Origin of the sequence: Paenibacillus sp. P32E, from assembly GCF_001909085.1 — a bacterium.
GTDB classification, from domain to species: Bacteria; Bacillota; Bacilli; order Paenibacillales; family Paenibacillaceae; genus Paenibacillus_AQ; species Paenibacillus_AQ helianthi.
In genome coordinates this window covers 1-115,343 of the sequence record NZ_LVYY01000077.1, presented here as the reverse complement: position 1 = coordinate 115,343, position 115,343 = coordinate 1, and the positions used below count along the sequence as shown (strand labels likewise).

96 protein-coding genes, 10 tRNA genes, 1 rRNA gene, 1 other RNA gene and 1 riboswitch (1 of these 109 running past the window's edge) are annotated in these 115,343 nt (G+C 49.2%); of the genes, 23 read left to right on the top strand and 85 right to left on the bottom strand.

Annotation, left to right across the window (positions count from 1 at the left end; translation table 11 throughout):
- From iolD to iolC, 3 genes are all read right to left on the bottom strand, one after another.
- On the bottom strand, positions 1-1,433 hold the 5' portion of the coding sequence (gene iolD, locus A3848_RS30535) for a 3D-(3,5/4)-trihydroxycyclohexane-1,2-dione acylhydrolase (decyclizing) (protein WP_074088786.1). Its footprint begins 523 nt before the window's first position; the window shows 1,433 of its 1,956 coding nt (coding positions 1-1,433); its start codon is at positions 1,431-1,433; its stop codon lies off the left edge, out of view.
- 24 nt (positions 1,434-1,457) lie between these two features.
- Positions 1,458-2,918 carry a CoA-acylating methylmalonate-semialdehyde dehydrogenase gene (locus A3848_RS30530; protein WP_074088785.1) on the bottom strand — a complete coding sequence of 487 codons (1,461 nt, stop codon included), beginning with the start codon at positions 2,916-2,918 and terminating at the stop codon, positions 1,458-1,460.
- Positions 2,919-3,123: 205 nt separating this feature from the next.
- Positions 3,124-4,134 carry a 5-dehydro-2-deoxygluconokinase gene (gene iolC / locus A3848_RS30525; RefSeq protein ID WP_074088784.1) on the bottom strand — a complete coding sequence of 337 codons (1,011 nt, stop codon included), beginning with the start codon at positions 4,132-4,134 and terminating at the stop codon, positions 3,124-3,126.
- Between the two features lie 396 nt (positions 4,135-4,530).
- Here iolC and A3848_RS32580 point away from each other — a divergent pair, with 396 nt between their 5' ends.
- A complete protein-coding gene (locus tag A3848_RS32580) occupies positions 4,531-4,701 on the top strand; it encodes a hypothetical protein (protein ID WP_178382114.1) in 171 nt (56 codons plus the stop codon).
- Between the two features lie 418 nt (positions 4,702-5,119).
- Here the strand turns inward: A3848_RS32580 and A3848_RS30515 are convergent, their stop codons facing one another.
- The 5 genes from A3848_RS30515 to A3848_RS30495 form a co-directional block, all read right to left on the bottom strand.
- On the bottom strand, positions 5,120-6,130 hold the full coding sequence (locus tag A3848_RS30515) for a LacI family DNA-binding transcriptional regulator (protein WP_074088782.1): 1,011 nt from the start codon (positions 6,128-6,130) through the stop codon (positions 5,120-5,122).
- 326 nt (positions 6,131-6,456) lie between these two features.
- Entirely contained in the window at positions 6,457-7,281 is an 825-nt protein-coding gene (gene iolB / locus A3848_RS30510; protein WP_074088781.1) for a 5-deoxy-glucuronate isomerase, read from the bottom strand.
- A gap of 38 nt (positions 7,282-7,319) precedes the next feature.
- Positions 7,320-8,369, bottom strand: a complete 1,050-nt coding sequence (gene iolG / locus A3848_RS30505; RefSeq protein ID WP_074088780.1) for an inositol 2-dehydrogenase — start codon at positions 8,367-8,369, stop codon at positions 7,320-7,322.
- Positions 8,370-8,547: 178 nt separating this feature from the next.
- Positions 8,548-9,663 (bottom strand): glycoside hydrolase family 88/105 protein, encoded by a 1,116-nt coding sequence (locus A3848_RS30500; protein WP_074088779.1) that lies wholly within the window; start codon positions 9,661-9,663, stop codon positions 8,548-8,550.
- A gap of 40 nt (positions 9,664-9,703) precedes the next feature.
- A complete protein-coding gene (locus A3848_RS30495) occupies positions 9,704-12,844 on the bottom strand; it encodes an alpha-mannosidase (RefSeq protein WP_074088778.1) in 3,141 nt (1,046 codons plus the stop codon).
- A gap of 159 nt (positions 12,845-13,003) precedes the next feature.
- Between A3848_RS30495 and A3848_RS30490 the strand changes: the two genes are divergently transcribed.
- The gene (locus A3848_RS30490) at positions 13,004-13,915 is read left to right on the top strand and encodes a helix-turn-helix transcriptional regulator (protein WP_074088777.1); all 912 of its coding nucleotides are present in this window, start codon (positions 13,004-13,006) and stop codon (positions 13,913-13,915) included.
- Positions 13,916-13,979: 64 nt separating this feature from the next.
- Here A3848_RS30490 and A3848_RS30485 read toward each other — a convergent pair.
- Positions 13,980-14,063, bottom strand: a tRNA-Leu gene (locus tag A3848_RS30485).
- A gap of 208 nt (positions 14,064-14,271) precedes the next feature.
- Between A3848_RS30485 and A3848_RS30480 the strand changes: the two genes are divergently transcribed.
- Positions 14,272-14,940 (top strand): ion channel, encoded by a 669-nt coding sequence (locus A3848_RS30480; protein ID WP_074088776.1) that lies wholly within the window; start codon positions 14,272-14,274, stop codon positions 14,938-14,940.
- 172 nt (positions 14,941-15,112) lie between these two features.
- Complete coding sequence (locus A3848_RS30475) at positions 15,113-16,903, top strand: helix-turn-helix transcriptional regulator (protein ID WP_074088775.1); 1,791 nt, start codon at positions 15,113-15,115, stop codon at positions 16,901-16,903.
- A 69-nt stretch (positions 16,904-16,972) separates the two neighbouring features.
- Here the strand turns inward: A3848_RS30475 and A3848_RS30470 are convergent, their stop codons facing one another.
- Positions 16,973-17,887: an AraC family transcriptional regulator gene (locus A3848_RS30470; protein ID WP_074088774.1), complete on the bottom strand. Its 915-nt coding sequence runs from the start codon at positions 17,885-17,887 to the stop codon at positions 16,973-16,975.
- Between the two features lie 206 nt (positions 17,888-18,093).
- On the opposite strand from A3848_RS30470, the gene A3848_RS30465 reads away from it, so the two are divergent.
- Entirely contained in the window at positions 18,094-18,495 is a 402-nt protein-coding gene (locus A3848_RS30465; RefSeq protein WP_074088773.1) for a hypothetical protein, read from the top strand.
- Positions 18,496-18,578: 83 nt separating this feature from the next.
- Here the strand turns inward: A3848_RS30465 and A3848_RS30460 are convergent, their stop codons facing one another.
- On the bottom strand, positions 18,579-19,226 hold the full coding sequence (locus A3848_RS30460; RefSeq protein WP_074088772.1) for an NAD(P)H-dependent oxidoreductase: 648 nt from the start codon (positions 19,224-19,226) through the stop codon (positions 18,579-18,581).
- Between the two features lie 175 nt (positions 19,227-19,401).
- Here A3848_RS30460 and A3848_RS30455 point away from each other — a divergent pair, with 175 nt between their 5' ends.
- Positions 19,402-19,734: a winged helix-turn-helix transcriptional regulator gene (locus tag A3848_RS30455; RefSeq protein ID WP_074088771.1), complete on the top strand. Its 333-nt coding sequence runs from the start codon at positions 19,402-19,404 to the stop codon at positions 19,732-19,734.
- 175 nt (positions 19,735-19,909) lie between these two features.
- Here A3848_RS30455 and A3848_RS30450 read toward each other — a convergent pair whose 3' ends face one another.
- The 4 genes from A3848_RS30450 to A3848_RS30435 form a co-directional block, all read right to left on the bottom strand.
- The gene (locus tag A3848_RS30450) at positions 19,910-20,542 is read right to left on the bottom strand and encodes a guanylate kinase (protein ID WP_074088882.1); all 633 of its coding nucleotides are present in this window, start codon (positions 20,540-20,542) and stop codon (positions 19,910-19,912) included.
- Between the two features lie 209 nt (positions 20,543-20,751).
- Complete coding sequence (locus A3848_RS30445) at positions 20,752-23,538, bottom strand: glycoside hydrolase family 3 C-terminal domain-containing protein (RefSeq protein WP_074088770.1); 2,787 nt, start codon at positions 23,536-23,538, stop codon at positions 20,752-20,754.
- 423 nt (positions 23,539-23,961) lie between these two features.
- A complete protein-coding gene (locus A3848_RS30440) occupies positions 23,962-24,150 on the bottom strand; it encodes a hypothetical protein (RefSeq protein ID WP_074088769.1) in 189 nt (62 codons plus the stop codon).
- A 119-nt stretch (positions 24,151-24,269) separates the two neighbouring features.
- The gene (locus A3848_RS30435) at positions 24,270-24,491 is read right to left on the bottom strand and encodes a hypothetical protein (protein WP_074088768.1); all 222 of its coding nucleotides are present in this window, start codon (positions 24,489-24,491) and stop codon (positions 24,270-24,272) included.
- Between the two features lie 510 nt (positions 24,492-25,001).
- Between A3848_RS30435 and A3848_RS30425 the strand changes: the two genes are divergently transcribed.
- Together A3848_RS30425 and A3848_RS30420 are read left to right on the top strand one after the other, a co-directional pair.
- Positions 25,002-26,336 (top strand): putative DNA modification/repair radical SAM protein, encoded by a 1,335-nt coding sequence (locus A3848_RS30425; RefSeq protein ID WP_256702604.1) that lies wholly within the window; start codon positions 25,002-25,004, stop codon positions 26,334-26,336.
- Positions 26,336-27,169 carry a TIGR03915 family putative DNA repair protein gene (locus A3848_RS30420; RefSeq protein ID WP_074088765.1) on the top strand — a complete coding sequence of 278 codons (834 nt, stop codon included), beginning with the start codon at positions 26,336-26,338 and terminating at the stop codon, positions 27,167-27,169. Before A3848_RS30425 ends, A3848_RS30420 begins: the two co-directional genes overlap by 1 nt.
- Positions 27,170-27,477: 308 nt before the next feature.
- Here the strand turns inward: A3848_RS30420 and A3848_RS30415 are convergent, their stop codons facing one another.
- The 5 genes from A3848_RS30415 to A3848_RS30390 form a co-directional block, all read right to left on the bottom strand.
- On the bottom strand, positions 27,478-29,862 hold the full coding sequence (locus tag A3848_RS30415) for a phosphoketolase family protein (RefSeq protein ID WP_074088764.1): 2,385 nt from the start codon (positions 29,860-29,862) through the stop codon (positions 27,478-27,480).
- A 266-nt stretch (positions 29,863-30,128) separates the two neighbouring features.
- Positions 30,129-30,851, bottom strand: coding sequence for a GntR family transcriptional regulator (locus A3848_RS30410; protein ID WP_074088763.1), 723 nt, complete (start codon positions 30,849-30,851; stop codon positions 30,129-30,131).
- 490 nt (positions 30,852-31,341) lie between these two features.
- Complete coding sequence (locus tag A3848_RS30400) at positions 31,342-32,103, bottom strand: SDR family oxidoreductase (protein WP_074088761.1); 762 nt, start codon at positions 32,101-32,103, stop codon at positions 31,342-31,344.
- A gap of 15 nt (positions 32,104-32,118) precedes the next feature.
- The gene (locus tag A3848_RS30395) at positions 32,119-32,493 is read right to left on the bottom strand and encodes a MerR family transcriptional regulator (RefSeq protein ID WP_074088760.1); all 375 of its coding nucleotides are present in this window, start codon (positions 32,491-32,493) and stop codon (positions 32,119-32,121) included.
- Between the two features lie 182 nt (positions 32,494-32,675).
- Positions 32,676-32,945 (bottom strand): DUF6809 family protein, encoded by a 270-nt coding sequence (locus A3848_RS30390; protein WP_074088759.1) that lies wholly within the window; start codon positions 32,943-32,945, stop codon positions 32,676-32,678.
- Between the two features lie 303 nt (positions 32,946-33,248).
- On the opposite strand from A3848_RS30390, the gene A3848_RS30385 reads away from it, so the two are divergent.
- The 3 genes from A3848_RS30385 (at position 33,249) to A3848_RS30375 (ending at position 36,260) form a co-directional block, all read left to right on the top strand.
- Positions 33,249-34,400 (top strand): glycosyltransferase family 2 protein, encoded by a 1,152-nt coding sequence (locus tag A3848_RS30385; RefSeq protein ID WP_074088758.1) that lies wholly within the window; start codon positions 33,249-33,251, stop codon positions 34,398-34,400.
- A gap of 328 nt (positions 34,401-34,728) precedes the next feature.
- The gene (locus tag A3848_RS30380) at positions 34,729-35,313 is read left to right on the top strand and encodes an RNA polymerase sigma factor (RefSeq protein ID WP_074088757.1); all 585 of its coding nucleotides are present in this window, start codon (positions 34,729-34,731) and stop codon (positions 35,311-35,313) included.
- Positions 35,274-36,260: a hypothetical protein gene (locus tag A3848_RS30375; protein WP_074088756.1), complete on the top strand. Its 987-nt coding sequence runs from the start codon at positions 35,274-35,276 to the stop codon at positions 36,258-36,260. Before A3848_RS30380 ends, A3848_RS30375 begins: the two co-directional genes overlap by 40 nt.
- A gap of 115 nt (positions 36,261-36,375) precedes the next feature.
- Here the strand turns inward: A3848_RS30375 and pflB are convergent, their stop codons facing one another.
- Entirely contained in the window at positions 36,376-38,604 is a 2,229-nt protein-coding gene (pflB, locus tag A3848_RS30370) for a formate C-acetyltransferase (protein WP_074088755.1), read from the bottom strand.
- 219 nt (positions 38,605-38,823) lie between these two features.
- Here pflB and adhE point away from each other — a divergent pair, with 219 nt between their 5' ends.
- Positions 38,824-41,451 (top strand): bifunctional acetaldehyde-CoA/alcohol dehydrogenase, encoded by a 2,628-nt coding sequence (gene adhE / locus A3848_RS30365; RefSeq protein ID WP_074088754.1) that lies wholly within the window; start codon positions 38,824-38,826, stop codon positions 41,449-41,451.
- 126 nt (positions 41,452-41,577) lie between these two features.
- Here the strand turns inward: adhE and A3848_RS30360 are convergent, their stop codons facing one another.
- Together A3848_RS30360 and A3848_RS30355 are read right to left on the bottom strand one after the other, a co-directional pair.
- Entirely contained in the window at positions 41,578-43,377 is a 1,800-nt protein-coding gene (locus tag A3848_RS30360) for a helix-turn-helix transcriptional regulator (protein ID WP_074088753.1), read from the bottom strand.
- Positions 43,378-43,495: 118 nt separating this feature from the next.
- A complete protein-coding gene (locus A3848_RS30355) occupies positions 43,496-44,074 on the bottom strand; it encodes a sensor domain-containing protein (protein ID WP_074088752.1) in 579 nt (192 codons plus the stop codon).
- A 356-nt stretch (positions 44,075-44,430) separates the two neighbouring features.
- Between A3848_RS30355 and A3848_RS30350 the strand changes: the two genes are divergently transcribed.
- The gene (locus A3848_RS30350; RefSeq protein WP_074088751.1) at positions 44,431-45,792 is read left to right on the top strand and encodes an erythromycin esterase family protein; all 1,362 of its coding nucleotides are present in this window, start codon (positions 44,431-44,433) and stop codon (positions 45,790-45,792) included.
- A 120-nt stretch (positions 45,793-45,912) separates the two neighbouring features.
- Here A3848_RS30350 and A3848_RS30345 read toward each other — a convergent pair whose 3' ends face one another.
- The 4 genes from A3848_RS30345 to A3848_RS30330 all read right to left on the bottom strand — a co-directional run bounded on the left by A3848_RS30345 (position 45,913) and on the right by A3848_RS30330 (position 48,573).
- Positions 45,913-46,656: a MerR family transcriptional regulator gene (locus tag A3848_RS30345; RefSeq protein ID WP_074088881.1), complete on the bottom strand. Its 744-nt coding sequence runs from the start codon at positions 46,654-46,656 to the stop codon at positions 45,913-45,915.
- Between the two features lie 11 nt (positions 46,657-46,667).
- On the bottom strand, positions 46,668-47,402 hold the full coding sequence (locus tag A3848_RS30340; RefSeq protein WP_074088750.1) for an ABC transporter permease: 735 nt from the start codon (positions 47,400-47,402) through the stop codon (positions 46,668-46,670).
- Positions 47,399-48,118 carry an ABC transporter ATP-binding protein gene (locus tag A3848_RS30335; protein ID WP_074088749.1) on the bottom strand — a complete coding sequence of 240 codons (720 nt, stop codon included), beginning with the start codon at positions 48,116-48,118 and terminating at the stop codon, positions 47,399-47,401. Before A3848_RS30335 ends, A3848_RS30340 begins: the two co-directional genes overlap by 4 nt.
- Positions 48,119-48,219: 101 nt before the next feature.
- The gene (locus tag A3848_RS30330) at positions 48,220-48,573 is read right to left on the bottom strand and encodes a nitrous oxide-stimulated promoter family protein (protein WP_074088748.1); all 354 of its coding nucleotides are present in this window, start codon (positions 48,571-48,573) and stop codon (positions 48,220-48,222) included.
- Positions 48,574-48,864: 291 nt separating this feature from the next.
- Between A3848_RS30330 and A3848_RS30325 the strand changes: the two genes are divergently transcribed.
- The gene (locus A3848_RS30325) at positions 48,865-49,758 is read left to right on the top strand and encodes a GNAT family N-acetyltransferase (RefSeq protein WP_074088747.1); all 894 of its coding nucleotides are present in this window, start codon (positions 48,865-48,867) and stop codon (positions 49,756-49,758) included.
- 589 nt (positions 49,759-50,347) lie between these two features.
- Here A3848_RS30325 and A3848_RS30320 read toward each other — a convergent pair.
- The gene (locus tag A3848_RS30320; RefSeq protein ID WP_256702599.1) at positions 50,348-52,909 is read right to left on the bottom strand and encodes a fibronectin type III domain-containing protein; all 2,562 of its coding nucleotides are present in this window, start codon (positions 52,907-52,909) and stop codon (positions 50,348-50,350) included.
- A 416-nt stretch (positions 52,910-53,325) separates the two neighbouring features.
- Here A3848_RS30320 and A3848_RS30310 point away from each other — a divergent pair, with 416 nt between their 5' ends.
- On the top strand, positions 53,326-55,707 hold the full coding sequence (locus A3848_RS30310) for a glycoside hydrolase family 94 protein (protein WP_074088746.1): 2,382 nt from the start codon (positions 53,326-53,328) through the stop codon (positions 55,705-55,707).
- A gap of 218 nt (positions 55,708-55,925) precedes the next feature.
- Here A3848_RS30310 and A3848_RS30305 read toward each other — a convergent pair whose 3' ends face one another.
- The 4 genes from A3848_RS30305 to A3848_RS32575 form a co-directional block, all read right to left on the bottom strand.
- A complete protein-coding gene (locus tag A3848_RS30305) occupies positions 55,926-56,489 on the bottom strand; it encodes an RBBP9/YdeN family alpha/beta hydrolase (protein WP_074088745.1) in 564 nt (187 codons plus the stop codon).
- 604 nt (positions 56,490-57,093) lie between these two features.
- Entirely contained in the window at positions 57,094-57,672 is a 579-nt protein-coding gene (locus tag A3848_RS30300; protein ID WP_074088744.1) for an ATPase, read from the bottom strand.
- On the bottom strand, positions 57,665-57,862 hold the full coding sequence (locus A3848_RS30295) for a hypothetical protein (protein WP_038693014.1): 198 nt from the start codon (positions 57,860-57,862) through the stop codon (positions 57,665-57,667). The genes A3848_RS30300 and A3848_RS30295 overlap by 8 nt, the downstream gene beginning before the upstream one ends.
- Positions 57,863-57,946: 84 nt before the next feature.
- The gene (locus tag A3848_RS32575) at positions 57,947-58,183 is read right to left on the bottom strand and encodes a hypothetical protein (RefSeq protein ID WP_178382112.1); all 237 of its coding nucleotides are present in this window, start codon (positions 58,181-58,183) and stop codon (positions 57,947-57,949) included.
- A 234-nt stretch (positions 58,184-58,417) separates the two neighbouring features.
- On the opposite strand from A3848_RS32575, the gene A3848_RS30290 reads away from it, so the two are divergent.
- Positions 58,418-60,862, top strand: coding sequence for a TOTE conflict system archaeo-eukaryotic primase domain-containing protein (locus A3848_RS30290; protein WP_074088743.1), 2,445 nt, complete (start codon positions 58,418-58,420; stop codon positions 60,860-60,862).
- A 158-nt stretch (positions 60,863-61,020) separates the two neighbouring features.
- Here the strand turns inward: A3848_RS30290 and A3848_RS30285 are convergent, their stop codons facing one another.
- From A3848_RS30285 to A3848_RS30275, 3 genes are all read right to left on the bottom strand, one after another.
- On the bottom strand, positions 61,021-61,707 hold the full coding sequence (locus tag A3848_RS30285) for a hypothetical protein (protein WP_178382111.1): 687 nt from the start codon (positions 61,705-61,707) through the stop codon (positions 61,021-61,023).
- A 347-nt stretch (positions 61,708-62,054) separates the two neighbouring features.
- Positions 62,055-62,912 carry an AraC family transcriptional regulator gene (locus A3848_RS30280; protein WP_074088741.1) on the bottom strand — a complete coding sequence of 286 codons (858 nt, stop codon included), beginning with the start codon at positions 62,910-62,912 and terminating at the stop codon, positions 62,055-62,057.
- A gap of 14 nt (positions 62,913-62,926) precedes the next feature.
- The gene (locus A3848_RS30275; protein WP_074088740.1) at positions 62,927-63,427 is read right to left on the bottom strand and encodes a GyrI-like domain-containing protein; all 501 of its coding nucleotides are present in this window, start codon (positions 63,425-63,427) and stop codon (positions 62,927-62,929) included.
- 566 nt (positions 63,428-63,993) lie between these two features.
- On the opposite strand from A3848_RS30275, the gene A3848_RS30270 reads away from it, so the two are divergent.
- Positions 63,994-64,257: an AbrB/MazE/SpoVT family DNA-binding domain-containing protein gene (locus A3848_RS30270; RefSeq protein WP_074088739.1), complete on the top strand. Its 264-nt coding sequence runs from the start codon at positions 63,994-63,996 to the stop codon at positions 64,255-64,257.
- Positions 64,254-64,688, top strand: coding sequence for a type II toxin-antitoxin system death-on-curing family toxin (locus A3848_RS30265; RefSeq protein ID WP_074088738.1), 435 nt, complete (start codon positions 64,254-64,256; stop codon positions 64,686-64,688). Before A3848_RS30270 ends, A3848_RS30265 begins: the two co-directional genes overlap by 4 nt.
- Positions 64,689-64,785: 97 nt before the next feature.
- On the opposite strand, the gene A3848_RS30260 is transcribed toward A3848_RS30265, so the two are convergent.
- The 11 genes from A3848_RS30260 to A3848_RS30210 form a co-directional block, all read right to left on the bottom strand.
- Positions 64,786-65,748, bottom strand: a complete 963-nt coding sequence (locus A3848_RS30260) for an amidohydrolase family protein (RefSeq protein ID WP_218619026.1) — start codon at positions 65,746-65,748, stop codon at positions 64,786-64,788.
- Positions 65,749-65,969: 221 nt separating this feature from the next.
- Positions 65,970-66,334: a transfer-messenger RNA gene (ssrA, locus tag A3848_RS30255) on the bottom strand.
- 194 nt (positions 66,335-66,528) lie between these two features.
- On the bottom strand, positions 66,529-67,008 hold the full coding sequence (gene smpB / locus A3848_RS30250) for an SsrA-binding protein SmpB (RefSeq protein WP_074088737.1): 480 nt from the start codon (positions 67,006-67,008) through the stop codon (positions 66,529-66,531).
- A 254-nt stretch (positions 67,009-67,262) separates the two neighbouring features.
- Positions 67,263-70,139: a ribonuclease R gene (rnr, locus tag A3848_RS30245; protein WP_083612473.1), complete on the bottom strand. Its 2,877-nt coding sequence runs from the start codon at positions 70,137-70,139 to the stop codon at positions 67,263-67,265.
- A 341-nt stretch (positions 70,140-70,480) separates the two neighbouring features.
- Positions 70,481-70,714, bottom strand: coding sequence for a preprotein translocase subunit SecG (secG, locus tag A3848_RS30240; protein ID WP_074088735.1), 234 nt, complete (start codon positions 70,712-70,714; stop codon positions 70,481-70,483).
- A 174-nt stretch (positions 70,715-70,888) separates the two neighbouring features.
- The gene (gene eno, locus A3848_RS30235) at positions 70,889-72,175 is read right to left on the bottom strand and encodes a phosphopyruvate hydratase (RefSeq protein ID WP_036726271.1); all 1,287 of its coding nucleotides are present in this window, start codon (positions 72,173-72,175) and stop codon (positions 70,889-70,891) included.
- 66 nt (positions 72,176-72,241) lie between these two features.
- Positions 72,242-73,786 (bottom strand): 2,3-bisphosphoglycerate-independent phosphoglycerate mutase, encoded by a 1,545-nt coding sequence (gene gpmI, locus A3848_RS30230; protein WP_074088734.1) that lies wholly within the window; start codon positions 73,784-73,786, stop codon positions 72,242-72,244.
- Between the two features lie 2 nt (positions 73,787-73,788).
- On the bottom strand, positions 73,789-74,544 hold the full coding sequence (gene tpiA, locus A3848_RS30225; protein WP_074088733.1) for a triose-phosphate isomerase: 756 nt from the start codon (positions 74,542-74,544) through the stop codon (positions 73,789-73,791).
- Positions 74,545-74,577: 33 nt separating this feature from the next.
- Positions 74,578-75,759 (bottom strand): phosphoglycerate kinase, encoded by a 1,182-nt coding sequence (locus tag A3848_RS30220; RefSeq protein WP_074088732.1) that lies wholly within the window; start codon positions 75,757-75,759, stop codon positions 74,578-74,580.
- Between the two features lie 112 nt (positions 75,760-75,871).
- Positions 75,872-76,882, bottom strand: a complete 1,011-nt coding sequence (gap, locus tag A3848_RS30215) for a type I glyceraldehyde-3-phosphate dehydrogenase (RefSeq protein WP_074088731.1) — start codon at positions 76,880-76,882, stop codon at positions 75,872-75,874.
- Positions 76,883-76,998: 116 nt separating this feature from the next.
- Positions 76,999-78,051: a sugar-binding transcriptional regulator gene (locus tag A3848_RS30210; protein ID WP_074088730.1), complete on the bottom strand. Its 1,053-nt coding sequence runs from the start codon at positions 78,049-78,051 to the stop codon at positions 76,999-77,001.
- Positions 78,052-78,382: 331 nt separating this feature from the next.
- Between A3848_RS30210 and A3848_RS30205 the strand changes: the two genes are divergently transcribed.
- Positions 78,383-78,457, top strand: a tRNA-Arg gene (locus A3848_RS30205).
- Between the two features lie 192 nt (positions 78,458-78,649).
- Positions 78,650-79,246, top strand: coding sequence for an ATP-dependent Clp endopeptidase proteolytic subunit ClpP (gene clpP, locus A3848_RS30200; RefSeq protein WP_074088729.1), 597 nt, complete (start codon positions 78,650-78,652; stop codon positions 79,244-79,246).
- Between the two features lie 78 nt (positions 79,247-79,324).
- Here the strand turns inward: clpP and A3848_RS30195 are convergent, their stop codons facing one another.
- The 23 genes from A3848_RS30195 to A3848_RS30085 form a co-directional block, all read right to left on the bottom strand.
- Complete coding sequence (locus A3848_RS30195) at positions 79,325-79,963, bottom strand: GDSL-type esterase/lipase family protein (RefSeq protein ID WP_074088728.1); 639 nt, start codon at positions 79,961-79,963, stop codon at positions 79,325-79,327.
- Between the two features lie 132 nt (positions 79,964-80,095).
- Positions 80,096-81,196 carry a PdaC/SigV domain-containing protein gene (locus A3848_RS30190; protein WP_074088727.1) on the bottom strand — a complete coding sequence of 367 codons (1,101 nt, stop codon included), beginning with the start codon at positions 81,194-81,196 and terminating at the stop codon, positions 80,096-80,098.
- Between the two features lie 286 nt (positions 81,197-81,482).
- A complete protein-coding gene (locus A3848_RS30185) occupies positions 81,483-82,241 on the bottom strand; it encodes an SIMPL domain-containing protein (RefSeq protein ID WP_074088726.1) in 759 nt (252 codons plus the stop codon).
- A gap of 226 nt (positions 82,242-82,467) precedes the next feature.
- Positions 82,468-82,737, bottom strand: a complete 270-nt coding sequence (locus A3848_RS30180) for an HPr family phosphocarrier protein (protein ID WP_019914358.1) — start codon at positions 82,735-82,737, stop codon at positions 82,468-82,470.
- 97 nt (positions 82,738-82,834) lie between these two features.
- Positions 82,835-83,764, bottom strand: coding sequence for a DNA-binding protein WhiA (whiA, locus tag A3848_RS30175; RefSeq protein WP_074088725.1), 930 nt, complete (start codon positions 83,762-83,764; stop codon positions 82,835-82,837).
- Positions 83,765-83,799: 35 nt separating this feature from the next.
- Positions 83,800-84,735: a gluconeogenesis factor YvcK family protein gene (locus A3848_RS30170; RefSeq protein WP_167374670.1), complete on the bottom strand. Its 936-nt coding sequence runs from the start codon at positions 84,733-84,735 to the stop codon at positions 83,800-83,802.
- Positions 84,736-84,791: 56 nt separating this feature from the next.
- Positions 84,792-85,691: an RNase adapter RapZ gene (gene rapZ, locus A3848_RS30165; RefSeq protein WP_074088723.1), complete on the bottom strand. Its 900-nt coding sequence runs from the start codon at positions 85,689-85,691 to the stop codon at positions 84,792-84,794.
- 46 nt (positions 85,692-85,737) lie between these two features.
- Positions 85,738-86,688 carry an ROK family glucokinase gene (locus A3848_RS30160; RefSeq protein ID WP_074088722.1) on the bottom strand — a complete coding sequence of 317 codons (951 nt, stop codon included), beginning with the start codon at positions 86,686-86,688 and terminating at the stop codon, positions 85,738-85,740.
- Positions 86,689-86,945: 257 nt separating this feature from the next.
- Entirely contained in the window at positions 86,946-88,217 is a 1,272-nt protein-coding gene (locus tag A3848_RS30155) for a DUF438 domain-containing protein (RefSeq protein ID WP_074088721.1), read from the bottom strand.
- A 42-nt stretch (positions 88,218-88,259) separates the two neighbouring features.
- Positions 88,260-88,487 carry a DUF1858 domain-containing protein gene (locus A3848_RS30150; RefSeq protein WP_074088720.1) on the bottom strand — a complete coding sequence of 76 codons (228 nt, stop codon included), beginning with the start codon at positions 88,485-88,487 and terminating at the stop codon, positions 88,260-88,262.
- A gap of 262 nt (positions 88,488-88,749) precedes the next feature.
- Positions 88,750-90,444 (bottom strand): phosphomethylpyrimidine synthase ThiC, encoded by a 1,695-nt coding sequence (thiC, locus tag A3848_RS30145; RefSeq protein WP_074088719.1) that lies wholly within the window; start codon positions 90,442-90,444, stop codon positions 88,750-88,752.
- A gap of 115 nt (positions 90,445-90,559) precedes the next feature.
- Positions 90,560-90,666: riboswitch (TPP riboswitch) on the bottom strand.
- 74 nt (positions 90,667-90,740) lie between these two features.
- Positions 90,741-91,694 (bottom strand): thioredoxin-disulfide reductase, encoded by a 954-nt coding sequence (gene trxB / locus A3848_RS30140; RefSeq protein WP_074088718.1) that lies wholly within the window; start codon positions 91,692-91,694, stop codon positions 90,741-90,743.
- A gap of 19 nt (positions 91,695-91,713) precedes the next feature.
- A complete protein-coding gene (locus A3848_RS30135; protein WP_074088717.1) occupies positions 91,714-93,447 on the bottom strand; it encodes a tetratricopeptide repeat protein in 1,734 nt (577 codons plus the stop codon).
- Positions 93,448-93,712: 265 nt separating this feature from the next.
- Positions 93,713-94,663, bottom strand: a complete 951-nt coding sequence (locus A3848_RS30130) for a ribose-phosphate diphosphokinase (RefSeq protein WP_062523658.1) — start codon at positions 94,661-94,663, stop codon at positions 93,713-93,715.
- Positions 94,664-94,686: 23 nt separating this feature from the next.
- Positions 94,687-95,514, bottom strand: coding sequence for a histidinol-phosphatase HisJ (gene hisJ, locus A3848_RS30125; RefSeq protein ID WP_074088716.1), 828 nt, complete (start codon positions 95,512-95,514; stop codon positions 94,687-94,689).
- Between the two features lie 15 nt (positions 95,515-95,529).
- On the bottom strand, positions 95,530-96,258 hold the full coding sequence (gene hisIE, locus A3848_RS30120; protein ID WP_074088715.1) for a bifunctional phosphoribosyl-AMP cyclohydrolase/phosphoribosyl-ATP diphosphatase HisIE: 729 nt from the start codon (positions 96,256-96,258) through the stop codon (positions 95,530-95,532).
- On the bottom strand, positions 96,255-97,013 hold the full coding sequence (hisF, locus tag A3848_RS30115) for an imidazole glycerol phosphate synthase subunit HisF (protein WP_074088714.1): 759 nt from the start codon (positions 97,011-97,013) through the stop codon (positions 96,255-96,257). Before hisF ends, hisIE begins: the two co-directional genes overlap by 4 nt.
- Before the next feature lie 398 nt (positions 97,014-97,411).
- Positions 97,412-98,149, bottom strand: a complete 738-nt coding sequence (gene hisA / locus A3848_RS30110) for a 1-(5-phosphoribosyl)-5-[(5-phosphoribosylamino)methylideneamino]imidazole-4-carboxamide isomerase (protein WP_074088713.1) — start codon at positions 98,147-98,149, stop codon at positions 97,412-97,414.
- 74 nt (positions 98,150-98,223) lie between these two features.
- The gene (gene hisH, locus A3848_RS30105) at positions 98,224-98,847 is read right to left on the bottom strand and encodes an imidazole glycerol phosphate synthase subunit HisH (protein ID WP_074088712.1); all 624 of its coding nucleotides are present in this window, start codon (positions 98,845-98,847) and stop codon (positions 98,224-98,226) included.
- A 1-nt stretch (position 98,848) separates the two neighbouring features.
- Complete coding sequence (gene hisB, locus A3848_RS30100) at positions 98,849-99,460, bottom strand: imidazoleglycerol-phosphate dehydratase HisB (protein WP_074088711.1); 612 nt, start codon at positions 99,458-99,460, stop codon at positions 98,849-98,851.
- Positions 99,450-100,757 carry a histidinol dehydrogenase gene (gene hisD / locus A3848_RS30095; RefSeq protein ID WP_074088710.1) on the bottom strand — a complete coding sequence of 436 codons (1,308 nt, stop codon included), beginning with the start codon at positions 100,755-100,757 and terminating at the stop codon, positions 99,450-99,452. Before hisD ends, hisB begins: the two co-directional genes overlap by 11 nt.
- Positions 100,758-100,780: 23 nt before the next feature.
- Positions 100,781-101,437, bottom strand: coding sequence for an ATP phosphoribosyltransferase (gene hisG / locus A3848_RS30090; protein WP_074088709.1), 657 nt, complete (start codon positions 101,435-101,437; stop codon positions 100,781-100,783).
- Positions 101,438-101,490: 53 nt separating this feature from the next.
- The gene (locus A3848_RS30085; protein WP_074088708.1) at positions 101,491-102,708 is read right to left on the bottom strand and encodes an ATP phosphoribosyltransferase regulatory subunit; all 1,218 of its coding nucleotides are present in this window, start codon (positions 102,706-102,708) and stop codon (positions 101,491-101,493) included.
- Positions 102,709-103,056: 348 nt separating this feature from the next.
- Here A3848_RS30085 and gnd point away from each other — a divergent pair, with 348 nt between their 5' ends.
- From gnd to gntK, 3 genes are all read left to right on the top strand, one after another.
- On the top strand, positions 103,057-103,959 hold the full coding sequence (gene gnd, locus A3848_RS30080) for a phosphogluconate dehydrogenase (NAD(+)-dependent, decarboxylating) (RefSeq protein WP_074088707.1): 903 nt from the start codon (positions 103,057-103,059) through the stop codon (positions 103,957-103,959).
- 134 nt (positions 103,960-104,093) lie between these two features.
- Positions 104,094-104,765 carry a GntR family transcriptional regulator gene (locus A3848_RS30075; protein WP_074088706.1) on the top strand — a complete coding sequence of 224 codons (672 nt, stop codon included), beginning with the start codon at positions 104,094-104,096 and terminating at the stop codon, positions 104,763-104,765.
- A gap of 64 nt (positions 104,766-104,829) precedes the next feature.
- Positions 104,830-106,359: a gluconokinase gene (gene gntK, locus A3848_RS30070; protein WP_074088878.1), complete on the top strand. Its 1,530-nt coding sequence runs from the start codon at positions 104,830-104,832 to the stop codon at positions 106,357-106,359.
- Between the two features lie 104 nt (positions 106,360-106,463).
- Here gntK and A3848_RS30065 read toward each other — a convergent pair whose 3' ends face one another.
- The 16 genes from A3848_RS30065 to A3848_RS29985 form a co-directional block, all read right to left on the bottom strand.
- Positions 106,464-107,615, bottom strand: coding sequence for an acyltransferase (locus A3848_RS30065; protein WP_074088705.1), 1,152 nt, complete (start codon positions 107,613-107,615; stop codon positions 106,464-106,466).
- 221 nt (positions 107,616-107,836) lie between these two features.
- On the bottom strand, positions 107,837-108,352 hold the full coding sequence (locus tag A3848_RS30060) for an acyltransferase (protein WP_074088704.1): 516 nt from the start codon (positions 108,350-108,352) through the stop codon (positions 107,837-107,839).
- Positions 108,349-109,002, bottom strand: coding sequence for a pyrophosphatase PpaX (gene ppaX / locus A3848_RS30055; RefSeq protein WP_074088703.1), 654 nt, complete (start codon positions 109,000-109,002; stop codon positions 108,349-108,351). The genes A3848_RS30060 and ppaX overlap by 4 nt, the downstream gene beginning before the upstream one ends.
- 9 nt (positions 109,003-109,011) lie before the next feature.
- Entirely contained in the window at positions 109,012-110,043 is a 1,032-nt protein-coding gene (gene lgt / locus A3848_RS30050) for a prolipoprotein diacylglyceryl transferase (RefSeq protein WP_074088702.1), read from the bottom strand.
- Positions 110,044-110,055: 12 nt separating this feature from the next.
- Positions 110,056-110,994 carry an HPr(Ser) kinase/phosphatase gene (gene hprK / locus A3848_RS30045; RefSeq protein ID WP_074088701.1) on the bottom strand — a complete coding sequence of 313 codons (939 nt, stop codon included), beginning with the start codon at positions 110,992-110,994 and terminating at the stop codon, positions 110,056-110,058.
- A 331-nt stretch (positions 110,995-111,325) separates the two neighbouring features.
- The gene (locus A3848_RS30040) at positions 111,326-112,447 is read right to left on the bottom strand and encodes an ABC transporter ATP-binding protein (protein ID WP_074088700.1); all 1,122 of its coding nucleotides are present in this window, start codon (positions 112,445-112,447) and stop codon (positions 111,326-111,328) included.
- Positions 112,448-112,556: 109 nt separating this feature from the next.
- Positions 112,557-113,651 carry a PucR family transcriptional regulator gene (locus A3848_RS30035; RefSeq protein ID WP_074088699.1) on the bottom strand — a complete coding sequence of 365 codons (1,095 nt, stop codon included), beginning with the start codon at positions 113,649-113,651 and terminating at the stop codon, positions 112,557-112,559.
- A gap of 611 nt (positions 113,652-114,262) precedes the next feature.
- Positions 114,263-114,335, bottom strand: a tRNA-Lys gene (locus A3848_RS30025).
- A 7-nt stretch (positions 114,336-114,342) separates the two neighbouring features.
- Positions 114,343-114,428, bottom strand: a tRNA-Tyr gene (locus tag A3848_RS30020).
- Between the two features lie 6 nt (positions 114,429-114,434).
- Positions 114,435-114,510 (bottom strand) — tRNA-Phe (locus A3848_RS30015).
- A gap of 27 nt (positions 114,511-114,537) precedes the next feature.
- Positions 114,538-114,615, bottom strand: a tRNA-Asp gene (locus A3848_RS30010).
- A gap of 15 nt (positions 114,616-114,630) precedes the next feature.
- Positions 114,631-114,706 (bottom strand) — tRNA-Thr (locus A3848_RS30005).
- A 32-nt stretch (positions 114,707-114,738) separates the two neighbouring features.
- Positions 114,739-114,814: transfer RNA gene (locus tag A3848_RS30000), tRNA-Val, on the bottom strand.
- Positions 114,815-114,823: 9 nt separating this feature from the next.
- Positions 114,824-114,900, bottom strand: a tRNA-Met gene (locus tag A3848_RS29995).
- A 26-nt stretch (positions 114,901-114,926) separates the two neighbouring features.
- Positions 114,927-115,018: transfer RNA gene (locus tag A3848_RS29990), tRNA-Ser, on the bottom strand.
- 79 nt (positions 115,019-115,097) lie between these two features.
- Positions 115,098-115,343 (bottom strand): 23S ribosomal RNA (locus A3848_RS29985); the annotation flags it as partial.

The following is a 115,343-nucleotide window of genomic DNA, read 5'->3' as shown; positions in this document are numbered from 1 at the left end:
TACCCCATACAAGAGAATCCATACTCCATATGATAAGTATCCGGGACAGCAGCATTCCACATGCGCTGCATATCGCCCGGCAGACTGCCTGCGGCTCCAATGACGATAGCATCTTTGGGAATACTCTCATTGATGATCGCAAGCACCCGTGTTTGCGTCAGTGAAGTCTTCAGCTTCGCTGCATACTCCGGGAGCAGCTCATCCAGATGTCCGGCAATCTCGGGTACGAAGAGGCTTTCCAGACTGTTTTCATCCTCATTCCCGGTATACTCTATGCCTGCCAGACGTTTTCTTTCTGCTTCCCATGCCTCCTTAGCAGACACGATTTCATCCGTATAAGCGGAACGATAGCCGCGCTCCTCCAAGGCTGCAGACAATGCAGTCAGACCTTCGGCTGCATCACAGACCACAGCGAGTGCATCCAGCTTGGCAGCATGATAAGGGGAAGCGTTAAGCGTCAGAAACTCTACCCCGGGATGTGTGAATAAGCTTTTTGAGCCTGTGGTGAAATCTGTAAAACGGGTTCCTACGCCGATCACCAGATCAGCTGTTGCAGCCAGGGCATTGGCACCGCCGTTGCCGGTAACGCCTATACCGCCCAGATTGTATGCGTAGCCGCTTTCTACAGCACTTTTACCGGCCTGTGTTTCACCGAACGGGACCGCGAATTTTTCTGCAAAATCACGCAATTCCGGTCCGGCGTCCGCATATCGTACCCCGCCCCCGCAGACCAGGAGAGGTCTTTGTTTACTTGCAATCAGATCTGCCGCCGCAGCGACCTCTTCCGGATGAGGAAGGCGGGGAATGATCCGGTGAATGCGCTTGCGGAAGAAATCAAGCGGGTAGTCCCAAGCCTCGGCCTGCACATCCTGCGGAAGCGCAATCGTAACTGCTCCGGTATCAGCCTGATCCGTCAGCACACGCATTGCATTCAGCAGTGCCGTCATCAGCTGCTCCGGCCGGCAGATCCGGTCCCAATATTTGCTCACGGCCTTGAAGGCATCGTTGACCGTGATCGACAGATTATGAGTATGTTCCATCTGCTGCAGCACCGGATCGGGTTGCCGGGTAGCAAATGTATCGCCAGGCAGCAGCAGGACGGGAATCTGATTAGCCGTCGCAGTGGCTGCAGCCGTCAGCATATTAGCTGAGCCAGGTCCCACAGAAGCGGTACAGGCCATGATCCGCCGTCTGCGGCTCTGCTTGGCAAATGCGGTTGCCGCATGAACCATCCCCTGCTCGTTTCTCCCCTGGTACACGGTCAGCCCACCCGGTGCTTCCTGCAGCGCCTGCCCCAGGCCTAATACATTGCCATGACCGAAGACGGTGAATATCCCATGTATGAAGCGCTCCGGCCCGCTGCCAAAATCCACATATTGCTGGTCCAGAAATTTCACCAGTGCCTGCGCTGTTGTTAATCTGATTCGTTCCACATGTATCCCCTCCTCTCGTACCATTTACTGCCAGCGGGCAGTGACGACTTTTTTGCGTGTATAGAATTCAACCCCGTCGCTTCCGTTCGCATGAAGGTCACCATAGAAGGAATCCTTCCAGCCGGAGAAGGGGAAGAAAGCCATCGGTGCCGGTACCCCGACATTGACACCAAGCATGCCTGACTCGATATGTTCCCGGAAATAGCGCACTTTCCCGCCGTCATTCGTAAAAATACAAGCTCCGTTGGCAAATCGTGACGCGTTAGCGATCTCAACCGCCTCCACCACATCCTTGACACGAATCACCGACAATACAGGCGCGAAGATTTCCTCCTGCCAGATTTTCATGTCCCGGGTCACCCCGTCAAACACCGTGGGTCCGATAAAATAACCCTTCTCCTGCACAGCGGCGTCCTCCCGGCCGTCCCTGAGCAGCTTCGCACCCTCCGCCACGCCTTGTTCAATATAAGAGACGGTTCTCTCTTTATGGCCCTGACGGATAACCGGCCCCAGAAACGTGCCGTCATCCATTCCATCGCCTATCTTCATCAAGTCACATTCTCGCAGCAGGATGGAGATCAGCTCATCCGCCACCTCTTCCTGCACCGTTACCACGGAGCAAGCCATACAGCGTTCTCCGGCAGAGCCGAAGGCTGCATTAACAATCTGGTTAGCCGAAGCCTCAAGATTCGCATCCGCCAGTACGATGGAATGGTTCTTTGCACCTGCTAGCGCCTGCACTCTTTTCAAATGCGCAGTGCCCTTCTTGAATACATATTCCGCCACCGGCTGCGAGCCCACAAAGGAAATCGCTTTGACATCGGGATGCTCCAGCAATCCGTTCACGACATCATGCGCACCGTTAACCAGGTTGAATACGCCCTTTGGCAGACCAGCTTCCTCCAGCAGCTCTGCAAGACGCGCTGCCAGCAGCGGTGTGCGTTCAGAAGGCTTCAGTACAAAGGTATTGCCACAGGCAATAGCGAGCGGGAACATCCAGCAGGGCACCATCATCGGGAAATTAAAAGGCGTAATGCCGCCAACCACACCGATGGGATAGCGGTACATCCCGGACTCGATTCCTGTTGCAATATCCGGCAGCTGCCGGCCCATCATTAGTGTCGGCACACCGGTGGCGAACTCCACACACTCGATGCCGCGCTGCACCTCGCCGTACGCTTCTTTGAAGCTTTTTCCATTCTCCAGAGTGATTGTCTTCGCCAGTTCATCCCAATGGTCTACTAAAAGCTGCTGGTATTTGAACAATATTCGCGCTCTGCGCGGCACCGGTGTTTTGGACCATCCTTCAAAAGCCGTCTTCGCCGCAGCCACAGCCCGGTCCAGGTCATCTCTCCCAGACAGCGGAACTCTCGCTAATTCTTCACCTGAAGCCGGATTATACACCGTCTCCGTCTGCTTCGTATCCGCCTCTACCCATTGCCCGTCAATATAATTATTCAGCACTTTCGCGGTTTGCTGTTCCATCCTGCTCCACTCCTTCGACTCTAGTAATCTGTTCCTGCTATATGGAGTGAACTTAAGAATCTTGCATGCTGTATTGGAGGAATCCTTGGACCACAAGAGCAAGAGTTAATTCAATCAGCTTTCCATCATTCTTAAGTTCAGCTTATCTAGTAGGTTTGCTTCGAGATGATGCTCTAAATTGGTGTTCTCCGCCTCTACAGCCTTCTTAATCCAAGCCTGAACCCACTTCTTCATTAGTGCTTAAGAACGCTTCCAATTCGTCCAGGGTTGGCATGGCGTCCGAGCAGCTGTGGCGGGAGATGACGATGGAGGCGGAAGCACTGCCCCGGCGCATGGCCTCGCTGACAGTGTCTCCCCGCATCAGACTGTGGATGAAGGCCGAGGCATAGGAATCTCCGGCTCCAAAAGTCTTCAATACCTTGGCGGGAAAAATACCGCTCCGGTGCTTTTTCCCGTCTGCCGTGTAGGAGATAGAGCCGCTCCCGCCGTGTTTGATGACCACCAGCTTCGCCCGGTGCGAGAACCAGCGGCTGGCCGTTGCTTCATCGTCTGCGCCTTTCTCGTTATAGAGGTTCTCCATACTGTCGAATTCCTCACGGGTACCGATGATGCAGTCGCATTTCTCTGCAGCCAGGTTATAATAGACAGCCGTTTCTGCGGCAGATTTCCATGTGTAAGGGCGGTAATCCAGATCAAAAAATGTAGTGACATTATGCTTACGGGCAAATTCCAGCGCCAGAAATACAGCCTCGCGGGAGGGGCTTTGTGCCAGTGCGGTACCTGAGATCAGCAGCGCTTTGGACTTCTGGATGTACTCTTCCGAAATCTCCTCCGTAGTCAGCAGCAAATCTGCTACATGGTCCCGGTACATGAGAATGCTGCATTCTTGCGGGCTTTTGATTTCTGTAAAAGCAAGCCCGGTCACCGCACCGGTCCGGTCAACCGTCACCTGACTGTCGTCAATACCGTTGTTCTGCAGATAGGTGCGGATAAACCGGCCCATCTGATCATCGGCAATCTTGCCGATGAAGCCTGTGCGCATGCCCAGCCGCGCCGTGCCAATTACAATATTGGCGGGGGAGCCGCCGACATATTTGGTGAATGTCAGCGTCTCTTCCATAGGTCTTCCGGTTTCATTGGCATTAAGATCAATACATAGCCGGCCGACGGCGATTAAATCCAGCGGCCGGGCGGGATCGAACTGTAAACCGTTCATAGTGGCGCCTCCTTGAAAAAGCTTTCAGTGGAAAGAACACTTAGGAAGAATAGTCTGAGATGGATTGAATGAAATTGAATGAGACTGAATGAGATTGATTGAGATTGATTGAGATTGATTGAGGCTGAGTGAGACTGAGTGAGATTCATGAGACTCATGAGATTAAGTGAAATTGGTGAAATCGAATTAAATGAATCGATTTAAATGAATTAAATAAAATGAAATGAAATGAAATGAAAAAGTATTCGAGACAATCTCTGCTTATTTTGAAAACAACAATCATCGGGGGAAGGGTAAGCGCTTAACCTAATTTTCTACTTAAGTATAGTTGAGAAGTCTTGGTTTGGCAATCCCAAATTTGAAGCGTTTCCATAATTCCGGCCCATTCGGCGGTAAATGAATAGAACCAAGGACAGATATTGGATCATGACCACAGCCGAACACGCTATACACGCTCAAGTGGAAAAAGTGAACTTAAATCTTCCCATCCCCTATCTCCGCAAGCATCAGTTGGAAAAAGTAGAGTTAATCCGACCGATTCGCACCCTTAAAGCGCATTTTGCTTGAATTAAGTTTCCTTTTTCCAACTATTCCTTCTACAGATAGCTTTTTAGCCCATTTAGGTTTACTAATTCCACTTCACTTCGCCGGGATTCCGATGGCCCTCTTCCTATTCCCATTCCCATTCCCATTCCCACCCCCACTCTACTCCTTCTTCCATCCCCTATCCCCGCATTGCCCTTGCCCTTGCCCTTGCCCTTGCCCTTGCCACTCCCCCTCCCGCCTAAGGATTCCGCATTCCTTAAAAGTTCAATAGCATCAGCTACCTTGAGCACACTTCGCAAAACTGGCTTCGAAACCATAACTTATGCAACAACAAAAAGCCTGTCCACCGCTGGGTAGCGGAGAACAAGCCTGCATAATGATGAGCGCCCTGGCTTCGGGCGCAGCTTGGTTTCGGGCGCAGCTTGGCTTCCTTTACTTCTTAATGCGGCACCGGACCCGTGGAATGACGGACAACCAGCTCCGGCATCAGCATGATTTTGCGCTTGGGACTATCCGGATTATCGATAGCCTGGTTCAGCAGGATCATAGCCTGCTCTGTCATCTCACGCAGGGGCTGGGCAATGCTGGTCAAGGAAGGATGGCAAATCTCAGCCAGCATGGTATTGTCAAAGCCCACTACGGACAGATCGCGGGGAATAGACAACCCTAAGCCGCGCGCCTCCTTCAGTACCCCGATAGCGAGCAGATCGTTGCAGGCAAACACCGCTGTCGGACGCTCCTTCTCTGCCTGGCCCAGCATCGCCGCAGCCGCTTTCCGGCCATTCTCCAGTGTGGCCGAAGTATGTGTAATATTCGCCGGATTATCAAAGGGGACTCCCGCAGCCTTCAGCGCATCCAGGAAGCCTTCGGCGCGCAGCTTGCTTCCCGGCAGATTGTCGGAGATGATGCCGAGCTTGCGGTGTCCCAGGGACAGCAAATATTCCGTTGCCTGATAGCCGCCCTTATAGTCATCTACCGTGACAGAGTTGCTCTCCATCATACGGATATCCGCCGAGAATAGCACGAGCGGCACATGATCGGCCAGCAGACGGCGGATCATGTCGGGATTCCCGACATGAGAGGCGATAATCAGGCCATCGACCCGTTTGCGCAAAAGCAGCGAGATATACCTTGCCGCCTTCTCATCGTCCCGGTCCGTACTACAGACGATCAAGTCGCTTCCCTGCCCCTGGGCGTAATCCTCAATACCGCGGGCTGCTTCGGCAAAAAAAGGATTGGCAATATCGGGAATCATCAGCCCGATCGTTCCTGTCCGGCGGCTCGTCAGTGCAGAAGCCACCATGCTGGGCTGGTAATTCAGCTCTTCCATAATACTGCTGACCTTCTGCCGCGTCTTGTCGCTGATCCTCCCGCTCTTATTCAGCACCTTGGACACTGTAGCGATAGAAACTCCTGCTTCACGTGCCACATCATATATCGTAGGTTTCATCGTTAATAGGCCCGCCTTTACCTTCTTGCAATCTTATACGTTTGATTATAGGGAACTCGCCAGACGGTGTCTATTATGCAGTGCCGTACTAGTCAGTTGCAGCCGGTATCTCGCCCGGTTCTGCGCTTTGACCACTTACCCAGTGGAACCAGCTTTGCCGTCCTTTTATAGGCTTATGCTTCCGAAGCAGCAATACTGCGAATCGAATCAGGTATCCGTCCTCGGCGGGGAATAAAAGAATGATGGCGTGACACATACCCTTCCTTATACCAGCACCAAAGAGGGCCCTCCGCCCTGCGGAAGCCCCTCTTTGGCCAGCCCATTGATTATTCCCGTTTGTCCGGCTGCTGCGCCGCGAACAACCACTCATGATCCGGATCATTGTGGAAGACCCAGGTACGGACGGGGCCTGCCATCACGTTAAGATAATAAGAATCGTAGCCCGGCGGCGCGGATACCGGATGATACCCTTCCGGAACCAGCACAATGCTGCGGTCAGCCACGGCCATCGTCTCGTCCAGGCTGCGGTCATCATTGTACACCCGCTGCACCACAAAGCCATGGGCGGGATTGACCCGGTGGTAGTATGTCTCTTCCAGATAGGACTCTGCCGGCAGATTGTCCTGATCATGTTTATGCGGGGGATAGCTGGACCAGTTGCCGCCGCCCGTACGCACCTCGACCACCAGCAGACTCTCCGCTTCACTCTGCTCCGGAAGGATGTTGACCACCCGGCGCGACATACTGCCAAACCCCCGGTTCTCAGCCACAGCGTCAGAAGGAGCGATCAGCCGGGGTGAATATTTACCCGTCCCTGGCGCCAGACATGCGGCAAGCTCCAGCTCTGTCAGGGCGGTAACTTCATAATGGGCTCCTGCGGGAACGTACACCGCATAAGGCGCCACATCCTCAAACACAGACATGCGCTCGCCAATGCCGGAGAAGACTATGCCATCTACCTTTACATCAGCCTTGCCTGCCAGCAGTACCAGGCAGATCTCGTTTCCTTCTGCACTGCGGCTTAATAGTTCCCCGGCCTGCAGCTGATACACTTCAAAGCCTACATATTTCCATCCGGCGCTCTCCTTGCTCACTGCCGCCACAAGTCCATCCTTGCCGGGTGCTCCGGCCTTAATGATTAAATTGGACATCTTCACCGGCCTCCTCTGTCTTCAGGGTGTGCATCCGCTTACAATACCTGGCTCGTTGCTGGCGTACCCTCTCCTGCATGGTGTGACAACTTGACCGGGAGCCCGGTCAGGTGCGATTCCTTAGCAGCTTCAGCAATCCGTTCCGCTTGCTGGCCGTCCATGCCGCTGCAAATGAGCGGCTCCTGCAGGCGAACCGCCTGTGCAAATGCGGCAATCTCATCCGTAAATGCCTGATTGTACCGCTCGAGGAAGAAATGCTGCGGCTGATCGCGGGTGACAGAGCTCGCGGTAGACACCTCCACCGTAGTCGGACGGCAGTTGTCGGCGGTGGCCGATCCGTGGGAACCGAACACCTCTACCCGCTGGTCGTAGCCATAGACGGCCTTCCGGCTGTTATCAATGACACAGATCGCGCCGCTGGCAAAGGTCAGCGTGATGACAGCTGTATCCACATCACCACAGCGCCCGAACATCGGGTCTACCAGATTGGCACCCCGGGTGTACACCTCAACCACTTCCTCACCCATCAGGTAACGGGCCATATCAAAATCGTGAATCGTCATATCCATAAACATACCGCCGGAAGAAAGGACATAGGCCTCACCGGGTGGCTGCGGATCACGCGAAGTGATCTTCACGATATGGGGCTTGCCCAGTTGTCCGGACTGAACCAGCTGCTTCAGCTTGCGGAAGCTCGGGTCCATCCGGCGGTTGAAGCCGACTTGAAGCAGTACGCCTTCTTCCTTGGCAATCTGCAGTGCCCGGCTGGTCTGCTCTGACGAGAGGCTGATCGGTTTCTCACAAAAAATGCTCTTATGAGCACGGGCAGCCTGCTCGATCCAGTATGCATGGGTATCCGTTGGCGTGCAGATGAACACCGCTTCGATCTCAGGGTCATTCAGCAAATCTTCCCCATTTGTAAATACAGAGCCAAGGTTGCGGCTTTCTGCCCACTCCAGCAGTTCCTCACCTACCGTAGCTTCTGCGATTGATTTCAGTTTAAACGACGGCATCACACGCAGATTATCTGCATGAAGGCGACCGATTCTGCCTGCGCCAATAATCCCTACTACGATTGGATTTACCATTTTCGCTTATCCTCCTATGGGGTAAGCGCTTAACCATCCCGGGAATAGTATACTCCAAGCACACCAATGCTACAAGCAAAATTTCTTTATTTCTTTTGGCCAGATGGAACTGCATGCAGGGCACAGCATTAACAGTAATATACTAGTTCTCCCAGCGCGATGCATGCAGAACACTGAATCAGCAATAATGCAGTGCTTCTCCCAGCGCGACGATAGCCATCGCCTGGCCATAGGCCATAGGGGCAATAATGATCTGCTTGTAATCTTCTTTTGCCGCACCAATCGGTGTGCCGCCGGATACACCAAGCACCGTGCCCTCACCGTCAATTCTGCCTAGTACAGCCCGGATCGCGCTCAGGGCCTGGTTAGCATATGACTCTGGCAGCAGCCCTCTGCGCGCACCCTGAAGAATACCGGCTGCGATGGCTGCTGACCCGGAAGTTTCCGTATAGCTGTCCGGGTCATCCAGCAGGGTATGCCACAGGCCATCTCCGCTCTGGCAGGCCAATAGCGCCTCTGCCTGTGCGTGCAGAATCTGCTGAAGATAGGTGAAGACTCCGCTGTCCAGATACGGGCGCATCAGCTCCAGGTACTCCGGCAGGCCGAGTGCGAACCAGCCGTTACCGCGGCACCAGAACGCTTCGCTGAAATTATGGCGGCCGGCAAAATGCCAGCCATGGAAGAACAGACCCGTCTTTTTGTCATACAAATACTTGATATGCAGCAGCAGCTGGTGCAGCGACGCTTGTCTCCACTCGGCGTTATCATACTTCACACCCATTTTAGCCGTGAACAAAATAGCCATAAACAGCGTATCAATCCAAATCTCATTGTCATGAAGCGTAATTTCATGCTTGCTGGCTCCCGTTGTGACATGCTGATAACCCAGCTCCTTCGTCCGGGGCAGGCCATTCATCAGCCACTCGACCCATTCGAGGCTTAACGCCTCCGCTTCCTCCAGTTCCATCAGCGACAACAGCGGGGCGGTTGTATTGATATTCCGGCTTGGCAGCCCCTTCTCCAGTTGACGGGCCATCCACGGCTTCGCATAACTCTTATAACGGTCATCCCTGAAATACCGTTCCAGCTTTTGAAGGCCATACAGCCCCACTCCCTGCGGCCAATCCCATTCTTCCATACCGAAATCACGGGCAAAATATCCCCGTCGTCCCGCATCCTCTCCTAAGTTCTGCAACTCTGCTTCATTATCCGGCCGTTCCAGCTTCAGCAGCTTATTCGTTACTTGATTTAGCTTTCCAACGATTTCGTCCTTGTTCACCCGGTAGTTATCCATCGTGCACTCCGCTCCCTCTCCCGCTGTAGATTCTTTTCTCTCAGTTTGCTCTTTTCCCCATATCTATTCTAAAAGTCTTAATCTCATAAGGCTTGATCTGGAATACAAAATCACCAGTCTGCCAATCCCCCTGCGGTTCCTCCATCAGATTGCATTCCTGCCAGGATGCAATGGGATAAGCGCTCTCCACGCGGACCCGGGTCTGCGAACCAGCATATTCATGCAGGCGCAGCACAACATGGCTGCCATCCTCTGAACGCTTGATGGCATCGACCAGCACATGTTCGCCCTCGATAGTGAACAAGGCATCACCCTCCAACTCTCCCGGAACCGTACGCAGGGGATTATTCAATTCCCAAGCCTCCTGGACAACCCCGCCATCCACAAAATCACCGGTATGCGGATAGAGCGCATAAGTGAAGGCATGCTGGCCCTGATCCTGCTCAGGATTGGGATGGACTGCTGATTTCAATAACGTCAGCCGCATCAAGCTGTCCTTGATGTCATAGCCGTATTTGCAATCATTCAGCAGGGCTACGCCATAGCCCTTCTCGCTGAGATCTGCCCATTGGTGGGCTACCGTTTCGAAACGGGCATAATCCCAGCTTGTGTTCCAGTGCGTCGGCCGTTTCACATTGCCGAACTGAATATCGTAGGTAGCTTCCACAGCATGAATATCCACCGGAAACGCCGCTTTCAGCAATTGGTTATGACCATGCCAGTCCATCTCAGTCTGGAAATCAATTCTTGCCGTGTCCCGGTAGAACACGATTCTCTGGGTGATGGTTGAGCGATGGTACGTCCAGACCATACGCAGGACCGCCCTTAGCGGACCGTTCTCGATCAGATTGCATTCTTCAAGCTGCGAGATTTCCGTCATTTTCTCCTGGTAGAAGATATCAATGTCCCAGGCTTCAAAATCCAGCGGTTTGTCCTCAAATACCTGTAGCACATTGCCGCGCTTCCCGGGTGCCAAGAGCTCACGGCCGTTGCGGCGGTCGTAGATAGAGGTGAAATGTCCCTGTTCATTCCAGGCCACCTCATACAAAGGTGTGGTCAGGCGGTTGCCGGCGGCATCCGCCAGCGGCGATTCCCCTTCGAGGCCGGCGCCAGCCCGTTCCCCCCGTCCATATTGCAGAACGGCCGTGCCAAGAGCAGGCAGGGAGGGAATATACACCAGCCTTCCCCCGTCTGCCGTCCGCTGCTGTTCCAGAGGCTGCCCGGCCTTATCACAGATGACAGTGTCATCTGCAGATTCGTCCGGCAACTCGGCATACCGCGGACGATTCCAGATAGAGCTGTTCAGCAGCGTAAGACGCTCTTGCCCGGCGGCGGTGCCTGCGGCTTCACTACAGCCGTTAATTAAAGCCAGTGACCGCGCCTCCCCTTCCGCATATTCAAGATCACTATCCTCATAGACTTCTTTAATTGACGAGCCGGGGATAATATCATGGAACTGGTTGCGCAGGAGGATTTCCCATATCCCGCGGAGTTCTTCTGCCGGGTAACCGGTTTCAAGATCACCTCGCCGGACACCGGTGAGCGTATGCAGCCACTCTGCATCGCGCAGCAGCAATTCCAGCCGCCGGTTGTATTTTTTATTCTTGGCCTGAGAGGTGTATGTCCCCCTGTGGCATTCAAAATATAACTCGCCGTTCCAGGTATGCACATAGGCTTCAGTATTTTCGATCCGTTCATGCAGCCCGTCAAAATACTCTCCTGCGCTGCCCATATTCAGCTTAGGCATCCCTGGCAGCTTGTCGAACCGCCGCCGAAGCTCCAGCATTTCCCGCGTAGGCCCACCGCCCCCGTCGCCCCAGCCATAAGTGAACATCAGGTTATCATTGATGTCCTTATCCTGATACGAATTCCAGATCCCCCGCAGCAATGCGGCAGTCATCCGGCCGTTGTACGTATAAGCATCTCCGTTCTTCTCCGAAGTGGTAATGAAGTGCGTCAAAATTTCGGAACCGTCAAGCCCGCGCCACCAGAACGTATCATGCGGCATCCGGTTGAACTGGTTCCAGCTGATCTTGGTCGTCATGAACGTAGAGATCCCCGACTTGCGCAAAATCTGCGGCAATGCCCAGCTGTATCCGAATACATCCGGCAGCCACAAATACTTGCTTTCGATCCCGAACTCTTCCCGGAAGTAGCGCTTCCCCGCCACAATCTGACGGACCAAGGATTCACCGGACGGAATATTACAATCCGACTCCAGCCACATGGCTCCTTCGGCTTCCCAGCGGCCTTCCTTGATTTTCTCCGAGATCCGTCCGTACAGTTCGGGGTAATCACGCTTCAGATAGTCGTACAATTGCGGCTGCGTCTGCAGGAACTGATATTCCGGGAACTCCTCCATCAGCCGCAGTACGGTAGAGAAGGACCGTGCTATTTTCTCCCGCGTATGCTTTAGCTGCCACAGCCACGCAACATCAATATGGGTATGACCAACGGCTGTAATCGTCATGTCAAAGGTTTTGGGCATAGCATCCACAGCGCGGTTCAGGCTGGCCCCGGCACGGTACAGGGACATTTCGTGGGCCTCTGATCCGGGCTCCGACCAGTCAATTTCACGAAAGGCGTCGTTCAGCGCTTTTTTCAGCCATTGCTTCTCCGGCTGGTCGCTGCCCAGATACCGGTACGTGTCCAGCGCCGCCTGTGACAGGTAGCACAAATCATCAATCGTTTCATCCAGGTAGCCAATCATCGCTTCGCTAATCCGGTGATCCTGAATAACGGCGGGGCCTCCGCCCTCAAGACCAGACCACAGCCGGAAGACAAGCTCCACCGTCTGCCCGCTTAACTCCGGCCCAAAAATAACCTCCCTGTGATTGTTATCCACGCCCTGATAAGGCTCCCCGTTCACAAACAGCAACGATTCAAACCCCGAGTTGTTAAAGCTCCCCGACTTGCCGAAGTCGAACCTTCCGGCAATTTTGAAGCCGGGTGTACTTATAGGCATCTCGACCACAGTACGCAGCCAGACATAACGGTCGCGCCCGCGCCAGTGCTCCTCCAGCTTGATTGTGCCATCAAAGGAAACGGCCTCAGGATACACACCGTTAGCCCCGTCCTCATCCTCTGCGAATTCCAGTTCCTCAATCTCCAGCAGCTTGCGGTACCTGTACTTTCCAATCTCCGCCTGACGCCGGATCAGCTTCTCTTCGGTCAAAAACATGATCACCACTCCTTGTATCCGCTTTCATACAGCCAATATAGCAAATCCCTCCCCTCAAAAACTACGTTATATTTGCTATGATCCCCCTCATACATTGCATATCTTGCTTTTCTGGATTTATAATAGGTCCATACTACAGATTAAGGCGGCGACCAGGATATGCTTGATAGCGACTTGTTGTATGAGCAAGGATATAGCGTAAGCATCAACACACCGGCTGATTCGCTTTTTTATTATTTTGATTATGACCAGCGGTCCCATAACATCAATATGGAGTTTCAGCATTTTCATGACTTTTACGAGATTCATATATTAATGGATTCCAGAGCCACCCATATGATCGAGGGGAATGCGTATGCCCTTCAGCAATATGATATCGTTCTGCTTCGTCCGCACCGGCTGCACAAGACACAATATCCGGTAGGTCCGCCCCACAAAAGGCTGATTATTAACTTCGCGATGCCCAAAAATATACCCGGTCTAGAAACCGCTTACAAGAAGATGTTTCTCTCTTTTGGAGAGGAAGTGCCGATCTACCGTTTGAGTGGCGAGTCACGGAGAGCCGTTTTTGATCCTCTTAACTCCATCTTCACCTTGTCACATGGCGCTTCTCCCCTGAATCCTGTACTGATTCACAGCTTGTTTCAGCAATTTCTGTGTGCCCTGTACCAGCAAAGAGAGCGGAACAGCTATGTCCTGGAAGAAGTGGGGAATTCCATCATGCAAAAAATATATTCGGTCACCGCATACATCCACAGTCATTTCAACAGCGAGCTGTCTCTGGATTCGATCTCCAGGGAGTTCTACATCAGCCCTTATTATTTATCACATCAGTTCAAGACGGTCACCGGCTCTACACTGACCGAGTATATCCAAATGACCCGTATCCGCAATGCCCAGCAGCTGCTGATCAGCACCCGGCTTAGGATTTCCGTGATCGCTGAACAGTGCGGCTTCAACAGCTTCTCCCAGTTTAACCGGGTATTCCATAAGCTGAGCGGCATGTCTCCCTCCGGGTTCCGCAAGCAACAGGCCTCGTCCCCTTCAGCCTCAACCGCGCTGTCCTATTGAACGGAAAACAAAAAAAAGCTTCTGCGCTGCCCAGATGAGCAGTACAGAAGCTTTTTTGTTAGTATGCGGTCAAGAGGACTCGAACCTCCACGATATTGCTACCACTGGCACCTGAAGCCAGCGCGTCTGCCAATTCCGCCATGACCGCAAATTAATGAAATGCAACGCAAGAAGTAATATATCATGAATCTGGCGAGAGAGCAAGCGTTTTTTTATTCCTTTTGAGTTGCTGTCCGAATTGTCAAAAATATCGACTTTTCCTTGCTTTAGGCTGAGCAAATTATAGCTGTGGCATCTTAAACATTTTCTATATACTTGCTAATAATGAGTAATTATTAATTTCTGGGGGAATGCACATGAATGAACGTAATGATACAGAGGGATTTATATTGATTGTTTGGGTTTGGAATGCTGTTATTCAATTCCTATCGAGGATTTCCGTCTTCGATATCGTCAGAAGGAGTATTTCCTTTGCTAGCTGGGAAGATAAAAGGAAGTATCTGTTCGTTGATATCTGGGTATTGGCACATACTCTGCTTTCAGTCCTGTCTATAATTATTATGAGATACAGCAGCATTGGCGTTATTAAGCAAATCTTGTTTTACTACGGAATATTAAGGGTCTTTGAGATATTTATTTATCAATTAAAAATCAATCTGCTGGATAACTATGAAGAGAATGCTACCCTGCGCAGCTATAGAAGATCTATCCTCTTGCTTATACATAATTTTATGGAAATTATATTTTGGTTTACCGCTTCATATGAATTTCTAATGAATTGGTTTGACGTGGCGGATCGCAGTACCAGCTTAATTCAAGCCTTTTATATGAGCTTTGTTACAATGACTACGTTCGGGCCTCCTAATTTCAACATCGATAACAATCCAGCGATGGTGATCATAATGATTCAATCCGTGCTGGGATTATTTATGACGGTGGTTTCGATTGCCAGATTCATATCTATGCTTCCCACGCCTAAATCACAGGTCTTAATTGAAAATAGAAATGATACCCCGCTGTCCTGAGGCAGCCTCACTATCTAACCAAGAGAGGCTCTCCTCCCGTTACAGATCATAGCATCCAGTTCAACCTGTGGTTGCTTTTTTCCGCTTCTACCCAACCATTAATCCATGTTCTTTCAAGAGGATGGAATTATAATAGACCTACGACGTCGAATCAAACCTTGGGAGATGTACTATGATCAGCAGCGAACAAGTAGGCAAGCGGATTGCCAGACTCCGTAAAGAAAAACACATGTCACAGGAACAACTGGCGGAACAGCTAAATGTTAGTCCCCAGGCAGTTTCCAAATGGGAAACGGGTAAATCACTGCCCGAAACCACCACGCTTCCACTATTATCCAGCATATTGGGCCACTCTATAGACAGTATTTTGCTGCCCCAAAAGCTGGTCGTACTTAGCGCTGTCTATACCGATGGCCAGGAGGCCTATGATGTCACCCATTTTGTTAATCAATTCGTTGTCGGCAGCAGATTGAACCTTGCGGTCAGTAAGTTAACTTTTCCCGAATCCATCAAGAGCGACCGTCTGAAGCTGCTGCTCCTGAAATATGAGACTCCTTCGGGAGTCTATGCTACTTATGTGCTGAACGACAATCTGCTTACCCTTGATATTCATTCCACAGGCTATGCTGCCAGTCAAAGCGAGCTTGATATCGTATTCGCCGCCTACGGCAATGAACAGGCGAGCCGCAATGTACTAAACAAGATGAAGCATTATGCGTTTTTTCAGTGGAAGCAGTTCACCGCCAGCCACGAGCTTTTTCCAAGTCTGATCGACAATGATGGCAATGACTACCTGCTGCTTCTATATCTGAATGAGGAAGGCATTCATGCGTTAAGCTGTGCGGAAGGCGAGCGGATTCACTATACTCCAGACCGGACCCGGCTCTTTCGAATGGAATCTCCTCAGGAGCACTGCATTATAGAAGGGGTAGGCCGGCTGGGCTTTGGCAAAGACATGGACTGCTCCTGGGCCGGGGCACTTCTTTTGTCTCTGACAGCAAGAGGAGTGGATACTACCTACGAGCAGATTATGGGTGTGTCGGGGGCGTGCTGGAGAATTTCTTTTACACCTATGTGGGATTACAGCTCGGCCGATGCACTTGTGGCCTATAACTACTCCGATCCGGCGTTTAGCGCCTATGGGCTAACTGCCACTTGGGCCAACCATCTGAATCCTGAAGAGCGCAGATTGGAAAAACACAACATCTTGGAGAGCCTGCGTAATCATCAGCTTCCCATAGCCATCAACCTGCGGGTCGCTCCCGAATGGGGGGTGATCACCGGGTATTTGGATGCTGGCGGTACTCTGCTGTGCCGCAGTTATTTTGACGATGAAACCTTTGAGGAGCTTCGCAATGATCCGGAGTTTCTGGAAGACATGAAGGTCAGCAAGGGTTACCTGAACGTGGACCATTGGCCTTACATGCTCGTTCGTATAGGCAGCCAGGGGCATGTCCCGTCAGCATTAGTTAATCTGTATGCTTCGCTCAAAATTAAGGTGGATTCGATGAATACTGACGGGAATAGCGGCTACAGCCTTGGTTACAAGGCTTTTGAGGCCTGGCAGGAAGGGCTCTTGGAGGATGCCTGGTATAGGAACGCAAGTGACAAGAACTTTGCACGCAGACTGGGGGTGAACCACTTTTGCATGATGGGATTAACCGATGCCCGCAGAAGCGCTGCCGCTTACCTGCAAGAATCCCTGCCGCTGCTGGATAACCATCCTGGATCCCGGGCTCTGTCCGAACTGGCTGAATTGTACGCACAGATCTCCTTGCTGCTTGCAGGCTTTTACAAATGCATGACTGATCCCGCTTCTGTCAAATCCGGTTCCTCTAAGCAGTCATGGACCCGTGAACAGCGGGAACAGCAAGCCGAACTGCTTCAGACAGTGGCAGCTTTGGAATTTCGCGGAGAGACACTTGCTAAGGAAGTACTTGGAACATTAGCTGAAAGATTTTAGTGTACTTAAAGACCTAAAGAGAAGCGCAGGAACGCTTCTCTTTTTTTCGAGTAATCCTTTTGCCGGGCTTCAATCTTCAATGGGCAGCTTCTTTACCGGCCGCAGCACCGCATACCCGTATCCCTCCGGGAAGTGGCGCTGATAATCCTGCTTGGAGTCCTCGTCCCACTGGTAGCCCATACTCTCCGGATTATAGCTCCAGGCTACCTGCTCGACAGTCCGCATCACCTCACCGTTATCCTTCAGATAATCAAAGGGCGGGTGGAAGAAGACCAGGTACTCGGATTCCGGGATCTCTCTGACCTGCATTCCCTCAGGGATTTCCCCGTTATAGTCCTCCGCCACAGGGATTCCGTACAGGTACCCTTTTTGCCCGTTCTGATAGAACCAGCCCGCCGTTTGGCCAAGCTGTCCAGGCAGAGTATGATGAGATATACTTTCCAGCGTTCCCGATACCTCATCACAATCGTGCCCGTTCCCCCAGAACTGTCCATAGTCCGATACTTCAACATCCCAGATCCCAATGAACTTATGGGCCGGTATGCGCTCAATCTTGATTTCCGCTTCCTGCAAATGCACCTGTCTCATCTTATCCCGCTCCTTGATCAAATAATGATAAGGGGAGAACACTTCAGAGCGAATTGCGAGCGGAATGGGCCTGGGTGCCTTCCGGTAAGCATAGGGTGTTATCTTAAAAGCCTTCACAAACGCCCGCGTGAGCGCTTCCTGTGACGAAAAGCCGAACTTCACGGCAATGTCCAGTATACGGTCATCCGTGTCCCGCAGCTCCAGAGCGGCGCGGCTGATTCTTCGCTGCCAGATGTAATCCCGCAGGGTCATTCCGGTCAGCGAGTGAAACTGTTTCGTGCAGTAATATGGCGAATAGCCGAGCTGCTCCGACATTGTCAGAAGTGAAGGCACTGTGGCAAGATCCCCGTCTACCCAATCCACCATGAACTGAACCATCTCATTCCATTCGTACATGCGGTGCTCCCTCCTTTCACTATCGATCTTAGCAGAGCCGGCTGTTGTAGTTTTGACTTGAATTGCAGTGCTTCATTTCTTAATTCTATAGAAGTTCTCTCCAGTCCTCCCCCTCCTTTTCCCCTAAGAAAATTTCCCGTTCGCACAAGCCACAAGCCATTCTCTGAGTAATATAGGAGTAAATAGAGCGAAGAGGTGAACGACACATGGGACAGCCAACTACAATGCGCAAGCGGGCCAAGGCGCTGAAGGGCCGGCCGGTCTGCATTACACTTCATGACGGACGTTCGTATGTAGGCTATATAACCGGGGTAGAAAAGGACATACTGATTCTCTCCAGACCCCATACAAGTACAACCCAAGCATCCGGTAAAAAACGGTCCAGCCGCCGGCAAAAAGCAGAAATCTCGGCATTCATGCCGCTTATCGGCTCACTCCTGGGCGGCTCGGGAGCAGGCGCAGGCTTAGCGTCAGGGCTCGGCGGCGGTTTGCGCTTCCTGGGATTTATCCAGAAGGCTATGCCGGTAATGAAGATGGGCTACGGGATGATCAAGACCATTAGACCCTTTTTTAACGGACTGAAAGGGTTAATGGGAAACAACGGCTGAGCTTGTAGCCAGGTGAACATACACCAGAAGACACCCCTTGAGGTGTCTTTTGGTCTGCGCTGCCTACCATCCAGCCTGTCTCCTCAATGCTTAGCCAAATCCTCCACCAAAGCCAGATGGGAAGGACTATCCTTCGTGCTTTCCCCTTCTCCCGGCTTCAGATCAAAGATACGGTCGACAAATTGGTTAACCTCCAGCAGCATCGCCTGCCGCTCTTCCGGTGTTACACGCGGTACCGAATACAGCAGCTTAAGCTCAGCATCCGCAAACTTGGCGAAACCGAACAGATTGTCGTTGGCCGCGTAGAGCATGTCCTTTTGCCGGGAGGTGCGGATGTAGTCCTCTGAAGAGCCTGTTGTAAAAATAGAGTACGCACGTTTGCCCTCCAGTCCGTACACCCCCTCCGCAGAACGGACCAGCGCTGTTGTGAACACCCGGTCGATATATCCCTTAATGACAGCCGGAAATCCTCCCCACCATACAGGAGAAATAATAATCAGCGCATCAGCCCATAATAAGTCCTCCTGCTCCTTCGCTACGTCTTCCGGCAATACCTTGGTGAACTTGGCTTCCAAATCCTTCAGTTCGAGCACCGGATCAAAGGACAGCTGTATCAGATCCTTCACCTTGACCGCAGCCCCCCGCAGTTCCAGATGAGCAGTAACCTGCTGCAGAATCGCTTTGTTAAAGCTTTTATCATACGGATGACCGTATAAAATACTAATATTCACGCTGTTCGCCTCCAGAATATATCAATGACTTGCCAATGCCTTAATGCTAAGGTAATGTTAAGCCCATAGTATCCAAAGGACAAGTAGGCAGTTTTATAGTATATACTATCATAAATCATACTAATTGAATTGATAGGCTTTTCAGCGCATATATGCAGTAATGAGGAGAATCAAAATGAGTAAGAATACTGATTTTGTTACAAGCTGTCCCTTAACCAAGGTGCAAAAAATCGTCGGAGGCAAATGGAAAATCGTGATTCTATGGTATCTGTCGGTCGGGCCCAAACGGTTCGGGCAGATCAAACGCACCTTTCCTGATATCACCCAGGCGATGCTGACCAAACAGCTAAGGGAGCTTGAGGAGGACGGTTTTGTGCACCGTGAGATTTTCAAGGAAATCCCTCCCCGTGTAGAGTATTCCCTAACCGCCACCGGGGAGAACTTCGTTCCCATCCTGCGCAGTATGTATGACTGGGGAGAGGTTCATCTGGCTCCTGCGGAGCAGTAATCTCCCCATGAAGCGGGACAGTCTGATTCCATCTGCTATCTTTTGACCACCAGGAAGAACCATTTATAGCGTGAAACATATAGATCCTTATATTTGCAAAAAAAGAGATGTCTCACACAGCCACTTTATGGCTTTGAGACATCCCTCTACGATGGGGATACTAATTCCCCGCCGCCTATATTTTCGTCTGTAAGAACTCCTTGATTTTCTGGACCGTGAGCTCCGGTTCCATGTTCTGCAGCAGATACTCCGACTCCCTTTTAAAGGCCACTTCCTCCGTATAATTCCCCAGATATTCATCCACAATGCCGTACGGCACCGCTTCCCGCTCCAACCGAAGCTGGATATCATTCTTCGTGACGTATATGAAAATCCGCAAGGCCTCCTCGCCGTATTTCTTCCGAAATGCGCTGGCGCCTTCATGATTCACTACAACGATGACGGCTTTATGCTCTTCAAGGCCTTGTTCGAGGTCTGCCAATGCAATTCCGTAGTGCCCCCGCTCCAAATGGACCCTCTGGAAAAATGCATTTGTCTCTACCATCGCCTGAAACTCGCCGTCAGAGATAAAATGATAATGTTGCCCATCCTCCTCTTGCGGGCGGGCCGCACGTGTAGTGTACGGAAGGATGTAGGGGATTCCCAGCGAAGCACTAAGCTGCTTGGCAATACTTTTCCGACCCGAACCGCTGGTTCCGGTGATAATAATGATCTTGGGATGGGAAGATTCTATAAGGGTCTCAGCCGGTTGGTTCTGAGTATCCTCTTGGATCGCCGATGCTTTGGATGTTTTTAGCCAGTTCCACATTGCCTTTCCCGTATGCCTATGTCTGCGCAAGCTTTTGACAACAGCACCGGGATTCACCTCCTTCACATACAAGCTATACCTATAGTTAATTCGACAAATATCTCCAAATCCCTCCAATGAGCCCCTTTTAGTTGCCCCTCTGAAAACAGCAAAAAGAGAGTACCCTTAAGATACTCTCTTCTCCCTCTTATTTATCAAATGAAAGCTGCTTACACTTGCTTGAATTCGATCCAGTCGATCTGAAGGCCCGGCTTCACAAAATCCAATTTCAGCTCATACAGACCCGCTTCCAGCTCAATCTTCACAAGCTTCTGCTTGATCCATCTACCGTCTGTACCGTTCGTCTGAATGGTCGCCATCATCTGACCGTTCAAGGTCACATTGCATGCGCTTTGCGCCAATTCCGTCTCTGTGGACATGATACCCACGATAATCCGGTACCCCCCTGCTTGTTCCACTTTTACAAAGGTGGATCCCGCTTTGGAAGGTTTCACCTGGGCATTCCCGGTCAGAGATTGCGCCAATTCTTCCGAAAGGGCAGGATTCGCCTTGAAGCTCTCCACCGTTTCCTCACTTACATGGGGTCTTGTGAACACCGGCGCATTCATAATGAACCGGCAGATGTTCATAGCAGAGCGCTGAAGCTCTCCACGGGTCAGTGAGCCATTATCCAGTGAATCCAGGGTGTTGTCATCATAAGCGTTGACTTCCGAGCCATAATTGCTGACAACCATATATACGTCATTTTGTGCACGGACCATCCAGTTCATATACTTGCGGTCTGCCGGGCCTCCATCCACAACATCGTTCATAATCGCCCACCAGTCCGTCATTACGATACCTTGGAAGCCCCATTCTCCGCGGAGAATCGTGGTATTCAGATCATAATTGGAAGCAGCCCAATGTCCGTTCACCGGATTATAGGAGGTCATGATCGAGTTCGCGCCGCCTTCTTTTACCGCAATCTCAAAGCCCTTAAGATAAATCTCGCGGACCGCGCGTTCCGATACGATAGCATCCACCTTGCTGCGGTGCTTCTCCTGGTTGTTGCAGGCGAAGTGCTTCAGGGTGGCATTAGAGCCGCCTTTCATAATCCCGCGTGTGCATGCCGCCGCAAAAACGCCTGAAATCAGCGGGTCCTCCGAAAAATACTCAAAGTTGCGTCCATTCAGCGGACTGCGGCGGATATTCAGCCCTGGTCCAAGCAAAGTGTCCACGCTGTTTCTAACCAGCTCCCGGCCTTCCATGACATAGAGCTCTTCAACCAGTTCCGCATTCCAGGTTGCCGCAAGCAGCGTTCCAATGGGAACCTGAGTCGCCTTGTGTCCGCTGTCCATCCGGATCCCGGAAGGGCCGTCTGCGGTACAAGCTACCGGAATACCATAGCTGAACAGCTGGTCGCTGACCCCGCCAAAGGCCGACGCTGTACCCGGTGTAACCAGCGGACTGCTCATCCCTTCGCCTCTGACGATTACCGCGAGATCCTGGTCGCTCAGTTGGGCGATGAACGTGGTCATCTCTACTTTTCCGTCATGCACATCTCTTAAGGTATAGCCTTGATACCCGGTCTGCGTAAGCGTTGCAGGCAGATTCTGCTCAATCCGCTCTTTCATCGAAACCTTGCGTGTTGGAACGGCAGCGTATACCAATTCATAGGAACCGTCTTCCTTGCGGGCTCCAGGCATCATCCGCGTGAACCCTTCGGTTGGCGCCAGCGCTTCCTGCAGCTGCTCCACCACCTCAAGAGCCTCCAGTACATAACCGCTGCGTCCCTCTACCTGAACTTCTGCTGCCTTTTTAATGCTGCTTCCTACATAAATACGGTAGGTTCCCGCTTCCAGCACATAGGCCGAAGGATGCCCGGTCACGCCAGCGTCATCATAGGAGGCCATCGAATGAACCGGGAAGCTCACTGTCAGACGCTGCGACTCTCCCGGCTGAAGAACCCCGGTCTTTCCGAAGGCTGCCAGCACTTTGGCCGGTTGTCCCAGCTTGCCTTGCGGAGCTTCGTAATAGACCTGTACAACCTCTTTTCCGGCAAAATCGGTTCCCGTATTCGTTACGGTTACCCCAATCTCAGCGAAGGTCTTGCCTGCCCGGCTGACCAGCCTGGCTTCTTCCGGCTCGATGGAGAATGTAGTGTAGGAAATCCCGTAGCCGAACTCAAACTGAACCTTTTCCGGACAGAAGGTTTCAAAATAACGGTACCCCACATAAATATCTTCCTGATAAAAGTTTTTGAATTCATTACCGTAGTTTGCAGTCGAAGGATAGTCCTTGATCGAATAAGCAATCGTATCCGTCAATTTACCGCTTGGCGTCACTTCTCCTGCCAGTACATCGGCAATGGCATTGCCCCCTTCCATCCCGCCATGCCAGGAGTAAATCACACTTGGAATAGGGTGCGCATAGCTGTTATCGTTCAGCCAGCTCATATCGATAATATTCGAGACATTCAGAACAACGACCGTTTGCTCGAAATAAGCCGTCACCTGCTTCAGCATCGTCTGTTCATCTGCCGTCAACCGATAGCTCCCCGGCGCGTCAGCATTATCCTGATCTTCTCCCGCCGTACGTCCAATGACGATAACCGCCTTGTCCGATTTGCTTCTTGCCTGCGATACCAGCTCATCCGTTAGCGGCATTTCCTTCTGGTGCCAAGGCTCTGCTGCCCAGGCTCCGCCGCCATTGTCAAACGGATTCTGCTCAATCCACTTCTCATAGACCGCCGCCAGCTCTTCGTTGACAGCCAGATTCTTCTTACTTCGCAGTCCATCCAATACATTGGTTGTATACGAGACATGCACGCTTCCGCCTGAGCCTGTACCGCTGCGGTAATAATTCACTTGAGTTCTGCCAAAAACCGAAACGGTTTCACCACCGCGCAGCGGAAGCACCTGGCCTTCATTGCGCAGCAGCACCGCGCCTTCCGCACCTACGGTCCGGCTGAATTCTGCAAAACCCTCTAATGGAACTCCTAATTGCTGTGTAGTCAAATTTGTTTCCTCCTGATTGTCATTTCCTTATCCATATCTTACTATAAAGAATCCCCTATCAAGAATCAAAGGGAATGTGGTCTATACAGACTGAACTTGAGACTTTGCCCAAGCGGGATTTGGTCGTTACTGCGGAGAATGTTTGGACTTCCGGCCGCTGTTATGCTTGGGTTTTCTGCTTTTGTTCCAACGGTAGCGCTTGACATCAAAAGGTAGCCGCTATCGCTCCCCGAGTTCCAAATTCCCCTCCGTCACTTTTCCCTTTTGTTATTTTTTCCAAGTTCAATCTGCTCTAAGAATGCCCGGAGCAGCTGTTCCAGATGATAGACTATTAGTAAAAAACGGCAACCCCACAACTTTAGTTGTCTTGGGCTGCCGCTTATTGTTATCTTATTTTCCTTACTGTCCGTCACAACCTTATATTTATTTCCGGCGCTGCTTCATCATCCGGTTATACATCACCAGCGCGGCAATGATCATTCCGATCATGGCGACACTGCTTGCTGAATTAGCCGACATGCCGAACATGAGGCACACGCTATTCACTAATGTTCTCGTAAGCAGCGCAACCAAGATCAGCATCAATGGACGCCAAATATTATACCCTCTCATCCCCTCAACACTCCCACTCTAGTAATCAAGCTATTAGTAGCTATTATAGCACAAGAAGGAATGCGCATACATTTTCGCCCGGAGAGCACTGCCAGACGGCAACTGCTCCCTACTAATTCTTATCCATTCTTTCTTTTCAAACATTCCAGAAGCTCAACCTTCATACTCTGTATAGCATCTTCTTTGGGCATCCGCAACACACGGGTTAACCGGACCATATCTTTTTCAAAAAATTTCAATAACGCCAGTGTAGCCGATTCATCATTATCCTTCTGAAGACGTTCAAGCAACCCTAAGAATTCATCTTCCGACTTAATTCCTGAATCATTTTCTTCCTCCATTTGTTCACCGCCTGTTGAGATATATTCAATTGCCGGGCGACCTCAGCTTCTGTTTGATCTCCTAGATAGATTGCGCAAATGACCTTCTTTCCCACTTCTGACGTTAGTCCATCTAAATAGTGCTGCACCAATAACCTGTTATCAGCTTGTTCGGAAAATGATGGAGTACGGGGCTCCGGGCTGGATGCGAGAGGGACTTCACGCTTAAAATCCCTCTTGGCACGATACTGCATACGCCAAGCAATCCGGTAGAGCTCATGACGATAGTATTCGATTGCACTCACTTTTAATGCCTCCCTTGTATTTCTATATACCTATAATGTAGGGAGTTATTAATTTCCATTCTACAACCAATATAGGAACTTATGTTCCTATTATTATATACATAAGGCAATCTTTTGTACATTGCTAGTCAAAATCCCAGTCCAATGAAGTACTGCGCCCGTCAGATTTTGACAGGAACGTGTGTTCGGTATATAATTTCCTGTATAGGAGGGATTCTGTGTGGATATGATGGAAAAACTTGAAATTTTAACAGCTTCGGCCAAATATGATGTGGCCTGCACCTCCAGCGGCTCCGATCGTAAAGGCCAGCCCGGTGGCATGGGTAATGCCGTCAGCATGGGCATCTGCCACAGCTTCGCAGCAGATGGCCGCTGCATTTCACTGCTTAAGGTGCTGATGACCAACGGGTGCGTATACGACTGCGCGTACTGTGTGAACCGTAAATCTAACGCCACACCCCGGGCTGCACTCTCGCCGGAGGAGCTCGCAGACCTGACCATGCAGTTCTACCGCCGTAATTACATAGAAGGCTTATTTCTCAGCTCCGGCATTATGCGGAGTCCCGATTATACAACCGAGCAAATGATTGCTGCTCTTGATCTGTTAAGGAACACCTACCAGTTCAGAGGATATATCCATGTAAAAGCCATTCCCGGCGCAGACGAGGTGCTGCTGTCCAGACTTGGTCTGCTGGCCGACCGCATGAGCGTCAATATCGAGCTTCCTTCTCAAGAAAGCCTGGGCCTGCTGGCTCCCGACAAGAGCAAGGCCTCCATTCTGAAGCCTATGTCCCTGATCAAAGAAAAGATTAACGAGAACCGCTCGGATCTCGTCAAATATAACCATGCTCCCCGCTTTGCTCCCGCCGGACAGAGCACCCAGATGATTATCGGAGCTACGCCCGATACTGATTTCCGTATTCTGACCCTCACCGAAGGGTTGTACCGGAAATACGGGCTGAAACGCGTTTTTTTCTCTGCCTATACCCCCGTAGTGGAACATTCACTCCTGCCGGCTCTAGATACCAAACCGCCGCTGCTGCGGGAGCACCGCCTCTACCAGGCCGACTGGCTGCTGCGTTTCTACGGCTTTCAGGCCCATGAATTGCTGGATGACGCGGTACCCAACTTCAATCCGCTGCTGGATCCGAAATGCAGCTGGGCAGTGAATCACCGGGAGGAGTTCCCGGTTGAAATCAACCGTGCACCGTATGAGCAGCTGCTGCGGGTGCCGGGGATCGGGGTAAGGAGTGCTCAGCGGATTGTTAAGGCACGACGGGCCGGAACCCTGGACTTTGCCGCCCTGAAGAAGCTTGGTGTGGTTCTTAAACGCGCACAATTTTTCATAACCTGTAAGGGAAAAATGCTGGAGGGGTTAAAGGTGGGCGAGCATACCCTGCTCCGCTCACTCATGTCCGGGCAGGAGCTTGCCAGGATCGAGCCGCCGCAGTACGAGCAGCTCACTCTGTTCGACGATTCCTATCTGGCAGCCTTGCCGGCAGCGGGAGCGGCAGTCCCGACAGCAGGTTCGGCTGCGCTGAAGGGAGGCGAATGGCCCTGATGTTTAAGGCAGCTGCTTTGGCCTATACCTACGACGGCAGCTTTGAAGGCCTGCTGTGCTGTGTGTTCGAGAGCTATCAATGGAAGGAAACCCCGCTTACCATACATTCAGACGAAGAAGAACAAGGCCTCCTGCTGGAATCGAAATGGATTGATACAGACATCAGCAGAGCTGAACGGGTACTGAAGTCAATCCCGCTACGCATCTGCACCGAGGCAGAGGAGTGGGTTCGTCTTGGATTCTGGTCATGCGCCCCGGACAAGGAGATGCTGCTGCTGAATTTTCTGTACCTGGGCTTCACTCATGGCCGCAAGGTAATGGACATGCTTGCCGATGATACGGTGAACGCCCTGCAGAAGGCGGTTCAGCAGCTCCAGCGGGAAGCTCACCTGTATTTGGGGTTTGTGCGCTTTTCCGTATATGGTCCGGTTATGGCAGCGGTCATTGAGCCCAAAGGCTTCGTGCTGCCCGTTATTCAGGATCATTTCTGTGACCGGTTCCACGGAGAGAGCTTCATGATCTACGACAAAACCCACCGCACGGCCCTTATCCACCAGCCTGGACAGCAAGCCATTATTCCACTCGATGAATGGGTACCGCCTGCACCGGATGCAGCTGAGGAAGAATACCGCCGCCTCTGGCAAGGATTCTACAACGCTATCGGCATCCGTGAGCGCAAGAACGACCGCCTGCGCTCCTCGCTGATGCCCAAGCGGTACTGGAAGCACCTCACGGAGATGAATGGCGGCAGCACCGGCATGGCCGAGAGCAAACCGAAGCTTGAAGAGGGCTCACCCCTATTGGAACATGCAAAGTCGAAATTCAAAAGCTGATTCTGAACAGCGGAGATCAATTTCATCTCCGCCTCCGATAGCTCGAAAATGATGATATCCAGATTCTCCTTTTGATGCCCGATAGAACTCGCTCTGGGGATGGGAATCGCGTCAAGCTGGATATCGCAATATGATCTGTGTAGGTGTTTTACCATGTGCTGCAGCAATGCTTCCCATCTGTTCATTCTTCAGCATGACGCTTGCAAAATAATTGCGCAGATCCATTCTGTTTATAGAGCGCGCAAAAGGGATGCCCCTTAGCCATTTTCATGACCTTCAAGACATCCCCTATACTAGTACTTATGCTATTAGTTCAAAGCCTTCCATACCCAGTTCTCTACTTCCGGCAGGTCGATACCTTCTTCACGGATATATTGGTTATGCTTCTTGACCATAGCATCCATTTCGTCCGCGATAGCCTGATATTTACCAGCATCCGGCAAGCTCAGTACAGCTTCCTTCGTCAGGTCGAACCGGTCCATCTGATTCAGTACGCGCATATCAAATGGTGTGGTAATGTCGCCGTTCTCCCGGTAACCATGTACATGCAGGTTATGGTTGTGGCGGTCGAAGAACAGATCTTTGATCAGACCTTCATAGCCATGGAATGCGAAAATGACCGGTTTGTCTTTTGTGAAAAATTGATCAAACTCAGCGTCAGATAAACCACGAGGGTCCAGCTTCTGGCTTCTCAGCTTCAACAGATCCACCACGTTGATATAGCGGATTTTCAGATCAGGCAATTTCTCATGCAGGATGGAGATAGCGGCCAAGCTCTCCATAGTAGGCTCTGTACCGGACGAAGCAATAACCACATCTGGCTCTCCACCCTTGTCCGTGCTTGCCCAGTCAATGATCTTGAGTCCTTTATCCACCAATTCCTGCGCTTCATCAGCCGAGAACCATTGCGGACGCGGATGTTTGGACGACACAATCAGGTTGATCTTCTGACGGTCATTCAAGATGGTGTCAAAAACAGCCAGCAAGGAGTTGGCATCAGCCGGCAAATATTCACGGATAAATTCCGGTTTCTTGTCTGCCAAGTGGCCGAGCAATCCTGGATCCTGGTGAGTGTAGCCATTATGGTCCTGCTGGAACACTGTTGAGGTTGCAATGACATTCAAGGACGGAATATCTGTACGCCAGCTTTGATCTGTCGCTTTGCGCAGCCATTTGAAGTGCTGGGTGATCATCGAGTCGACTACACGCAGGAAAGCTTCATAGCTTGCGAAGAATCCGTGACGTCCAGTTAGTACGTAACCTTCGAGGAATCCTTCTGCCTGATGCTCGGACAATTGCGAATCGATTACACGGCCATATGGCGCCAGGAATTCATCTTGCGGTTCTTTAATGGAATCCATCCATTGGCGTTTGGTCACTTCGAATACAGGACCCAGGCGGTTCGACATGGTTTCATCCGGTCCAAAAATTCTGAAGTTGCGGTTCTCTTCATTGAGTGTAACCACTTCCTTCAGATATTTGCCCAATACGGCCATATCTTGTGCAATCACTTGACCCGGAACGGAATTATCCAGCGCATAGTTGCGGAAATTCGGCTTGTGCAGGTCTTTGATCAGTTTGCCGGCGTTAGTGACAGGGTTCATCCCCATACGTCTGTCGCCAGTAGGCAGGATTTCAGCGAGATCCGCATTCAAACGGCCATTCTCGTCGAACAATTCTTCAGGTCTATAGCTGTTCAGCCATTCAAGCAATGCCGGAGCGTGCTTCATGTTCTTTTGATCCACTGGAATTGGAACCTGGTGGGCACGGAAAGAGCCTTCGTTCGGCACTTTATCCCATTCTTTAGGACCAGTCCAGCCTTTAGGCGTACGGAACACAAGCATCGGCCATACAGGACGGGTGGTGTCATTGTTCTCACGCGCATTCTTTTGAATCGCTTCAATCTTCTCAATAATAGTATCCAGAACCTTCGCCATTTCCGGATGCATCAGATCTGGATTTTCACCTTCTACAAAGAACGGTTCCCAGCCCATACCTGCAAAATAATTGGTTAACTCCTCTTTGGACATACGGGACAGAATGGTCGGGTTGCTGATCTTGAAGCCGTTCAAATGTAGAATTGGCAGGACCGCACCATCTGTAATCGGATTGATGAACCGGTTGGAGAGCCAGGAAGCAGCCAGTGGTCCGGTTTCAGCCTCACCATCGCCTACAACCACTGCAGAGATCAGATCCGGGTAATCCAGAATGGCACCCACGCTGTGGGACAGGGAGTAACCAAGTTCTCCGCCTTCGTGAATCGATCCTGGAGTTTCCGGAGCCGCATGTGAAGCCACACCGCCAGGGAAAGAGAACTGTTTGAACAATTTTTTGAGGCCAGGAATATCCTGTGTAATTTCCGGGTAGATCTCTGTGTAGCTTCCATCCAGATAAGAGTTGGATACCATAACCTGGCCGCCATGGCCTGGACCTTCAACATAGAACATATTCAAATCATATTTGGTAATGACACGGTTCAGATGCGCATAAATAAAGTTCTGGCCGGGGATCGTCCCCCAGTGACCGATAGGCTTAACTTTGACATCCGCGTCCTTCAAAGGTTCTCTTAACAACGGATTATCCTTCAAATAGAGCTGTCCTACCGATATATAGTTGGTTGCACGCCAGTAGGCATCGAGCTTTGATAAGTACGTTTTAGATGAATAATCCACGGGTAAAGTTGACAATCCCATTTCAATCCACTCCCATTTCTTTTTTCTTTTTCCTGAACATAATCATTTCTACAATTACATCATACCGCCGCGTTTATAAAATTCAATCATTTTAACAATTGATACGGTCCAATTTTGTGAAATTTTGAACATAGTATGAATAACGGAGCAAATCGCTTACAAAAAAATCTTTATTTTTATAAATATGTAACTATATGTATCATTATATGCATGCCTGAAAACACAAAAAAGACCAGGGAATATTCCCCGGCCTGATCATAAGAAAGTTATTGTACAGATACGAACGTGTTGAATTTTAGATATTTGTAGTGGAAGCGCATATGAGAGAACTCAAAGGGAGTGCCATTATCCAGGAAGAAAATCCCTTCCATAATCCCTACTGGCTCATTCTCCTGGAGATGGAGCAGTTCTTGATCATTAGCGCCCGAAGGCTCAGCAAAAATAGACAAAAACGACTTGGTTACCGCGAGGTTCCGCGACTCCTCCAGATAATGAAAGATCGATCCTTCGATAATCGTCTGGTCCAGATTCTGGACAATTTTGATCGGAATGTAGCCCGTCTCAATCATGAACGGCTCGTCATCGAATAAGCGCAGGCGCACGATTTTGTATACAAAATCATGAGGCTGCAGGAACAAATCCCGCTGCAGCTCTTCCGTAGGCCGGATCACCTCGAAATCCAGTACTTTTACCTTAGGCTTTTTGCCATGCATCTGAAAGTTGTCGGTGACCCCCAGATTGGAGCCCTCGTAATTAAAGATCGATTCATTTTTTATGTATAACGGGTTGATAAAGGTGCCTGAACCCCGTTTTTTGAAAATAATTCCCGAGTTCTCCATCTTCATCAGTGCGCGTTTGATGGAACTGCGGCTTACCTGGTAGGTTTCGCTAAGACTGCGCTCATCCGGTAGTCTCATATCGGCAAACTGTCCTGCAAAAATCTTCATTTTGAGGTCGTCAATAATTTGCTTATAGACAAATTGGGTCATGGGGTACTCCTTCTTCAGAACTGTAAAGAGCTAAATTTTCAATATTAAATATAACATAATTGTGAGAGGGATTATACAAAGTATTGTGGATAGGGGCAGGCAGCATATTTTGCAGCATAAATAAGATAAACCCGCTCAATGAGCGGGTTTCAAATGTGGATTCAGGGAGCCGGACCCCTCTTCTAAGAAAATGGCATATAGCATGTCTTGCTGGCCGAGTCCAAGGCTAAAAATCCATCCAGAAAAATTGAGACACTGCAAGTATAAGCCCAATTACATTTACGACGATGAAAAACCACTTTTTAGCCCTGCGGCTCGCGGAGTACCCCTCTACAAACAAAGTCCAAACCAAAATCCCGTTCAACACGACCATAATAATGAGAGCCAACCACCAATTCGCCGCCACTTGATCTCGTCCTCTCCTGACTTTACTTTCCAATTATCTTTTAAATTACTGAATGACCTCTTTTTTGTCAAGCCTTTTGCATAGCTATTCGATCATGCTTTTTGTGGCCTGATACATATTTGCTGTGTACTCATCCACTTCATCCCGGGACATGCGCAACCGGTCCACAGAAGTCCCGTATCCGATTTCCTGTTTCCCCTCTTCCAAGCCTTTAAAGATTCCGTCTGTAAAAGCACCCAAGGGTTCTCCATGTATATGCAGTCCTGCACCGCCCAGTTCCGTATTCACTGCCGGAGGAGCCACCTCAATGACTTCAACAGACGTATCGGACAGCTGATGTCTCAGGCTCATCGTAAACGAATGAAGCGCCGCTTTGGTTGCAGAATAGATGGGAGCGATGGCAAACGGCGTAAAGGCCAGCCCGGAGGTCACATTAATGATCGCGCCCTTTTCTTTTCCTGCAAAAAATGGAGCAAACAGCATAGAGAGGTGGAACGCCGCTTCCATATTTGTTGTGATCTCCTGATTGAAGTAACTCCAGTTGTGTTTGGCATCCGCTTGCAGTACATTGAACCGTTGTTGAGTCCCTGCATTGTTCACGAGCACATTGACTTCCGGATAGTTTCCGCTGACCCAATCAAACAAGGCTATGCGCTCGGACTCCACATTCAAGTCACATACACGGGTAATCAGGCCTGGGAGTTGTTCTTGCGCATTTCGAAGTGCATCTTCACGCCGCCCACAGACAATCACTTGATTCCCGGCCTGTATAAAACGCTCTGCAAAAGCCAGCCCGATCCCGGCACTTCCGCCAGTAATAAGTATGGTGTTTCCTGACAGCTTCATGAGTGTTCCTCTTTTCTATGATCTATTTTTCTGCAAACGCTCAGTATACCGGGTAATTTTCACATCAATACCCTGCAAAGCTTCTGTCATAGACGCAATCTCATCCAGCACCGCCTGCTTGTGCTTCGTCATCATCCCAAGCCGGAGCTCAGTGGTGCTCTCCCCTTCAATGACCCAAGCTATATATTTCCTGATATCGTGGATGGGCATGTGTGTCTGCTTCAAGCGAAGCACCGTTTCAAGCAGCGCCATCTGCATTTCCGAGAATAACCGCCTGCCGGCAGCATCCCGCTCCATCAAAGGCAACAAACCTTGCTTCTCATAATACCTTAACGTGGATTCCGGAATATGATAGGTGGCCGAAGCCTCACCAATCGAAACATACTTCATTTTGAAGGCCTCCAAATCTGATCTTTCCATGTCGACAGGATTAGCATACGATTTAAATCATGGTTTAAGTCAATAGGAAAATAAATTTGCAGACGAAAAAGACACCTTGATTGGTGTCTCGAGGTGAAAGTTTATGTAAGAAGGCTATCTCGGAAACCTTAAAGATCTGGGCTTCGCTACTCTTAGTCATCGACTAGAACTTCTATCATCATCGCCGCCCCGGTCTTGAAACCACAAATAAACGCAGCCGTCATCTCCATTCCCTGGGCCTGAGAATACAGCTCCAATAAAGACTCCAGTTCCTCAAACTCCCCTGCGGACAGCTTCTGCTTCCAAGCTTCCAGAGACTCGGTGATTTGCCTGTTGATAGGGCGATAATTGGGGTCTTTGGAGATAATGTCCTCGTTAGGGAATAAGCTACCGTGGTATAGGGACTCGAGGATCTTTGGCATGGGGGCCTCCTTTGAAAGATTTAATCCTCTGAGGATATGAACAAGCGTAGCATATTTGCTAATTATACGTGGTACGCTTAGGCGTAAAGATTAAATCGGAAAACTATTATTTTGTACGAAGTAGATAACCTAAACCATCGCAAGCCCCCTACGGGATCTTTGCAGCTTTTTATAAAATGGTACCCTTCCAAGCCTAATTCGAGCCATATAGGGCATCTGACTAGACCAGGCTAAAGTCCCTGAATATATTGTTATTATTTATCCGATTCGAGGGCTTTCACTAAATGGTGGGGGGAGATCACACTGAGTATCCGTTACAGCATCATCATTCCAACCTATAATCGACACCAGCAGTTGTTGCTCACACTCGCTTCATTTGAAACACAGACCTATCCGAAGCAGCATTTTGAAGTGATTGTGGCTGATGACGGCTCTACAGATGGAACGAGGGAAATGGTCGAAGGCTTCCAAGCTTCCTATCAGCTTAATTATGTATCCCATCCGGAACAACGCGGCCGATCTGCCATTAGAAATTTGGGGCTGCAGCATGCAAAAGGGCTATATATTATTTTCTGCGATGCTGACTTTTTGGTGTTGCCTGAATTCATCAGCACTGTGCGCCGCTATCACCGTAAATATCCCAAAGCCGTGCTTTCTGGTATCCCCCATTCGTGGGACGATGCTTATACCCATTACTACCCTGACTTTTCTCCGGAAGAAAAAGAACAGTTTCGCAATACAGTCTCACCATCCAGCTTATGGAATCCCGAATTTGAGATAGCAGCTGACATTATCCCGCTAATCACACCGGAAGATATCCTTCACCACACGGAGGCTTTGTCAAAAGTTGTTTTCACCACAAAGGTTCCACCCGATACGAGACAGCAATTTGCCAAAACGGATATAGCTCCCTGGATGTTGCTCGTCACTCGTTGCGTGGCCATACGGCGCAGCCAGTTGACTCGTATCGGAGGTTTTAATGAACAGTTTGTGCTCTATGGGCTTGAAGACTGGGACCTTGGCTATAGGCTGCATCGGTTGAAAATCCGTTTTCGCAGCATCAAGGAGGTTATTGGATATCACCAGGAGCACCCAACCCACTTGCGAGGAAATGTTTTTAATACGGATAATCTGAGGATCATGTATAAACAATACGGCTTCAATGACTCCTCTTTAAATTTATTCGCCCTCGTACCTCCATCTGAGGATTTAGAGAAATACAAAGAGACGCTGCGCATCTTACACAGAGGATTCCGCTCTAAGCTAACACGCTCCTCAGCAGTCATGTTGAGAAGAACACTACGGATTGCGGCAAAGAAATTCTATTATCAAAACAATCTCCTAAAGCGCCAAAGGTCATTACGCAGGATAGAAAAGAAAGCAAGAGGCCGAAAAAGCCAAGTCGCCCATGTTCTACGGGAAATGCTGGTAAAAACTCAAAAGCTGGGACAGTGACATTGGCTCTTTTTCAAGGTGCAAGTGGGACTTTTCGCAGCTCGCTTTGTTTGGTTGAATAAAAAAGACACCTTGCGGGGTGTCTTCATTTATTATCGGAAGGAGAGGTATAACAAGGCCACCTTGGAGCCAGTGAAACCAGAATCTGTTACACCGATAATACTGTTTCCGTCGATACAAATGTAAGTGAGCTGCTGTTCGTTGGGTTTAGCTACATAATATTGTGCAGAAAAATTATTTTATTTAAGAGGTTACGGCACTTTTTCAAAGGGCCGGGTGTTATAGAGATATACAGCTTGAGGAGGTGTTATCAACGTCGGATGATGTGATGGACTCCAGAGAATTGGAGCAGTTGATCCTCGGGATTCAGAGAGGGAATAGCGGACAGTATGCTCTCATTGTCAGAGCTTTTCAGCAGCCCATCTACGGCTATTGCTGTCGTCTGCTAGGGAACAGGCAGGATGCTGAGGATGCGGTCCAGGAAATACTGGTGAAGGCGTATCAGGCGATTCATCAGTACAAGCCTACTGTACAGTTCTCGGCTTGGCTGTATCGGATTGCCTATAATCATTGCCTGAATCTGCTGCGCAGGCGCAGGCTGCACCGTCAGGTGATGCAGATTTTTCGGCCGGAGACAGTTGTGGGGAGCCCCGAACAAGAGCTGGATGACCGGCTTTACAAACCCTCTTTGGCAGCGGCCTTGGCCAAGTTATCGCTGGAGGAACGTAATCTCTTGATTTTGCGGGTATTCGAGGAGAAGAGTTATGCGGCAATGAGTGAGATCCTGAAGATCAGCCCGAATGCGCTGAACAAAAGAATGAACCGCATCAAGCAGAAAGTGAAGCAGGTCATGGAATCGGAGGAGGAAAAGCTGTGGGACGAACCGCAATCAGCCATGAATACCAAGATATAATTAAAGCCTCAGCTGGTCAAAATCCGCTGGAGGCGATTGATGTAGAAACGCAAGTGATGGAACGGGTAGAGCGGCTTGGACTGGCACGCACTCACCCTGGCGCGTGGAAGGGAAAACTGCGCCAACCTACAGCATTGTTCAGTCTGCTTATGGTATTCCTGCTGCTCTCCGTGACAGCATATGCTGCTGCGGAATATATTCAGATCCGTAACAGCAGAGGCGAGGTGAAGGTGCAGTACATGGAGCCGGAGCCAGTGCAACAAACGGGCCATTTGGTGAATAACAAGCTTAGGCAGCAGATGGAGGCTAAAGCACTCGCTTTTGCTAAACCGGGTGAATTAATTGGTTACTATGTCAAAGAGGATGCGGCAAAAGAAGCGGCGGAAGCGTTGAAATTTGTGCATAAGGAACAGCGCCTAACCGCCTATGCGGATTTCTCCGCAGAGATTCGCCGAACCGGAGCACCTATGCTGCCGGAAGCGCCGGAGGGATACTCTTTTCAAAATGGTACCGTTGAACCCGACTTTCCGTATAATTCGCCTATGATGCAGCAGGAACTATACCTGGGAACGCTCAATGAGCTGCGCACTCAAGCGGAACAAGCGACCGGAGGGCAGCAATTGTTCATGAAATCCGTGCCGTGGACAAGTCCGATCTCGGTCAGTGCCTCGTATGCGAAAGACGGCGGGTTCCTGGGGATTTCCGCTCACATGATGCACGGCGGAGACATGAGGGTATGGCAGGGAGCGGAGGAGCAGGCGAACAAAATTACTGTAGCCGGAACAGACGTCATCGTCAATACCATGGGAATAGGGTCGGATAAGCAGCATAACTACCTGACCTGGTATAACGAAAAGTATGATGCATATTTTACGGTTACCAGTTACGGCGACAAAACCCTGAGCGAGGAAAAACTATTGAAGCTTGTGGCAGAGTTGTTGCAGTAAGCTGCTTTTGAGAAATCAGTTACCCACGTAAAAAGACACCCGGAGAGGTGTCTTTTGTTTACTTCATATGGAGCCAAGGCTTGGATCAGTAAATCGACGGGCCGCGCTTCCCCCGTTAGATTTTTTCGTGAAAGGTTCTGTTAATGACATCAAGCTGCTGCTCTCTCGTCAGTTTAATGAAATTAACCGCATAACCTGACACTCGTATCGTGAGCTGCGGATACTCCTCCGGATGCTCCATCGCATCAAGCAAGGTTTTGGTGTCAAACACATTTATATTGAGATGGTGGCCATCCTTGGCTGTATACCCGTCAAGCAGCGCGGTCAGATTATGGATTCGATCCTGTTCGTTCTTCCCAAGAGCACCCGGAATAATCGAGAATGTATTCGATATGCCATCCAAGGCGTACTCATACGGAAGCTTTGCTACAGAGTTTAATGATGCAATCGCACCTTTCTTGTCTCTGCCATGCATCGGATTCGCTCCCGGGGCGAATGGCTCGCCCTTCTTTCTCCCATCCGGGGTATTCCCGGTCAACTTCCCATATACGACATTGGAGGTAATCGTCAGTACAGACATCGTGGTTTTTGCCTGCCTGTATGTTGAGTGTTTCTTCAACTTGCGATAAAATCGCTTGACGAGGTCAATCGCGATCTCATCGGCACGGTTATCGTTATTGCCGTAAGCAGGATATTCCCCCTCAACGATATAGTCGACAGCAAGACCGTTCTCATCCCGAACCGGGCGAACGCCTGCATATTTTATGGCACTGAGCGAATCGGTGACGACCGACAGTCCTGCAATCCCTGTCGCCATTGTCCGCATTGTTTCCTGATCGTGAAGCGCCATCTCAATGCGTTCATAACAGTATTTATCGTGCATGTAGTGAATTACATTCAAGGTGTTGATATAGAGTTCTGCCAGCCATTCCATCGTATGGTCGAAAGCGGCCATCACTTCGTCAAAGTCCAGCTTGTCCGACAGAATCGGCCGCATGGGCGGGGCAATCTGCACCTTCATCTGCTCATCCATACCGCCGTTAATCGCATACAGCAGCGCTTTGGCCAGATTCGCCCGAGCGCCGAAATATTGCATTTGCTTCCCGATCCGCATAGCGGACACACAGCAGGCAATCCCGTAATCATCACCAAAATAAGTCCGCATTAAATCATCATTCTCATATTGAAGAGAGCTGGTCTGAATCGTCATGCGCGCACAATATTCCTTGAACTTCTGAGGGAGCCGGGTGGACCAGAGTATGGTCAAATTTGGTTCCGGCGATGGACCGAGCGTCTCAAGCGAATGCAGGAATCGAAAGGTGGTTTTTGTAACTAACGGGCGACCGTCCAGACCAATACCTCCAAGCGACTCGGTCACCCATGTCGGATCGCCGCTGAACAGTGAGTTATATTCAGGTGTCCTTGCAAATTTCACCATGCGCAGCTTCATGACAAAATGATCGACGAGCTCCTGTGCCTCTTGCTCCGTTAACTTCTCCTTCTTCAGGTCACGCTCTATATAAATGTCCAGAAAGGTGGAGGTGCGGCCAAGGCTCATAGCAGCCCCGTTCTGCTCCTTGATTGCGGCAAGATATCCGAAGTACAGCCATTGAAAAGCTTCCTGCGCGGTCTCCGCCGGTTTGGTAATATCGAATCCATAGCTGGCCGCCATCTGCTTCAGCTCTGAAAGGGCGCGAAGCTGCTCAGCGATTTCTTCACGTGCCCGAATTACATCTTCAGTCATCGTGTGTTCGTCGAAGAAGGAGAGCTCGTTTCTTTTGCTTTTAGCCAGAAAATCCGTACCGTATAAGGCTACGCGCCGGTAATCGCCGATAATTCGCCCCCGGCCATACGCATCCGGAAGCCCTGTAATAATGCCGGCTTTTCTGGCGAGACTCATGGCAGGCGAATAACCGTCAAATACACCTTGATTGTGAGTTTTCCGGTAAGTGGAGAAAATATGCTCGATTTCCGGGTCCAGCTCATAACCGTAGGATTCACAAGCATTTTTGGCCATTCGGATACCGCCGTAAGGCTGAAGAGCCCGCTTGAACGGTTTGTCCGTTTGAAGACCCACGATTACCTCAAGCTCCTTATTCAAATAACCGGGTTCATGCGAAGTTATGCTGGAAACCACCTCTGTATCCATATCCAGGACTCCGCCTTGGTCACGTTCTTGCTTGGCGAGCTCTATGAACTGCTCCCAGAGCTGTTGCGTGGCTTCCGTTATCCCCGCCAGAAAAGACGCATCCCCTTCATAGGGTTCGTAGTTGAGCTGGATGAACTGGCGGACATCGATTTCTTCCTGCCAATTTCCTGATTTAAAACCTTCCCATGCCTGCATCGTGATGCTTCCTCCTTTATTCCATTGTCATGGTTATGGACTGTGCTTAGTATGATCCATCTTGGTAAATATATAGAAGGTACATCAATGGGTAGTATGGGGGATATCGCCACTTTTCACACGGGTCTAAACGGTAGAGACTGGGAACGGGGATAATAACCCGAATGCAGGTAAAACTGTACTTGTTAAAAACGAGTACAATGTCAGGGAGGGAAAATGATGGCTGTTACAGAAAGCCAAGCAGGAGGCAACGAGAGCATCACCGATAAGAAGCTTACCGCACAGGATGAGGTCAACCGTCTGGTTACACGTGCCAGGGCTTCGCAAGAAGCATACCTGTCCATGAATCAAGAGCAGATTGACCGCATTGTGCAGGCCATGGCACTCGCAGGACTGGATAAGCATATGCTGCTCGCCAAGATGGCGGTTGAAGAAACTGGACGCGGCGTATACGAAGATAAAATCACGAAAAACCTTTTTGCATCAGAATACATTTATAACAGCATCAAAAATAACAAAACCGTCGGGATTATTGAAGAAAATCTTTATGAGAATTTCCAGCGGGTAGCCGAACCGGTTGGCATTATAGCTGGAGTAACGCCTGTTACGAATCCTACCTCTACGACAATCTTTAAAACACTGATCGCCACGAAGACGCGAAATCCCATCATTTTTGCTTTTCATCCTTCCGCGCAGAAATGCAGCAGCGAATCGGCAAAAACGCTGCTGGAGGCAGCCGTAGCAGAAGGAGCGCCGCCTCACTGTGTACAGTGGGTCGAGAATCCGTCGCTCGAAGCGACACAGCTGCTCATGAACCATCCAGATGTAGCCTTGGTCCTCGCCACGGGTGGTTCAGCCATGGTAAAGGCCGCCTATAGTACTGGTAAACCCGCACTAGGCGTCGGACCCGGAAATGTACCTTGTTTTATTGAGAAAACAGCCGACCTCCGACAAGCGGTCACCGATCTTATTCTTTCCAAAACATTCGATAACGGGATGATCTGTGCTTCTGAGCAAGCCCTCATCATTGAGGAACCGGTGTATGACCAGGTCCGCAAATTGATGACGGACAACGGCTGCTATTTTTTAGATCAAACGGAAACAGAAGCGGTCTCAGGTTTGGTAATCACCGGGGAGAAATGTGCGGTCAATGGCGCTATTGTCGGTCAGTCCGCTTACAAAATTGCCGAGATGGCCGGTATTCAAGTCCCTGAGCACACGAAAATTCTTATTGCCGAATTAGAGGGTGTGGGAACGGACTTCCCGTTATCCGCTGAGAAACTGAGCCCGGTTCTGGCCTGTTATAAGGTAACCTCTGCCGAACAAGGCATTGATCGTGCAGCGGAAATCGTCACTTTTGGCGGGCTGGGACACTCTTCTGTAATTCACTCTAAGGACAATAAGGTGATTGAGGCCTTCGCGGAACGGTTACAGACCGGACGTGTGATTGTCAATTCTCCTTCAACACAGGGGGCTATCGGCGATATTTACAACACCAATCTACCGTCACTCACCTTAGGCTGCGGATCTTACGGCAAAAACTCAACCACCTCCAATGTAACTGCAGTGAACCTGATCAATATCAAACGTGTCGCCTACCGGAGGGTAAATATGCAGTGGTTCAAAATTCCGCCTAGGATCTACTTTGAAAAAGGGTCCACACAGTATCTTGAGAAAATGCCTAACATCTCCAAGGTGCTTATTGTTACGGACGCCATGATGGTTAAGCTCGGATACGTGGAAAAAATCGAATATTACTTGCGAAAACGCACTAATCCTGTTTCGGTTGAAATATTCGCTGATGTCGAGCCTGATCCGTCTGTAGAAACAGTGGAACGCGGAACCCGCATGATGGAAAACTTCCAGCCCGACTGCATCATTGCACTGGGGGGCGGCTCGCCCATGGACGCGGCGAAGGCGATGTGGCTCTTTTACGAATACCCGGATACCAGCTTCCATTCGCTAAAACAGAAGTTTCTGGACATCCGTAAACGGGTCTACAAATATCCTCGATTAGGGGTCAAAGCCCAATTCGTTGCGATCCCGACAACCTCAGGAACCGGCTCGGAGGTAACTTCGTTTGCGGTAATCACAGATAAAAAAGATGGACATACTAAATATCCGCTTGCGGATTATGAACTGACGCCAGACGTGGCAATCATTGATCCGGAGCTTGTGTATTCCCTGCCAAAAGTAGCGGTCGCAGATACAGGAATGGACGTGCTGACGCATGCCATTGAAGCCTACGTTTCCGTCATGGCCAGTGACTATACCGATGGATTGGCACTGCACGCCATTAAGCTGGTATTCCAGTACCTGGAGAAATCCTTCCATACGGCGGACCCGCTTGCCCGTGAGAAAATGCATAATGCGTCAACGATCGCAGGCATGGCTTTTGCCAACGCCTTCCTTGGCATCAACCACAGCTTGGCGCATAAATGGGGCGGTGAATACCATACGGCGCACGGGCGGACGAACGCGATTCTGATGCCGCATGTTATCCGGTATAATGCCCAGAAGCCGTCAAAATTTGCATCATTTCCGAAATATAACTATTTCATCGCCGATGAACGATATGCAGAAATCGCCAGAATACTGGGAATGGACGCCCGCACCACGGAAGAGGGTGTGAACAGCTTGATTATGGCTATCCGCAAGCTGAACCAATCCCTTGGCATTCCTGAGAAATTCCAGGATCTCGGCTTCGCTCCATCCGATTTCGAATCCAAAGTCGACTATCTGGCCGACCGCGCCTTCGAGGACCAATGCACAACAGCCAATCCCCGCATGCCGCTTGTCAAAGAAATTGCCGACATTTACCGGAATGCATTCTACGGCAGATTTTAATACAATTGCTAAATAAGCCTCTCCTAAGAATGGTGGCACGAAACAACCACCAAAGGAGAGGCTTTTTGTATGAAAAGCAACTACCATCTCGCACTACAATCTGCTCAGAATCGGTTGACTGTTCTTTCAGTTTTGTCCTTCGATGATCCCGCTCTCCAATGCTTTCTGGACGGCTTCTTCCTTGTTGCTTACTCCTAGCTTAATATAGGCCGAGGAGGCGTAGTTTCTGACCGTGCCGTCTGACAAATACAGCTTGGACGCTATCGTCTTGTACCGGAGCCCTTTGGCAACAAGCTGCAATATTTCTATTTCCCTGTTAGTCAGATCATAGTCGTTGGTGGCTTTCAATGGCGTTGAGTCGACGCTCTTATCGAGCTTCTTGAATATTTCGTGGGACATTCCTCGATCGATTAATGTACCGCCTCTGTGAACAAGCCGTATGGTATCGGCCAGCTCTAACGGTTCGGCTGATTTTAGCAGGAAGCCGTCCGCACCACTGCGCAGTAAGTCCAACGCTTGCTCCGCATCCTGAAACGTCGTGATAATCAATACGCGAATATGCGGCCATTGCTGCTTAATCATTTTGGTTGCCTCGGCTCCATTCATGCGTGGCATATCCAAATCCATTAGCACTACGTGAGGCTGGAGGCGTCCGCACAGGTCGACGGCTTGTTCGCCATCCTCTGCCGAGCCGACTACCTTCAAGTCTTGGTACTTGTCGAGCAGCAACTGCAGACCTTCCCGAATAAAAGGTTGGTCGTCGACGATCATCAGCTGAATAAGGTCGTTCTCCATTTCCGCTTGTCGCGGCAACGTACAGGTGACAAGCGTACCGTCCCCTGGTTTCGTATAGACGAGCACTTGACCTTGCAAATTCATGGCCCGCTCCTTCATCGCGTTCATGCCGAAGCCCTCCTGCCATTCTTCCATCCCTCTTCCATTGTCGTGCACCTCCAATCTTGTATCTTGGTGCCCAAATTGCAAAGAAACGGTGATATCCGTCGCCTGACCGTGACGAACTGCATTCGTAAGCGACTCCTGCAAACAGCGAATGAACGCCATTTTCGCTTGTCGGGACAGTCGGGACTCCTCTCCGAACGCACGAAAGTTTACCTCGACCCGGGCATGCTCCTGAAATTCATCTCCAAGCTTTTGGAGAGACTGGACCAAGGAAAGCGACGGCTCTGAAGACTCCATTTGATGCAAGTAGCCCCTCACCTCCTCTATACTTTTGCGGCCCAACTCAAGCAAGGAATCCAGCCTCTGTATACCCTTTTCAGTAGCAAGCTCGGACCGGAACGCTTCCATTCCCATGATGATGGAAGTATATGCATGACCAACAGTATCGTGAAGCTCTCTCGACAGCCTGTTTCGTTCTTCTGCCAGCGTAATACGCTCGATTTGGGACATATATTGCTCAAGCACCGCGTTTTGCTTACGGATCGTTTCATTTTGCCGATGATTGACGGTCAATAAATGAAAAGCGAACCCCATCACATAAGCAAGTCCGTAGTAGATTACCATGATCCAATAGCTGTAATTTGGCGAAACAACATAAAAAATTCCGGGTATTACCAGGACCGTTGCAGGTGCCGTCCAATGATAGGACAGACGAGCGCTATTCGCTGCGATCAGAAAGACGGATACAAGAAATGAAGGGAAAGCTTCTGGAAACAACGAGGTTAAATGTACGCATAGCCCGCCAAAGAGCAGTATCTCTGTGAATAAATAATATTTGTAGTTAAGCTGCAAGCAAGCCCAGGGAATGAAGAAAGCGGCAATCTCCCAAAAAATAACGATCCCTAAAGGCAGTACTAGACCTTCCTGAAATCTGATCGTCGTAAGAATGAGCGAAACACTAGTAATAACGCGGAGCCCAAGCATAATCCAATCATACCAAAACCATTTTTTGATCATTTCCAGCAATTCCTTCAACCCCTAAGCAGCTATCTGTTTTTTTCCTATAGTATTATAACCCAAACCTTTGAACAGTGTGTAATTGGCTGTTTACGCTCCGTCACCTGCATAAAGGCCAAAAAAATAGTTATCGGTCAAGCTGTTGAATCATGGTGCGCGTATAGCCTCCGAATGTTTTCGCCAACCGTTCACTCAACTTGACGCTTATTGCGGCAAGCACCGCTCCCAGAACCATGATAAGGAGTGATTTCGCAAAAGTATCTACTTGCATGAAAATGACATTCATATCGATGTATCGATACAAAATTGGTGCCAGCAGGAATGCAACAGGTGTTAAATAGAGAACGGCTACGCTGACGAGACTGACAAGTCCGATCACCAACTTCTGCATTAACCAAAAGACGGCGAGCCAATTGCGACGATCCGTTAGTTCTAATTTGGCATGAACCCAAATCGATGCATCCGTTGTTATTTTTTTGTCGTAAGGTGCTGTCGTAATATCTGTATAAATTTTCGTCTGCGTGCGTTCGAATTGGATGAAGGTTGTCGTAGTTCGCAATACTCGTGTAAATAGTGGAATACCGATTCCTATAAGTGAAAGACCTAAACTGAACGACAGTGCTACCATATAAAAGCAAAAGTAAAACAAGCCTGTAACGAAAGTTAAACATAAAAAACAACCATTTTGGATGAAACCTGATTTCATAAGGTTCATCACTCCTCTCCGTGAAATTGCGGTATTGTATGGTTTGGCTTCTTCCGTCAACAACGGTTTTCTATAGGTGAATCAGCTCCTCTTTAACAAATAGGTTGGTGCGGTTGCTTACTGCCCGATACTAACCGCACAGCTGTCATCTCCGCCAGTGACAACATGTCATCATTTTCTTTGTGATATGTTGGCGCTGATCAATACGAGCGAGCATTGCATGTCACATGAAATAGTGAAGATTTGTAACTAGCTTAAATGATTGTGAGTGAATGACAATTGGGCTACTGAAGACGACCCCGTATGCTGGTATGCAGAAAGAGTCGTACTTCAAAAAAATCCAAGAGGTGAATACCATGAACAATAGAAGGAAAATGATTTACGGTGGAGTTGCTGTAATGCTAAGTGCAGCGACTCTAACTGCAGGCTGCAGTAATGGACCCGCTGAAAAGTCGGATCAAATAGGAACAACCCAAACCGTTGAGACCGCTCAAATATCTCAAAACAGTATTGCAAAATCACTTCAATTACAGGCGAAGCAACTGGAGACATCAGATCCAAAACAACCATTGGATGACTTAAAACCGCTAAAAGACATGATAGGGAAGGCAAATTATGTTGGTTTAGGGGAGGCTACTCACGGAAGCTCCGAGATTTTTATGATGAAGCATCGCCTCGTGAAGTATTTGGTCACTGAGCTAGGCTTTACGAATTTTGGGATTGAAGAGGATTGGGGCAACGGTTTGAAGTTGAACGAGTATATCCAAACGGGCAAAGGCAACCCTAGGGAGTTTTTGAAGCTGTTGTACCCAACGGATGAGATTGTCGCTATGGTAGAATGGATGCGGGAATACAACTCTGATCCTGCAAATAAAAAGAAAATTCAATTCATCGGACTCGACTTAAAAATGCTGGATCAAAGTGTCTTCGATCAAGTGACCAACTATGTAAAGGAGCATCATCCTGATTTGCTGCCCGAAGTCGAGCAAAGCTACAAAGAGTTGTCACCGGTGGCAGGTAATCTACAGGAATATATGAAGCTGACTACTGAAGTGAAAGAAAAGCATATGGTGAATGCGCAAAAAGTAGTCAAACTACTTGAAGACAAAACGAAGTCGAATAATGAGGCGGATTCACATGAGCTAGCTTGGGTGAAAGAGACGGCTAAGGTGATAGAGAATTTTACGAAGATGGTGATTCCGGCTGACTATCCGAGCATGGTGACGCTCCATGATCAGTTTCTAGCCGAGCACGCTGTTTGGGCTCAAGAAAAATTGGGCGGCAAAACGATGATTTGGGGGCACAATATTCACATCGCTAAAGGTGTTATCACTGAGAAGATGTATCCTAAAGTTGCCGGGGAGTTTCTGAAAGAACGTGTAGGCGATCAATATGTAGCCATTGGCTCCACCACCACGGAAGGCAAATTTACAGCATTTATATCACTCAGTGAAAATAAGATTGCGGCGGATACCATTCAGAAGAACGAGAAGAGCTCTAATCATATGCTTGGACAAGTTCATTACGATCAGTTCCTGTTAGATCTTCGCAAATTGAATGGAGCCGCGCAGCAATGGGTAAAAGAAAAGCAGCCATTCTTTGATGGCGGTGCACAGATCATTCCTAACGTACCGCAATATGATGATGATGTTTCCCTTCAAGAGCAATTCGACATTTTGGTTCATATTCAAAAAACGACCCCTTCGCATATCAAGTAATATGAAATAAAAAGACAATCCCTTAACTTGTTACCAGGATGGGGGATTGTTTACGTTTGGTTTGCCGTTCTCTTCGATTGTCTTGGGGGCGTGCATCTCGTGAGATTCATGATTACAATGTCATATCTCTACGTTCAGTTTTGCCCTTAGTATCAATATAAGCTCCTTTGCAGACTCAATGGCTTGTTCCAATGAATAGACTAATCGATCTGTCACTGAAATAATGTCTTCATGATCTTCTGGTGTGTCGAGCACTTTCTTAATATTAAGATTAGTCCACCTCATGTTCTCTGCTTGATTCATCAACCGAAGGATTGCACTTATCGAATAATGTGCCGTCCTTAAGGTCCGAATAATTTTCAATCGTTTTATTTCATTTTCTGTATATGCCCGGGAGCCATTGGAAAGTCTATGGACTGTTATCAATCCATTGCGTTCCCAATTTCGAATCATTTCAGTGGAGAGATCCAGAACCCGAGCAGTCTCTTTGCGTGTATAAGTGTGAGTAGGTGTAGACTTTATTCCACATATCCACTGCTCCGAAAGTTCAATAGCTTCTAGCGCCCGGTTATATTCCTTTTCTAGATGGGACAAATAGGCTTGTGCATGTTCTAGTGCTTGAGTAAAATCTGCTTTACCGCTAGCTTCAACTATGGCTCTAGCCTTTGCCCGAATGAGCCCTTGAACAATTTCACAACGAAAAGCGATTCTAGCTATTTTTAGTTGAAATAAATGCAAGTCGGAATACATGCGGTAGCCATTCACACCTCTCGGAACAGCAGAGATATATCCCCATTCTTCATAAATCCGTACAGTGTTGGGATGTACCCCGACAATTGCTGCAATTTCTTTGGTTTGGTACATCCCTCTCAACCCTACTTCCACTTAAAAAATTTGAATGACCCAACCAAGCTGATCACAGTAACAATGCCTAGAATCAAAAATGGCACTGTCATCCCCTCAGTTTCTCTACCTGTGCTTACCAGCTTTAATAAATGAATCCCATGTGACAGGGGTAATATATCCATTATCCATTGAACGAAGCGTGGCATCACTTCATATGGAATGGTCGCACCTGAGAACAATAACATCGTAAAGTACGCAATAGAACTCCACATATTAGCTGCTTTTTGATCAGGTACTACACTGCCAATTAAAGTGCCAATACTGTACATGGCTAAAATAACAAAGGCATATACGCTCAAAAATATAAGCCAGGAGCCTACTATCTGATAATCAAAAAATAAATAATATACGAGAGTAACACCCGTAAATGAAACAAGGGCAGAGGAAAGCTGAATGATACCTTGGGCGAATAAAATCTGTAAAGGAGATACCGGTGTCACTTGGAACCGTTTCAGAATCCCCCGATGCCGATAATCAGCAATGGTTAATGGTAGCCCCATTACGCCCGTTGCAAGCACACCAATAGTGATAACGGCTGCGTAAGATAATTCAAAATTAGATGAACCTGCCGATGCATCTTTACTAAGCACGTAACCAAACAAAGCCGCCAAAATGACCGGAAAGCATATACCGAAAATTAAAATATCAATGCCTTTCCATACCAGCTTACCTTCTATTTTTAAGAGCGTAAACATTGTACTCATCCCCAGTATTCCTCCTCACCGGCCAAAAATAAATATGCGTCTTCGAGCGTTGTTTTCCCGCTAACGACTAACGCTTCCTGAATAGTTCCATGAAAAACGGTTTGACCCTCCCGCAGAACTAATATCTCATCACATAATGCTTCAACCTCATCCATGTAATGAGATGTTAGTACAATCGCCAAACCATTTTCCTTCATTGTTGCGAGCTGCTTCCACAGCATACGACGTGCCTTTGTATCAAGCCCTGTTGTCAGTTCATCCAAAAACACCAGTTTCGGTTCTGGAATTAGGGCAAGGAGTACGGCCAGCCGCTGTCGCTCCCCACCAGAAAGTAATTTAACCAGTTGCTGTTCCTTATCTGCCAACCCAAAGGTTTGTAGTAAAGCAGGTAAGTCAGCCGTTGTTTTATAGAGTGATCGCCATTGTTCACATGCGTCGGAAACGGTTAGTTTATCTTGGAAATTGGTTTCTTGAAACTGCACCCCAACTTGTTCAAATATCTCCTTCCGATTGCGTATTGGTGACTTACCAATGATAACAAGCTCATCATAAGTGCTCTTTTCAATACCAAGCACTGCAGCAATGGTTGAAGATTTCCCTGCCCCGTTCGCACCTAGTAATCCAAAGGCTTGCCCCGGCTTTACTTCAAAGCTAATGAGATCGACAGCCTTTTTCTGACCGTATGTAACGGTTAAATTTCTAACCTGTAATACCATGTTCTAACCTCCTAAATAAGTCTTAGGACGTCAGTATAACAAATGGTCTATGGGGTGGTGTCTTACTGGAGGGTTTGAAACCAACCAACTTGCTAAGATAGCTATCGTGAAGTTGATTTTCTTAACTTATCCGGTATTGGGATATGCCTTATCGACTCTAACGGATGATACAGCAGCATCCATGGACCTGAAAAACGCATAACCTCCTTGATTTTTTGACGGTAAACCGGTGTATAACAATGAATAGAGCACTTCGCACAAGCCGTTTTCTCTTCACCAAATTTACAGTGGGATAGTCTTTTCATAGCATACTCATTTAAGTTCTGACATTCCTCACAAAGCTCTTTTTTATGATGTTTTTTCTTACAATATATACCGATCATTTTTGAAACAATAACTTTTTCTTTGCGGATTTTAGGGCCATCGTTCGACTGCTGCTCTGCTTCTGTTCTCATATAATGAAGCCTCCTTGACTTTTAATTGGGCTGCTCGGAATTTAGCAACTATACATAGTGAGTGGAACAGGCTCTCCACTTGGCCGTTATCTGCGATCAACCTCACTTGATTTATATGATCCTATTTTAGCAGAACGATTTATTCCTTACTTCCTATCCATAACAAACACACAATAACTATACTTAGATAAAAAATGGCTATCGTTCGTTCTTTACCTATCTCCATGCATTACCAAAATATATAATTAGATAAATAAGATGACTGAATTATAGTTAAAAAGGAGAACAATCATGGGGATAACTTTTCGAATATTAAAAGATGGAGACATCGAAAAAATAAGCCACTCACTTGGAAAAAGCAAATATGAGTTTAATAATATAGGAAAGGTAACCTGGGATTGTTTTTCAAAACATCCCTGTTTTAAAATGTTTCATCCAGAAAAGATCGGTATTTGGGAGGATGACGGTGAAATTGTGGGAAGAGTTTCGCTTGACAGTCCTTGGTATGGTGATGCAATCATATATGCTAACCCTGAATATGCCGGGCTTTGTCCGGACTTGCTTCAATATGCAGAAAGTACCTTTGCCGGTACAGATGATAACGGGAATAGGTATTTAAACATTGGTGCAAGTGAAGGAGGTGTACTGCAAGCTAGCCTTGAAGCCAAAGGGTACACCAAGGGAGACGAAGGCAGGACTCTGACATACTCTTTATCCGAACCAATACAAGATGTCCCTATTCCTGTGGGCTTTGAAATAAAGAGCCTTCAGGAAGTGTACAACTTCAAGAAACTGAATGATTTATTATGGAGAGCATTTAATTACGAAGGAGAACCACCTGCCTATGATGATGAGGTCTATTTGCCTATAAAACATGCATGGCTCGACTATAGACAAGAGATCTGCTCCGTGGCTGTAGCCCCAGATGGCAGCTATGCATCTTTTTGTGGAATGTGGTTGGATACGGATACAAAGGCAGCCTTTATTGAACCATTGGCGACAGCAGAAAAGTATAGACATCAGGGACTAGCCAAAGCATGTATCTATGAATCCATGAAGAAATGCAAAGAGCTTGGTGCTAATATCGTCTTTGTTGCCCCTGATGAAGAACCTTATCCTTGGTACAAAAGTATAGGGTTCAAGCAAACGTCGAAGAGTTATTGTTGGAGTAAGTCATGGAAGTAAATGTAATGCTAAGCAGCGAGCAAGTGAATACCGGTGTATCCCCGTAATTGAGCAAATGGAAAGCGATAAATATAAAACAGCAGTAGTCCAGGACTTTATTTCGTCCATGGCTGCTGCTGTTTATATTATCGGGTCAGTCTATTACTGATCTCGCGGATTCATCAGAAGGTAATACAATTTAAAAATCCGCGAGGAGTCAAACTTCAGTCTATCACTTTATTTCTTTACACCGGTTACGTGGCGGCCAAAATCTTCTGTCTCTGTATTGCCTCAGTGAGACTCACTGAATCCATTAACAGCAGACTTCGGAAACTGTGTCATAGCATGCCTTTTAACCACCACGTATAGTCCAAAACAGCCGTTGAAATGAAAAAAGACACCCTTAGTCGGCACCTTTGGATTTTGTCATGTTGGGATGACTCATCCGGCTGACCGCCTCAAATTGGATTCGTGTATCTCAGGTCATGCTTTTGCCCATGCTGGGCGTACCCATACAAAAAAGCGACCAATGAAGGTCGCTTTTTCTCATACATCATAGGAGCCGAACCGTGAATAAGCAAACTCACAATTCACGGCCCTTCGATAAGTGTTAGTTCAATGAATCTAAGAGATCCTTAATCTGTGGATTAAGGGATAATGTATTCAGAATAATCGTTATTGCTTCCGCACGTGTAGCCTTACCATGAGGATTAAAGGTACCATCGTTCATCCCATTGACAATACCCGCTTTAGCTATATCCTTAATGGCTTGGGCAGCATAGGAGCTTGCATTGGATAAATCCGTAAAATCGCCCCTGGAATCATCTTTGTTCACAGCACTCAAGTTTACAATACGTGATACAAGAACAGCTATTTCTTCACGGCTGATCGCTTGGTTCGGCCGGAATGTTCCGTCTCCATAACCACTAAGAACCCCTGCACCAACCAGCTCTTCAATCGCTTCTTTTGCCCAATGACTGCTAATATCACTCACAGCAACTGAAGGGCCAGTAGTAGCGCTCATATCAAATACCCGGGAGATAAGCATTGCGAACTCCGCACGTGTGATATTGCCATTAGGCTTAAACTGTCCGTTCTCATAGCCGCGGATAAAATTAAGATTTACGAAAGTTTCTATTGTCTTTTCGGCCCAGTGTCCTTTACTATCAGCCAAATCATTCTTAACACCTGCTTTGATAGCCTCCGCTATCTTAGACCCGATAGCTGAAACTAAGCCCACTTCATCAATAATACTGCTGTTGAATGCATTATCAGCTGGTGTTGGTGTTACTGTCGGTGTCGGTGTCGGTGTCGGTGTCGGTATTACTGTTGGTTTTGGTGTTGGTTCACTGGGTGGCACGACTAGCGCCACAGCATTGGAAGCTGCAGAGGCTGTACCACTACCCAGAGCATTTACCGCCTTCACCGTAAAGGTATATGTGACTCCGTTGGTCAGTCCCTCTACCGTAATCGGACTTGCTGTGCCCACTGCCGAGATATTTCCCGGCGAGGATATAACTTCATAATTCGTTATCGGACTGCCTCCATTAACTGACGGTATATCGAAGCTAATCGTAGCTTGCCCATTGCCAGCTGTTGCCGACACATTTGTTGGAGATGCTGGAACGGTGACAGGTATTGCACTCACTTCATTGGAAGCAGCACTGTCTCCCCCCGGATTCGTTGCCTTAACAACAAAATAGTAAGGGGTACCATTTTCCAACCCTGTTACATCATAGCTGTATGTTGAACTGCTTACCGTAGCTTCTTCCGCTCCATAAGCCCCGGAAGTCGTACTTTTGTAAATTTTATAACCTGTGGAGCCGTCAATTGAATTCCAAGTAAGGCTTACTTTCGAATTACTCGCCGTAACAGGCAGTAGTACAGGTGCTCCTGGCACTGGAACTTGCGGCGTTGCGCTGACTTCATTTGAGCTACCGCTTGAACCTCCAGGGTTGCTTGCCTTGACAACGAATTTATACGTTGTTCCGTTGGTCAGGCCTGTTACCGTGTAGGTGTAGGTTGCACCACTCACTGTTGCTACTGGGGTAGGATCGTAGGAATCCCCAGCAGTTCGCGAGTACAGAGCGTAGCCGGCTGCTCCTTGAGCACCATTCCAGCTTAGTGTCGCTTGTCCATCACCGGCTGCCGCCGCAAGTCCTGTTGGTGCTGCCGGGGCTGGCATCTGCGGAATAGCACTGACTTCATTTGAGCTACCGCTTGAGCCTCCGGCATTGGTTGCCTTGACAACGAAATTGTACGTTGTTCCGTTGGTCAGGCCTGTTACCGTGTAGGTGTAGGTTGCACCACTCACTGTTGCTACTGGGGTATGATCATAGGAATCCCCAGCAGTTCGCGAGTACAGAGCGTAATCGGCTGCTCCTTGAGCACCATTCCAGCTTAATGTCGCTTGTCCATCACCTGCTGTCACCGTGAGTCCTGTCGGTGCTGCCGGGGCTGGCATCTGCGGAATAGCACTGACTTCATTTGAGTAAGCACTATTGACGTTATTTTTACTAGATTTAACCGCAAAATAATAGGTTTCCCCGTTCGTCAGTCCTGCAATTGTTGCAGTTGTTCCAGTGAGATTGGCTACCGGAGTGACGTCATATACACCTGGTGCAGATCCTTGATAGACGTCATAGCTCGTTGCATTCGATACGCCGCTCCAGTTCAACGTCACTTGGCTGTCTCCTGCTGTAGCCGTTAATCCAGTTGGCGCTGACGGAATATCGGAGTACAATTCAAACTCAGTAATATCCGGGAAAAGTGACCACGCTGTAATCGTTACCTTCACATATCGTGCACTGACAGGTTGAGGTAATGTTCTAGAGAGCTTAACATTCGTATTTCCGGACACTGTATCTACTTCTGCCCACGTTAAATCATCATTGCTTATTTCAAGCTTGATCGCACTATTGTACCGACCAGTCAATGTTTCTACAGCGTACTTATTAAATTGTGTTACTGAACCTAAGTCAACCTTAAGCCAAGGAGGTGTACTTGTATTTGCCGGTCCCCATTCCGATCCTGAATTGCCGTCAACTGCATAGCTTGCATAAGCATAGCCACCCCATACACTACTGGCTGTCGCTGTTTTATTTAATGCTAAGTTAGTGCTGCTGGCGCCTGCATACACAGGAATCGTTCCTACCAGAATAAATAATGCCAATAACAAAACCATACTTCTTTTAATCATATACCTCTTTCACTCACCCTTCTAGTTTTCAATGATAATGGTCTTCTTTATGAGGCATCCTGCTCTCCCACATAAGATTCTCCATAATTCGACATAAAGTGATTTTATCAGATAATCCCAATAAAATCCTTATAAAATACGTATATCAAAAAATAAAATGTTTGGTAGATCACCATAGCACCATAGGCAAGAGAGATAGCAATATTCATCTGAAGTGGAAGGGTGTATTGAGCTAGAAAAACACTCAATATTTTGTTGTTTTTTTCTTAAATATGGGGTTATAGACTAACTGAAACTATCTTATAATAAAATTGGGATTGGATATTATACCCATTTGTGAACGCGCGTTTACAAAGGGCCAGTTAACCACTTTAATAGGAGGAATGGTTATGCAATATGGTTATTTTGATGAAAAGAACAAAGAATATCTCATTACAAAACCGAATACCCCTGCACCTTGGGCGAACTACCTCGGATCGCCGGAATACGGCGCCATCATTTCTGGCAACGCAGGAGGCTATAGCTTTGTAAAATCCGGAGCAAACGGGCGGCATATAAGGTACCACTTCAACTCCAAGGACGAACCGGGACGCTACATTTACGTGAGAGATCTGGAGAACGGGGATTATTGGTCCGGCTCCTGGCAGCCGGTTGGCAAGGATCTGGAACAGTACAAATCTGTGTGCCATCATGGAACCGGATACACGAACATCGTCTCGGATTATGACAACATTCATACAGAATCATTATATTACGTGCCGCTGAACAGATCCTACGAAGTATGGCGCATGAAGGTCCGCAATGATGGCTCCAAGGCCCGGAAGCTGGCACTCTTCGGATTTGTCGAATTCACCAACGATAACAATTACGAACAGGATACCGTGAACCTTCAATACACTTTGTTCATTTCACGGACCTATTACAACAACAATAAGATTCTGCAAGTGATCAACGAAAACACACCCGAGGAGCAAAGCTGGAGATTTTTCGGCGCTGCAGGTGCGGAGGTAACCGCCTACGATGGCGACCGGGATACATTTCTCGGCGATTACCGCAGTTACGGCAATCCGTCCTCCGTGGAAAAGGGCCAATGTGCCAATTCGCTGAACTATAACACCAATGCCTGCGGTGCCCTGCAGATCAACGTGGATTTGCAGCCAGGAGAAGAGAAGGAAATTGTATATCTCCTCGGACAGTATGACGAGAAAGGCGCGTCCGAAATTCTTAGCCATTATAAAGATTTGTCCGTTGTTGACAAGGAGCTCGAAGAGCTGAAGACATTCTGGCACAGTAAGCTTAACCGCTTCCAGGTCCAGACACCAAGCGACAATCTGAACAACATGATCAACACTTGGAATGCATATCAATGCTTCATCACTTTCATCTGGTCACGTGCGGCCTCCTTCCAATACTCCGGTCTGCGTAACGGACTCGGCTATCGGGATACCGTGCAGGATATTCAAGGCATCATTCATCTTGATCATGAGATGGCACTTGAGCGTCTGCGGCTGATGATCTCGGCTCAGGTCTCCAACGGCGGCGGTCTGCCGCTCGTAAAATTCAACCATAACCCCGGACATGAGGGCACGCCCGACGATCCGGAATACGTGCGTGAGACCGGTCATCCTCATTATCGTGCCGACGATGCCTTATGGCTATTCCCGACCACCATCAAGTATTTGAATGAAAGCGGTAACTGGGACTTCACGGATGAAGTGATTCCCTATTCAAACCAAGGCGAAGCCACGGTTTACGAGCATCTGCGCCAAGCCCTTCAATTCAGCCTGGATCGAATGGGTGCCCACGGTATGCCGGTCGGTCTTCATGCGGACTGGAACGATTGTCTGCGTCTTGGAGCTAAGGGAGAGTCACTATTCGTCGCCTTCCAACTGTATATGGCCTTTAAAGTATTCATTGAAATCGCACAGAACAAGAACAAGCCTGGCGATGCGGAGTGGGCGCAAGGTCTTCTTGATGAGTTGGACGGAAACATTCAGAAGCATGCCTGGGAGAATGATCAATTTGTCCGCGGCTTTACAGAGGATAACTATACGATCGGCTCCTGGGAGAACGATGAGGCAAAAATCTGGCTGAATCCGCAAAGCTGGTCCGTACTAAGCGGTGCCGCCCGCCCGGATCAGGCGAAGCTCTCCATGGACAAAGTGTACGAGAATCTGCGTACCGATTATGGCACCATGCTATTCTATCCGCCATTCCGGAAATATGGTTTGCCCGTAGCACTGATGGCCCTTTTCAACCCGTCAACCAAAGAAAATGCCGGCATCTTTAGCCAGCCACAGGGATGGCTCATTCTGGCGGAAACGATGATCGGCAACGGTGAACGTGCGTTCGAGTATTTCTTGAACTGCAGCCCAGCTAGCATGAACGATAAAGCCGAAATCCGCAAACTTGAGCCTTACGTGCATGGTCAGTTCGTTGAGTCTAAAGATAGCCCCTATCAAGGCCGGGCACATGTCCACTGGCTCACCGGAACTGCCTCGACCGTGATGGTCTCTCTAGTGGAGGGCATCATGGGAGTACAACCGCAGATCGATGGCCTTCGGATCAATCCGTGCGTGCCCTCCGACTGGACAGACTTCTCCATGGTGCGGGAATTCCGCGGATTGAAGCTGAACATTCAGGTGGAGAACAAGAACAGCGTACAAAAAGGAGTTACCCAAATCGTCATTAACGGTGAGGAAATTCAAGGTGACCTAATTCCTCTCACCAAAATGCAGGCAGAAAACACCGTACGGGTTATCATGGGGTAAGACCTTTTTAATAAGGATAAACAAGTGCCCTTATAGTTAAAAAAAACAGCGGCAGTCCAGGACTTTGTTCTCGCGTCCAGGGTTGCCGCTGTTTGTATTATTGGATCAGTTTGGTCACTGACTTTATGAGTTCGTTTTTTACCATAATTTTTGCAATGTTGAGCTATAACCTCTTGATCAGAATCACTGATCATTAAGGACCTTGTTCGTCCACTCTTTTATAGTGTAACTTGCTGGTTTAAGCACACATCGAGAATCCACGGCCATGGACCGTAGCCCGCTTCTACGTTGATGTGACCCATTTTAGACAACATAACGCAAGGGACCCCTAAATCTAAATATTGAGAAACATCTTCTACCGAACAATAAGGGTCTGTTGAGGATAAAACAAACAGCGCCTTTTCCGCCACCGTTGCAATCTCAGCCAAGTTATCCGGTACAGGGAAAAACGTCATCACAGGCTCATATTTCAAAAATGGCGAAGGCGGTGCTACCAGAATCGCTCGCTGAATTTTTCGTTTCGGATGTGAAGTCGCATAGTGAAACCACATAATGCACGCTAAACTGTGAGCTACAACGATTACTTCTTCCTCCTGCGGAATTTCTTCAAGAACAGAAGATAAATAGTCAAGCCAAATATCCTTATCGGGCTGATCCTTGTCTGGAAAATCAGGAAAATAGACTTGTTCACCTTGCTTCACCAGCTCTTGCTGTAACCATCTTTGCCAATGATCGGGTCCACTGCCGCCGACTCCATACAAAAGAAGAAAACTTCTACTCATGATAACCATACCTCCACAATAGTCGTATAAAATTATGATTGCATCCTTCTCGATTCTGCTAAACCTTGTATTCTTCTTGTTTTAGATAAATGTCATTATACAGTAAAGCAAATTGAAATAATTCATATTTTACATGAGTAGATGCTCATGACATGTACACAAGTGACCTCTCCCCCAACTTACTTTAACCCAGTCAGTGAACTAATAAATAAAGTAGCCATAATTGAACAAGAAATGGCTACCGAGAAGGGGATTGAGATCGGCACAATTCTCATCGCCGAAGGTAATTATCACTGTTTACGTGACGGCCAAAGCCTCCCGTCTCCGTATAGGCTCAGTGAAACCCACTGTATCTATTAACCGTAAGCCTCAAAAACCACATCATAGTAAGCTTAACAACCGCCACGACTAGTCCAAAACAGCCGCTAAAATGAAAAAAGACACCGGTTAAGGTGTCTTCAATGATACTCCATATGGGGCCGAGGGGTGGACGTGCAGAGCCACATTTCGGCGGGGGGTGCTGTTGGAATTGTACGCAGTTGCCGGTTAGCAAAGACGTTACAAATCCCTTGCTCTCGCATAACTGGCCCTAATTTGGACCAACTTAATACAAGTACAATGCCAAAGCTCCCCTAGCCCACGTAGGAATCTCTTGTCTACAAAAGCTGATTTGTGAACGTTTGATTTCTGCCACAACCTCAGGTTCACTGGTGTTGTCGATCATAGTGACTTCATCTGAAATCTCCAAAGCAGGCTTGAGGTTACTTAAAGATTGTCCATATCTCCACCGGATATCTTCTTCCGCAATCCAGTGCCCTCCCTGCTCCACTCTTGAAGCTACCCGGTCAATATGCATTTGCACATCCTGCAAACCAATATAATACATGACGACTTTATAACCTTGTTCCTTAGCTGTCTTCATATGACGTAAAACAAAACTTCCCGACAGAGTAGTTTCTATAGCAAAATTTTCTTTTCGCCCGATTAATTCCCTTATTTGCTTTACAGCTTCCCGTCCGGCAGACAGGTCTGCACTTCTGGGATCTTCCGGGTTCATCCTTTTGGCAATCTGGTCAGGATCAACAATGGTTCCAACATAATCCCTCATTTGAAAGCTGATTGTGCTTTTCCCGGCCCCATTAGTACCAGCAAAAACCGTCATTACAGACTCCCAATCAGTCATGACTAACAAGCTCAGTGCGATTTCCGGCTACATCGTAAGTAATCTCGAATTTTTGCCCAGTGGCATCTTCACGTATCCGTTTGCCGTCTTTTATATAATAAATGGAGGCTCCAGCCTTTTTGGCCTCTGCGACTGCATGCTGATTGGCCTTTTTCAATAACCGTTGCAATTCTTCTCTTTGGGGCAGCATTAGGATAGCACCTCGCTCGAATTTCGAATTTATTTTATAATATTATAACACAATCCTTATGGTTAAATAATTCGTCCGTATACGCTACTCAAGGTCTTCCTCTTCATCCACGTGTCCTAAATAATCGCTATACAACTCCATCATCCCATCTCCAAAACCCCAGCCAATATCCTGACTGCTCTGCATTAATTCGTTGCATCGATCTACAAACTTGTCTTCCAATTGATTGTCCACAATATACTTTAGAGCTTGTTCATATATGCTTGAAATAGTACGATAGAATCTTTCGTCTATATCTCCGTATGAAACTGTAAAGTCCACTCTTGGTCGGGAAATAACGCCGAATGATAATGCTCTTGAATAATTGGATGTTTCTTGGCCAAATTCAAGATTTCAGCCTCAAGTTCTTCCCTCGTAAGATTGTTTAAATACTTTTTAATGGTTGAGGTTCTTAATTTTTGCATTATTTTAATCTCCTTAATCGGGTTATAATTTCCAGTATTATTACTCAGCAGCTTACAAGGTATAATATAAATAAAACGCGAGGACCAATCAATGGACAATATGGAGGACAAATATAATGCGGCTCTGGCGCATATTGAAGAACTTAAGCTGGAAATCTCCCGGTTGAGAAATCTGCTAAAGCTCCCTATTAATGAAAATATATCAATTAGGAATGAGCAACTGCCGTCTTATACGACGTCTAAGTCAGCAGTTAATAAAGAACCGACCGTTAAAGAATCCAATGTTCACCGGTACTCTACCGTAGAGGAGAAGCTCGCCCTGTATAAAAGTTATTTTCGCGGCAGAGATGATGTATACCCGGTCCGCTGGAGCAATAAGCAAGGCAAGTCCGGATACTCGCCCGCCTGCGCCAATGAATGGACTTCTGTTTGCGAGAAACCCCGGATAAAGTGTTCGGTTTGCAAACACCAGAGCTTCATGCCCCTTACAATCGAAGTGCTCTCAGCTCATTTAGATGCACGGCAAGACCGGACGATTGGTATCTATCCCATGCTGCCGGATGAGACCTGCTGGTTTTTGGCCATGGATTTTGACAAACATGATTGGAAGCAAGATGTTACTGCCATAATGGAGCTATGTAAAATCCATGAAATCCCCGCACTCTTAGAGCGCTCGCGTTCCGGCAATGGGGGGCATATCTGGATTTTCTTCAGTCAAAATATTGAGGCGGCTACAGCCAGAAGATTTGGAACGACCCTGCTGAGTCTAACCATGAACAACAGATATCAGATCGGCATGGAGTCCTATGACCGCATGTTTCCCAATCAGGATACACTGCCTAAAGGCGGATTCGGCAACCTCATTGCCCTTCCACTTCAAGGGGGGCCGCGTAAACAGGGAAACAGTGTCTTTGTTGACGAGCATTTTGAGCCCTATGCCGATCAATGGGGGATATTATCCGAACTTGGCAAGATGGGCGAAGACCTAGTGAAGCAATTTATATACAAGCACGGAGAGCGTGGACTTTTTAACAATGACAGTATTACAGCGGGATTAGACCACGAAGCAGATGGATTGACCTTGTTACAAGAGAACCAGACTCAGATCGAAGACATCCTGATGGAACCTTTGCCTGCTGAAATAGAGATTCTGCAATCGGATCGTCTGTATATCCTCAAGTCTGGACTTCCCTCAAGCGCAATTCATGCTCTGATCAAAATAGCTTCCTTCTCCAACCCTGATTTTTATAAAGCCCAAGCGATGCGGCTCTCAACCTACGGTAAACCCCGGGTGATCTCATGTGCAGAGGACCAGGAAGATTACGTGGTTCTTCCGAGGGGATGCTTGCAGGAGTTGTTATCCTTTTTCGAGCATAATCAGATCACAGTATCGATTGACGATCAACGCACGCCTGGAATTCCCATAGAGGCAGAGTTCACCGGTACGCTTACCACTCTTCAGGATACAGCAGCCCGAGCGGTTCTAAGCCGGGACATAGGCGTTCTCTCAGCGGCAACCGCATTTGGTAAAACTGTTGTAGCAGCCAGCATCATCGCTTCAAGAAAGACAAACACTCTTATTCTGGTGCATCGCCGGGAGCTAATGGAACAATGGCAGGAGCGTTTGCAAACTTTTCTCGAAGTCTCACAGCAGGCAATCGGATTGATCGGCGGCGGCAAAAACAAACGAACCGGCATTATCGACATTGCCGTCATTCAGAGCCTCAACTATAAAGGGAATGTTAAGCCCTTTGTAAGTGAATACGGCCAAGTCATTGTAGATGAATGCCACCATGTATCCGCCTACAGCTTCGAACAGGTTCTGCGGGAAGTCAAAGCAAAGTATGTATTTGGCTTAACGGCCACACCTAAACGGCAAGACGGACAGGAAGCCATTGTACGGTTCCAGCTTGGACCTGTGTTATTGAAGGTGGATGCCAAAAGCTTAAGCAACTCCAGAGGATTTTCATTAAGGGTGGTCCCCCGTTATACTCACTTTCAGATCAAGCCTGGAGAACAAACTTCCGGAATTCAGGACATCTATCAGCAGCTTGTAGACAACGAGGAGCGTAATACACTTATTTTTGACGATTTGCTAACCTGCCTGGATGAAGGCCGCTCTCCGCTGCTACTGGTTGAACGGACCGCTCATGCTGAATATTTTGCAAAGAGATTACATGCCTTTGCCAAAAACGTAATTGTGCTTAGAGGCGGAATGGGGAAGAAGCAACGAGAAGCTTTACGCGCCCAAATTGCTTCTATTCCAGAAGATCAGGAGCGAGTAGTTATTGCTACCGGCAAGCTGATCGGAGAGGGCTTCGATGACGCCAGACTGGATACCTTGTTCCTCGTCCATCCGATCTCTTGGTCAGGTACCTTGCAGCAATATGCAGGCCGCCTGCACCGAAGTCACATCAATAAAGAAGAAGTGAAAATATATGATTATATTGATCTGCAGGTCCCTATGTTGATGGCGATGTTCAAGAAAAGAGTAAAGGGTTATCGGAAGATGGGATATAAGGGAGCGGAGTTGTAGGAAAGTGCGTAAAAAAGAATAGGCGTGTTGAACCCCTTTCCCCAAGAGGGCCTTAATGCCTTGCTGGGAAAGGGATTCTGGAAACTGAAGCGTGGCTTGATAAATCCACAATTCGCCGCCGCGTGATGTTGAGGTTGCATGGGGAGGTGGCCTAAGATTCAACCAGCCTCTTGAGGAACGATTACTGTCTGAGTTGTTAACGAATAAACAACACCATCATCAACCCTGAAACATTTATCACCATTTGATGTATTTAGTTTTATTCGTTTTATAATTGCTTTAGCTCGTTCCCAATACACTTGAACATCTTCCGCTTTGAAAATTTGGTAAGCATCTATCCATACAACAGGCCATTCACCGTTATTAACCTTTAACAAGGCTGGTTCAACCAGACCTCCAAGTGTTACCTTAATGGCTAATCCTCGGCCTCTTCTTCTTAAATTATCGACTTTTTTCAAAACATTGAAGTTAAAATAAGAAACACGCTCTCGATCCTCGGCAAAAGTAAAGTAATCGCCGCATCCTTCACAAGTTAATTCAATTGCATGAATCTCATCATTTTGATGATCCCGAGGATTTTTACAGTGTCTAAAGCGAAAAACAGTGCAACAATTTCTGCATTTCAAAACACTATCACAAGCATCTTTCAACAGTTCCATGAGATCTCCGATAAATTCATTTCGAAAATCTTCGGCATCTTCTTCCGTTAAATCACGAGTTATCTTCATTAGTAATTGGAGAACTGAAAGTAGTTTCCCTTGCTGAACCTTTTCACTAATTAATTTCTTGAAGTCGGTCAGTTGAGCATTGCTTTCCTTCTCAAGAGTCGTCAATAACACATTCATCCCCCCAAATCTATTGATCCTCTCTACTATAATTAGCAAAATAGAAGATTAATATACTTGGGAAACACGAAATGAAAGACACTCTCATCACGGTGATAGAACTTCCAAAAATAAAATTACCATCAATCGCGCCATTTCAAACGTTACTGACAGTACTTTGATTTGCGCCCTTACTGACCCCCTGTCCATGCCACTTAAATATTGTGGTTTTATATGTACAAGGGTTCTAGCAACTGAGGGGAGCCGAACCCCCGTCCGAAGATAACGGCACATAAGTTTCTACGAGTGTAGTCACAGTTTTGATGTCACCCGATACACTCCTCTTTAACGTGCCGTGCGGCTTTCATTTATTTGATTGGAATATATATTCCCAACTCACAGTCGGAATGGCCGGCTTTGAATTCATAATACTCAATGGTATCCAGTTCAGCTAACTCATAGCCTGATTCAGGTAACCAAACTCCGTATATGAACTGGTATGTGTCTTTTAAGTGCTGGATGGAATCTTGATGTGAAAAGACCGCATACTTTGAGCTTGGAATCCTTCTACTTATCATTCCTGAAGGAATTTGCTTAGATGGAACAACTTCCGTGCAAGCGATATAGGAAAATTCATTTTCATCTGTGATATCTGGATAATATTCGCATATTCCTAAACGGTCTTCCGACAAGGACAGGCATTCAATCTCTGGCCATCTTTCATTAAAAGCAGTCCACAGTTCTGTTATCATGCCAGGCCCTGGCAGTACCATCGCTTGGAGACCCATAACTTGAAATTCTTTTTTGTACACAACCTTTGTATGAACCGATAAAGAAGACAGGTTTGCTCGTTTTTTGTTTAAGTACTGGTCTATATTTGCTTTTTCGTAAAGAACAATAACATCCTTGTCTCTTCTGTACCTGCCCGGTGTAATTCCGAACTGTTTCGTAAAAGCACGGCTATAGGTTTCTTGTGATTCAAAGCCATACTCCATGGCAATCTCAATGATCCGTTTCTCGCCGGCAAGCAATTCAATGGCACTCTGACTTAATCTCCGTTTACGAATATATTCCTTCACCGATTCCCCAACCAAGCCTCGAAAAATCCGATAAAAATGAGTCATTGAAAAAAATGTCTGCTCCGCAATAATATTCGGACTTAAATCTTCTGTTAGGTGTAGTTCAATAAAATCAATTGTTTTCTGAACCTTATCGTAATAATCCATCTCATCATCCAGTTCTATTTAGCATATTTTTCTTTTATCGGCAGCCAGAACTCATAACAATTCCCTTTATTTATTTTAGGAGGCGGGTAGGCTTCTATTTCTGGTACATTTGCATGAACATATGAAGAATTAGGGAGCCATTCTCCAAATGCATACAGTTCAGCCTCAATTAGGGCTTCGACGGTTGCTCCGTAATTTTCAAAGATTGCCCACATCGAAGCAGGCACCGTATACTCCTCCAAGTCCCAGCCCTCTGGGGCATAATCACTCTCCGTAGCGACATAAAACCAAAAGCTTCTATTATCCGGGTCATTTTCTACCCTTGAAACACCTATGGAATAGCTATTCGTAACTGTATCCTCAAGATTATTATGGCTATTTCGGAACAACTCCGTCAAACCCTCTTGTCTGCATTTTTCCCAAAATTGACCGAACATTTCGTTATCCTGTTCTACCCACGTTCTACGTCCATAAATTTTGAATTCTGATTTGCTTTCTATTCTCACATTTACCACGAAATCGACCCCTTTCTTGTTTTATAACAGAAGTATATCTATTTGAGCCGACTCTTTTTTGATATTTCTTACCCAATTCGTCTGCACGGGTTAGGTTATGCGGCTGTGAAATGAGGCAATCTACACAAGTACGCTTTGTTGCACCCAACATAAGTACTGATTTAGCAATTGCATAGAAAGATTTGAGTTCCTTGAGTAACAAATAATTTGACTATATGACAAAAAAATACACCGGTTAAGGTGTCTTCTACTTTACTCCATATGGAGCCGAGGGGAGTCGAACCCCTGTCCGAAGATCAAGGCATATAAGTTTCTACGAGTATAGGCACAGATTTGATGTCACCCGAGTATCGCCCCGTAACCGGTTATACGTTGGGTAAGCCTGATTATCTTCTTCTGCTGACCCCAGGCGGAGACCAGACAGCGTATCCCACTACTTGTTAGCCCCTATCCCTGTCACATGGGCGATGCAGGATGTGCTTACTAGCGCTTAGCATATTTACGTTAAGTACTCCACAATGTATAATTGTTATAACAGTTAAATTTGATAATAATGAGGATTTCTAATGAAAAGAGTGGTTGAAATGGAACGAAAAGTTACAAAGTTTGGGAACAGTTTAGGCATAACAATGACTGATGCTCTGAAACAAATAGGGCTGGATCAAGGTGATACCGTTCTTATCGACGTAAACCAGTCTACTGGAGAAATCATTATCAGAAAATCAACAAAGGTGTCGCTTCCCAATGGGATTAGTAAAGATTTCATGGATTCTTTGGCGGATGTCATTAATAAATACGATCAGACATTACAAGGTCTCAAAGACAGATGACCCTAACCCGTTATTTATCCGTTCAAGAAGTCATAGCCATTAACTTTGCAATGATTCAACGTTACAGTCCAGGTGAACAAATTGGTGTAAAAGACCCGGGGTTGCTCGAATCCGCAGTCCTCCGCCCACAATCTTCAGCTTTTGAAGAAGACGCTTACCCCACCATATTTGAAAAAGCTGCCGCTTTGTTTGAGTCCCTAGGTCAAAACCATCCCTTTCACAATGCAAATAAACGCACTGCTTTTACAGCACTCGTTATTTTTCTAAGCTACAATCAGTTGCGCTTTAATATGGATGTTAAAAAAGCAGAGGATTTCACAGTAGATATGGTTAACCATAAATATGAACTCCAGGTATTAGCTAAGATTATTCAAGCACATTGTGTCCCTAACGAAATTATAAGAAAAAACACAAAAAAGCGGCCATTATAGGTCGCTTTTCTAATACTCCATATGGAGCCGAGGGGAGTCGAACCCCTGTCCGAAGATAACGCTTCTACGAGTGTAGTTAAAATCTCTTAACCAGTTGTTACTCTTTAAGACCTGTCAGACGGATTTCATTTAGCTCCTCCGCGGTTAATAATCCGGATTTGTACAAATTCATGTACTCTTGAGATACGCTTTGATTAAAAATCAGCAAATCATCCGTATTAATCGTCACCGGGATTCCAAAATTATAAAGCTCGCGAATTGGATGGCTACCGTAATTCTCCACCACACTAAGCATAATATTGCTTGTTGGACAGACATTCAATTGAATATGGTGATCGGACAACCACCGCATAATCTGAGGTGAGCGGGCTGCCGCGATCCCATGATGAACCTCTTGGAGCCCTAACTCTTCAACGGCCTCCCTTACATCATCAGCAGTTCCGAATTCCCCCACATGAGCTTTTAAAACCAGACCCGCAGATTTTGCGGCTCTGTAGATGGACTTGAAGTATGCAATAGGCTGAGCAAATTCATCACCGCAGATATCTATAGACCGGAACCACCGGAAAGCCAATATTTCATCGATCCGTCCGTAAATTTCATCGATATTGCAGGCCCGGTCCAAGGCTAGTTCCGGTAGAAACTGTGTTTTGGGAGCAAAAACACGATGAAGATCGTCAATTATTTGTGAAAATAGCTCCATTCCTCCCAAAGTATCAATCTCGTCTATTCCGAAGCTTAATACCAATCTCTCTATGTGATCTTCAGCCGCCTGAACAAAGGAAGCTTCAATACGTTTCAAATAGCCTTGTATACCGGGACAATGGCGTTTTACATGTTCAACAAACCAGCTTTGCATTCCAAGCAATGATTGAAAGGGTTCTGAAGGCGGTTGAATTCTAACGTTAGCCCATACGCCAATATATTGAATCGTCCCTCCACGTCCGGCGTGATTATGCAAATCGCTTTTCGGAATGGTTTGTAAATTCGTTAGAGATTCATTCATCAAGCTATCCATAAAAGTTTGTTTTATAGAGAACTGCTCAAGATCAGCTGACAACCTTAACAACTCCTTCAAGATATTGGAATGCTATATAGCCAATACTCCCACACCATAAAATCACTGTCAATGCATTTTGCCGGTCGAGCGATATTCATCGGGGTATACTCTTGATGAGTCAGCACCCCGCGTTGCCAAGGCTCTGCAGCTACCACATACCCTTGAATAACTCCCAAAAACATGAAAAAAGACACCCATTAAGGTGTCCTCTACTTTACTCCATATGGAGCCGAGGGGAGTCGAACCCCTGTCCGAAGATAACGGCACATAAGTTTCTACGAGTGTAGTTACAGTTTTGATGTCACCCGAGTATCGCCCCGTAACCGGCTATACGTTGGGTCAGCCTGATTATCTTCTTCTGCTGACCCCAGGCGGAGACCAGACAGCGTATCCCACTACTTGTTAGCCCCTATCCCTGTCACATGGGCGATGCAGGGTAGAAGCACGCACACAGGTTATTAAGCTGCGAAAGCGTAGTTGTTTTGTTGTTTGCCGTTTAATAGGCTTTAGCGTTGATGAAGCGGACGCGTCCCCACTACTCGCTGCTCATGCTCGAACTACCCCCGTCGAATCCAAGAACGGCCCCTCATTAGAAAGGGCGCTTCGGATCAAGCGGATCTTCTAGCAAAAGAGATCCAATCCACAGTCTCTAAGATTAGAAGACTGTCACGAAGCAAAAATCTTACTTACACAGTATAGCACACTTATCAACACTTTAACACGTGGGTTAAAGGAATTGAAGGGTAGATCTGGAACTCCAGGAAGTGCCGCACCATCGGCTTATCTGGCGATCTTTTGTTTCTCACGCAGCGCACGCGCGATGTCGCGTTGAGCATCTTTTTTGGCGGCGGTGTCGCGTTTGTCGTATTGCTTCTTCCCCTTACCCAAGCCGATTAGCAGCTTCGCGTAGCCATTGCGCACATACACCTTCAGCGGCACAATCGAGTAGCCATCCTGCTTGGACAGACCGAGCAGCTTGCTAATCTGCACCTTATGCATCAGCAGCTTGCGTGTGCGTGTCGGGTCCGTCGGGTTATTGCGGTTCCCCTGTTCAAAAGGGCTGATGTGCATGTTGTGCACATGAATCTCGCCGTTCCGAATGGTGGCAAAGGCATCGCCAATGTTAGCGCGGCCATTCCGAAGCGACTTGATTTCCGTACCGGTCAGCACTAAGCCAGCTTCATAAGTGTCCTCGATAAAATAATCATGGGAAGCTTTTTTGTTCTGGGCGAGCACTTTCCCGTCTGCTTTTTTACCCATGAAAGTCACCCCTTGAATCGAATTTCCCGTTTGCACGGAGTCAAATGTCAGATCTATATTGTATCAAAAGCAATCCCACGAACGCAAGGAAGGATGATTCTCTCCTGTGCTGACACAGATCAGGCGATTGTACCAAGAACGCTAATGGAACAAATTGTACTAAGGATCATTAATTCTGCGAAGTATATCAATTCTTATCTAAAAAAAAACGCTGCCTCCTCACACAGGAAGCAGCGCCTTATATCGTATTCAGCTTACTCTTGCGTTTTTTTCTTTTTCTTGCGACGGCCACTGCCCTCAGGGCTGCCGCTCTTGTCGCTCTGCTCCACATTGCCCGGTGTCACGGAAGGGCTGATGAAGACGCTGCCCTTCTTTTTCTTCTTGCGGCGGCTCCTGCCTTCGCCGCCGCTGCTGCGGCCCTCGGCCGCTGGCCCGCTGCCGAGATCCTCGCGGCTGCGGAACAGCGTGCTGGCGTCCACGCCGCGCAGCTCGCTACCCTGCTCTGCTCCGCCGGAAGGGGCGCCGTAGCCGCCCTTGCCGGAGCCGAAGCCGAAGCTGATGCCGCGTCCCCCGGCACCGCCTCCGGCCTCTCCGCCGCGGCCACGCCCGCCGCTGCGGTCCCGCTCACGCGGCGCGCTGGTCCCGCCAGCCTCGCCGCGGTTCACGGCCGCGAACGCCCGGCGCGCGGCCTCTGCTGGACCGCCGCCGCGCTTGCTGCGTCCGCCAGCCGGCGCACCGCCGCTGGCTTCTTCCGCTGCGCGCGGCCCTTCCCCGGCGCGAGCTACCGCGCCGGGCTTGCCCTTGCCGGCGTGCGCTGCGCCGCCGGTTTTGCCCTTGCCCGCGCCGCCAGCGCTGCCGGGCTTACCTTTACCTGCGGCGCGCCCCTTGCCGCCGCCGGCTTTGCCACCAAGCGGCTTGGCGAAGCCGCCGCCGCCCGCTCGGCCGCCCTTGCCGCCACGCCCGCCATAGCTGCGGTGCTCGCCCGCGGCGCGCGGCTTCATGTCGACCAGCTCGAAGTCGATCGTATGGTCGTCCATGTTGACCTTGGCGACACGAATCTTTACCTCGTCGCCAATGCGGAACACCTTCGAGGTGCGCTCCCCGATGAGCGCCATATGGCCTTCGTCGAAGTGATAGTAATCATCGCTAAGCGCGCTGAGGCGGATCAGGCCTTCGACGGTATTTTCCAGCTCGATGAACATTCCGAAGCTGGTGACACTGCTGACCATGGCATCGAATTCCTCGCCAACCTTGTCCTGCATGTACTCGGCCTTCTTCAACTGTTCCGTATCGCGCTCAGCTTCTACGGCTACACGCTCGCGTTCCGAAGATTGCTGGGCGATTTCCGGCATCCGGCTGGCGAGATATTCATGACGCTTCTCTGTGAGCGCCCCGCCATTCTCGATGACCTCACGCATGACGCGGTGAATGACAAGATCCGGATAACGGCGGATCGGTGATGTGAAATGGGAGTAAAACTCGGCTGCCAGCCCGAAATGGCCTGTGCTCTCCGCATCATACTTCGCCTGCTTCATAGAGCGCAACATCATGGTACTGATGACGGTCTGCTCCTTCGTTCCTTGAATCTGTTCTAACAGATCCTGAAGGGCGCGTGGATGTACGGAATTGCCCCGGCCTTTGACATGATAGCCAAAGTTCGCCGCGAAGGCCATGAAGTTCTGCAGCTTCTCCGGGTCCGGATCTTCGTGAATTCGGTATAGGAATGGCACCTTCAGCCAGTGGAAATGTTCAGCCACAGTCTCATTGGCCGCCAGCATGAATTCCTCGATGATCTGCTCAGCCACGGACCGCTCGCGTTTCACGATATCTATAGCCTTGCCGCTCTCATCAACGATAATCTTGCTCTCTTCAAAGTCGAAATCGACCGCCCCACGCCGCATCCGGGCACCCCGCAGCTTCATCGCTAGTTCTTTCATCAGACGGAAGTCGTCGATCAGCGGACTGTAGCGCTCCAGCAGCTCGGGATCTTCGTCTTCGACGATTTTGCGGACATCGGAATACGTCATTCTCTCTTTGGTGCGGATCACGCTCGTAAAGACATCATGCTTCACGACCTTCATATGCTCGTCGAATTCCATCTCACAGGACATCGTCAGCCGGTCCACCTTGGGATTCAGACTGCAGATACCATTCGACAAGCGATGAGGCAGCATCGGAATCACCCGGTCGACCAGATACACGCTACAGCCGCGGTCATAAGCTTCTTTGTCCAGCTCAGAGCCTTCACGTACGTAATAACCAACGTCCGCGATATGCACACCCAGCTTGTAGTGCCCATTCTCCAGACGAGACACGTTCACCGCATCATCCAAATCCTTGGCGTCCGCACCGTCGATGGTGACAATGTTCAGACCGCGCAGATCGCGGCGTCCCTGCTGGATGATCTCGTCCTCGGTAATCGAATCCGGGGCCTGCTCCGCTTCATGCATCACTTCACCCGGAAAAGCCTCCGGCAGCTGATGCTTACGGATCACCGACAGAATGTCCACACCCGGGTCATCCTTATGCCCCAGAATCTCAATGATTTCCCCCTCAGCCGCTGCGCGGCCCTCCGGGTAATTCACAATACGGACTACAACCTTCTCACCGTCAACCGCACCTTTGAAGGACTGCTTCGGAATAAAAATATCCCGGTTAATCCGCTTGTCATCCGGCAGCACAAAGCCATACGTCTCCAGGCTCTGGAACACACCGACGGTCTGCAGTACCCCTCTTTTGACGATCCGCACGACTTCGCCTTCCATACGCCCGCCAGACGGACTACGTGATGTAATGCGAACCAGAACGATATCGCCGTTCATCGCACCTTTCAGGTCATTGGCATTGATATAGATATCGGGATGATCGCGGTCATCGGGGATGAGAAAAGCAAACCCCTTCGCGTGTGCCTGCACACGTCCGCGTACCATATCCATGCGCTCAGGCACCCCATAACGGGCATTGCGGGTCAGAATCATTCTTCCATCCTGCTCCAGCAAGAGCAGCAAATCCTCGAATGCTTTGAACGACTCGCTCTCCTCTATCGCGAAATGGCTCACCAGTTCGTCATATGTGAGCGGTTTATAAGCGGTCTCCCGCATGAAATCCAGTAATTGTTCCTGTGTTATCAATTTCGTCACCTCGGCCCTCCGCAGCATTCTTATGCCGCTGGCATATATGTATGTCTTGTCCTCTATTGCCTGTGTGTATTCCAGTAAATTTTACCTTTATATACTCATACCCTAGTATACACGAAATCAATCCCCGGCATCCCTTTTATGATCAACCGACGGTTAACACAGCACAAAATTTTCTCAACCGCAAAACTTGTATATTCCAAAACAACCCCACAAAGCAGACCTGGGCATGAAGCTTACTCAGGTACTTTGCGGGGCCCCTTTAATCGTATACGTAACAAAAAAGCCTCCGCCCCATTCTATAGAGAACAGAGTGAAGGCTTGCTGTTAGTAATCTAGTCTACCAGAACGGCCACAAGGATCGACATAATGAAAAATCCTGCTGCCAGTCCAACCGTTACACGCTGCAGTACGAGCTCCATACCGCGTGCTTTTGTTTTACCGAAGAGATGCTCAGCACCGCCGGAGATGGCACCGGAAAGACCTGCGCTTTTCCCTTTTTGCAGAAGAACGACCGCAATCAGACCGACGGAAAAAATCAGGAGCACTACTTTCAAAAAGATATCCATTCACTTCCACCTCCTACGTCCAAGCATCACTATCTATGCTAATTTGGGATTCACGTTTCATAAACAGCATTTTAATTTTATCATAGCCAAGATGCGAATACAACCAATTGAGTACAGATAGGCAAAAAAAGCCTGCCGAATCCGGCAGGCTCTATATACTTTGCTCAAAAGGAATTATCTTTTGAGGTTGTAGAAGGATTTCAGGCCGTTGTATTGAGCCAATTCGCCCAGTTCATCTTCGATGCGAAGCAACTGGTTGTATTTAGCAACACGGTCTGTACGGGAAGGAGCACCTGTTTTGATCTGACCAGCGTTAGTTGCAACAGCGATGTCAGCGATTGTGCTATCTTCGGATTCACCGGAACGGTGGGAGATTACTGCTGTGTAACCAGCACGTTTAGCCATTTCGATAGCATCGAAAGTTTCAGTCAGTGTACCAATCTGGTTAACCTTAACCAGGATGGAGTTACCGATACCTTTTTCGATACCAGTTGCCAGACGCTCAGTGTTCGTAACGAACAAGTCATCACCAACCAGTTGGACTTTGTCGCCCAATTTTTCAGTAAGCAATTTCCAGCCATCCCAGTCGTCTTCGGACATACCGTCTTCGATGGTGATGATTGGGTACTTCTCAACCCATGAAGCAAGCAGGTCAACATACTCAGCGGAAGTGTAAGATTTACCTTCGCCAGCAAGTGTGTATTTACCGTCTTTGTAGAACTCAGTGGAAGCTACGTCCATACCTAGGAATACGTCAACGCCTGGTTTGTAACCGGCTTTTTCGATAGCTTCGATGATTGTAGTGATTGCTTCTTCATTCGAACCAAGGTTCGGTGCGAAGCCGCCTTCGTCGCCTACAGCTGTGTTCAGGCCTTTGGATTGCAGTACGGATTTCAGGTTGTGGAAGATTTCCGCACCAGTACGAAGAGCTTCTTTGAAGCTTGGAGCACCTACAGGAAGAACCATGAACTCTTGAACGTCGATGTTATTGTCGGCATGCTCACCACCGTTGATGATGTTCATCATTGGTACTGGAAGAGTTTTAGCATTGAATCCGCCCAGATATACGTACAAAGGAATGTCCAAAGCTGTTGCTGCAGCGCGGGCTACGGCCATGGATACTGCCAGGATTGCGTTAGCACCCAGCTTGCCTTTGTTAGGAGTTCCGTCCAAAGTGATCATCAATTTGTCGATGCCCACTTGGTCAAGAGCGTCCATACCGATTACTTCTGGAGCAATAATTTCATTTACGTTCTCAACAGCTTTCAGAACGCCCTTGCCCATGTAACGGGATTTATCGCCATCACGAAGCTCTACAGCTTCATGAGCGCCTGTGGAAGCGCCGGAAGGAACGATAGCGCGGCCTTTAGCGCCGGATTCCAGATAAACATCAACCTCTACAGTAGGGTTACCGCGGGAGTCGAGGACTTCGCGAGCATATACATCAGAAATAATAGTCATGTAAGTTAATCTCCTTTTAACATAGGTTATAGTCTTGCAGGTCTTACAGGTCTGGCAGGGTACTGACTATTTGCGGCTGGCAATCATGGACTGTCCGGTCATTTCCGCAGGTTGCGGAAGTCCCATCAGATCTAAGATCGTTGGTGCCACGTCTGCGAGAATACCGGATTCGCGCAGTACAACATTTTCGGTGGTTACAATGAAAGGAACCGGGTTGGTGGTATGTGCCGTGAACGGACGACCATTCTCGTCAAACACCATATCCGCATTACCGTGGTCGGCAATGATGATGGCAACGCCGCCTTTGGCTACAACTGCATCCACAACCTTACCCACACATTCATCCGTTACTTCCACAGCCTTGATGGTTGGCTCCAGCATACCGGAGTGTCCTACCATGTCAGGGTTCGCAAAGTTCAGGATAATGGCATCTTGTCTGTCTGCCTCGATTTCCGCTACGCAGGCCGCCGCCACTTCGTATGCGCTCATCTCAGGCTGAAGATCATAGGTTGCCACTTTTGGTGAGTTAATCAGGATACGGGTTTCGCCAGGAAGCTCTTCATCGCGTCCACCGCTGAAGAAGAAGGTTACGTGCGGATACTTCTCGGTTTCCGCGATACGCAGCTGCTTCTTGTTCTGCTGTACAAGCACTTCACCCAGTGTATTGTCCAAGTTCTTAGGCGAATATGCCACATAGCCTTGAACAGTCTCACTGAATGTAGTCAAACATACAAAATGCAGGTTCTGCGGGAATAATGGACCCCGGTCGAAGCCGCGGAAATCCGAATTCGTGAATACCTGGGACAGCTGAATAGCACGGTCCGGGCGGAAGTTGAGGAACACGACGGAATCGCCGCTCTCAACAGTCGCTGTCGGTTTGCCTTCGCTGTCTACAATTACGCTAGGCTCAACAAATTCATCATATACAGAGTTCTGGTAAGATCCAGTAATCGCCTGCAGAGCATCAGTATATTTCGGGCCTTCGCCATAAACCATAGCGCGGTAAGCCTTCTCTACACGTTCCCAGCGTTTGTCACGGTCCATCGCGAAGTACCGTCCGGATACCGTAGCAATCTTGCCTACGCCCACTTCTTCAATCTTGGCGATCAGCTCCTGAACGAACTTCTGTCCGCTGTCAGGAGGAACGTCGCGGCCATCCATGAAAGCATGAATATACACTTCGTGCATATCTTCTTTCTTGGCCAGATCGAGCATAGCAAACAGGTGTTTGATATGGCTATGCACCCCTCCGTCGGATACAAGCGCATACAGGTGAAGCTTCTTGCCGGTTGACTTAGCGCTTCTTACAGCAGCAACCAGTGTTTCGTTCTCAAAGAATTCCCCATCACGGATCGACTTATCGATACGGGTCAGGTCCTGGTATACGATCCGGCCGGCACCGATGTTAAGGTGACCCACTTCGGAGTTCCCCATCTGTCCTTCCGGCAGGCCCACAGCTTCGCCGCAAGCGGTAAGCGTAGTGTTCGGATACTGCTTCAGGTAACGGTCATAGTTCGGCTTGTTGGCTTGGGCAACAGCATTGCCTTCAATCGTATTACGCAGACCGAAACCATCCATGATGATCAAAGCAACGGGTTTTGGTGCTGACATCCTTACTTCGCCCCCTCAACCAATGAAACGAACGAAGCAGGCTGCAGGCTGGCACCGCCGACGAGCGCGCCGTCGATGTCACTCTGACCCATGTACTCCGTAACATTCTCAGGCTTCACACTACCGCCGTATTGGATACGCACTGCTTCAGCAGTCGCTTCATCGTACAGGTCTTTTACAAGTGTACGGATGTAAGCGATAACTTCATTGGCATCCTGGGAAGTAGAGGATTTACCTGTTCCGATAGCCCAGATTGGCTCATAAGCAATAACGACACTTGCAGCCTGCTCTGCGCTAAGGCCGGCAAATGCGCCTTCGGTTTGAACTTTGCAAACATCTTTTGTCTGGTTAGCTTCACGCTCTTCGAGCTTTTCGCCTACACATACAATTGGAGTGATGCCGTGGCGGAATGCCGCATGCATCTTCTTGTTCACGATTTCGTCTGTCTCGCCAAAGTATGCACGGCGTTCAGAGTGGCCGATGATCACGTAATCTACACCAAGGTCTTTCAGCATTACGCCGCTGATTTCGCCTGTGTAGGCTCCGTTATCTTCGAAGTGCAGATTCTGTGCGCCAATCTTAATGCTGGTACCCTTGGCTGCTGCAACCAGTGCTGGCAGGTTCGTGAATGGTGCGCAGATTACGGTTTCTACGCCTTTCACTTCTGCTTGGCCTTTGACTTCAGCGAAAAAGCCTTCCGCTTCGGAAACGGTTTTGAACATTTTCCAGTTCCCGGCGATAATAGGTGTTCTGCTCATAGTAATGGAATGCCTCCTTCTACCTTCTACGTCTTACTTGTCGTTCAGTGCTTCTACGCCAGGAAGTGCCTTGCCTTCCATGAACTCGAGTGATGCGCCGCCGCCAGTGGAGATATGGTCCATTTGGTCAGCCAGGTGGAATTTCTCTGCAGCTGCTGCGGAATCACCGCCGCCGATGATCGTATAACCTTCGGTTGTTGCGCAAGCCTGAGCTACAGCCTTGGTTCCTTCAGCAAAGATGTCGATTTCGAACACGCCCATAGGTCCGTTCCATACAACCAGCTTGGAGTTCTTGATCACATCTGCATAGAGTTCGCGAGTCTTAGGACCGATGTCCAGACCCATCCAGCCTGCTGGGATTTCATTGATGTCTACTACCTTGGTATTCGCGTCTGCGCCGAACTTGTCAGCTACAACAACGTCTACCGGGAGCAGGAAGTTCTTGCCAAGTTTTTTAGCCTTTTCGATAAATCCGAGCGAAGCTTCGAGCTTCTCGTTATCTACCAGGGATTCGCCGATTTCGAAGCCTTGAGCTTTGGTGAAGGTGTAAGAAAGGCCGCCGCCGATCAATACGTTGTCAGCCAGAGTCAGCAGGTTGTCGATAACGTCGATTTTGTCTTTAACTTTGGAGCCGCCGATGATGGCAGTGAAAGGACGTTCAGGGTTCGAAAGAGCTTTGCCCAGAACGGACAGTTCCTTCTCCATCAAAAGACCGGATACAGCCGGCAGGAAGTGAGCGATACCTTCAGTGGAAGCATGTGCACGGTGAGCTGCGCCGAATGCGTCGTTGACGAACAGATCAGCCAGTTCTGCGAACTGCTTAGCCAATTCAGGATCGTTCTTTTCTTCGCCCGGATAGAAACGGACATTCTCAAGCACAAGCACATCGCCATCGTTCAGTTCAGCGATTTTTGCTTTTACTGCTTCGCCGATAGCTTCATCAGCTTTGGCTACCGGTTTGCCGAGCAGCTCGGACAGACGCACAGCAGCCGATGTCAAACGCATGGAATCAACGAATTGGCCTTTAGGACGGCCCATGTGGCTGGCCAGAATGACCTTTGCACCATTCTCAATCAGGTATTTAATTGTTGGAAGGGTTTCGCGGATACGGGTATCATCTGTGATCTTGCCGTCTTCCACTGGCACGTTGAAATCTACACGTACGAATACGCGCTTGCCTTTCACTTCTACATCACGGACACTTTTTTTGTTCATGATTAATTTTCCTCCACACCCAAAATTGGTACAACCACGAATTCATTTAGAAAGAGCGGAAACAAGGAACTTCTGTTTCCGCTCTATAGATGCTGCTTATTTGAAATCGGTATTATTGAGCCAGTTTAGCGAATTTCTCCAAAGTACGAACGAGTTGTGCAGTGTAGGACATTTCATTGTCATACCAAGCAACAGTTTTAACCAGTTGTTTGTCGCCAACAGTCAGGACCTTAGTCTGTGTAGCATCGAACAGGGAACCGAAAGTCATACCCTTGATGTCGGAAGATACGATTTCATCTTCAGTGTAGCCGTAAGTTTCTGGATCGGAAGCTGCTTTCATTGCTGCGTTGATTTCTTCAACAGTTACGCTCTTATCCAGAACAGTAACCAGCTCAGTCAGGGAACCAGTCGCTACAGGCACACGTTGTGCTGCACCGTCAAGTTTGCCTTTCAGTGCTGGGATTACCAGACCGATAGCTTTTGCAGCACCGGTAGTGTTAGGAATGATGTTCTCAGCAGCAGCGCGGGCACGTCTGAAGTCGCCTTTTGCGTGTGGAGCATCAAGAGTATTCTGGTCACCTGTGTAAGCGTGGATAGTAGTCATCAGGCCTTCAACGATTCCGAACTTGTCGTTCAGGACTTTTGCCATTGGAGCCAGGCAGTTCGTTGTGCAAGAAGCGCCGGAGATTACTGTTTCGGAACCGTCAAGGATGTCATCGTTAACGTTGTAAACAACAGTTTTCATGTCGCCTGTAGCTGGAGCGGAGATAACTACTTTCTTAGCTCCACCTTTAAGGTGCTTTTCAGCGGCTTCTTTAGTGGTGAAGAAACCTGTGCATTCCAGAACGATATCAACGCCAAGCTCTCCCCAAGGAAGTTCTTCAGGGTTGCGGTTAGCAAGAACCTTAACATCTTTGCCGTTAACTTTGAAGAAGCCGTCATGCACTTCAACATCGCCTTGGAATTTACCTTGAGTTGTATCATATTTAAGCAAATGAGCAAGCATCTTAGCGTCAGTCAAGTCATTGATTGCTACCACTTCGATACCTTCTACATTTTGAATACGGCGGAATGCAAGGCGTCCAATACGTCCAAAACCGTTAATACCAACTTTTACACTCATTGAATAGTTCCTCCTAGATTTCGTTTTATTTATTCAAGACAGGCCGTGAGGCTCGTCAAGACAACAATGTTAAGTATAATGCATAAGTCCTTTGCTTGCTCCCCATATTCTGGAAGCTATAGGACTGCCTGGATCTGATTGTCAATTTCTTTGCCAATTTCGACAGCAGCTGCCTCATCGGTAACGAGTATATCCTCCTGCCCGAACCGCAGCATCGCATGAATGGCTTTCGCCTTGCGTTTGCCTCCTGCAATCCCAACAACCACTTCCGTGCGGATAATATCCTCAAGGCGGAGCCCCATAGTCAGCATGGTATGAACAACCTGACCTTCTTCATTGAAATAATAGCCGAACGATTCGGCAACCGCTCCTTCTTCCTGAATCTCCGAGACTGTAGTCTCATCCAGCTTGCGGCGGCGGGTCATTTCAATGGCATCCCCAATACCATGCACAATAATTCGTGATCTGCGGATAATTTGCACGATCTCTCCAATATTTGCGTCGAGCGCCAGTGACTGGTAAGCATCTTCACTAAGTAAATCAGGCACATGCAGAAGGCGGTAATTGGCTCCCATCCGTTTGGCCATCTTTGAAGCGATGGTGTTAGCCTGGATCTCCATGCTCTCACCCAATCCCCCGCGCGCCGGAACAACCCAAGCGTTCTTATAGGAAAGGGATAACGGAGGCGTGAGCTGATCAGCCATTTCAGCAAGCGTTGAACCGCCCGTAACGGCAATGGTATCATCCGACCGCAGTACACCAAGCAATGCCTTGGCGCCGGCGCGTCCCAGCTCACGCTTCGTGAACGGCGACGTCTCGCAATCACCAGGTACAACAATAACTTTGTTCAGACCATACGTTGTACGAATTTTATCTTCCAGATCATCCAGACCAAACAGGCTCTTGGCGATTGGCTCCAGCAGGTCAAGCAGTCTGCGCCCCGCATCGCTTACGCGCATGCCTACGCTCTCGATCTCAATGAGCCCTTGCGATTTCAGAAGATCCGTCTCGGCACGCAGCACCCGCTCTGTCATATCAAGCGATGCGGCAAGCGTTCTGCGCCCAATAATATCGGACAGCATGATCTGATGTAGAATCGTGTAACGTCTCTTAAGGGTTTCCATGAGATCAGGCAGAAGCTGCTTTTGGATTTCTAATAAATTACGCATGCTTTCACTCCTGCAACTTCGTCTTCCTCTTATTCCCTTGTCCATGGTCTTAAAACGTCCCGGGTTAACTTTTTAAGTCCCACCCATATTCTACCCAAATATTACGCGGAGTGCAAGTCTTCCGAGACTATAATTCTCAACCTCTTTTCATCTTATACATCTGCCGCGTCATGGAAAGTGCTGAAAGTCCTGTGACTCCCGGATAAAAGCCCTGTAAATGAATTTCCCCGAACGCTGGAGGCCGCATATTAGAAGAAGACAAAGATATTTTTACAGCAGTGTGATTAAGCCGTTGCATTTGAACCCTAAATAGATTATAATAGTTTCTGTTGCGCCCGTGGTCCAATGGATATGACGTAGGCCTCCGAAGCCTGAGATCCAAGTTCGATTCTTGGCGGGCGCGCCATTAATTTCACTTTTGTACATATTTTAGCAGTCCCACCTATAGTATTTAACCAAAGAGCCGCTTGTTGGCTCTTTTTTTATAAACTAAGTTTGACTTTCTTTGACTTTTTGTTTGAATTTGTTTATCATGTGGTTAATACGGTAACAGTAAAAATGAACACATTCGAAGAACCAATTCAAGGAGGTTTTCCACGTGAGTTATATTCCTATGGTAGTAGAACAGAGCAACCGCGGTGAGCGCGCTTATGACATCTATTCCCGCCTGCTGAAGGACCGCATCATTTTCCTCGGAACGGAGGTTAATGACGTGGTAGCCAATTCCATCATCGCCCAAATGCTCTTCCTGGCTGCCGAGGATCCGGATAAGGATATTCATCTGTATGTGAACAGCCCTGGTGGTTCCATCACAGCCGGAATGGCTATATTTGATACAATGCAATACATTAAACCGGATGTTTCCACCATTTGTGTGGGCATGGCCGCTTCCATGGGGGCTTTCCTGCTGAATGCCGGTGCCAAGGGCAAACGCTTCGCGTTGCCCAACAGTGAAATCATGATCCACCAGCCGCTGGGTGGTGCTCAAGGACAGGCTACAGACATCGAAATCCGTGCCCGCCGTATCCTTAAGCTCCGCGACAAGCTGAACCGTATCCTATCTGAACGCACTGGCCAACCGCTGGAGCGCATCGAGAAGGATACCGACCGCGACTACTTCATGACCGCTGCTGAAGCAGCTGAATACGGTATTGTCGATAAGGTTATTGAGAAGACGCTGCCTGCAGGCGTATAATTCTCAGCACATGCAAAAGAGGCTGCCTGGACCATCAAGGTCTAGAGCAGCCTCTTTTGTATGTGTAGCAGTAATTCGTTATCCGAGCCGGCTGTAACCCAAGGCATCGAGCTTCCCGGCGATTACACGGTACCCTCTGCCGTTAGGATGGACATGATCCAGTGACAGCAGTCCACGCTCATTGCCGGCGAACTCATGATAGATGGAGGCAAACCCGCATACATTGCTGCTGTAACCCGCAACATAGCCGTTAAACTGGCGTACCCAGTCTGTAGCTTCCGATAACTGGGGATAAGGATTATAGAGTCCAACCATCCGGATGATATAGGGCCGGCGGCTCCCGTTCTTTAACTGCCAGAGTGAACCCATAATCTCGCTGAAGTTTCTTTTACATGCGTAAAGCGCCCGTTCCAGCGCCGGAGACAGGTGACCCGGACGAAATGACACGGCTTTGGCTGCTTTGATCAGATCATTTCCGCCAATGGACAACGTTACAATATCTGCATCCCGGACAGCTTGGCGGAACATGGGGTCACGGCTTAGACGTTGCTCCAATGCAGCCGTAGTTAGACCATTGATACCAAGATTGACCGATCCGACTGGAGCGCGGAGCCGCCGCTCTGCCATTCTGCGGTAAACGGGTACGAAGCCATTACCCGGCAACGCTCCGAATCCGGTCGTCAAGGAGTCGCCAATGGCCGTGTAGAGATAACTCATTTCCTTCCCTCCCCGCTTGTTAAGCTGGTTTCTCCTTTAGCTTATGAACGGGGGAGGCACCAGGCAACGGGAAGGTGTCCATATACGGCATTAGCGGAGCGGGCTAATCTCCTGTTTTATGCAAGAATGCACTTATTTCAGACTAGCGAACGGGCTGCTTCCATCTGGCAGAAGCTCCTTGAAGGTGAACTCATATTCAGGGAACCCGGAAGCATATGCTGTATATTCATAAATTTGGAAGAATACTGCCAATTTTCCGTCTTTCACATAAAAATTCTTCTCTGTATTCAGGCCGGTGAAGCCTCCCAGGTAACCGCCCTCTGCTTTGATTAGCTTGGACAGCTTGGCATTAAGCTCTTTTTTATAGTTCGGGTTGGCTTTCAGTAAATCCCCGATCAGGAGGCGCTTGCCGTCCTTCAGAGAGAACGTGAATGCATTGCGGTAAGTCATGCCGTGGGCACCGCCAGTATAGCTGTACTGGGTCGTGATCAGACTGAGTATGCCGTCTTGATTGTATGTGATCACATAGCCGCCGTCGAACTCATACGGCCGGTCGTCCGAGGATCTATTCGCAATTTCCTTCTCTGCTTCAGCTGCAAACTTGTTGAGTGTCTGCTTAATTGTATCGTTGATCGTTTGCTGGGCCTTGGCATTCACCAGACCGCTGATCTGCGGATAATCCAGTTTGACCGGTGTGTCCTTACTTTCCTTAACGATGCTCTCCGTCTTTATGGTGATCGCATTTTGCGGTTTGCTGACGACATTCAAAGCGCCTGTAGCCGCACTATAGTCCCCCTTATACCCCAGATAATCGCTCAGCAGATCAAGCGGAACGAACAGCCGATTGTTGATATTTTGGGCTTGATAACCATTTAGATAATAATTATTCACACGGATTGAAATTTCGTAATCGGTGAGAGACAGATTAACCTTCGTTGTTCCTTTACCGATTGTATAGACCTTTTCTGCCTTATCATAGGTCAAGGACATACCCAGTGAATCGCGTAAAAAAGTCACCGGCACCCATACTTTCCCTTCATGGACAACACCAGTCTGAGGTGTAATCTTCCCGTTTACCTTCAGCACCACTAGCGAATGTTCCGCATTTGCCTTAACCGCAGCCGAAGCAGCCTGACTGGTCCCTGCGGGCAGAATCCCTCCGCTTAGCAGAATCCCTGCCGCCATAATACCTGCCCCCCATGTGAGGGCTTGTTTCTTCTTGATGTTCTTCATATGGTTATCCCCTTCCGCTAATACGATGATAGATTAGATGAAAATCCCAGAATACCGTAGAGCAGCCTGCTTGCTGCCCTTGTTTCCACTCTTACCATTATAGAGACATCAGGAGCAACGGTTGTTACAAAGCCCTTTACAATTTCTTAAGCTTCGCCGATCATTTCAGTGCTGCTTATTACATTTCTTTAAACAAAATGAGAGATCTCGCAACCATTTCCCGCAAAAAAAGAGGCACTGCTCCCTGCTGTAACCAGCAGAAGAAGCGCCTCTTGAGGAAAACGGACTATTTCAGCTCATACATTACGGTAAGCTGTGTTGAAACCTTCACTTCTCCCGGCTCAACGGAAGTGCCGCCGGCTGTATCTGCCGCTGCTTTGGACATTGCCGCATTTTCCATATAGATCACTGGGTTGTTGCCGTCATCATTCTGTGTGACCGTAATGACCTGGCCCAGGCTGCGTTTGGCTGCTTTGGCAATAGCTCCAGCTTTTACATCTGCATTGGTCATGGCTTTTTCAATCACCTGCGCTTCAAAGGCTGACGGATCTTCAATGGCGAATTGGGCATTGCCAATGTTGTTCGCTCCTGCGTTAGAAGCGGCATCCAGCAGCGCTCCAACCTTGGTTAGATCACGATAGGTTACCTTCAACGTATGCTGGGCAATGTAGCCTTTAACCTGTTGGCCATCTTTATCAGAATAGCTGTAGTTCGGTTGTACGCTGAATTGGGTGCTCTGAACATCTTTATCTGCAATGCCCCAAGTCGTCTTCAGCAGTGTGGTGATCTTGGTGATTTTGGCTCCATTAGTTTTCTGCGCCTCTTCTGCCGTTGCTGCCGAAGTGCTTACCCCGATAGACAGATAGACAACGTCCGGTTTGATGGAAAGCTCTCCTTTGCCCGTCACATTGACGATGTTTCTCTGGGCCTCTTCTGCGGCGTAAGCCTTTTCAGGGCCTTGGAATGCTCCGCTCAAAGCCATCCCCCCTATCATCAAACTCCCTGCCAGCATTACCGCTCCGAGCTTTTTGCTCCATGCATTCATGTTTGCCATCCCCTTTCGTTATTTGTAATTGTTGTTGGTACTCTCTAGACGGCGCGGCTTGGCAAAAGTTGCATATCATCTCAATAGAAAAGAAAAAAAGTCATACAAGACCACAGGAGCAGATAACCGTAACCTTATCCTTTCCTATACCTCTCAATACGAAGACATTAAAAAAAGCCCCGGAGGGCTTTTTGTCATACCATTTAAAAGTAAGGCCTTGCAACAATTACTGGTTCTCAAGCTCTTCTTTGCTGACAAGACTTGTCAAAGCGGTTACAGCTTGGTCCGCATCGGCGCCGTCCGCGCTGATATAAATCTCCGTGCCGGAACTGATCGCCAGGCTCATAATACCCATGATGCTTTTAGCGTTCACTTTTTTATCGTCTTTTTCCACGAAAATCTCCGACGAGAATTTGTTAGCTTCCTGCACGAACAATGCTGCCGGCCGAGCGTGAAGCCCCGTCTTCAACCGTACAACTACCGGGTGCTTTGTCATGAAACGCTTACCCCCTATTTGAGATCTGCCCAAAAATTTCACATTAATTTTATAATATTATATCATTATAACCGCAACCGCACTAGAAAAAAAATAATCAGCCACCCCGGACCTTATCAGCCAGCTCGTCAATTTTGCGCAAACGGTGATTTACTCCCGATTTACTGACTGTGCCTTTCAGCATTTCGCCAACTTCCTTAAGGTTGATATCCGGGTGTGCCAGTCTGATCTCGGCTACTTCGCGCAGCTTATCCGGCAGGCTTTCCAGCCCCACCTCACGCTGCAACAGCTTGATATTCTCGATCTGCCGCACCGCCGCACTTATGGTTTTGTTCAGGTTGGCCGTTTCGCAGTTGACGATCCGGTTCACGGAATTGCGCATGTCACGCATAATCCGCACATCCTCGAACTTGAACAGTGCTTGATGTGCACCGATCAGGCTAAGAAACTCGATGATTTTCTCGCCTTCCTTGATGTACAGGATGAAACCCTTTTTGCGCTCAATGCAGCGGGCATTCAGATGAAATTCACCTGCCAGATCCACCAGCGCCTTGCAGTGCTCCTCGTACATCGAAGCAATCTCCAGATGATAGGAAGATCCCTCCGGATTATTGACCGATCCTCCCGCCATAAACGCCCCCCGCAGGTATGCGCGTTTGCAGCAGTTCTTGCCGACAATTTCGTGGTCGATCCCATCCGTGAAGATGAAGCCTTCGGAGACGATCCGCAGATCCTTGAGAATTTCCTGAACGCGGTTTGGAATCCGCACGATATAGACGTTATTCTTCTTCAAACGCATTTTTTTACGCACGAGCAGCTCGATATGGACCTGGTAATATTTCTTAAGCAAAGAATATACCCGCCTTGCAATCGCGGCGTTCTCCGTCGAAATGTCGAGGACTACCTTTTTGCTTGAAAGCTGCACCGAACCATTCATCCGGATCAGCGCGGACATCTCTGCTTTCTCACAGCAAGGCTGGCTCTCCACCATCGTCAGCTCTTTTTTGGTAAGGGCCGCAAAAGACAAGGGGCTCACCTCTTTCATGTTCCTACAAAATAGACTTATCTGGAAATCCAGTCTTTCACAAGCTGGTAAATATGATGACTTAGCTTATCTGTATCATGCCTCAGATAGGTCTTGAATAATACCAGCTTGTCGGCAATCACTTTGTAGCCGTTGCCATCCACTACATCAAGGTCAAGCTGTACGGGCCGGGCACCCTTTTCTGCATACTTTAACTGGACCTGCTCAGGAATCTCGCCATCGTTCACGATCACGTAATCGAACAAATGAAGGCCTACGTGGTCATAGACGGCCTGAAGGTGGTCACTAACCGTGTAGTTGTCTGTTTCCCCGGGCTGGGTCATCACGTTGCAGACAAAAATTTTGATCGCGTCCGAGGCCACAACAGCCTCCGCCAGCTTAGGCACCAGCAAATTAGGAAGAATACTCGTGTACAGACTGCCAGGACCGCACAGGATGGCGTCGGCATTGCGGATGGCCTCCAGTGCCTCCGGGAGCGGCTCTACATCTGCCGGCTCCAGGGAGACCCGTTTGATGACTCCTCTGGCTTCAGGGATTTTGGACTCACCTGTAATCATAGAGCCATCAGCCATCTCAGCGTGTAGCACTACAGCTTCGCCAGCAGCAGGCAAGACGCGTCCGCGCACGGCGAATAACCGGCTAAGCTCCCGGACCGCAGTGACAAAGTCACCGGAAATGTCCGTAAGCGCCGCCAGAATCAAATTCCCGAGGCTATGCCCGGCCAAGCCTTCTCCGCTGCTGAAGCGGTATTTCATGATCTGGGCCATAAGCGGTTCTACATCAGCCATTGCTGTCAGTACATTGCGGATATCGCCAGGGGGCGGCATTTGCAGTTCGCTGCGCAGTATGCCAGAGCTTCCCCCGTCATCCGCAACCGTAACTATCGCTGTAATATCAAGCGGCTTTTCCTTCAAACCGCGAAGCATAACAGACAATCCCGTACCTCCACCCATAACGACGATACGTGGACGTTGTCCTTGTTCTTCAGCCACTATTGACCCCTTCTCTCTTAATGCCGGTCACGCTCGGAGTCCCGGTGACTGACGGCTACCGACTCCGTCTCGCTAACCCCCAGCATCTTACCCAGGTATTCGGATATTGCCACAGAGCGGTGTTTGCCTCCCGTACAGCCAATACCGATAATAATCTGGGATTTGCCTTCTTTCCGGTATTGCGGAATCAGGAAATGAAGCATATCCAACAGTTTGGTCAGAAACGTCTGTGTCTCCGGCCATTTCATTACATAATCGTAAACCTCGCTATCCTGACCGGTCTTTGGCCGCAAATGATCCACATAATGAGGATTCGGCAAAAAACGGACATCAAACACAAGGTCTGCGTCGATCGGAATTCCGTATTTGAAGCCAAACGAAGTAATATTAACTGAAAGAGTACTTTTGCCCAGATGGGAAAAACGCGATATAATCTTCTCCTTCAACTGGACAGGCTTCATGCTGCTGGTGTCAAAACATAAGGTTGCTGAATTCTTCAGCTCCTCCAGCATCTGACGTTCCAGGCGGATGCCATCCAGCGGCATGCCTTGGGGCGCCAGCGGATGATGCCGCCGGCTCTCCTTGTAGCGCTGTACCAGTACGGAATCTGTTGCATCCAGGAAGAGAATTTCAAAACCGATCGTTGACTCATCTTTGATATAGGACAGTGACTCCGACAGAGCTGTGAAGAATTCTCTTCCGCGCAAATCGATAACAAGCGCTACTTTGGCAATTTTCCCTTTGGATTGCTCAATCAGCTCTGCGAATTTGGGAATCAGCACCGGCGGCAAATTATCCACACAGAAAAATCCGAGATCTTCCAGGCTCTGCACGGCAATCGTCTTGCCTGCACCTGACATGCCCGTAATAATGATCAGGGTGGCACCACCGGGCGGTGATTGTTCCATTTCGGTCATCAAAGCGCCCCCTCCCTATACATAGTATATGAATAATTCCATCTGCTTAAGAACGCAGCAAAAGACCTGCAGCGCCAATAATACCCGCATCATTTCCAAGCTCGGCAGGCACGATGGTCACTCCGGTCTGTAGTGGGGCCGGGGCCAGCTTCGCGAACACGCGGCGAACCTCTTCAAACAGAATATCTCCGGCTTTGGAGACACCGCCGCCAACGATGAATACCTCCGGATTAAGCACCGCTGCGACAGCAGCCATGGATTTACCCAGATAGAACGCAGCACGGTTCACAATTCGCAGAGCAACTTCATCTCCGGCCTTGGCTGCATCAAATACCTCTTTTGCGGCAATTTTCTCCACCATGGACAGGGAAGTGCGGTCGCCGCGGCTAACAGCATCATTGGCCATGCGAATAATACCCGTAGCAGAGGAAACGGTCTCCAAACAACCCATGTTGCCGCAGCCGCATTGGATAGCTTCCAGATCAGGCACTACAGAAATATGACCAAGCTCGCCCGCTAGTCCGGCAAAACCCTGATACACCTTACCATTAATAATGATACCGCCGCCGACACCTGTGCCCAGCGTGTAGCAGACGCAATTCTCCACACCACGTCCCGCTCCGCTCCAGGCCTCACCCAGTGCAGCGACGTTAGCATCATTGTCTATTTTGACTGGCTTGTTCAAGCGACCCTCAAGAATGGAGCGGATCGGCACATCTCTAAAACCTATGTTAGGCGCAAGGATGATAATTCCTTCACGAATATTCGTAAACCCGGCCAGGCCCGCTCCTACACCGGCAAGCTGATCCCAAGAGTACGGGGAGTCCTCCACAATCTGACGCACATACTTTTCGATATTATCGATGACGGCATCGACGCCATCCGCAGTTCCCGTAGGCCCCTCAAAAGTGTGCAGCAGGTTCCCCTCGGCATTGCAGATTCCAACCTTAATCGTGGTTCCACCTAAATCCACGCCAACGTAGATACTTTCAGACATGTAACAAGCCACCTTTTTCTATGCTAAAATAGTTAATCCTACGTACCCACTATAATAGAAGGTACCCCTGCGGTCAAGGAAAGGCGGCACACCCGGCCACATAAGGGGCTGGTATTTTTTTAAGACTAAAGATACGGTTTTTAGAGTACCCTGTAAATTCTTATCTTTATAAAAAAAGCCTCTTACCTATGCGGCAAGGGGCGGATGGATCAACTTCACTTAAGGGGATGGCCGGTGAGGCGTTTGACTCTAGACGGCTACTCCGACAAAATCCGTTTCTGTCCCTCCAGTGCGCGGATCGGTGCGATGTTCTGGGTGAATTCGAGGGTACCCATGTAGCGGCCTGCTTCGTCACGTACTGCGAAATAACGGATGTAGATAAATTTATCCTTTATGGCAATCCAGAAATCCTCAGCGTCTTTGCGGCCCGCCTTGAAATCCTCCAGCAGCTTCTCAACGACATGCACGCTTTGCGGCGGGTGGCAGTTCTGCACCGTGCGTCCAATGACGGCCTTAGTGCGGGCGAAGATCCGCTCTTTCCCATGCGAGAAGTAGCGGACTACATCATTTTCATCAATAAATGTCAGGTCGACAGGCAAATGATTCAGCACTGTTTCCAGCTGATGCAGCGACAGCAGGCCTGTCTCGAAGCGGATAAAGCCTTGCGGCGATAATCCTCCTTCTCCCTCTCCTTCTTCCGCTTGCACGGCTGCTCCCTCCGGTTCTGCGGCACGCTCAGGAATCCATTCCTGCTCCGGCGCAGTCAGACAGAAGCCAATTTCGTCGCTTTCGCGGGCGATTTTGACCCATTCATCTTCAGTCAGCTTATCGAGCGCCATCGGCAGCAGAATATTTTCTTCCTTAAAGATCATTTCATTTACTTCCTGGATAATGTTCGTCAGAAGAGCTCCAAGCTCCGCAGCTTCCCCGTTGTACGCACTGAGCGCCGCTTTTGCCTGTTTAATCATACCGCGAATACCATCATCCACTCCCCACATTACCTTGGTTGGTCCATAAATGCCGTATTTCTCAAGGTAAGGGAACAACAGATTTTCTTTGCGGCTATAGTGCTTGTCGAGATCCAGCAGTAGGCTCAGATCCTCCAACAGCTTGAAAATCATCTCTTCGCTGTCGTTCCGCTGGAATTTATCGGCATGCAGCTGCAAGCGGAAGTTCACAAGCCGTTCAATCTCACGGTTCTCCAGCTTAAAGGTGTGGACAGGATGTCCCGGCTGCTCCTCTGGCTTGTTAGAACGGTGAATTTCCTGGATTGAGCCTTTAAAAATGGCCGTATGCACAGAGCATAGGCGCTGTACCTCCGTTACAGGAATCCCCTCCTCTGTCATCAGGGAATGCTCCATCGCGGAAATTTCGGCTACCGTAACATCACCTACCGCTTCTGCAAAACGCGCTTTGACTTCCTCTACACTTTTTCCGGCATGCAGTTCCTTAATAATCTCCTTAAGCATGGCTTGGCGGCGTGTCTGCTCAGGAATATCCATTTCACGGTTGTTAATCAGTTCGCTCATCGTTCTCTCTCCTTCTCTATTCCACTTGTTAATCTCAGTGATCTATTCAATAATCTCGAAGCCATGGCTCTGAAAGGCCAGTCGGACGGTTTCGCGATCCATTTTCTTCATTGTGATTCCTTTAGACAAGGTCATGAACCGACCCGCCGTCTGCAGCATGCCAGGCTTCGTAATATCGCGGAAACCCAGCTCAACCATAATGTCTATGGCCTCCGGATAACGACTGACCAGCTCGAATATGGATTCATCCATGTTAAGGCGTTTGCTCATTGCACTCTCCTCCTGCAGCTTAGCTTCATGTCAATTGATAACCTTTCTCAACAACAGCTTAGCATAGGGTACGGGGCCAAAGAGTGATTGCAGTCACTAAATTAGAAACTTATATACCTGCAACTATTCATTGCAAAGCAGAAATGAATTGGCCCCGTTTTTGTTACCATCATGCCTGTATGCCAACTTATGGATATAAAAAAAGGCTGTTTCCTCCGCCTGTTACAGCAGAAGAAACAGCCTTTTATAAAGTCCGTTCCGGTTATAGCATTTGGCTCAGTCTGGACGAATTGCGGATATCGTGCGAAATGCGCATGCTGCAGAATTTGGGACCGCACATGGAGCAGAAATGCGCTGTTTTGGCACCCTCGGCTGGAAGCGTCTCATCATGGTACTCCAGCGCCCGCTCAGGGTCGAGCGACAGATGGAACTGGTCACGCCAGCGGAACTCGAACCGAGCCTTGGACAATGCATTGTCCCGATCCTGGGCACCCGGGTGGCCTTTGGCCAGATCTGCAGCATGAGCAGCGATTTTGTAGGTGATAACTCCTTCGCGCACGTCATTCTTATTAGGCAGACCCAGATGCTCCTTGGGCGTAACATAGCACAGCATCGCTGTCCCGAACCAGCCGATCATCGCCGCCCCAATCGCCGAAGTAATATGGTCATAACCCGGGGCAATATCCGTGGTTAACGGACCCAGGGTGTAGAAAGGGGCTTCCTGGCAGAGCTCGAGCTGCTTGTCCATATTTTCCTTGATCTTGTGCATCGGCACATGCCCCGGACCTTCGACCATCACCTGAACATCGTGTTTCCAGGCCATGGCTGTCAGCTCCCCAAGTGTCTCCAGCTCAGCGAACTGAGCCTCATCATTGGCATCGGCGATGGAGCCCGGGCGCAGTCCGTCTCCCAAGGAAAAGGCCACATCATAAGTCTTCATAATCTCACAGATTTCTTCAAAATGTGTATATAAAAAGTTCTCTTGCTGATGTGCAAGGCACCAGGCCGCCATGATGGAGCCGCCTCGGGACACAATTCCGGTCATTCTTCCGGCAGTAAGCGGGATATACTGCTTCAGCACCCCGGCATGAATGGTAAAGTAATCCACGCCTTGCTCCGCCTGTTCAATCAGCGTGTCGCGATATAGCTCCCAGGTCAGATCCTCGGCTATTCCTTTTACCTTCTCCAGCGCCTGATAGACCGGCACTGTGCCGATCGGTACTGGTGAGTTGCGGATAATCCATTCGCGGGTGGCATGAATTTTTGTACCAGTGGAAAGATCCATAATCGTATCGGCACCCCAGCGGGTCGCCCATCTCATCTTCTCCACTTCCTCTTCAATGGAAGAAGTCACGGAGGAATTCCCAATGTTCGCGTTGATCTTAACCAGGAAGTTACGGCCGATGATCATCGGCTCACTCTCAGGATGGTTGATATTAGCCGGGATAATGGCCCGTCCGGCAGCGACCTCATCCCTTACAAATTCAGGCCGGGTATTCTCGCGAATCGCGATATACTCCATTTCCGGCGTAATCATCCCCTGCCGCGCATAATGCAGTTGGGTAACATTGCAGCTCTCACGTGCTCTTAAAGGATTCCGCCGCAAGCCGGCGAACCCTTCTGCCGACGTCCGGTCTGCAGCTAATCGGGAGTCTCTGGGCTGAGCGGTTCTCCCGGCGTACTCCACTGAATCCCCGCGCTCCGCAATCCAGCTTAAGCGGTGCGGAGGCAACCCTTTCCGAACATTGGTATCTTCAGCGGCATCAGTGTAAATACCACTGGTATCATAGACACGAAGCGGTGCATTGTCCTCTTCCCCCGCAACACCTTCGGTCCGGCTAAGACGGATTTCACGCATCGGAACCTGAATATCGGGACGCGAGCCTTCTACATACACCTTACGGCTTGCGGGAAATCCCGACAGATCGATTTGTTCCTTTTTTGATGAATCTGACATTTTTATCTCCTCCTCATCGCTCTGTGAGCCATTCAGATAAGATCAGCACGCAGCAAAAAGCCGCTCCACCTGGAGCGGCTTTATTCATGAACAGCCCAATAAGGCTGTGCTCAAAAAAGGTCCGGCTCCACTTTCCTACGCTGGTATGATCCAGATCAGGTTCAAGGGTCCGGGAATTCAATTTCCCCGTCTCAGCCTATTCAGGCTCCCCTAGTGGGTATCTTATCTAATTAAATACAATCTACTTTAGCAGGTATTTATTGTCAATCAAAAAATTTGTTTAACCAGCATTGTGGTTACTTATCCAGCGCTTCGCTCCAGTCATGTACCATAGCGCCTTCCAGATATTTCTCAGCATCCATAGCAGCCATGCAGCCGGTTCCTGCAGCCGAAATCGCCTGCCGGTAACGGGTATCCTGAACATCCCCACAAGCGAACACGCCGGGAATGTTGGTTTCGGTTGTCCCCGGATTCACAACGATGTAGCCGTTGGCATCCGTAGTTATCTGACCGCCCAGGAACGCGGTATTCGGTGTGTGGCCGATAGCGACAAATACGCCATCTGCTTCCACGAGCTCCTCAAGACCCGTATCATTGTTACGGACGGTAAGTCCCTTCACCCCGGTATCCCCGATGGTCACTTCAAGCGGTGTGCGGTTCAGGGCCCAAGCTACTTTGCTGTTCTCCCGCGCCCGGTCCTGCATAATCTTCGAAGCGCGAAGTTCCGGACGGCGGTGGACCAGAGTTACACTGGAAGCGAATCGCGTGAGGAAGCTGGCTTCCTCCATCGCGGAGTCGCCGCCGCCGACCACGACAATCTTTTTACCACGGAAAAAGAAACCGTCGCAGGTTGCACAGGTACTTACCCCGCGTCCGACATTCTCCTGCTCTCCCGGTATGCCCAGGTACCTCGCCGAAGCACCGGTCGATATAATCACCGACTCTGCTTCCAGTACACCCAGACCATCCACGGTTACTTTGAAAGGGCGCTGCGAGAAATCCACAGAATCCACCCAGCCATTCTTAAATTGAGCCCCAAAGCGTTCTGCCTGCTTGCGCATGTTATCCATCAGATCCGGACCTAGAATACCTTCAGGAAAACCAGGAAAGTTCTCTACCTCTGTCGTCGTAGTCAATTGTCCTCCTGGCTGCAGTCCTTCAATAACAAGGGGGCTGAGATTGGCACGTGCCAGGTAAATCGCAGCAGTTAATCCTGCCGGACCTGTTCCGATTACAATTGTTTTGTACATTAGCAAGTCCTCCTTAGGGTCAGATATTTTCCGTAAATGGCGGCAAAATGTCTGCTGCCGCCCCGTCCTGCGTTAACCCGCATGCTTGATGAATACGCCGTGCGTACCGGCTTACCATGGAGACGGAAACGCCGTAATGCTGTGCAGCCTCGCGGTAAGTAACCGGATGACCATGAAGCTTGGCGGTTAGATATTCCAGAGCCGCACACCAGCCCTCTGCATGCCGGAACAAGGGTACATCCGGATAGAGGCGGGCTATGAACTGCTTCCAGAGGAGCTCGGCATCTCTCTTCTGGGCGGCATCCAATCTCCGGTCCATCACAGCAGCCATATGATCTATAACTCGCTGCCAGTCTTCCTTCCACTCTGGCGGCCCTTTATGGCTTGACACAACCGGTTCCTGAGCCGCCCTCTGGACTACACTTTCCTCCGGACTACCGCCGATCAGCCGCTGCAGACTGAGAAGCGCAGCCTCCTGCAGCGGTTCCTGTTCCGAAACTCCCTTCAGAACATCGGATATTTCATCGTCCTCAATCCAGCGCAGCGCTTCTGTCACCTGGAGCTTCGTACTAGCATCACCGTAGCGCAGCGCCCAGAAGAACGAAGCGCGCAGCAGCGGATTATTCTGTACTTCTTCCGTGAAGCTGTCCGTATTGTTCTTCCACTGCTTCAGCTGCTCTTGAAAAGGCAGCTGATAATTATAGCTTACCGGAGGCAGCGGCCTGCCCTCTGATTGTGCCTGCTGCATCTGGGACAGAAAAAATTTCGGCACTGCTGATTCCGGGTCCAGCCTGGAAGCCATCTGCCAGCAGCGTATAGCCTCAGTATGAAGCCCGCTATTGCTGGCCGCCGCCGCGCAATAATGGTACAAGCCGGCATCACCGCCGACCTCTTCATCCTTCAGCAGACGGCGGAAATGTCCATATGCAGTTTGGTGCTTGCCCAATATGCCCATCGTTGTCGCCATTTTGAATACATGCTCCTGATGAAAAGGCACTGTCGCCTCAAGCATACGCACCAATCCCGCAAGCTGGTCCTGATCGCCAGCATATTGCAGGAAAATCGCCATATTGCAGAGCGCATGCAGGTTGCCCGGGTCCTGCTTCAGCACTTCGCCAAGACATTCCTTGGCTTTGGCGAAGCGGCCCATATAGAAATAGGCAAGAGCCAGATTGTTATGTGCCGCCAGGAAGTCCGGAATGTTCTGGACAATCTCTTCAAGCAGCTTGACCGCTTGCGGGAATTTGCCTTCCTCCAAAAGACTCCGGGCTCTGTCATGCTCCACCACACCTTCCCGGCTGCGGATCCGGACTAGCGGAGCGGGCCGGTCCAGCTCATACTGCAGCAGTTCCATCAGCTCTTCGGACTCGGCCAGAAACTCACCGCTTGCATCCTCTTGCAGATAGGTCACAAGACTGCGCTCCGCCTCTTCAAAGTTTTCCATATTAGCGTAGTTATTAGCCATATAGAAGTGGCACTCTGTCATAGTAGGATCAATCTCATCCAGAACATGAGTCAAGATGTCGTTGGAATCCTTGTATTTCCCCATCTCGGATAATATACCCGCCATATTGCAATGATTCACCGGGTTTTCCGGCTCATATTCAACAGCTTTGCGAAAATTCTTCAATGCCTTATCATATTGAAAGCGGTCCAATGACCGTACGGCTCTTTCAAAGAAAAAATTGGCATCCAGAGTGACGGGAATCACGTTACCATTCACCGCGTTATTCTCTGAAGTTCTCTCAATCATGGAAGCAAGGCACCTCCCTTTGTAAGCTTCCTTATCCTCACGAAAAATAGGAGAGCGGCAGCATACACCTGCCCGGACTCCCACCTAAGTGCCGTCGTTTCCATTTTTGGTCCCGACTGTCTTCACACAGTATACCACATGTGACAGGGGGATTCTCAAGATTGGAAGGGACTCTTCAGGAGGAAAAAGCTTCAAAAAACTATTCAAGCCCCCTGATTGTTAAGTCTGGATTGTCTCTTGTCCTAATATGAAAAAGACGCAGGAATTAAATCCCCGCGTCTCTGAACAGCTTATCAATAGAACCGCCTTCAATAATAATGCGTGTGGCTTCAGCCAGCATAGGTGCTACGGAGAGCACAGTGAACCGGCTGGAATGATCATCCGGCAGCGCAATGGAATCGGTAACGACAATTTCATCTATATTGGGGTGGACCATACGGCTTAGTGCATCTCCCGAAAAGAGTCCATGAGTTGCACAAACGATGCTGTTCTTCGCCCCGCGCTCCTTCAGGCCTTCCACCACATTCACAATCGTTGTACCTGTATCGATCAAGTCCTCGATAATGATAGGCGTCCGTCCCTCTACATCTCCAATCACATGCGTAATCACCGATTCATTGTGAGCCGGGCGCTTCTTGATCATAATAGCAAATGGTGAGTCCAGACGGCTGGCCAGCTTCTCTGCCATGGAGGCACGGCCTGCATCCGGAGATACCACAACCAGGTCGGACAAGCCTTTTACCTTCAGATACCCGCTGATCAGATCAAGTGCTGTCAAGTGATCGACCGGGATGTTGAAAAAGCCTTGAATAGCCGCCGCATGCAGATCAATCGTAATCACACGGGTAGCTCCGGCGGTTGTAAGCACATCCGCTACCATCTTGGCCGATATCGGCTCGCGCGGCGCGGATTTGCGCTCCTGTCTGGCATAGCCGTAGTAAGGCACAATAATATTCACCGTTCTTGCCGACGCCCGCTTAGCCGCATCAATCATGACCAGTAGCTCTACGAACAGCTCATTAATGGGGTGAGCGAGGGATTGCACCAAAAATACGTCACAGTTCCGGATGCTCTCTTCATAATGCACATAAATCTCGCCGCTCTTGAAGCGGGTCAGCTTAATCTGGCCCAGCGGTGCGCCCAGACGCTCCGCAATATCAGCGGCCAGCTTCGGATTCGACGAACCGGAAAAAATACGCAATTGATGATGATGCATAGTACCCTCCTGGGGATCAAAATTTATAGTTCAAACGGAACCAATGTACGGACGCGACCCTCAAACACAGCCAATTCGCGGAAACCGGTGTGCCACAGCATGCTGCGGGCTTCCTGCAAGCCGTCCCCCAGCTTCATTGGATCATGGGCATCAGAGCCCAGGGTGAGCGGTATGCCCAGCGTCAAAGCCTGCTGCAGCACATGCTCAGCAGGAAACATCTCTGCGCAGGGCTTGGTAAGCCCTGATGCATTAAGCTCCATCGCTATGCCGCTGCCCGCTATCGCACTGAGCGCCTCCAGCTCCATCGCCCGCACCTTTGCCTTGCCCTCTGGTGTCTGTGGACCGTAGCCAAACCGTTTGATAACATCCATATGTCCTATAATATCATATAATCCCGATAACGCCGACTTCCGTACAGCATCATAATACCGGCGGTAAACCTCCATCACATCTTGACCTTCCCAGCCCTGCGTCTGGCGAAAATCCGTAATGTCCCATTCTCCGAGAAAATGCACCGAACCGATCAAATAGTCCCAGGGATACGGTGCCAAAAGCTCACGGATCTGCTCCTCGTAGCCCTCGATATAATCGGCTTCCAGTCCTACACGCAGCTCAATCCTTCCGCGATAACGCTCCTTAAGGTTCAGACATTCGTCCACATAGCGGGGAAGCTCGGATAACGGCATCGCCATCTCTGGATAGTAGGTATCCGGGTCTACATGAAGAAGCGGCAGGTGATCAGACAAACCGAGCTGCTCCAGCCCCAGTTCAACCCCCCGCTGCACATACTGTTCAAGGGTACCTACTGCATGTCCACAGCGCTCATGGTGGGTATGGTAATCAATACGCATGCTGAAGGCTCCTTCCTAATCACGGCGCGGCCGTTCATGGCGGGCGCTCAGTTCCTCCATAATCTCATCCAGCGGAAGCTTGCGCTCCTGCAGCAGCACCAGCAGATGGTAGATCAAATCGCTGACTTCAAGGCGCAGCTCGGCATTGTCTTTATTTTTGGCGGCGATGATCGTTTCCGAGGCCTCTTCGCCCACTTTTTTCAGAATTTTATCAACACCTTTATCGAACAGGTAGGTTGTATATGCACCTTCCGGCCGTTCTGCTTCCCGCTCGGCAATCACCCGCTCCAGCTCCCCGAGAACGGCAAAACGCTCACAGTCGCTCAGCCCCTGCGAGGCAGTCGCGGCAGTTGGTTCCTTAACGCTGCCTGCTGCTGCCGGATGGCTCAGCGGGAGCTCGCGGAAGAAACAGGAGGTCTCCCCTGTATGGCAAGCTGGCCCTTCCGGTACAACCTTCAACAGCAGAGTGTCGCTGTCGCAGTCATAATGGATGGAAGTAATAGCCTGGGTATTGCCGGAGGTCCCCCCTTTATGCCACAGTTCGCTGCGCGACCGGCTCCAGAACCAGGTCTGTCCGCTCGCCAGCGAGAGCTGTAGGGATTCTTTATTCATATAGGCAACCATTAGTACTTCCAGACTGTTCGCATCCTGCACTACAGCAGGGAGCAGTCCAGCTTCATTCCAGCGGATGCCCTCTAATACTTCCTGTTGGCTCTGGGCTGTTAATTGCTCTGCTTCGCTCATCGGATCTCTACCCCTTTTTGCTTCAGATCTGCCTTCAAATCATGAATGGCGATTTCTTTATAGTGAAAAATCGTCGCCGCTAGTCCAGCGTCGGCTTTACCTTCCGTAAATACATCATAAAAATGCTCCGTCTTCCCTGCTCCCCCAGATGCAATCACGGGAATGGTAAGCAGGTCACTCACCGCAGCAGTCAGCTTCAGATCGAAGCCGTCCTTCGTGCCGTCCGCATCCATGCTGGTCAGCAGAATCTCGCCTGCTCCCAGCTTCTCCGCCTCCTTGGCCCAAGTCAACGCACGGATTCCCGTAGGCTTGCGCCCGCCGTGCGTATATACTTCCCATTCGCCCCAAGCCTCATTGTATTTGGCATCCATCGCCACTACAATACACTGGGCTCCGAAGCGCCGGGCCCCTTCGAGAATGAGCTGCGGATTATTGACCGCCGCTGTATTGATACCGATTTTGTCCGCACCCGCGCGCAGGATGCGCTTCATATCCTCCGGAGTAGAGATCCCTCCGCCCACTGTAAAGGGGATGGCAATTTCACCTGCGGTCTGCCGCACGACTTCAACCATCGTTGCCCGGCCTTCCACAGAGGCGGAAATATCCAGAAATACAAGCTCATCGGCGCCTTCCCGGTCATACAATGCCGCCAGCTCCACCGGATCACCGGCATCGCGCAGATTCACAAAGTTCACGCCTTTGACTACCCGCCCGTCTTTAACATCCAGACAGGGAATGATGCGTTTGGCTAACATGAACTAACCCCTTTCCATAGTTTTCGAGTGAAAACCTTTTACGATCCAACCTTTTCGATCCCCCTAAATCCCCCTTAGCCAAGGGGGACCCCAAGGGCCCCGGCCCTCTGGACACCCGGATGGCTGGCGTGGGCAGGGGCCTAAGCTCCCGGGCAATTATGGCTAATGAGCGCTTACCCCTGCGGGGCCGCTTCTACGTCGTTGCACCTGCAAGGGCAAAACCTTAAACTTAAACCTTAAACTTTAAACCTTAGACCTTAAACAACTTTCGTGTTCCACGTTCTGGCCCCTCACGGGACGGCGGCTTCGAACCGCCTGCGTAAAGAATAACCATAAGATGAACTAAACTTGGAATCGAGCTCAAACTGCATTCGTGCAGCTAAAGCCTGTCGGTCATTCTACTTCTCGTTTAGAGCCTGCAAAGCCTTGGTAAGATCAATATTGCCAGTGTATAGCGCTTTGCCGACTATCGCACCGCCGACTCCGCTACCACTATGTACGTTAAGACGCAGCAGGTCGTCCAGACTTGTAACGCCGCCTGAGGCGATCACGGTTTTACCGCTGGTAGCGGCCATGGACACGATGCCCTCGATGTTCGGACCCTGCATCATACCGTCGCGTGAGATGTCGGTGTAAATGAACGTTTCAGCGCCTTTGGCTGCCAGCTCCTTGGCCAGATCCTCTGCACGAACCTCAGAGGTGTTCAGCCAGCCGTGAGTGGCAACATAGCCGCCACGGGCATCAATCCCAATCGCCACTTTGTCGCCGTATTTGGCGAGCACAGCCACTGTGAAGGCATGATCGTTGATAGCGGCTGTACCGATAATGACACGGCTGACGCCGAGTCCCAGCAGTTTTTCCACATCCGCAATTGTACGGAGGCCTCCGCCTACCTGGACGGGAACACCCGCATTTTTGGCAATAGCTCCGATGATGGCGTCATTTACCGGATGTCCGGCCTTGGCTCCATCCAAATCCACGAGATGAATAAATTTCCCGCCCTGCTCTTCCCAAGATTTGGCTACCTTCAGCGGGCTGTCATTGTATATGGTTTCCTGGTTGTAATCCCCCTGCTGTAGTCTGACGCATTTTCCGTCCCGGATATCAATCGCCGGATATACGATAAAAGAAGACATGAGGCGCTCCCACTTTCGCTACAATATAGTCAATAGTCATATAGAGATTCTTAAGTTCATTATATATAGCGGGCTTATACCCGCGTACCCTTCAGTTGCAAGAAATTGCCCAGTAGCCTCATTCCTAGCTCTCCACTCTTCTCCGGATGAAACTGCATACCAAATACATTCTCCCGGCCCACAATAGCTGTAACCGGATGACCGTAATCTGTGATCGCGAGCAAATCGCCCTGCTGTTCCATGACAGCATGGAAAGAGTGTACAAAATATACATGCCCTGCTTCAAGTCCCGCGAACAACGGACTCTGCGGCTGTAGGAAATCCAGCTTGTTCCAACCCATATGCGGGACTTTGTAGCCCTCACGAGGTGCAAAACGGACCACCGAGCCAGGCAGAAGATCAAGCCCTTCATGAGTGCCGTATTCTTCGCCGCTGGTGAACAGCAGCTGCATTCCAAGGCATATCCCCAGCAGCGGCTGTCCAGAAGATGCGGCTTCACGGACCACAGCATCCAGTCCGTTCTCCTTCAGATGCTCCATCGCATCGCCAAACGCACCAACGCCCGGCAAAATGACGCTATCGGCAGCCAGAATCTCCCCGGCCTCACCCGTCACAAGACTTTTATACCCGAGTCGTTCCACCGCCTTGCTGACACTATGCAGATTGCCCATGCCGTAATCGACGATTGCAACGGTCATTCTACAGCACTCCCTTCGTGGAAGGCACACCCTTCACGCGCGGGTCAATCATCGTCGCTTCATCCAGCGCGCGGCCCAGCGCTTTGAATATCGCCTCGATCATGTGGTGGGTATTCGAGCCATAGTGCACGATTACATGCAGTGTAATCCGCGCCTCCAGTGCGAATTTCCACAGAAATTCATGCACCAGTTCTGTGGAAAAGCTTCCAACCTGTTGCGATGGATATGCAGCACGATACTCAAAATGAGGGCGGTTGCTAATATCGATAACTACCTGAGCCAGTGCCTCATCCATAGGGATAAAGACACTCGCGTAGCGCTTGATGCCTTTTTTGTCGCCCAGGGCCTCACGAAGCGCCTGTCCCAGACAAATGCCGATGTCCTCCACGGTGTGGTGATCGTCAATGTCAATATCGCCCCGCGCCTGCACGGACAGATCAAACTGGCCATGCTTTGTGAATAAATCCAGCATATGATTCAGAAACGGGACATCCGTCTCCAGCTCCGAAACCCCGCTGCCGTCCACGGCCAGAGTGAGCTTGATATCCGTTTCATTTGTTTTGCGGCTAAGTCCCGCCTGGCGCACGTCCTGGGCCTTGTTATTATTTTCCATTTCCGTCTCCACCCTTCGCTTCGTTCTGCAGTCTGACCTCTATTGCACGCGCATGGCCTTCCAGCCCCTCGCGGCGGGCCAGCTCAATAATCGTTGCCCCGTCCTTCAGCAGCGCTTCCTTGCTGTAATAGATCAGGCTTGATTTCTTAATGAAATCATCCACATCCACCGGCGACGAGAACCGTGCTGTGCCATTGGTCGGAATAATATGATTCGGGCCGGCAAAATAATCGCCGACCGGCTCCGAGCTGTACGGGCCCAGGAAGATCGCTCCGGCATTCTCGATGCTGCCGAGCAGACCCATCGGGTCCTCTGTTACAATCTCCAGATGCTCTGGCGCTAGCCGGTTCACAACGGAGATCCCTTCCGCCAGCGACTCCACGACGATGATCGCGCCGTAGTTGTCCACGGAAGCGCGCGCGATGGCCTCGCGCGGAAGCTCACGTAGCTGCCGTTCTACTTCGGCAGCAACGGCCTCCGCCAAGCGCTGCGATGACGTAACCAGGATGGCCGAGGCCATCTCGTCATGCTCGGCCTGCGAGAGCAGGTCGGCCGCGACGTAGGCGGCCTCAGCGGTATCGTCGGCGAGCACGACGATCTCGCTCGGTCCGGCGATGCTGTCGATATCGACAGCGCCGTAGACCTCGCGTTTGGCCAGGGCCACGTAGATGTTCCCTGGCCCGCAGATCTTATCGACCGGCACGATAGACTCCGTGCCGAAGGCCAGTGCCGCGATCGCCTGCGCGCCGCCCACGCGGTAGATCTCGTTCACGCCAGCTTCTGCGGCGGCAACGAGAATGTAAGGATCGATGCCCTCCGTGCCGCCGGTCGACGGCGGAGTGACCATCACAATCTCCGGCACTCCGGCAATCTGAGCCGGAATTACGTTCATCAGCACCGAGGACGGGTATGCCGCCTTGCCGCCGGGCACGTATACGCCCACTCGCTTCAGGGGGCGGATGATCTGGCCCAGGATCGTGCCGTCCGGCTGCAGATCCATCCAGGAATTACGTTTCTGCCGGGCATGAAACGCCCGGATATTCGCTGCAGCGGCGCGGATCGCCGTTACAAAGGACTCCTCCACCCTGCCGTATGCAGCCTGGAGCTCCTCTGCCGTTACCCGCAGCTGTGCTGCAGTAAGCGCAGCGCCGTCGAACCGCTCCGTATAGCGGAGCAGTGCCGCGTCGCCTTCTTTTTTGATATCAGCCACAATTTCCTTCACGGCCTTATTCTGTTCAGGCGTTCCGTATTCCACTTCACGCTGAAGCTTAAATTCCTTGCTCGATTGAACCTTCACCGCTGCTTCCCCCTTTTACATCCTTAGCGCTCTACTCCGCCCGTTGCCGCTCCCGGTCGGGTGATAACCGCCTGCAGGCGGTCGCATAGTTGCTGAATTTCTTCGTTCTTCATCCGGTAGCTTACTCGGTTGGCCACAAGACGGCTCGTAATCTCGAAGATGCTCTTCATCTCCACCAGCCCATTGTCCTTCAGCGTCTGGCCGGTCTCCACCATATCAACAATACGGTCTGCAAGACCGATTAGCGGTGCAAGCTCAATGGAACCATTCAGCTTCACAACCTCTACCTGCTGCCCTTGCTCGCGGAAATAGCGGGAAGCCACATTCGGATATTTCGTTGCCACCCGCTGTTGAATACCCGGCTGCCAGTTCGGCAAGCCGATAATCGACATCCGGCAGCGAGCGATTCCCAGGTCCAGCAGCTCGTAGACGTCACGGTTTTCCTCCAGAAGCACATCTTTGCCGACAATTCCGATATCCGCGACACCATATTCTACATAAGTGGGAACATCGACCGGTTTGGCCAGGATAAATTCCATTCCCGCTTCCGGCAGTGAAATCACAAGCTTACGCGACTCTTCACCATCCGCTGGAATCGGCAGCCCCGCTTGACGGAACAACTCGGCTGCTTTATTGTAAATCCGACCTTTTGGCATGGCCACCTTCAATATCTGCGCCATTATCATCGACCTCCGTTTCCATATCTTTGCCTATATACCTGTATATGTAGAACTTAGCCATGCTCGCTGACAAAAGAAACAAATGTATAAATCTCCCCGTACGTTTCGCCTTCCGCTTCAACCGCATTTGTGTCCAAACGCTTCACTGTCTTCAGATCACCGGCCTCGCTGGCCAGCCGTGTCACCACTACATGGCCTTCAGCCCGCAGCCGCGCCGCCTCCTCCAGACCTTCTTTGCGACGGGAAGCGTCGTACTGGATCAGGACTGGAAGCTCTTCCTCTTCCGGTACCCCGGATACACCGTCCAGAATACGGTTCGTCTTCAAAGAGAAGCCGGTTGACGGAATGGGGCGCCCGAATTGCTGCAGCAGATTGTCATAACGGCCACCGCTGCATACCGGAAATCCAAGCTCCGAGGCATAGCCCTCAAAGGTCATCCCTGTATAATAGGAGAAGTCGCCAATCATCGTCAGATCAATCAGAACATGCTGAGAGACGCCATACGATACCAGTACTTCCCACACCTTGCATAAATGCTCAATGGAGGTACGGGCCAGCGGATGGCTGCTAAGCTCCAGAGCTTGACTGCAGATTTCCTTGCCTCCCCGCAGCCGCAGCAGTCCATCCAGCTCATTCTTCTGCGCCTCAGTCAGTTCAAGCTGGCGGAGCGTCTCGCGGAAGGCCACATAATCACGGTTTAGCAAATGGCTCTTCAGTTCTTCCTGCGCTTCCGGAAGACCGGCTACCGCCTCCTGGAACAACCCGTCGAGGAAGCCAACATGCCCCATGGCGATTTTGAAAGACTTCACGCCCGCCGCCTGCAGCGAGGAAATCGCCAGCGCCACAACCTCGGCATCCGCCTCCGGTGAATCATCGCCGACAAGCTCTACCCCGGTCTGGAAGAATTCAGCTTCCCGCCCCGCTTCCTCCTCAATGGCCCGGAACACATTAGCGTGGTAGGACAGGCGGAGAGGCAGCGGCTCATCCTTTAACAGTGAAGAAACCACACGCGCCACCGGCGCTGTCATCTCCGAGCGGAGCACCAGGGCCTGCCCGCGGTTGTTAAGCAATTTATAGAGCTTCTGATCGGATGTGGAGCTGGCCACGCCGACCGTATCGTAATATTCCAATGTGGGCGTAATCATCTGCCGGTATCCCCAGCGGCTCATGCAGTGCAGCACATCATTCTCGATCTTGCGCAGTTTGGCCACTGCACGCGGGAGATAGTCACGCACGCCAGCCGGCTTCTCGAATCCCTTTGGTTTGGACATCTTCATTGGTCACCTCGTCAGATATCATCAATAGTAGGAAATAAACGCTTTATTATGGTACAGTGGTAACAAAGTAAAGCAGTGGCAATATCGTATCACGGACTATCCTATACGTCAATTGAACCTTTGATATATAGAATAGCATAATTGCTTACATATAGAGTGATGTTGAGATTTTTATATATGGTCTCCATCCACACCTCTTAATAGCCGGGAGCCTTACTCTCACGAATATTAATTACATACAAGATTACCCTTTACAAGCTATTCAGTGCAGTAGTAAGATACAGACAAAGTTGTATACAAGTACACAAGTTATCACAAGAATCTGCTAAGGAGTGAACTACAATGAAATTGGGCATGATCGGACTGGGCAAAATGGGTTTTAACCTGGCACTGAACCTGATGAACCATGGGCATGAGCTTGTGGTAAGCGATATCAACCCGCAAATGGGGCTGCAGTTAGCCGAACGGGGCGCGCTTGCCGCTTCATCCTTGGAGGAAGTGGTTGCGAAGCTTGAACATCCCAGAATAGTCTGGGTCATGCTCCCTGCCGGCGAGATCGTAGGAGGAGTGATTGAGAGTCTATCCCGGCTATTGGATGCGGGGGATATCATCATAGACGGCGGCAACTCCCACTACAAGGAATCCATTGCACGGGCAGAGAAGCTGCGTAAGCGCAGCATTTATTTATTCGATGCCGGCACATCCGGCGGAACGGAGGGGGCTGAGCATGGAGCATGCTTAATGGTTGGGGGCGATCCGGAAGTATTCAAGGACATTGAACCGCTGTTCCGTGATCTCGCGGTCGAGCGGGGTTACCTGTACGCAGGGGAAAGTGGCAGCGGCCATTTTTTGAAGATGATCCATAATGGTATTGAGTATGGAATGATGCAGTCCATTGCCGAAGGTTTTGAGCTGCTGGAGAAAAGCCCGTTCGACTTTAACTATGAGCAGGTTGCCGGACTGTGGTCGAATGGATCTGTGATCCGCGGTTGGCTGATGGAGCTTGCACAGAACGCTTTTGCCAAAGATCCGAAGCTTTCCGGAATCCGCGGAGTAATGCAGAGCTCCGGAGAAGGTAAATGGACCGTTCAAACTGCGCTTGATCTTGAAGCCAGCACACCGGTTATTGCCCTCTCTTTGCTGATGCGCTACCGTTCCCTTGAGGACGATACTTTCCACGGCAAGGTTGTAGCTGCGCTACGCAATGAATTTGGCGGTCACGCTGTTGTGCAGGAGAAGGACTGATTTGAATCACAGAATGCGCTCCAGGCAAGGAACGGCGCAGGTTAACCGGATGGAACGGTGAAGACATTGTATGCTAAAATTAATGGAATGCCTGGTCTTAGCTAACAACTAATCACACAGAGGAGTCCTTTTACATGCATTATCCTGCCACATGGCTGCAAGGAGCTTCCCTTGGAGAATCGATTGCCTGTGAACTCAGGCTGCAAATCATAAATGAAAACATCAAACCAGGCGAGGTGCTTTCGGAGAACCGGATTTCAGCCGATTTTGGCATCAGCCGTTCTCCGGTCCGTGAGGCACTCAAGACCTTGGCTGGCGAGGGATTAATCCGTCTGGAAAGAATGGGAGCCGTTGTTGTAGGACTGAACATCAAAGATGTTGAGGAGCTCTATGATGTCCGGTACCTCATCGAGAGCTTTGCCCAAGAACGGCTCGCCATGAATATACAGGATTCGCTAATCCGGCAGCTCGAACAGAGTATCGACAGAATGAAGCTGGCCGTCAAGCACAATGATTACGTGGAGTTTGCCCGCCAGGACTTCTCTTTTCATGAATCCATTATCACCGAAGCGAAGCACACCAGGATTCTTCATTTATGGAATAGCATCCGTTATATTGTAATGACCGTCATTCTAATTACTACCGAAAAAGGCTTTACCCTCGGAGAGGAACGGATGCATTGGATAGCGGAGAAGCACCGCGTGGTTATTGAGGCACTTCGTACAGGAGATCGTGAAACGATCCATAAGGTGGTTCAGGAGTATTTTGCCGATTCTTCTGAAACGCTGATTCGCAGCCTGTCCTAATCATTTAAAATATCCGGGTAGCATCTTCATTGGAAAGAAGGTTTGCAGATTGGGCACATCCTATATGCTAGGCGTCGATATTGGAACTACAAGCACTAAGGCTGTCCTCTTTGAGGAAAACGGAAAAATCACCGCACAAGCGGATCAGGGTTATCCGCTGCACACCCCTTCATCCTCGGTTGCAGAACAGGACCCGGACCAGATCCTGCATGCTGTGGTCCATACCGTCGGAGCCGTAATGAAGGACAGCGCCATCAGGCCCGATTCTGTCCTTTTTCTTTCGTTCAGCTCCGCCATGCACAGTGTAATTGCTGTAGACCATGCGGGTAATCCTTTGACAGCGTGTATTACATGGGCAGATAACCGAAGTGCTGCCTGTGCAGCACGCTTGCGAGACGAATTAGGCGGCCACGAGCTATACCTGCGTACAGGAACACCTGTTCATCCTATGTCCCCGATCACCAAGCTGATGTGGCTGGGGGAGGAGCAGCCGGAGCTGTTCCGCCAGACATACAAATTCATTTCCATTAAGGAATACATCTTCGCCAAGCTCTTCGGTGAATATGTTATTGATCATTCTATAGCCTCTTCCACTGGCATGTTCAATTTAGAACAGCTGGACTGGGATACGGAGGCCCTGAGTATTGCCGGCATTACCGCGGAGCATCTCTCCAAGCCTGTTCCCACTACCCAGATTATGCAGGGCCTCCAGCCTGGTTGGTCTGAGAAGCTCGGGTTGTTGCCAAACACTCCGTTTATAGTTGGTGCCAGCGACGGTGTCCTCTCCAATCTTGGTGTGGGCGCTATTAAGCCAGGGGTCGTTGCTGCCACAATCGGAACCAGCGGAGCCATCCGCACAGTTGTCGACCGGCCGCTTACCGATCCCAAGGGACGGATATTCTGTTATGCCCTGACAGAGAAACACTGGGTTATCGGGGGTCCGGTGAACAACGGGGGAATGCTTTTCCGCTGGGTGCGTGATGAGTTCGCTGCCTCCGAGGTGGAAACAGCCAAACGTCTGGGTATTGACCCCTATGAGGTGCTGACACGCATTGCCGAGCAGGTACCGGCGGGCAGTAACGGCCTCCTCTTCCATCCCTACCTTACCGGAGAACGTGCGCCGCTATGGAATCCGGATGCCCGGGGTTCCTTTTTTGGCCTAACGATGAATCACCATAAAGAGCATATGATCCGTGCCGTGCTGGAAGGTGTCATTTTCAACATGTATTCTGTGTTATTGGCCATGGAGGAGCAGATCGGACAGCCGGCCAAGATTCATGCCACCGGAGGCTTTGCCCGCTCATCACTGTGGCGGCAGATGATGGCTGATATTTTTGACCAGGAGGTTGTCATTCCAGAGAGCTTCGAGAGTTCTTGTCTGGGAGCGGTTGTGCTTGGCCTTTACGCCACCGGACGCACAGACACCTTTGATATTGTTTTTAAAATGATCGGCTCGACCCATCAGCATCATCCAATCAAGGAGCACGCTGACGTCTATAAACAGCTGCTGCCGATTTATATCTCCGTTTACCGCAGTCTGGAGAGCCATTATCAGGCTATCGCCGAGTTTCAGCGGGAACAAGCCGGAGAGTAACAGCCGCTCTACCCGTTTTGCTTAATATACCAAACAAAGCGCCGACCCGTCGCAGGATGCGAATGGTGGCGCTTTGTTTGGTATGATCTTTGATAGAATGAATGCTAAAGGGCTGCCTTTTTCTTCGGCATCTGCGGTCCGGAACCGAATACAATCCAGGCAGGCTTCACATAACGGAAGACGAGAGCAACCACGAGCCATGAACCCAGCAAGGCCACAAGCCAACCGCCGGCAATTGCCGCTGTATATGCGAGTGAACCCCCGTGAAACGGAAGTTTTCTGTATAGGAACAGCAAGGCCGGATGAAGCAGGTAGATTCCAAAGGAACAAGCACCGATGGAGATCAGCATACGGCTCAGCAGACGCTTGCCTGTCCCATAGAGCAGGAACGACAGTTGCAGCAACACAATACAGGAGAGCAGTGCCTGCAGATTGGAGAAGCCTTCATACCACAGGCTGTTAATTACCGTTTTTTTCGTATAGTTATTGAACCAGAGCTCTACATGAGTGATTCCAGCGGCAGCCCATAGCACCCAGAGCATAATCCACCCCGGACCTTTACCGGAACGCCATCCTTCACGTGAGAGGACCAGCCATTTTTTCAATGGACTATAATAGACGGCAATTGCCGCCCCCAGCAGAAAGTAGGAGAAGTAAGTAATAGCCAAACTACCTTTGGACAGTTGCCAGTAACCGTGATTGGTCATGTATTTATTGAGCAGTACGAATCCCCATTGCAGAAGCAGACCTATTATGGGTGCCCAGGCAGCAAGACGCCGGACCTTCTGAAGGCACCATAACATGAGCGGGAACAGGATATAGAACTGGATAATAATGATGATGTAATACAGATGGGTATACGCCGTCCCGGTAAGCAGATACTTGCCCAACTTCCGGGCCATTTCATCCAAAGGCATACTCCAGGTATGACCTGCTGTCATTTTTAGAATAAAGTACATGAGTGAAAATACAACATAAGGCAAAATAATATATATCAGCCTGCGGCTATAAAACTTCCCCAGTGTTTTCCCGCTTAGCGGACGGTCAATATAATTGTAGAACAACACAAATCCGCTCAGAAAGACAAACGAAGGTACGGCGAACTGGCTGAATTTGTTAATGAACAAAAACGGATGGAACATCGAGGTGTCCAGTGTCTCCGCAAGTGTGCGTGAAGTAGCATGAATAGCGATCACCGCAAATATCGCAACTGCCCGAAATATATCCAGCTGCGGAATTCTTTCCTTTTGTCCCATTTCATTTCCTCCTGTGAACTCGCACCCCAGGTGCCTGTATCCAATCATATCCTTTGCTGCCTATCCAACATTGACAATGTAGCCTGACCCAAGTATATCGCCACAATCCGCCAGTTTAATACTTAAAGGTTGCTTAACATTTCTGTTTTACATAACAAAACCCCGCAGTTCCTGCGTAAGTGCACGCAACCTGATCCTGCAGGGCAACTTTTATTGCATCACTAATCTTGTAATACCTCTTCGGCATTCATCCCTGTAGAAGGCGTCAATTCCCGCAGCGGGTTGCCTCCAACAAAGGAACCTGCGGCTACATCCTTATGCACTACAGAACCTGCCGCTACAATCGCCCCATCCCCGATGGTTACGCCAGGGAGAATCGTTGTATTGGCACCGATCAGCACATTTTCACCGATAATGACCTCACCCAGGCGGTACTCCTTGATCAGGTATTCATGTGCGAGAATGGTAGTGTTGTAGCCGATCACGGAATTCTCACCCACCGTAATCTTTTCCGGGAAAAATACATCCACCATGGCCATCAGTCCAAACGCCGTGTGCTTGCCAACCTTCATACCCAGAACGTTACGGTATATCCAGTTCTTAAGCGAAAGAATTGGACAATACCGGGCAATCTGTATAAAAATAAAATTGCGTACACCCTTCCAGGGACTAACTGTTCGGTAAATGTACCAAAGAGAATTATGTCCTTCCACAGGATAGCGGGTTACTTTTCTCACGGTCCCATCGTCCCCTGCTCCACAATATTGAAGATATCCTCCATATCATGAATGATATAGTCCGGTTCATACTTCCGTAACGTCTCTTCACCTTTGAGTGACCAGGCTACTCCCGCCGTAAGTACACCTGCTGCCTTGGCCGACTGAATATCAACCGCACTGTCTCCCACCATCAATGTTTTTCGGGGATCAACACCCAGGTTGCTGACAGCCCTCAGAACCGGTTCTGGATGTGGCTTGGGCTGAACTACATCGCTTACGGTAACAATCGTCTCCATATACTTTAGAAGATCGAACATCTCCAGCGCCTTCATCGTGGTCGGACGAATCTTGGTCGTTACAATTCCCAGTCTGATGCCGCGCCGTGACAGTTCTTCCATCGTCTCATTCACATGGGGAAAAGAACCAATCAATTCGTCATGATGAGCATTATTATAGGCCCGGTAGGCAAGCTCCAGTACACTGGTATCCTCTAGACCAGAAAAAACTCTCATCTGCTGCTGAAGCGTAGTCCCCATATGAGGAATAATCTGTTCCCGGGTTAACGGGGGCAGATTATTCTCCCTCAGCGCATGTATGAACGAGTTGATAATCAGCTCATTCGTATTTACAATCGTTCCGTCCAAATCAAATAGTACACATTCTATCATTAGCTTCTGCTACTCCTTCGATACTTCATCCGGTGTCTTGTCCGGTTCCGGCTGTCTAACCGGTGGGGCACTCTGCGGCGTATGTACCGCACTGTCCGGAACTATCGTATCTACAGCAGCGGCCTTCGTACTGATAATAGGATCAGAGTAATGATCCTTGGGTTGACCCGTTACCCGTCGGACAATGATTATTATTATAGCTGCTACTATAGTCAGCAGTGCCAGCAGCTGCGAGCTACGGATATTCCCGTATGCTGGATCAAGGTATCCTTGTTCAAAACCAAACCACTTCATCGGTGACCATAAGCCATTCAGGAACGATGCAAGTCCGCTGCTTCCTTGAAACCCCAAACTGTCTGTACGGAGCGCCTCGATAAAGAAGCGGCCAATGGAATACCAAATGAAATAAGACAGGAAGATTTCACCTGCACGCACGAATTTTTGCCGGCGCAGGACCATCAGCAGCAGGATACCCAGCAAACTCCAGAGGGATTCATACAAGAAAGTGGGGTGATGAAAAGCATCTCCTATGTACATCTGGTTCACAATGAAATCAGGAAGATGCAGCTTATCACGAAGGAAGGACTCTTCTACAACGCCACCATACGCTTCCTGGTTCACGAAGTTGCCCCAACGCCCGATCATCTGGCCTGCAAGCAGTCCGGGTGCACAAATATCCACAATCCGCCAGAAGGGGTACCCTTTGTAACGGAAATAAATTATACCGCAAATAACCGCACCGATCAGAGCGCCATAAATAGCGATCCCGCCATTCCAGATTTTGAAGACATCCGCAAAGTTGTCCTTATAATCCTCCCATTTGAATGCCACATAATAAATACGGGCACCAATGATGGCTGAAGGCAAACCAAGGAGCAGCATATCCATGAAGAATTCCTGTGAAATATTGAAGCGCTTGCCTTCCTGGATGGCCAAAAGTAATCCAACCAACGCACCGACACCAAGTATTAGACCATACCAGTGAACCGGCAGAGAACCGATGGAGAAGACAATCGGATCAATCGCTAATGAAAAAAACATGCTCTCACACTCCTAGTCCAAATCATCCATGTCTTCAGATATGGTGGCAGTAAGCTTATTCGTAAATTGTAATGCAGCATTGTAGCCCATCTGCTTCAAACGATAGTTCATTGCTGCTACTTCTATAATAACTGCAAGGTTACGTCCAGGACGCACGGGAATAGTCACAAGTGGCACATCCGTATCAATAATCCTAGTCGTTTCCTCATCCAGTCCGAGCCGGTCATACTGTTTGTCCTGCTGCCAAGCTTCCAGTCTGACCACCAGTGTAATCCGTTTATGATTACGAATAGCCCCTGCGCCAAACAGTGTCATAACATTAATTATCCCAACACCGCGAATTTCAAGCAGATGACGGATCAGTTCCGGTGCTGTACCATGCAGCTGATTATCCGAGGTTTGGCGGATTTCCACCGCATCATCGGCAATCAAACGATGGCCGCGTTTTACGAGCTCAAGCGCTGTCTCACTTTTACCGATACCGCTACTGCCGGTAATTAGCATCCCCACACCATACACATCACACAGAACACCATGAATGGTAGCTGTAGGTGCCAGTTTCCCTTCCAAAAAGCTGGTGAGCCTGCTGGAGAATATTGTAGTCGCCATCGAGCTTCGCAGCACTGGCAGTCCCTTTTCATTGCTAATATCGATAAGCTCCTGAGGCACATCAAGGGCTCTCGTAATCACAATACACGGTGTATTGTCGTTACAGATCCCGCGAATTCTGCTCTTGCGCTCTTCATCCGGAAGCATTGAGAAAAAAGCCAGTTCGGTTTTGCCCAGAAGCTGAACACGTTCCTCCGGATAATATTCAAAATAACCAGCCATTTCAAGTCCCGGACGATTCAAATCATCCACTGTAATAGGTCTTTTCAGACCCTCTTGTCCGGAAACAACCTCTAACTGAAAATGCTGCACCAATTCGGATACTTTTACCTTCTTAGCCATGTGTGTCCGTCCTTTCGTCACCAGCGGTGTTATCCGCTCGCCCGCATTTGGTTAATACTAATTCCCATTCCAGCCGCAGGTAATTCTCCTGCTATCTTAATGGATAACGTCTATGAATGCAATCTTAATAGCCGCAGTTCCTCCCGCATGAAGCCTGATGAATAACCTGAATATTATGAACAGCAGTATGTAAAAATAAACAGCCCCACTTGGTGGGGCCTAGGCTTCGGTCCAAATTCAAGGTTTGTAGAGTCTTCAATAAAAAAGGCTGGTCCTGTTTATTAAAAAAGCCGCCTTCTCAGGCGGCTTAGTTCAAGCAGGTCTAACTATCTTATCCGAGCAAAATGTTAAGTTCGGATTCTTTATCGAAGAGATGGATTTTGTTCATGTCAATGGCCAATTTTGGCTTGCTGCCTTCACGAGTAGTCGAACGTCCATCTACACGTGCAATTACAGTGTTAGTGCCAAGACCGCTCAAATAGAGGAGCATTTCATGACCAAGGTTTTCAGTAACATCAACCAACGAAGTGAAGATTGTATTCGGCGAAGCTTCCAGGAATACTGGTTCTTCGTGAATGTCTTCTGGACGAACGCCCATAATTACTTCTTTGCCGATGTAGCCTTTGTTGCGAAGTAGTGTAGCTTTGCCACCTGGAACTTCAACATCAAGGTTCTCAGCACGGAAGCGTACAGCACCACCAACATCAGACAATGTACCGTTGATAAAGTTCATTGTAGGGGAACCAATGAATCCGGCTACGAACAGGTTCGTAGGCTCATTGTACAGTTCTTCAGGAGAAGCAGCTTGTTGAATAATACCATCATACATAACTACGATACGGTCACCCATTGTCATAGCTTCTGTCTGGTCATGTGTTACATAGATACAAGTGGTTTCCAGGCGTTTAACCAGTTTAGTGATTTCCGCACGCATTTGACCACGAAGTTTAGCATCCAAGTTGGAGAGAGGTTCATCCATCAGGAAGACTTGCGGATCACGTACGATAGCGCGGCCCAGTGCGACACGTTGACGTTGACCACCGGACAATGCTTTTGGTTTGCGGTCAAGCAAGTGTTCGATATCGAGGATCTTCGCAGCTTCGCGAACTTTCTTGTCGATTTCTTCTTTTTTCACTTTACGAAGTTTCAAACCGAATGCCATGTTCTGATACACGCTCATGTGCGGGTACAGGGCGTAGGATTGGAATACCATCGCGATATCGCGGTCTTTAGGAGCTACGTCATTGACTACACGGTCGCCAATGTACATTTTTCCTTCAGAGATTTCTTCCAGACCAGCAATCATACGCAAGGTTGTGGATTTACCGCAACCGGAAGGTCCAACCAGTACCAAGAATTCCTTATCTTTAATATCAAGATTGATATCGATTACTGTCGCTTTATCGGAACCCGGGTATTTTTTGAAAATATGCTCTAAACGTACGCCTGCCATTTTATTTCCCCCTCGAGTCAATTATTAGATTTAAAAATAAATCGCTTTCTTGTACGTTTATCTTACCCCAGACATGCCGCGATGGCTATTTGTAAGGTTCACAAAAAACCTATTTTCTTTTCGTCACTTTATACAATAACATGGCTAACTTTACAATAGCGGCGTCTCCAAAGCTCCGGACATCGGCGCCAGTCTCCTGTTTGATCTTATCCAGCCTGTACAGTAGCGTATTCCGGTGGATATATAGCTTTTTTGCTGTTTCACTGACATTACAGTCCATCTCGAAAAAAGTCTCCAGAGTGAGAAGCATCTCTTTATCCGCCAGCACAGAAGTATAATCTCCTATTTGTCCGAGCAGTTGTCTGCGGCGGTCATCGGGAATACTATTGACTAGACGCTCCATATGGAGCTCCCATGGCAAATGAATATAGTCTCCCACCTGGAAAACCCGGCCCAAAATGATTGTTTCCCGCAGCAAAGCTACGGACCCGGTCAATCCCTTCACAGGAATAATCGCAGGTGCCACCGCCAGGTGAAATACTCCCACCCACTCGCTGGCAATCAATTCATGCAATCCCATGCAAGTCTGAGCCAGCAGATCCTCATTACTCTCTTCCTCATCATCCTTATCATCCCCGCCGGTGAGCAGTTCCTTACGGGCTAAAATTAACCATTCCTTCTCCTGAAGCGGAATAAGCAGAATTTCATTCTCGAAGTAACTCCGCAGCAGCTTCATCAGCGAACGGTAGGTTACTTGCGGGTTATGAACATTTTCGCTGACCAGCAGGAATGGAATCATCTCCCCTACAAGCCGTCCCTTCAAAGTCATCTCATCAGGAATTTCTGCATCATTCTTTTCCTGCTCTAATTGGGCATTCAGCCAGCCGCTAAGCTGACGGGCCTCCAGTTCGCCTTCTTCCTTAAGGCCTGTCGCCTTCAGGGCTATAGCGAAATTCCTCGCAGCATAATTGACCAATTGCACTTCTAAAGGAGTCAGCCCATCGAGTTCCAGCCAAATCGCCGTGATCCTTCCCTCGTTCTCATACAAAGGCACCCATAGGTGCCCCTCGTGGAACACTGGCTGTTCCTGCTCTTCTGTACCTATGCCAAAAAGGGAAGCCGAATGCTGCCTCCCAAGCTGTTTGATTCCAGTTCTCTTTCCGGTGAGCTGCTCCAACTTTTGACGCAAAACCTCACTATCCATCGTCACCATACTCCACCACTTTTGCTCTTTTCGCCTATTTTATCACATTTGTCGTCAATATGCGCCTAAGTAAACCCGCTGTAATGACAAACGTAAATAACATCGAGCATGTATGTGCCCCTTTTTTACCGGATGCAGAGGATCCGGGTACAACTTTTTCGGTCCCTTTCCCCCACATGTCGGCGATTGCCCCCTCTATCACAGCTACAGTAGCCTGTTCAGCATGTACTGCTACATCCCCATCTCCCATACATGCTCCATATCTGTCATTAGGGACCGTTTATCAGTCTCTATATGCTTATTTTTATGAAGGGAACTCCCCCAAACTCCTGGCAAATTTAGAATCCACCGGATTATGACCGAAAGCTATAAATCCACGTTCCGTCTGAATTTTCACCCTATTCGCTAAAAACACACCTTAAATCATACTCCATCATTTACCTCGTCTACCCGCGCCAATGGCTGTTCTATATACATTATGTTTTCATTCTTCATCCGCTCCACAATCTGAATGAAGAAAGAAATTCTAAACTCGAACTCAGAACATACTATTGGGATTTATGGAAATACAAAAAAGCCACCACCTAAAGGTGATGACTTTCAGATTGGAATGAGCCATGAAGGACTCGAACCTTCGACACCCTGATTAAAAGTCAGGTGCTCTACCAACTGAGCTAATGGCTCATAAAACTGGTGGAGGCTGATGGATTCGAACCACCGAACACGTACGTGAGCAGATTTACAGTCTGATGCGTTTGGCCACTTCGCTAAGCCTCCACAATATGGTGGCGCGGGAGGGAATCGAACCCCCGACACAAGGATTTTCAGTCCTTTGCTCTACCGACTGAGCTACCGAGCCATATAAACAAGCCTTAAAACATAAAAATGGCGGAACCGACGGGATTCGAACCCGCGATCTCCTGCGTGACAGGCAGGCATGTTAGGCCAACTACACCACGGTTCCGCATTTATTAGAAAATGGTGCCGGCGAGAGGACTTGAACCCCCAACCTACTGATTACAAGTCAGTTGCTCTACCAGTTGAGCTACACCGGCACGGTGTAAAACCTGAAGCTAAAAGATAAAAATGGTGGAGGCTGAGGGGTTCGAACCCCCGACCCTCTGCTTGTAAGGCAGATGCTCTCCCAGCTGAGCTAAGCCTCCAGGTATGTATGGTAGCGGCAGAGGGGATCGAACCCCCGACCTCACGGGTATGAACCGTACGCTCTAGCCAGCTGAGCTACGCCGCCACAATAACATGGTAATGGATTTAAAATGGCGGAGAGAGAGGGATTCGAACCCTCGCACCGCTTACGCAGTCTAACCCCTTAGCAGAGGGTCCCCTTATAGCCACTTGGGTATCTCTCCAATTGATATAGCCATGTAAATCCACACAGGAACCTTCATTCCTGAAAACTGAATCCGAAACGAATCTGCGTTATATGATTTGGATAAGCCCTCGACCGATTAGTATTGGTCAGCTCCATGCATTGCTGCACTTCCACCTCCAACCTATCTACCTCGTCGTCTTCAAGGGGTCTTACATACTGGGAAATCTCATCTTGAGGGGGGCTTCACGCTTAGATGCTTTCAGCGCTTATCCCGTCCGTACGTAGCTACTCAGCCATGCTCCTGGCGGAACAACTGATGCACCAGCGGTACGTCCATCCCGGTCCTCTCGTACTAAGGACAG

Excerpts from the sequence above, each read along its gene's own strand:
- iolC (WP_074088784.1), bottom strand. The coding sequence starts at position 4,134 with ATGAACGGTTTACAGTTCGATCCCGCCCGGCCGCTGGATTTAATCGCC.
- A3848_RS30475 (WP_074088775.1), top strand. The coding sequence starts at position 15,113 with ATGATCAGCAGCGAACAAGTAGGCAAGCGGATTGCCAGACTCCGTAAA.
- tpiA (WP_074088733.1), bottom strand. The coding sequence starts at position 74,544 with ATGAGCAGAACACCTATTATCGCCGGGAACTGGAAAATGTTCAAAACC.
- hisJ (WP_074088716.1), bottom strand. The coding sequence starts at position 95,514 with ATGCGTATTGATTACCATACCCACCATGAGCGCTGTGGACATGCAGTA.
- A3848_RS30195 (WP_074088728.1), bottom strand. The coding sequence starts at position 79,963 with ATGAGTTATCTCTACACGGCCATTGGCGACTCCTTGACGACCGGATTC.
- A3848_RS30470 (WP_074088774.1), bottom strand. The coding sequence starts at position 17,887 with ATGTACGAATGGAATGAGATGGTTCAGTTCATGGTGGATTGGGTAGAC.
- iolG (WP_074088780.1), bottom strand. The coding sequence starts at position 8,369 with ATGGTAAATCCAATCGTAGTAGGGATTATTGGCGCAGGCAGAATCGGT.
- A3848_RS30425 (WP_256702604.1), top strand. The coding sequence starts at position 25,002 with ATGATGGAAAAACTTGAAATTTTAACAGCTTCGGCCAAATATGATGTG.
- A3848_RS30355 (WP_074088752.1), bottom strand. The coding sequence starts at position 44,074 with ATGAAATCAGGTTTCATCCAAAATGGTTGTTTTTTATGTTTAACTTTC.
- A3848_RS30345 (WP_074088881.1), bottom strand. The coding sequence starts at position 46,656 with ATGTACCAAACCAAAGAAATTGCAGCAATTGTCGGGGTACATCCCAAC.
- gpmI (WP_074088734.1), bottom strand. The coding sequence starts at position 73,786 with ATGTCAGCACCAAAACCCGTTGCTTTGATCATCATGGATGGTTTCGGT.
- A3848_RS30040 (WP_074088700.1), bottom strand. The coding sequence starts at position 112,447 with ATGGCAGGCGTACGTTTAGAGCATATTTTCAAAAAATACCCGGGTTCC.
- A3848_RS30270 (WP_074088739.1), top strand. The coding sequence starts at position 63,994 with ATGAAAAGAGTGGTTGAAATGGAACGAAAAGTTACAAAGTTTGGGAAC.
- A3848_RS32580 (WP_178382114.1), top strand. The coding sequence starts at position 4,531 with ATGAATAGAACCAAGGACAGATATTGGATCATGACCACAGCCGAACAC.
- A3848_RS30300 (WP_074088744.1), bottom strand. The coding sequence starts at position 57,672 with ATGACTGATTGGGAGTCTGTAATGACGGTTTTTGCTGGTACTAATGGG.
- adhE (WP_074088754.1), top strand. The coding sequence starts at position 38,824 with ATGGCTGTTACAGAAAGCCAAGCAGGAGGCAACGAGAGCATCACCGAT.
- eno (WP_036726271.1), bottom strand. The coding sequence starts at position 72,175 with ATGACTATTATTTCTGATGTATATGCTCGCGAAGTCCTCGACTCCCGC.
- A3848_RS30075 (WP_074088706.1), top strand. The coding sequence starts at position 104,094 with ATGCATTATCCTGCCACATGGCTGCAAGGAGCTTCCCTTGGAGAATCG.
- trxB (WP_074088718.1), bottom strand. The coding sequence starts at position 91,694 with ATGTACAAAACAATTGTAATCGGAACAGGTCCGGCAGGATTAACTGCT.
- A3848_RS30530 (WP_074088785.1), bottom strand. The coding sequence starts at position 2,918 with ATGGAACAGCAAACCGCGAAAGTGCTGAATAATTATATTGACGGGCAA.
- A3848_RS30160 (WP_074088722.1), bottom strand. The coding sequence starts at position 86,688 with ATGTCTGAAAGTATCTACGTTGGCGTGGATTTAGGTGGAACCACGATT.
- A3848_RS30310 (WP_074088746.1), top strand. The coding sequence starts at position 53,326 with ATGCAATATGGTTATTTTGATGAAAAGAACAAAGAATATCTCATTACA.
- A3848_RS30295 (WP_038693014.1), bottom strand. The coding sequence starts at position 57,862 with ATGCTGCCCCAAAGAGAAGAATTGCAACGGTTATTGAAAAAGGCCAAT.
- A3848_RS30335 (WP_074088749.1), bottom strand. The coding sequence starts at position 48,118 with ATGGTATTACAGGTTAGAAATTTAACCGTTACATACGGTCAGAAAAAG.
- A3848_RS30420 (WP_074088765.1), top strand. The coding sequence starts at position 26,336 with ATGTTTAAGGCAGCTGCTTTGGCCTATACCTACGACGGCAGCTTTGAA.
- hisA (WP_074088713.1), bottom strand. The coding sequence starts at position 98,149 with ATGTCTTCTTTTATCGTATATCCGGCGATTGATATCCGGGACGGAAAA.
- gntK (WP_074088878.1), top strand. The coding sequence starts at position 104,830 with ATGCTAGGCGTCGATATTGGAACTACAAGCACTAAGGCTGTCCTCTTT.
- A3848_RS30065 (WP_074088705.1), bottom strand. The coding sequence starts at position 107,615 with ATGGGACAAAAGGAAAGAATTCCGCAGCTGGATATATTTCGGGCAGTT.
- A3848_RS30130 (WP_062523658.1), bottom strand. The coding sequence starts at position 94,663 with ATGCATCATCATCAATTGCGTATTTTTTCCGGTTCGTCGAATCCGAAG.
- hisG (WP_074088709.1), bottom strand. The coding sequence starts at position 101,437 with ATGGCGCAGATATTGAAGGTGGCCATGCCAAAAGGTCGGATTTACAAT.
- A3848_RS30280 (WP_074088741.1), bottom strand. The coding sequence starts at position 62,912 with ATGGATTATTACGATAAGGTTCAGAAAACAATTGATTTTATTGAACTA.
- A3848_RS30410 (WP_074088763.1), bottom strand. The coding sequence starts at position 30,851 with ATGACCCAATTTGTCTATAAGCAAATTATTGACGACCTCAAAATGAAG.
- A3848_RS30135 (WP_074088717.1), bottom strand. The coding sequence starts at position 93,447 with ATGATTGAGAGAACTTCAGAGAATAACGCGGTGAATGGTAACGTGATT.
- secG (WP_074088735.1), bottom strand. The coding sequence starts at position 70,714 with ATGGATATCTTTTTGAAAGTAGTGCTCCTGATTTTTTCCGTCGGTCTG.
- A3848_RS30515 (WP_074088782.1), bottom strand. The coding sequence starts at position 6,130 with ATGAAACCTACGATATATGATGTGGCACGTGAAGCAGGAGTTTCTATC.
- A3848_RS30480 (WP_074088776.1), top strand. The coding sequence starts at position 14,272 with ATGAATGAACGTAATGATACAGAGGGATTTATATTGATTGTTTGGGTT.
- A3848_RS30330 (WP_074088748.1), bottom strand. The coding sequence starts at position 48,573 with ATGAGAACAGAAGCAGAGCAGCAGTCGAACGATGGCCCTAAAATCCGC.
- A3848_RS30380 (WP_074088757.1), top strand. The coding sequence starts at position 34,729 with ATGGACTCCAGAGAATTGGAGCAGTTGATCCTCGGGATTCAGAGAGGG.
- A3848_RS30180 (WP_019914358.1), bottom strand. The coding sequence starts at position 82,737 with ATGACAAAGCACCCGGTAGTTGTACGGTTGAAGACGGGGCTTCACGCT.
- rapZ (WP_074088723.1), bottom strand. The coding sequence starts at position 85,691 with ATGACCGAAATGGAACAATCACCGCCCGGTGGTGCCACCCTGATCATT.
- hisB (WP_074088711.1), bottom strand. The coding sequence starts at position 99,460 with ATGGAAAATAATAACAAGGCCCAGGACGTGCGCCAGGCGGGACTTAGC.
- gap (WP_074088731.1), bottom strand. The coding sequence starts at position 76,882 with ATGAGTGTAAAAGTTGGTATTAACGGTTTTGGACGTATTGGACGCCTT.
- smpB (WP_074088737.1), bottom strand. The coding sequence starts at position 67,008 with ATGGGTAAAAAAGCAGACGGGAAAGTGCTCGCCCAGAACAAAAAAGCT.
- A3848_RS30210 (WP_074088730.1), bottom strand. The coding sequence starts at position 78,051 with ATGCGTAATTTATTAGAAATCCAAAAGCAGCTTCTGCCTGATCTCATG.
- A3848_RS30440 (WP_074088769.1), bottom strand. The coding sequence starts at position 24,150 with ATGAGAGGGTATAATATTTGGCGTCCATTGATGCTGATCTTGGTTGCG.
- A3848_RS30435 (WP_074088768.1), bottom strand. The coding sequence starts at position 24,491 with ATGGAGGAAGAAAATGATTCAGGAATTAAGTCGGAAGATGAATTCTTA.
- A3848_RS30185 (WP_074088726.1), bottom strand. The coding sequence starts at position 82,241 with ATGAATGCATGGAGCAAAAAGCTCGGAGCGGTAATGCTGGCAGGGAGT.
- ppaX (WP_074088703.1), bottom strand. The coding sequence starts at position 109,002 with ATGATAGAATGTGTACTATTTGATTTGGACGGAACGATTGTAAATACG.
- A3848_RS30390 (WP_074088759.1), bottom strand. The coding sequence starts at position 32,945 with ATGCCAAAGATCCTCGAGTCCCTATACCACGGTAGCTTATTCCCTAAC.
- gnd (WP_074088707.1), top strand. The coding sequence starts at position 103,057 with ATGAAATTGGGCATGATCGGACTGGGCAAAATGGGTTTTAACCTGGCA.
- A3848_RS30150 (WP_074088720.1), bottom strand. The coding sequence starts at position 88,487 with ATGAGCAAACGCCTTAACATGGATGAATCCATATTCGAGCTGGTCAGT.
- A3848_RS30190 (WP_074088727.1), bottom strand. The coding sequence starts at position 81,196 with ATGAAGAACATCAAGAAGAAACAAGCCCTCACATGGGGGGCAGGTATT.
- A3848_RS30455 (WP_074088771.1), top strand. The coding sequence starts at position 19,402 with ATGAGTAAGAATACTGATTTTGTTACAAGCTGTCCCTTAACCAAGGTG.
- thiC (WP_074088719.1), bottom strand. The coding sequence starts at position 90,444 with ATGTCAGATTCATCAAAAAAGGAACAAATCGATCTGTCGGGATTTCCC.
- lgt (WP_074088702.1), bottom strand. The coding sequence starts at position 110,043 with ATGTTTTTTTCATTAGCGATTGATCCGATTGTCTTCTCCATCGGTTCT.
- A3848_RS30500 (WP_074088779.1), bottom strand. The coding sequence starts at position 9,663 with ATGGATAACTACCGGGTGAACAAGGACGAAATCGTTGGAAAGCTAAAT.
- A3848_RS30220 (WP_074088732.1), bottom strand. The coding sequence starts at position 75,759 with ATGAACAAAAAAAGTGTCCGTGATGTAGAAGTGAAAGGCAAGCGCGTA.
- A3848_RS30465 (WP_074088773.1), top strand. The coding sequence starts at position 18,094 with ATGGGACAGCCAACTACAATGCGCAAGCGGGCCAAGGCGCTGAAGGGC.
- A3848_RS30035 (WP_074088699.1), bottom strand. The coding sequence starts at position 113,651 with ATGGATAGTGAGGTTTTGCGTCAAAAGTTGGAGCAGCTCACCGGAAAG.
- hisIE (WP_074088715.1), bottom strand. The coding sequence starts at position 96,258 with ATGAGCGAAGCAGAGCAATTAACAGCCCAGAGCCAACAGGAAGTATTA.
- A3848_RS30325 (WP_074088747.1), top strand. The coding sequence starts at position 48,865 with ATGGGGATAACTTTTCGAATATTAAAAGATGGAGACATCGAAAAAATA.
- A3848_RS30395 (WP_074088760.1), bottom strand. The coding sequence starts at position 32,493 with ATGAAGTATGTTTCGATTGGTGAGGCTTCGGCCACCTATCATATTCCG.
- A3848_RS30265 (WP_074088738.1), top strand. The coding sequence starts at position 64,254 with ATGACCCTAACCCGTTATTTATCCGTTCAAGAAGTCATAGCCATTAAC.
- A3848_RS30340 (WP_074088750.1), bottom strand. The coding sequence starts at position 47,402 with ATGAGTACAATGTTTACGCTCTTAAAAATAGAAGGTAAGCTGGTATGG.
- A3848_RS30305 (WP_074088745.1), bottom strand. The coding sequence starts at position 56,489 with ATGAGTAGAAGTTTTCTTCTTTTGTATGGAGTCGGCGGCAGTGGACCC.
- iolB (WP_074088781.1), bottom strand. The coding sequence starts at position 7,281 with ATGTCCAATTTAATCATTAAGGCCGGAGCACCCGGCAAGGATGGACTT.
- A3848_RS30170 (WP_167374670.1), bottom strand. The coding sequence starts at position 84,735 with ATGGGTGGAGGTACGGGATTGTCTGTTATGCTTCGCGGTTTGAAGGAA.
- hprK (WP_074088701.1), bottom strand. The coding sequence starts at position 110,994 with ATGGCTAAGAAGGTAAAAGTATCCGAATTGGTGCAGCATTTTCAGTTA.
- pflB (WP_074088755.1), bottom strand. The coding sequence starts at position 38,604 with ATGCAGGCATGGGAAGGTTTTAAATCAGGAAATTGGCAGGAAGAAATC.
- A3848_RS30085 (WP_074088708.1), bottom strand. The coding sequence starts at position 102,708 with ATGTCCAAACCAAAGGGATTCGAGAAGCCGGCTGGCGTGCGTGACTAT.
- A3848_RS30400 (WP_074088761.1), bottom strand. The coding sequence starts at position 32,103 with ATGAAGCTGTCAGGAAACACCATACTTATTACTGGCGGAAGTGCCGGG.
- A3848_RS30450 (WP_074088882.1), bottom strand. The coding sequence starts at position 20,542 with ATGTGGAACTGGCTAAAAACATCCAAAGCATCGGCGATCCAAGAGGAT.
- A3848_RS30350 (WP_074088751.1), top strand. The coding sequence starts at position 44,431 with ATGAACAATAGAAGGAAAATGATTTACGGTGGAGTTGCTGTAATGCTA.
- A3848_RS30155 (WP_074088721.1), bottom strand. The coding sequence starts at position 88,217 with ATGAGCGAACTGATTAACAACCGTGAAATGGATATTCCTGAGCAGACA.
- hisF (WP_074088714.1), bottom strand. The coding sequence starts at position 97,013 with ATGTTAGCCAAACGCATCATTCCCTGTCTGGATGTTAAAGACGGGCGG.
- A3848_RS30495 (WP_074088778.1), bottom strand. The coding sequence starts at position 12,844 with ATGTTTTTGACCGAAGAGAAGCTGATCCGGCGTCAGGCGGAGATTGGA.
- A3848_RS30415 (WP_074088764.1), bottom strand. The coding sequence starts at position 29,862 with ATGGGATTGTCAACTTTACCCGTGGATTATTCATCTAAAACGTACTTA.
- hisH (WP_074088712.1), bottom strand. The coding sequence starts at position 98,847 with ATGACCGTTGCAATCGTCGATTACGGCATGGGCAATCTGCATAGTGTC.
- A3848_RS30285 (WP_178382111.1), bottom strand. The coding sequence starts at position 61,707 with ATGAATGTGTTATTGACGACTCTTGAGAAGGAAAGCAATGCTCAACTG.
- A3848_RS30290 (WP_074088743.1), top strand. The coding sequence starts at position 58,418 with ATGGACAATATGGAGGACAAATATAATGCGGCTCTGGCGCATATTGAA.
- A3848_RS30490 (WP_074088777.1), top strand. The coding sequence starts at position 13,004 with ATGCTTGATAGCGACTTGTTGTATGAGCAAGGATATAGCGTAAGCATC.